The organism is Bradyrhizobium sp. 187 (assembly GCF_023101005.1).
Lineage (GTDB): Bacteria > Pseudomonadota > Alphaproteobacteria > Rhizobiales > Xanthobacteraceae > Bradyrhizobium > Bradyrhizobium canariense_D.
The window spans coordinates 57,672-173,014 of the sequence record NZ_CP064694.1; the positions used below are offsets into that span (position 1 = coordinate 57,672).

Here is a 115,343-nt window from a genome sequence, read left to right on the forward strand (position 1 = left end):
CGGGCGGTTCGCTCAGCTTCTTCGACCAGATCTCGAAGATCTTCCAACTCTGAGAGCTGAGAAATGAGTTCACTAAGTCGTTGGGCACAGAAGATCGGGCGAGAGCTTCGCATAATGTCCTCCCCAGCACAAAAAAAGCACTATCAGGATGGCCTCAGAGCAAATAGCGCGAGTAGTAAAAGTAGAAGACTACCATCGGCAAATATCGGATTTCAATACGTCAGGCTTATTGCCGCAGGGTGGCTGCTTCGGTCAGCGCGGTCCGAGACCATTGAGAGAGCAAAAGGACCCCAGCTTCAGGGCGGTGAAGCTGGGGCTGTCTTGAGGCTGCCCCTTGGGAAAGGCACCCACCCGCTGGCAAAGGGCAACGGGAAAACTTTGCAATCGGGAAGTCGTTCCAAGCCGCGTGTCGGCCGCAGAATTCCCCGATGTTGACGCAAGCCGCTCCCTCTGGGCGCCGAGCGGTTGGGCTTGGCGGTATTTACCTTGTTTGAGATTTTGACCCCGGCTGTGCCGTTCTGAATCGAGGCGAGCCAGCAGTCACACGTCAGCCCACCGCTGCTCGTCGATTAACCACCCAGAGGCCGCATGAGATCGATCGTCACAGTCGCATCGCCCGCGTCAGATACCGCGCTGACCACGCTGGAACGGGTGAAATTGGAACTCGGCATTCGGAGCGGGACCACGACCAGCGACCCTATCCTTCAGGAGAAGATTGAGGAGGCCTCAGACGACATCGAGGCCGCGCTGGGCTTCCGCCTGGTGCGGGAGACCGCGGTCGAGACCTTTTGGCACGAGCAGTATGACGTCGCGCCGGAGAAGCTTGTTCTTGACCGGACGCCGGTGGCGGCAATTGCGAGCGTGGTCGTCGACGGGTTACGATCGACGCCTCGGCCTATCGGCTCGATCCGAACACGGGTGAGCTGTTTGCGCTCGGCAACGGTTGTCCCAGCGTCTGGGTGTTTTGCCGGAGCGTCGTCGTGAGTTCAGGTTCGATGCCCGACACACGAGCCGCCGTGTCTTCCACGTTCGTGACGAGGGCGAGAGTCCTCCGGAACGGTGCAGGACGTGCGAGCAGTGCGGCAGGGCTTAAACGCTGCAGCGCTCCAGCTCGCGGTTCTGTCCGGGGGCGTGCAGAACGCGCGCATGCCGCGAGCGCTTGGCGTTACAGCTAGCGTTAGCATGATGCACCACCGCGCGCCACGCCCACCACGCAAGGCACCACCAGATGGCTTGCTACGACGACAAACTGGGTGACAGAAACGATTGCGGGAGACGACGAGGTATCACTGTGAGTAATCGTCGCCACCGCCGCGCTGATCTGGCTAAAATCAAACGCAATACGCCTGGCGCCTTGCTGACGTATCTGGTCGAGCCCGACGAACCGGCGCTCGATGGCATGCCGCTGCTCAAGGCTGCGGCGGGCCACTCGACCGGCCGGTCTCGAAGATGGTCGTCACTGCCTCATCTGCAGTTCATATTTGTGACCAGTCGGGACATCGGCGATGTTGCTCAGCACGCCTGACATCGCCAGGCCGACCAAGTTGGTACCGCCGGAACATGCCGGGCGTGCTGGGAAGCGTGATCTGCCCGTTGAGGGAGCCGTCCATGGGCGAGGTTAGCACGATTGGTCGGGATTTGGCGAAGTCGCTGTTCCAGGTGCATCAGATCGATGTCACGCCGCGGTCCTGATGAAGCGGGTAAGTTGGGCAAAGTGCTGGAGTATTTTTGCCAGCAGCCACGTTGTTTGGTTGAGATCGAAGCATGACCGTCAGCGCATCATTGGGGCCGCGAACTTCAGGCGCTTGGACGTACCGTCAGACTGACACCTCCGAGCTATGTGAAGGCCTACCTCAACCGCAGTAAGAACGATGCGAATGATGCGGCTGCAATCTGTGAGGCTGTGACGCGGCGGTCGATGCGTTTTGTCCCGGTCAAGAGACGACGGAGCAGCAGCCGTTTTGATGCTGCACAGGACCCGACAATCGCTGGTGCGCCAGCCTACCAATGTTGAGCAATGCACTGCGCGGGCACCTGGCCGAACTCGGCATCGCGTCGGCAAAGGGGCGCAACGGGACAGCGGAGTTACTAAGGATTATCGATTGTCGGGGGCGAGATTACAAGGAACGGAAGCTGTCGCTCGGGGCATGAGGCAGGCGGACTACGAGATGGCAACACCAATAGACGAGCGCATGACGACTTAATGCAGATACCTCGTTCCGAGAATCGGGAGAACCCGCTTTCAGACGGTCAACGCCCGGTGGGCGAGGTAGAACATCGCGAAGGTGGAAATGATGAGGCTTGTCCGGGAGAACGACGCTCGCACTTGGACAGCAGACTCAGTGTACGTGCTTGAGGATGAGCATGTGACCCGATGGGGCAAGTCTCGCGCCTTATTAGTCGAGCGTGGCGGACTTCCGTCCGCCAGCGCGGACGCGCTCTTGTGTCACATACCAGATTAGTTAAGCATGAAGAGTGCTGTACATAGCCGATCCGCGCTGGAAGATTGTGGTCGCCGACGGCGCGAAGAGAACCGCGATGTGGTTGCCGCGTGGCCTTGATCTGCTTTGATTCCGCTCGACCGAGTAATGGAGTGTTCTGTGATTGCAGCTCTGGCCCCCAACTAAAGTTTCTTTCCTTCTGGATCAGCCCTGAGAAGGCTTAGTACCGGCGCCGGTTGCGTCAATCAGAGATGTCTTTCAGTGCTTCCACCAAAAGCCTATTGTCGTCTTCAGTGCGGCTTGCGATGCGCAAGAATCGTTTGCCATTCTGAAGCGTCTTGCCGCCATTGTGCCTGACCAGTATCCGTCTATCTCTTAAAAGTGTTGAGGCGATCACGTCTCCATCCGGCCAATGGGGCGGGAGTTCGCAGAACACGAAATTTGCGTCGGGCTTCAGAACTCTCATTCCCTCGATGCTGCGCAGGTCTGCGTATAGTTTGTCCCTGTCGCTGCCCACCCTCATCCAACTCTGCTTTGCAGCGTGCGCCAGGTGAGGAAGCTTGCTTAGAAAAAACTCAGCAAACGTATTAACATTCCACGTGGGGAGGGCGGCTCTGATTTCATCCATCGTCTGTACATTTGCTGATGCCGCATACCCGATCCGTAACCCGCATGTCCCGTAAATCTTTCCAAGACTTTTGAGAACGATGACATTGGGAAATTCCAGCAAGTGATTTTCCAGGCTTGCACTTCGCCCGAGCGCACTAAACTCGATAAATGACTCATCGATCAGTAGGAGTTGCTGTTGAGCTCGAAGCGCGGAAGCCAGATATAGTAAATCCGGATAGGGAACCATCCGCGAAGTGGGATTATTCGGCGATATCACGACTGCGCCGTCGACACCATTTGCACGCGCAAATGCTGCATAGCGGTGCACATCGAGTTCAAAATCTGGCGGTGACAGGAAAAAGCGTGACAACCGCCCGGGCAAGGCGGTGGTTTCATAGGGATTGAAGGTTGGGACCGGGACAGCAATCCGCATACCCAGTCGGCCAAGGAGGATGGGAATCAGTTCAGCCACGCCATTGCAAATGACAAGATTATTAGCCGGCGTCTTCACCGCATCCGCAAGAAGCTGGACCAGCTGCGCATTAGGAGAGGGATAGCAAGTAATAAGCCGCGGTAGAGCGTTATTAAGTTCGTCAAGGAACGCCTGCGGCGGAAAATATGGATTTACCAGAAGGACGAAGTCCTTGATGTCATATTTCCAATAGCCGCCGGGGAATCGGTTCACCAGGTCAGAAACCTCGTCCGGCCTAAGGGATGCGGCGATTTGTGCTGCGCTGTTCATCAGTGCGACTAGCTCAACGTTTCAGGACAAACGAAAATCGTAGGATCGTCGCGATCTCCCGACAAGCTCCCGGCGAACAAGCATCGATCAGTCCCGATCCGTGCGGAGATGTTCTCGGCAACAAGTCTGGTGCACGCCGCGGTTTGCGAGACTACACGTCATCATGTAACCTGCATGGAGTGAAGCCTGCAAGGCCCAAGAAGGCCAGTCGCTGGATCATACTACCACCCGCAATCAAAAGGAGCGACTGGTTAAAACCACCGATGACGCGACGGCGAAGATGCTTATCGCCGTATACATTGTTGCGCTGAGTGGTGGCACGCGAACAGGCGCGACATGCGCTATAGCGAGCAGCAAGAAGCCAATGTTCACGACGTCCGGAAATGCTTTAGCAGAAATAAGAGGTTTAAAAAGAAATAGAAGCGCCAGGAGCGGCACGTCGTATGATAAGGGGATGCCCAAGAACCGTCCATCACGCGACCTGCCAAAGTTCGCAAAGTAGCTAAGCCTTATTGCTCCCGTCACCAGTAGAGCGGTTGCGGTCGCAAACGCGGCTTGTGAAGCTTGGCTGACTTGTACCACAACTGCCGCAGGCACAACGGCTCCATAGACGATATCTCCAAACCCGTCGAGGCTCGCTCCCATTTTTGCGACATCTGGATCCCGACCTTTGGTGCGGCCTGCCACAAACCCGTCCAGGTGGTCCGATAGAACAGCCCAAAGCGCCGCTGCCACAGATAGCTCCAGGCGGTCAGAGAGAGCTAAAAACAGGCTGGCGGAGGAAAAGAGAAGACCTGTGATCGTTATCGCGTTCGCTGGATCCCAAAGGTATTTCAGCATTGAACTCTCACCTCGCTTGCAAATGACGTCTGGCCGCGTACGCATTCGTTCGGTCCTTGAAAATGCGCTCGGCAATCTCCAAATCGTCAGCATTATCAATTTCGTACCAGCTGACGCCGTCGCATTGCGCCGCGGCGAGCTGTAGGCCTCGCCTCTCTATCAGATAACCCAAAAATTCTTCGGTGTAGGTCTGCCTAGCTCCAGCGGTGATGATATCGTCCAGTGTCGGAACGATCGTTGCCTTGAGTGTCGGCGCTGAAAGCCGTAGGAGGTTCATCGTCTTGAAAAGCTTTGGGCCATCCGCAACAAGATTTGCCGCGGTTTGCTTCAATCGAAAACCTGAGATGAAGCCGTTCTGCGACAACAGAACGGCCGAGCCTTCCATTGAATCATCGAAGGGAACGACTGCAGCTACGTCGGTCCCGCGGCAGACCATCAAGTGTCGCAGCGCATCCTCTTCGAAAAAGACGTCGCCCTCGAGAAGAAAGCAGTCTCCGGAGAGAAGAGCGTCGCGCGCCAGCCACAAAGAATAGGCGCTTCCGGTGCGGTCGAAGACGGTCGACTCGACATATTTGATTCTGAGTTCGCCAAATTTGCTACCGCAGGCATATTGAATGGCGTCTTTGCGGTAACCCACCACGATCGTCACCTCTTCCACGCCGACAGATTCCAGATTGTGCAGAGCGTTGTGAAGAATCGAAGTGCCGTTGACCTCGACCAGCGACTTCGGCCGCAGATCTGTCAGAGGACGCAGGCGAGAGCCGCAGCCAGCGGCGAGAATGATGGCGTTCTTGGGGGCATCGGTCACAGTTTAGTTCCTTTTTCGTCGCGCCTCTTGAAACACCGACGGACTTCTTCGGCGCCAGCTTAGGCGCGCTGAAGCAAGTCTGCCGGAGCCATCTGAAAATGGAGCACAAGCGTGAAGACAGACAAATCGTCCTCGTCGGTCCTTTCTCCAGAGAGAAGGGAGGCGCTGGATCCGGTGCCTCGAGCTGCCGAGATGGCAAAGCGCGCATTTCGGTTGAGTGAGGCCGGCTACGGTGTCTAAGGACATCTCAGTGCAATGATTAGGCATTTGAGATTGCAGTCGAACCTGGCCAGCTAGGAGGAAGTCCAGGACAGTAGGTGGACAACGACAATGCGCTTCTGTGTCGGCGAAACCCTATTTGCGCAGTTCAGCGTCGGGCCGCAAGTATCGCGTTTCCGCACGGGCGAGTTCGTCGTACTTGAACAGTTCGAAGACTTCCTCGAGAGTAGCGATGTGCGGCTCAATGCTCGCGGTGCTTTCCTCAGCGATGATGCGACCGCAGACTTGACGCATTGCCGCTATTGCCGCTCGCATAGAGTGGTTGGCCCAGATCACCGTAGAGATGCTGGCTTTGCGGTATACAGAGATCGGTGTTCGATAGTATTTCGTCGGAACGATCACGACCGGCAATCTGCTCTGCCAAGCGCGCGCGAACGAAAGGACTTCGTCGGCGGTGCTCCTTCGCGAATGAATGAGGATCGCATCGGCTCCCGCGTCGGCGTAGGCGTGAGCGCGCGAAAGTGCTTCGTCCATCTCATGCCCAGCGATCAACGCCTCGATCCTTGCCACCAAGATCAAGTCGTCCGCGACTGTATCCTTCACTGCCCGGAGGCGGCCAGAGAATTCGTCGACATCGGCGAGGGGGTGCCGATGCCCAACAAACGAGTTCATCTTCGGAAAGCAACTGTCCTCGAGCGCCACGCCGGCTGCTCCACGCTGACGGAGCCTGCGTGTCACGAGGCGCGCATTGTTGAAATTCCCGAAGCCGCCATCTCCGTCAACGAGCACAGGCAGTCCGCTCGAGTCCACGATCCGCTCGACTACATCTACGAGTTGGCTCCACGACGCTTCATTGGCATCGCGGTAGCCCAGGGAGCAGGCAATTGACAGGCCGGACGCCCAGAGGCCTTTGAACCCCGCGCGCTCAGCGATTGCGGCGGAGAGACCATCATGCGCTTCCATGAGGAACGATAGCTCTCTGCGGCAGCAGATTTCGGCCCGCAGCATTTCTGCACGTGAGGAACCAGCGGGTTGATTAGGGCCGTTGGCGGGAACAGATGCTGATCGGTCTTGCATGCCAATTCCTTGTGATGACGCGGCTAACTTGTAGACCGGCCGATTTCATCAATCGATAGGTGACATGCTTCCGTCATCTAGATCAATTGCTAGGGTTGGTAGTTGACCTGGCCCGCAAACCTGTTCCGTGTCGGAGTGCTCAAGAGTCATCCTCGCGCTCTTCCGCGTGGTCAATCGCTACGTCGGCAACTTGCAGCCCATGCCGGGCGTCTTCCCCAGCTATCCCGCGCCTGTGATCTGTAATCAACCGAAGCCTAGGACTGAGACGCGCGCTGAACTTTCACGCACGTTTCATTTGTCTGTAGGGCGCCGCGGTCTTGCCTGTCCTGCCAGGTGCGAGGCTCGGCTTGTGGCGGCTTCAAACACACCGCAATACGTCCGTCGAGTTGCCATAGCTCGATGTCGTTGGTATCAACTAGCTGCTGAGCACGTTCCCGTGCTTTTTGCTCGTCGGCACACTGCAAATTGGCCACGTTTATAACGTGGCGGGTCGTGATCCAAAAGGTAAGCGATAGTTCGTCCGGATCATGGAGCTTGTCGCTGGTGAATCCGAAAAAGATCTCCGAGACAGATTGCAGACTCGATCGTATAGTGTTTCTGCAATCAATGAATACTTGAACGACGAATTCTCTCTGATCGTTATGATCGCATTTGATGAGATGTGCCGCGCCTATGCTGCGGATAGAGCATTCTATGGCGGACTTGGCAGCAGCTTCCTTAGTTGCCTGAGAGAGGTGGTTGCCGACGAGGCAGTTCACTCGATGAACGCTGTTAATGTTCTCCGTGCCCGTTACTGCGAGCGCATTCCCGAAATCGGCGAGATTCTCGACAGCCTGATCCGCAGCGTGGGTGATGATCCGGACTATACAGGCGCCTTCGTACTGATTACTTCGGCGAGAATTACACGAACCAAGTGTTTGTCAACTGCCGTGCCGCTGTCCTGAGAAACGTCGCTAAGCCGCTAAGAGCCGCAGTGACGGATTGAAGCGTCGGCGCGCAAGTGGACCGACGAGCGTCTGCGCCTCATCTCCTGTCAGTGCCCCAGAAGTGCACGTGTTGGTCGGTCAGAGCGGATTCGGCTCAGAGAGGGGGCAGGCAGCTTGCATGGCTGTCCTTGAACGTTTTCGCTCGTTTTCAGGTTCTTGGCAGTGACACGCGACAATGAGCGATTCAGCGGTGCCTTGCACAAGGGGGCACCGATCACACCTCAAGAGAAAAAGCCAATCAGGCAACCATCACGAACAATTAAGCCAAATGGCGCTGTCGGCTTTCCTCCTGATGTCGCGAATTCTTCAACGCACGCGCCCGCGGCAGCTATCCCATTCTCTCAAGTCATCGTCGTTAAACTCGATTTTTTGGCGCGGCGCAATTGGTACGACACTTGCTGTTCTCATCCCCAGGTTCTCTCTTCCGGAGATGCGTGTGCAAAGTGCCCTCTGCACCAAGCAGAATTTCCGACTGCCGGCATATCGGGGTATCCCCCCGACGAACATCCTCTTGCACCACGAGGGCCGGTCGCGCTCAACCCTCAAGAATTGTTCCCGTCAGAGGCGTGCGACTAAGGCACCCAGACGCCGCGCATTGTTCATGCAAGGAGCCAAACTTGCGCGACGAGCCTGTTGGGCTGCTCGTCGACCGGGCTCTCGTCCGTGCCGGCGCGGTGAAGATCAGTTGGGGCCTGACGATGCAGATCCGTAGATCGTGCACGATCGTGGCCCACTTCTTTTCATGCTCGCCGGCAAGCCGAACACCCGCCGTGACACCGGGCTCATTGAGCTCGGGACCACGGAGCGGCCCGGCGACGCATCGGAACTTGCCTCCGTTTAAAACAAGCTCAATCGAGCGGCGCAATACCGACTCCGGGGTCAGCCCGCTGAGGCGCACAAATGGATCTTTTCAGCTTCAGCGAATGCGCAACGCAAACGCAATCCCTCCGATCGCTTTTCGAGCTTCTTGTGAGCTGTGCCAGCGACGAAGGCTTCAGCGAAGTCTATTACGGAGCGCTCAATTTCGCAGAGCCACTTCGCCTACCGGAGTATCCGCCGCCCGCCGTGGCCGTTAAGTGGCCGCCCGAATGGTGTGAACGATATTTTAAGCGAAAGTACCACAGAATCGATCCGGTGGTCCGGCGGACACCGACCCTTTCGCGGCCGTTTCTGTGGGATCAACTCGCCGAGCAATATCAACTACAGCCCGACGAAAGGCGTGTACTTGTTGAGGCCAGAGAGGCCGGTCTCAAGCACGGCATGAGTGTACCATTGTTTGGACCATTGGGTCGATTATCGGTCGTATCGTTTGCATCTCGGTTCGACGATGCCGATCCTCAACATTCCAAAGGCCATCTGAACGCATTAGCCTGGCACTTTCACACCGCTTGTGCGGAGATCACACGTCCGGCGGAAGATAACTGCGATATGAGAGTTGCGCTATCACAGCGAGAACTAGAATGTTTAGGGTGGGTGGCAGAGGGCAAATCGTCATGGGAAATCGGAGGGATATTACACATCACCGACAATACGGTGAACTTTCATCTTAAGAACGCGATGCGAAAGCTGGGCGCGACCAGCCGGATCCAAGCCGTCATTGTGGCGATCCGCCTCAATCTTATTTTTGATGTCCATGCTGCGCGAGCATCTTGATGGACGATGATTGTATCGAAGCCAGTTTGCGTCTTAAAACTGCTGTGAAGAACAATCGTCCTATGGACAATCATCCGCCAAGGCAATGAGCAAGCTCGACCTGCCATGTGACGAAGCCACTTGCTCCTAGCGCGCACGCTGTATACGGCAACTACGTGCTTAGTCCTCGGGCATGTGTTGGAGCGTTAAGTTACAATCGGTGCGGCTAGGGAGTCCAGCGTTTGCAGGTGTTCGTAGGACGTCAGGTTTTCAGTCGCCGATCGTAGCTGTAGGCACCAATGAAGATTGGGAGTATGACTCGAGCTGATCGGTTTGCTTCAGTTGATTTTTCTCGAGAGTTTAGCACTGCTAGTGGTTCGAATATATGCTATCTTATCAGGTGTAGATCGATGAAAAGACCAGCTTGTAAACCCGGTCGACAAGCTCCTTCTAGAGGGGGCTGTGCATTCGTCGTGGCCGATGCGCCACGGCTACTCTGCCCAGCTTTCAAAGTTCTAGAGTTCAGACTCAATTGATCCAATAAGCGACGAGAGCGGCGAGGTGGACGGCGGCCAAGAAGTGTCTGGCAAGTTTGTCGTAGCGAGTAGCAACACGCCTGAAATCCTTGAGCCGGCAGAAACAGCGCTCGATAACGTTGCGCCCTTTATAGAGGCGCTTGCTGAAGCTGTGGAGGGTTACCCGGTTGGATTTGTTTGAATGACGGGTTTCGCGCCGCGATTGACGATTTCGGCGCGAAAGCCGTCGCCATCGTAGCCTTTGTCCCCAATGAGGGAAGACATGGGCGGCGCGAGCTTCAAAAGGGCCGGCCCTGCGGCAATGTCTGCGGCTTGTCCCGGAGTGAGATGAAATGCGCAAGGTTTGCAATCAGGGTCGCTCAGCGCGTGGATTTTCGCGGTCCGCCCACCGCGCGAGCGGCCGATCGCCTGTTCACACTCCTCCCTTTTCCGCCGCTCGCCGAGCGATGCGCTTTGATCGAGGTGGAGTCGATCGACAAAGCCACTCGGTCCTTGCCGCAGCGGGCGAGCGCTTCAAAGATCGCCTGCCAATGTCCGCGCTTAGCCCAGCGATTGAACCGATTGTAGATCGTCGTGTAAGGGCCATAGTCGGACGGGCAATCGCGCCAGCGTGCGCCGCACTGGAGCATGTGAATGATACCGCTGATAATGCGTCGATCGTCTTCGCGCGCCGGGCCGGTCTGGTTCATTGGCAGATGCGGCTCTATCTGAGCCCACTGCTTGTCGTTGAGCCAGAACAGTCCTTTGCGCATCGAAGTCCCCCGTGCCGAATCAACTTGGCACGAGGGAATCAGAACTCGCTAATTAGGTACAGACCCTAAGCAAGCGTCTCGGCTACCAGCGCCGCCATGCCCATCGTCATGCTATTATTGACAAGTGTGAGCTTATGGCCCTGCCCAGCAATATCACCCACATGGACGATGTTCTCGCAAATGCGGTAAGAACGCGAGCCGCGATAGGAAACGTGTTCTGATCCGATCCAACGATGGCGTTGAGGCGCCCTGCTCTGCTTGTTCAGGGGGGCGTGTTACGGGGGCATCTGTGAAGTGCAATGCATGCTTTTTGGCCTGTTCGGCTAAAGTGAGGGTGGAAGCAGGATAGGACGTGGTGCACGTCAAGTATCAAACTCTGTCGGGGCAAATTGTCAAATAGCCCATCTTGCCCAAGGCAGACTTCCTCGACCTCGCAACTTGCTGGCAGTGATAAAACGACGGCACTTACATGCCGGGCCAGTTCAGAAACTGCGGTGTGCTCATGAGCACCCAAGCCAGTCAAGCGTTCCGCGCCAACATGGGTTGTGTTGACTTTGATATGCAATTCAGTGCCATGACGCAAAAGGACTGAGTCCAATGCCTGTTCATGTGCCTTGCGCCGATCAGGCCGATTCGTTGTCTGACTTTCCCAGCCGTTGCAGTTGACGGAATTTCAGTCATGCTCTGCGTCGTTATGAGTTCCGAAAAAAGGCCACGCTCCTGCAGAATGGGCAGCAGCTTATGATGGTCCTCGATGAGATAATCCGGCTTCGCCGCTCGCAGACGCGTCTCGGAAACAAATCCGCCCGTAATGGCTATGCTGATCAAGCCAAGTTCGCGTGCAATATCCGTTTCGACAGGCATGTCCCCGACGATGAACGTTGAGCTGGGGTTCAGATTGTATGCTCGCATATACAGACGAAGCCGCTCTCCTTTGCTTATGCCTTTATATTGAGTAGCGCGACTTTCAAAAGCCAGAACCTCCGAGACACAATCTTCGATTCTATGTCTTCGTAATTGGGTAATAAGGGGATCGACTATATGGTTACTGACAATAATGCTGGAAACCTCTTGTTGACGTGCCGTTTCCAAAATGCAACGCGCGCCTTCGCGCAGATCGGCTTTGCTCGCCAGCGGTTCGTAAGTGTCGTGAAAAATAGCGCCGTCATGGCTATCGACCGTTTCGATTTCACTCTCAGACATTCCTAGATTGCGGAAAAAAACCGTAAGTGGAACATCGAAATGATCCCGAAAAGTTTGCATGTCGATGGCACCCCGGCCGAAGCGGCCCAAAATGGTGTTCGTCGTTTGTAGCAGGGCGTCGGCGTCGTCGAGGAGAGTGCCGTTCCAATCGAATACAAGAGCAGGTTTCATCATGGCCTCATGCTGCAGACGTTTTCGTTGAGGTGAGATCGGCTATCAATCTGTTCGAAGTCTCGTCTGCGCGGTTTTGCCCCGCCAGGGGTCGGCATCTCGAACGTAAACGCAGAAAGATCGATTCCCTGATGTCCGCGCGGCAGCATGGAAAGCAGATCTTCAAAGGGCACATACGCGCCGGTAGCAGCGTTGATCGATAGAGCAATTTTGCGTTCGGTCACCCGGATCGTTTGCGGCGCGATCCTATGAAAGCGCAGGCTATGTTGCCGCGTTTCGGGTGCCAGGCGTTTCCATATTTTCCAGAACGCTGGCTCATCTATGGTCTCGATACCCCTGCCGTAGTAATTTGGTGCAACGATAGGCGGCGAACCGATTGCCAAATGCACAGCCTTTGCCCGAGCGGCAAGAAGCATCTCCGTCACTGCGCGGCTTGTATCGCCACGAATAAGAGCTTCGTCGCCTACGACGATGATTCTATCCGTGACGTCGTTCGTTGCGACGCGGTGCTTTTGCCAGATGAGCGATTTGCGCTCGCCAAGAGACCCGATAAGTGTGCGCCGAGGACGGTTTACTGCGATCACCTTGTGCCGTTGGACGAGCGCACGTTGCTGCTTGGCCAGCGTTGCAAATAGACCGTCGGCATACGGTGTCCCGGTGCGCGGAATGGAAGAAACGATTATGGTACCGGAGCTTGTTTCGACTGCTAATCGCGGCCAGACAATTCGGCCCGAGGTCATGCCTATATCATGACCAGTTGATAGATGAGATTGCGATTGCACCAACGACCTAGCATTTCCCAGATAAAGCGTCTAGTAGGCACAAAGCTTGGGACTGTGTCGAGCCTGGCCCACAAAGTGCTCAAGGCAGTCTCCCGTTCTGCCGTTCACATGGTTGGTGTGACTTGGCCGAATTTTGCCGACTCGGCCTTGTTGCCCAGAGAAAGCAGAAAAGTAGAAAACCATCTTCGGTTTGCATGAATTCCAAAGGCCGCAAACCCCCGCGATTGGGGAAGGCGGTCAGATTTCCTAGGCCATCCAACAAGAGTGCACTGACGCCTCCGTCAACACCCTTGTCAATGTATTGGAAGACCGTTTCGTAGTTAACCGGCAGACCGTGCTGCCAATAATCTCTTTGACAAATGCTCTCGAAAGCTTGAGCAAGAGCTCCGCATCGGTTCTTCCGCTGATGGAATGACCTTCAGCGTGCAGTTCTTTCCTAAGTTCATCAGCGTTGACCAGAGCCACGTTCAAACAAGCCGTCAAACGACGGCAGGAGGGTTTATGATTGTCAAAGGGCTGGAAGTCGGCGTCACTCTTCTCTCTGTGAGAGGGAGTGCGAACGTGTGCTATAGCTACATGCGGTCTGAAATCCGCGTCCTGCTCAGCAAAATCCAAAACCTGCTAGTGTGCCTGCTGGGTGGCATGACTTTGTATGTTGAAACCGTTCTTCATGCATAAACGCGGCAACGCCGAACCCCTCCTGTCCACGGTTTTCAAGCTTCGGCAGCATGTGCTTGAGCTCATCGTAAACCGTCCTTAGTGAGCGGCTTGAAAGCAACAGAAATGCGCCTGCAACACCGGACATGTGCTATCTCTCCTTGGCCGACGATTATGGAATCGCCCGTTGCCTGTTGTTGTTTTCCACCCTGTCCGGTTGCAGACATCCAATGTCTGGAACCGACACCGAGCGGAGGTAATCCGTGGGCTCGCGCGAAGCACATGGTTTTGCGCCTCAGCAAGCAAGGCTCGTACCAAGTCCTCTTTCGCGGGCAGGAGGCTTCGCCGAGATTGGCAATCGAAGTGTGTGATTCAAAACAGCCGCCCTGATCCGGCTGCCCGACTTCCGCGAGTGCGGCCGCCAAAGCTCAGCTTTGCTGGGCACGGTGCCTGATGGGCGCTATCCCTCAGTGTTCCGCCTAGCAGCCGCAGCAAAGAGCGTTACGCGACTGTTGCCGCGACGGGAAGGTCTTTGTCCAATCCTCAGGCGGCCAGTCCCAACCGTAACGCTGGAGAACGAAGACGTTCAGTGAACTGGACGCCCCACCGAGGGACCATCGGGCCCTGTCTGCTGACTGAATTCGTGCGCGCTCCGATCTCCTTGATGTCACGGAGCGAACAGCGCTGTCCGCCGTTGTTGCGGCTTGAAGGAGTAGCCGCTCCGTGACGGCATCGATGCGCAAACTGAAGACTATTGAAGCGTCACATAAATGGGGGCGTTTGTGAACGAAGCTCGCGCGATCGGGCTAGACTTCACTGAACGTACTTTCAGGCACATGGCGCAGACGCGAGCGAGGTCGGCAAGGGGACCGGATCATGTTTTGACGTCTCTAGCAGTCTGCTGAAGAACCCCCTCGCCACGGAGGCGCTTGATGATTCACTTTATCATCTCGAATCGGCGGGCGCGGCAGGTTTACGGATCAGGGCGGCCTGTTTTCGTACATCGCACCGGATAAGCGTGTGCCAGCGAACCATCCGCTGCGGAAGGTCCGGGAACTTGTCTGGGATGTTTTGAGTGATTTGAACTGCAGCCTTGGAAGGCTCTACGCCAGCGAGGGGCGTCCTTCGATCCCGCCGGAGCAATTGCTGAGCGCCTTGCTGCTGCAGGTATTCTACGGCATTCGGTCGGAACGCCAGTTGATGGAGCAACTGGACTACAATCTCTTGTACCGCTGGTTGGTGGGACTGTCGCCGGACGATCCGGTGTGGGACCCGACCACCTTCACCAAGAACCGGGAGCGGCTGCAGAACGGCGATGTGTTCACGAAGTTCATGACCAGGCTTCTGAACCATCCGCAGGTCAAACCACTATTGTCGGACGAGCAGTTTTCGGTGGACGGAACGCTGATCGAAGCCTGGGCTTCGCAGAAGAGTTTTCGTCCCAAGGACGGCAGCGGCGGCGATGATGATGGCGCCAACTTCCACCGCCAGAAGCGCAAGAACGACACCCATGCGAGTACCAGTGACGTGGACTGGCCATGACGGCACGCCATTCGGCGCATGGATGACCCGCCTGGGATGACGCTGATCTTCGCAAGCGTGCTTGGTTGTGGATGCCGCCACTCGACCAATATGGAAGCGGGTTTTGGGCTTGGATTGCGACAGCCTAGACGACCGATTCCATGAAACCTGCGTTCGTGGGGCAGGCTGAATTGGTGGAACGGACGGGTTGTTGGCGGATTCCTCGTTTGCGGTCGGCGAAACGAGGAGCGGTATCATGGCGGGATGGCGGCGAGCGGTCGAATTGGCCATGAGTGATGAAGAGGTTGCGACCTTGACGACGCTTTCGCGGTCGAGACTCGAACTGGCGAGCCGGGTGTCGCGGGCGCAGATGCTGCTGGCGTATCGTGAAAATCCTTCGTTCTGCGCGGTGGGTCGGAGACTTGGGGTCCATCATCAGACGGTGCAGCGCTGTGTCGAGCGGGCGCTGGCCGATGGCCCGCTGGCAGCCCTCGACGATCGCCCGCGACCGGGCAAGGAACCAACCATCACGCCTGAGGCCAAAGCCTGGTTGGTGTCTCTGGCGTGCGACAAGGCCAAGGACCACGGCTATCCTCATGAGTTGTGGACGACGCGGCTCTTGGCGCGGCATGCGCGCGAACACGGGCCGGCAGGAGGGCATGGATGTTTGGCCAATTTGGTCCAGGGCACGGTGTGCAAGATCCTCGGCCAAGAGACAATCAAGCCGCACAAGGTGCGTTACTATCTTGAAAATCGCGACGCCGAGTTCGAATGGAAGATGGCGGAGGTCCTGTGCGTCTATCGTGAAGTCCAAGTCCTGAAGAAACAAGTCCTGAAGAAAGCCTCTGCCAAGGGAAGGAGGCAGGGAAAGCCGGTGACGGTCGTCTCCTGCGACGAGAAGCCGGGAATCCAGGCCATCGCAACCACGGCGCCGGATTTGCCGCCCAAGCCTGGCGTCCACGCCACCTTTGCGCGCGACCACGAATACAAACGTCATGGCACACTCAGCCTGTTGGCCGGGATCGATCTGCTCACCGGCAAGGTCCACGCCGTTGTCAAAGATCGCCACCGCAGTCGAGAGTTCATCGAACTCCTCAGGAGTATCGATGCCGCCTATCCGCCGAACACTGCGATCAAATTGATCCTCGACAATCATTCCGCGCACATATCGAGAGAAACCAGAGCCTGGCTCGCCACGCGACCGGCTGGACGCTTCGAGCTCACCTTCACCCCCAAGCACGGCTCGTGGCTCAATCTTATCGAAGGCTTCTTCTCCAAGTTCGCCCGTTCAGTCCTGCGCCACATCCGCGTCACCTCAAAACACGAACTCAAGGAGCGCATCATGGCTGGTATCGACGACGTCAATCGCCATTCGGTCATCCACACCTGGTCCTACAAGCTCACCGAGGCCGCCTGATATGATTCGAAATCTAGTCGCCTGGGTTAACGGTATTGCTTGATGCAGCAAGACGAGCTCCTCCTGCGTGAATGGTCGAAGGCCAACGGCATCAACCCGCCGCTGAAGTCACGTGACGACCTGCCGCACGGCACCAACCCGCCCTTGCAAAAACAAGCCCCGGCCAGGGCCGGGGCTTTCGATCCGCCGTTCGTACTGCTGATCAATATTTCAGAAGAAAGGGGCCGCCGAACTTATAGTTGATCCGTGCAGTCACAAGATCGAAATCCTGGCGGATGCGATCGATTCCGCCTGCGGGCGCGGGGAAGTGCACCGTTGCGGGCTGCATGAATAGGTGGTCGTACTCGAGGCTGACCGACCAGCTCGGTGCGAAGCCGTATTCGATGCCGGCTCCCAAAGCGCCCCCCCGAAGAACGTGCTGACTGCTCCCAAGCTGCGCGCCGGTGAGGGTCGAGCTAATCTGATACGTGTTGCTCGTCACTGCGGCGCCGCCTTTGGCGTAAAGCAGTACGTTGTCGAAGGCATAACCTATCTGCCCCGTTACCAGGCCGAACGCATCAATCTTGGTCTGGTTGTTATCCGCAAACGCGACGCTGTCATTCGACCCACTCAAATCAGACCAGTTCCCCTGGCCTTCAACACCAAGCACGATCTGGCCGATCTGCCCTCGATAGCCGATCTGGCCACCCACGGTACCGCCGGTCGCATCGTGGCAGCCCTCAGGGGTGCCGCCATTGAAGTCCCAGCAATTCGCGCTTGAGCCCAAGCCGCCGTTCAAGCCGACGTAGTAGCCGCTCCAGTCGTAGATCGTAGCCGCAACAGGCTGCGGAGCTTTGGCATAGAGAGGCTGGAAGGGCTGCGCAGCCAGATCCGCGCCGAATGCGGGCGCCACCGCGCCGAGTGCCACAATGCTTGCAGTCGCAAGCAACAAGTTCTTCATTTCTACTCTCATGTCTTCAGTGCCCCGAGCTCGCGCGTCTTAACAACATCCGCACGAATAGCTGTAGCTGTACCGCAACATTTGGGCCGAAAGGAATGCTTGAACCGAACCCTGCGTCAGGTTGCGGCGTTGCGGATCACGCCTAGCAATGCTCTTTCGCGTTCGAATTAGATTGCGTAGGCGTCGGCGAAAAGCGTGCTGCTGATCTCACCGGATGAAGCGCACCGCAAGCCACATGACGCTCAGCCACACCGCAACCGAAAAGAGCAAAGCGTCTTGCAACGTCCTTGCTCTTATCCTGTGACGCCATCGAAGGAGCTGCGATGAGCAACCGGTGAAGCGCCGACCCCGTACAACAGCTATCACTTCATCGTAATCTGCGAACCGGAAGTGAGAGCGATGCTTCCGAATATACACCAGCCGCTCAGCGGGTGAGAGGCACTGCGCCCACACCTCCCATGCCTCATCATCAAAACACGCGCTATTCTCAAGGACCTCGGCGAGGCGCTCGTCAGGTTTCATGATGCATCCGCTGTACTGACTATCGGCGATCGAGTTCTAGGAGGGGAGCATAACCTTCGAAACCTCTCAGTTTAGGTAGGCGAGTTCAGGGCTCTGAATTCGGCCAGGAAACATTTGTCACCGTCAATGCGGCGCTGATCCTGCGCGAGATGAAATTCGAAGTGGTGCGGTGGCTCTGGATCACCCTTCTGGCCCAGTGCAGATCGCCACGGACATCGAAGCGGCGTAGATGCCGCAGGAGAGTGAAAGGTGCTCGTCGATGCTGTCGCAATCGTGCTCGCCGTCGCATTCAGTTCAAGCGCTGGCTCGCGTGCCAGACATATCTTCTCCGCAGTGTGCACCAGCGCTGATTAGATTTCGGTCCGGCAATGGCTTCCGCGCATGCTAAGATCACACAAAGATACGTTGAGAGGTACAGGGCCGGTTGCGAATACATGGCCGCCGATCCGATCATCCGTGAACGGCCGGCTCGCAGTCTTCACCGTCAGTGTCTCGGGTCAAATCGGCCAGCAGTCACACGTTGCACCGCGCTGTTGGGACTGGCTGCACGCGAGCACGCGTGTGCCCTCCACGCCGCCTCCTGATTCTGTGCTCGACGAACTGACGGCGCTCGGCGTTCGCCCTCTTGTGGCAGATCGGCAATTGCCTTGCTTGAGCAAGGCCGAATGCCGCATTAGGAACCACGGTGTGCGGGAACTCGGAGCGGCGGCGGAGCAGAACTGCCGGAAACCTTGGCTTGCGAGAGACCTCAGGCACGCCGCCAGCGCGCGCGGGTCCCTCGTTGAAGCAGGGCACGATGACATCCACGCAGGGCAAAGCACCGTCGTCGGCCGGGTCGTACGGCGGCAGTGAGGCGCCGATCCCTGGAGCGGGCATGCATCAAGGCATCTTGGGATGAGCGCTGTAGATACCGACCTCGTTAAAAGGATCCTGAGGGCGCCGCGGTTCGTTGGTCATGAACATTTTCATTGCAAAGTCGAGCGACCTGTATGCTCGATCGCGGACCGCCTGCGGCAAATCAGGAGTTGCGTCGATCGCAGCGCGCGCGTCGCTCATAATCTTATCTTTTGCGGAAAGAAGCTTTGCATCTAACATTACATGAAGCGTCTCTCGAATTTCAGGTGCGATCGCGCTATCGCCATCGATCAATTCACGAAATTTCCAAAACATACGCTCGACTGCTACCGTCGACCCGAGGACTGACATCAGTCTTGGTGACATCATTGGCTATCTCCTTCTCCGGCCAAAATCTGGGACTATCCCAGCGAAATTAGACCTGTCCGCGTTTGGCACCGGCGCGCGAGGCGACCCTGAACAGCCGAATGACTGGGATGCATGTCCGTTGCTACGCCCTAGCGGGCGTGAGACGGACGTTCAAGATGTGCTCGGCGGAACTCGCAAGTGTGCGATTTGCGAGCACGGCATTTATTTTTCTGTGAGCCGTAACCCGGTCGCGCGCGGTGGCTCACGTGCAAAACTGACATGGAGGGTGTGCGCCGCTTTCCCTTTGCCACAATACATGCAGCGGCATCGGAGTTGGACGTCTGCCACGCGTCCGTTCTCTTCCGCTTTCTCACCCGGTTCGCTCTGTTGACGAGGCCGAATCGGCTGAGTGATCCCGGTTACGAAGGTGGGTCATCCGATATCCAGGTGCTCGGGGCGCCCACGCATTTTGTGATTGCCTGGGTGCATCGACATCGAGCCTCCCGATCCGGCGATGGTGTGTTGGTCGTCCGGTCGAGCTCAGAAAGAGCAGCATCTGAAACGCGCAGATCATTTCCATGTGCTGGATTCCGTATCTCGGATTGGTTCATTTCGGCTATCATAACTGTCCTCGCCACTGCACGGCTATGCTGTGCAACCGTGCATTTCACCCACCAGCGGCCACCGCGCTTCTCCGCGCGCAGCTTGCCGCGACGGATCCGAGAGAGCACGCCTTCGGGGCTTATGTGGTTCATCGCTGCGAATCGCTGAACAGTGAGGTAGTCCTCATGCAGAGGTGGAGGGGTGCTAATTCCGTGCGCAGCCAGCAGAATGCGCAGCGAAGCCAGCTCCGCCAGCACGATCTCGAGCTTACGCGCGATCTCCTCCATCTGGTCGGAGCGCTGCCGGGACCGCGTCACGACAGGCGCGCCCGTGCGATAAGCCACATCTTCGATTCGTGTGGAGTGCGATGGACGAACTGGCGCGCCAAAGCGGGATGAGCGTGAGCCAACTCACCTGGCCAAGCGAACCACTGCGCGGCCAATGTCAACGCACGCAAAATGGGAGACAGGGCATTTATTGCCGTTGAGACTACGGTTTGGTGATGTAGTCGAAAGGGTCTCATGCGCGGAAGAGCCACTTGAGCCACAAGAGCGGCCTGACAAATGCATCCGGCTGCGGGTGCTCATGGGCCTCGGTGTTGCCATTTATTGCCTGGTCAAAGGGGAATTTATTGGGTCGCAGGCTCACCGTCAGTGCTCTGCCGCTATGAGCTCGGAGTGAATCGCAGTTGCTGTGTTGAGGCAGGCATCCAGTGACAGAGATCCAAAGGCGAGCTGACAAAGGAGATAGTTGGCGCCTGCCTCTTCCACGTGATCGAGAAGAGCTTGGCGCACCGAAGCGCGCGTTCCGACAACGCACAGTTCACTCTCAATTGCGGCATCCAAGGTTAGGGGCAGGTTGGATGGAGGCGGGATGTCATTGAGGTCGTACAGGAACTTAAAGCTCTTGAGCCAGGTTTCGTAGGCTGGCGCGGCGAGGGACCGGGCGGCTGCTTCAGAGCTGGCAATTACAACCATGCGCAGCAATGCGAGAAATGGTGCTGAACCGTTGGCGTCACGCTTGCCGTTTCGATGAGCGCGATATTGATCTGTTACCTTGCGAACGGCAGAAGAGGGCCCCATGCACGCCAGATTAGCGCCATTCACCGCCGCCCAATGCGCGGACTCTGGCCGATTTGTAGCAATCCATGTCGGGGGACAAGGGTGCTGATGAGGCGAAAGCGTCAAAGGAACGTCGCTCAGCGCAAAATGTTGCCCCTGGTATGAGAGTGGGCCGCCATTCATCGCGTTAGCGAAGATTTGGGAAGCTTCCTCGTAACGGCTTGAGGCAACATCGGCTCCAACCCCAAAATAACTCAGTTCGATCGGTAGGGAGCCGCGACCAAGACCGACCTCGACCCTGCCGCTGCTCAGGTGATCCAACATGCAGATCTCCTCGAATGCCCGCAACGGGTGGTAGAGGTTGAGGAGCATGACCAATGGACAAACGCGAAGTCGCCGTGTGCGTTGTATGACGCTTGACAGAAACAAGTTCGGCGATGGGCCGCGTCCATGCGGGGTGCAATGATGCTCCGCCAAATGATAGGCATAGAAACCGAGCCGGTCGTAGGCCTCCGCCAGCGCGAGGCGGTCCCCGTATTGCCGGGCGATATCGGGGCCGTCCTCGTCAAGATGATCAAAGATGCCGCAGGTCAGGTTTGAGGGAAGAACGTTTCTCACTCAGTTATCTCCTATACAGAGGACCGGAGTCCGCCCGGCTTTGGGGTGCAAGAGGCGCTCGCTGGCACTTCGGTGCATATGCTGCGAAGCCGTTCTCAACAGCTCGTAATGCGCCGACCGAACAAAAGTTGAATCTGGCTGCGTCCCGAAGCTGCATCATCTGTGGGTCCGGATCGATTGTGAACGGGGATCTGTGACCTGAGTGGAAGGGGGTCACTACCCAAGGCGTCCCACTTTCTTAAGAATGCTGCCGACAGCCGCAAGGAACGAATCCATTTGACGCTTTGTACCGATGCTAACGCGAATGCACTCTTGCAGGCCGGCATCCGGAAAGAAGGCAACGAGGACGCTCTGGTCTTGCAACGCCGCCTGCCACCATCTGCCACCCTGGCCTACCGGCACACGGGCGAGGAGGAAGTTCGCGTGGGAAGGCGTTACGGAGAACCCAAATTCTGAGAGGGCGGCCGCTACGCGCTGACGCTCAAACCTGACGTGGCGATGGTTCTCCTCGTAGGCGTCGCGATGCGCAAGGACGCTCATGCCTACGGCATGAGCGACCACATTCATGTTGAAAACATTCTGGATGTTGCGGAGCCGCCCAATCAGCTCGGGATGGCCGAAACCGAAGCCGACGCGAATGCCTGCGGCGGAATGACTCTTGGAAAGCGTGCGCAGGACCAGAACATTCGAATGGCGCTCAATGAGGCGCAGGCCGTCCTCAGGTGCGAAATCGACATAAGCTTCGTCCAATACGATCAATCGGTCAGACCGTATAACAAGGCGCTCGATCTCAGCGACCGGAACAAAGGTTCCGGTCGGATTGTTCGGATTCGCCAGCAGAATGAACTTGGCATGTTTAGCCGGTCCGAAAAGCAGCTCGTCCATCGGCAAGCAGTTGGGTTCAGACCAGGGAATTTCGATGAACCGGGCCCCTTGCAACATGGCAAGCTTGCGATTGAATGAGAAGCCGGGCGACATCATTGCGATGCCGTCGCCCGGGGCAAGAAAGGCTCTGTAAATGAGACTGAGGAGTTCAGACGATCCATTGCCAGCCATCACGCGATCAGTGGCAATCCCGTAGGCCGCTGCGGCCGCTTGCCTCAAGCTGATATTGTCGTCTTCTGGATAGCGGTATTGCACCTCAAGAGCTGCAATTGCGCTTCGCATCACGATTGCTGGCAAAGGAAATGGGTTCTCATTCGTATTCAGTTTCACGCAACTATTGTCGGGGGTGGGCCGCCCGGACGGCAGAGCATCCAATTCGCGAGCCACCGGCGAGAGCGAGGAAAGCATATTTTGCAGTTTTGCATCCAATTTGATGTTCTCCCTTTTGTCGACGAGAGCAGTTGACGGCCTTCATCGAGCCTACGTGATGCGCGCGCTGTGTTCGGAGCCGGGAAGCGCGAGGCGTGCATGAATGTGAGGGTCGGGTGCCATAGGCGGGCTCAGATCTAAGCGCCGCACCGGATCAGAGTCCGGCTCAAAGTCCGGCACCGATCAGTGCGGATCAGGAGGGCGCACGGCGTTATCCCAGCGAATACCTGTTTCACGAGGGGAGGGAACGCCACGTCCACTCGGCCGAACAGCGCTGCTAACGTGGCTTGAACTCGCGTAATCCGCAGACAGACTGCGCACCCCTGACATGTTGCCACAAGCTACGTTCCTTCTAAAGAGGTCCTGGCAGCTCACTCCCGAGAGCGAGGTGCGCATCAGTGTCACTAGGTGGAAGAAGCCACCGATGTTCGTCGGCCTTACGATTGTGGAAGTGATGCTCACTCCAGCGGTACCAGACGAATGGGAACGTACTCTTCGGGCGGCCGCTCGGGCGCGCACGACAGCCGTGATAGCATTGGCGCGAGGGCGAGAAATGCGGCGACTGCGGCGACTGCGACGCACGTGACCAGCGCGTAATCGCCAGGCCGACGATGGTTCATCATTCAACGCTCCGTGCGGTGTTGGTGCGGGCGCTCAGGTCTGCGCGACCCTTCGACCGTATTGTCGCGCCAGCGGTTAACGACGAAACCAGGAGCGGCATTGTCTCCCTTGAAGTCGAATCGAACCGTTGCAATGGCGCTTTCGACTGAGCCCGAGGTTCGGCCGCAGCGACCCGCCTGGCATCGAAGGTGCCCGCCCGTCTGACCGAGCCTGGCCATGCTTGACCTGCGGCATAAGGGTAGCGTGCAACCTGCGGCAGATTCGCTTGAACCCTTGAGCTTGGCGACAGCGGCTGCCCCTGCAGCATTCTTCGTCGAGTCCGGCATGAACGTAGAGAGCGTGCCGTTTGCGGAGTCGCCGGCAATGGCCAAAGACGATCATTCACCGACTTGTTCTCGCCCAGCGCTTTCACCGGGAAACTTCCGAAAGTGATGCAGATCATTGGAGTCTCCATCGGCCTAGCCGGCGCTCTGTCGGTCGCCCCGCCGCTGTGTCGATGCTTTTAGAGGTACAATTTGACGCTACGTACGAATCAAGTACTTCGTAGCGTGCTCCTCGAGGGTGGCAGGGCGAAAGTCCAAGAGTGCCGACAACGCACATTCGCAGGCGAATTGCTACGGGCCAACGACCCTCAGTCAGACAAGGATCAGCATCAGCTCATTTAGTTAGAGACATTCGAGCAACCGCGTCCGAGCAGCCGGGTGCGTCAACTCTTTCCGAGCTGGTTCTCCAGCGCGGCGAGGGCGAGATCCAGGTATCGCATGAGGCTCGCATCCCAGCCAGCGAGATTGTGTGGTTCGGTCAATCGCGTCAGCACCTTCAGTATCATCGAGACGGTCGAGTCAACTCCTGCGATCTCAGTCAGCAGCGAACGGGCCTGACGCGCGACCGCATTTGGTCGCTCACTGCATGGCGGCTCCCCCCGATCCATGCAGCTTCGTAGCTCGTCCCGAATCTTCCGCCACCGATCTTCGCGGCTAGCGTTAGAAGCGCACGTGCAGATGGCCGAGGGGGTACGCTCCTCAATTCGCGACATTGCATCTAACGTGGCCGGCAGCTCGTCTACACTAACGTCTGTCTCACCTTGCGTGGTCATACTGCGCAATCGATCCCGTAATATTGTAGCCCGCGCGACTTGAAGTTCAATTCGCTCCAGATGGTTGCGCAATAGGTCCGTGAGAGACGTCCGTCCCTCGATGGCTTTGCGGATCTCAGGAAGCGAGAAGCCGAGCTCACGTAGCGTCCGTATCCGAGAGACGCGTTGTAGGCTTTCACGATCGTACATGCGGTGACCGCCACCGGTACGTTCCGCGACCGTCAACAACCCGGTATGTTCGTAATGATGCAGAGTGCGCACCGTTACGCCGGTCGCCTCTGCAAGTTCTCCAATGCGCCATCGGCGCCGTCGTGGTGTGGCGTTTGTCATGGTCCTCAATTTGCAAGCCTACAACCTGACGTCACGTGAGAATCAAGTGATTTCAATGATCTAGATGATGGTCTCTTGCTGCGAACCCCAGAAGCACTGAGCGCATGCTGTTGATCAACCAGCCGAGACAAGTGCAAGCATCAAGTTCGCCAGCGACGCCAATTCATCCCTCGCTGCGCGTTGCATCACAAGTCTGGCGATCGCCGCGCGATTCTCGCTGGTTCGCATGCATGTCGGTAAAGACGCGATTGCTCGATCGAAAAGGTTTCCCAAGCTCGCGAGATCCTCGGGATCGTAGACTCCGCTCGGCTTCTCCAAGAGTAGGCTCCTTTGATTGCCACACCTTCGCTGCACGTGACGAAGCCGTTTGGCCGTGGTGGGGCAAAAAGGAGACGGAGCGGCGACGTGCGCGAAAGAATGTGACAGGTGCGTTCGTGTGGTGCCGTTGTGCAACACGGCCTTGCTTCCCGTTTGTCCAACACTGCTCTACCCGAAACTGTGCAATTTCCGCTGGACGCTGCCCCAGCAGTGGCCATCTGCTATCTGATCGCCACGCGAAGAGAAAGCAGGTACATGCAGCCCGCTTGCTCTTGCGACACAGCTTCACGAACCGCGGACCGGACACAGTACTGATCTGATCAGATGGGCCTCCTTTTGGTCGCAATCTTTGCGTGATCTATCGTCGAGCCGAGCGTTGATTGGTCAATCATCGCAGATTAGTCCTACCACCACATCGTGGCGTGGCCTCCCGCTCGGCGCCTAACAGCGTCTTCGACACGCTGCTAGTCCTGTTGAGATAGCTTTGTGGGCGCGAAGGCGTTGTTCGCGCGTGGCAACATCGGTTGGAATGCCACAAGATGATGGCTGCTCTTCAACGGCGCAAGTCTGCGACGCAAAGCGCCGGATAAGGCGCGCCGCAAAACCATTCCCGGCATGTATCTCAACGCAGGCGCCTCCTCGCGCGGCTGGCGAAACGCTACTCGCGATTGAGGACCAAGCCCCGAAGGATCGCTCCAGTATCCGTTGAACGTGGAGGCGCTCAAAACGGCTCAACGGGCCCCGGCGCCGCGCGGCCACGCCTGGGAAAACAAGGACGTGCCATAGTTCCTACAGCAATAGCTCGCATATCACACGTGAGCCGGATCAGTGTTGCGCAGCGCCGTGCAGCTGTCGCGGGTAATGGCTTGCTCGTTCGGAAGCTCACTCAGTTTCATTCTCGAACAGTATCGCTTTGGTGTGCGAGCGCTGGACATAGATGCTTTGGATAAGATAGGCAAATCATGTTACCGCACCGAAGTAGCTGTTCGGGGTCACCGGTAACAGGCCGTAACTCGGGACAAACGGCGCGGCATCCCGCGCGCCACCTGCCACGACACTTTCGAAAATAACACGATTGTCGCGAGATCCGAAAGGATGTCCCACGGTCCGATGTGGCTGGATTGACCATGTCGCCCGAAATGATCAAGAGCTGCAGTTGGAGCAGGGCTTGGCGAATGGGAGCGGCGAGCGCTTCCGTGCGCCGTACATTGGTACAGTTGCCGTCCTTTCATCATAAACACTCATCCTCCACGTACGCGCGCAGCGGAACAATTTCGCTAGCTCATGGCGAGTGGATCCAGGTTGATCCTGGCGCGATGGTCACGGCAACGCGGGATCCATAGCGCCGCCGGCGCGATCAAACTACGCTCAAGCGTGCCAATGTCGACAGGCCGAACACCAGCGAGGACCGGAGCTTCGAGCCTGGCGTAGATCTGGTTAACGAAGAGTAGGTCGCAAGCGGCCGAACAATCCTAGAAGTGACATTGGTTGGTCTCGGACGGAGAGATCATCATGGATGCCTGTTGCAAGAACATGTTGCGCATCCAAATGCTTGCAGGATCAGTATTATGAATGGCCGGCCATTGGACGGCCTCGGTGAATGTGAGAAGTCGCAGCGGAGGTTCGATGACCCGCAGGGGCATCGTGTTTGCGAAATGGCTGACCAGTCTTGAGGGCATGCTCGCTATACGGTTGGTGCCCAATAACATAGGCGGAATCATACCAAAACCTTGCACAGCCACTTCGGTGCGTATCTTGAAACCATGCTCGAGCAAGAGCCATTCGTGGAAGGAGGGCCTCAGGGAGCGCCCGAACTGGGCTTCCACGTGTCCGATCGACGTGTACATCTCGCACGTAAGTCGCGGAGCCAGCTGCTTGTTCATGGGGCAGCCCACGCAAACGAAAGTGTCCTCGAACAGCGCCGCCTTGGGATGCGCGCTCGACATGAACATCTCCGGATACATCAGAAAATCGACTTCACCGCGCCGGAGAAGTTCATCGGGTTCGTCTACGGGCGGCAGCAACTCGAAATTGATTGTCGGAGCTTCCCGCGCGACGCGGTCCACGATAGGTCGAAGAAACACGACAGTCATGAAGTCGGACAGGATAATCCTGAATCGCCGATTCGATTGAGACGGAGTGAAGCCGTCCGGAGAAATGATGGAGAGCTGAATGTGAGCGAGAGCCTCGCGAATGGGGAGTGCGAGCGCTTGAGCCCGCGGCGTTGGGTCAAGCTTCCGGCCCCGCATCGTGAATAGCTCATCGCGAAAGTAAGTGCGAAGCCGCGCGACGGCAGCACTCATGGCAGGTTGACTGAGGTTGATGCTTCTTGCCGCCGCAGTGAGATTGCCTTGCGTCACCAGGGCGTCGAACGCGACGAGGAGATTCAGATCGAGGCCCTTGAAACGCATAATGTTGAGTGATCCACGGCATGAATGTGTTCTATCGATACAATCGATTTTACCATTTGTACCGAATGAGGATAGCAAAGGATAGTTTAGCGAGATGTCAGATCTATCAGAATGGTTACAAATCGTAGCGCGTCTCAGCCCAGCGCCAGGGATCGATCAAGACATCTGGACCGTGCGGTCGCAGTTTCGCGCGTGTTGCGCAAGTCATATCTCGGCAAGCTAGCACGGTGGGGATACGCAAATGAGCGTGGGCGTATAGGACGAGCAAACCTTCGTATGGCTTCGCCAACTCATTCTATACCGGCCGTGTACCGCCGTAGAATTGAGCGAACCCTCAAACTGGCCGTATATTTCGCTCCAGTTGGACCCCTTCAGTTGCGGGTACCAAACGTGTTTTGGTCGCATCCGATTGCGCCCTTGCTGCGGAGAAATCGTGCGGAACATGCAAGCGAAGGCGCCCTTGGCGAATCTGATGCGAGTTGCGCACACGCTCGACGTCGTATCCATTGTGAATGCACATCGGTCAGTGCGTGAAGCTCTGACAGATGTGGTGTTTTCCGCGGGCTACGTACCCGAATCCTTCGAGAGCGCAGACGAGTTCTTGAAATCGGGCCGCCGTTTGATCACGTCGTGCTTGATCGCGGACATGCAGTCGAGCGTGATGAGTGGCTTTGAGCTCTTCCATCATCTGGCTGCATCCGGAGGCGTGGTTCCTACCGTTCTGCTCACAGACAGCTCCGAAGACGATATGAATCGGGTCCTGCAAGCTGGACTCCAGTTCTTGAGCAAGCCTTTCGAGCGCAGCGAGCTGTTGGCCTGCGTCAGGAGCCAGATAATGAATAGGAATTGCTCTCTATGGAAATGATCGCGCCCGGATCCACACGAGGTGTTTCGGCGCGCCCTCCAGTTCGTTGGAAGCTGTGCTGGGAAAATGAGCTTCAGCTTGCTGACCATATTGAATTGTCCGACTTCTTCCGGAAAACCTATGGTCCGACCGGGGCATTCAATGCAAAGCCCTTTGAAGGTCATCGAAGCTGGGCCGGCGCAAGGCCTGAGATTCGGGCAATCGGCTACGATGATCGTGGCGTTGCGATTCACATCGGCGTACTGCGCCGCTTCATAAAAGTTGGTGAGGTCGATCTGCTTGTGGCTGAACTCGGATTGTACGGGGTGCGCCCGGACCTCGAGGGGCTCGGCATCAGCCACTCCATCCGCGCGATTTATCCCGTATTGCGAGATCTTGGCGTGCCGTTCGGCTTTGGCACGGTCCGATCCGCCCTGCAGAACCATATTACCAGGCTGCTCGGGCGACAGGGACTGGCGACTGTTCTGCCAGGGCTCCGTGTCCGGTCCGCTCGTCCGGATGTCTATCTCACTGTGCCTCCGACGCGCGTGGAGGACGTGGTCGGCCTCGTTCTGCCGATTGCGAGGCCAATGAGCGAATGGCCGGCCGGTGAGATGATTGAACGGAACGGGCCAGAACTGTGACCGCCGCAGACAACGAGACTGAAGCGCGGAGCGACTGCGCCGACTCCGGCGGGGAGCGCTGTGTCTATCTGACGTTTGATGATGGCCCCAACCCGCATTGCACGCCGGCTATCCTGGATGTGCTGGCGCAGCATCGGGCCCCCGCCACTTTCTGCGTGATTGGTGCATATGCAGCGGGCCAGCCGGAGCTGATCCGGCGCATCATTGCAGAAGGGCACGAACTCGCAAACCACACAATGACGCACCCGGATTTATCCAAATGCATGCCGGATGAGATGGAATACGAGATCCTAACGACGAACAAGGTCATCGGAATGGCCTGCCCCCGAGCTTCTGTGCGGCACATGCGTGCGCCGTATGGGAGTTGGACTAAGGAGGCCCTCGCCGCGTCGGCGAAGGCCGAACTGGCAGCCCTGCACTGGTCAGTGGACCCGCAAGACTGGTCTCGTCCTGGCGGCGAGGCGATTGTTGCCGCGGTGCTGGCCTCGGTCCGGCCGGGGGCAATCGTGCTCCTGCACGACGGGTGCCCTCCCGACGAACTGAAACGCTGCCCTCACTCTGGTCGGCGCGACCAGACTGTGACGGCGCTCGCCCAGCTCATTCCAGCACTGCATGACCTTGGATTTGCAATCCGGTCGCTTCCTCAAACTCACTGAATCGATCAATTCCCATGAGCCTGCTTGCCACCATCAGCACCGCTGCTGTTGCCTCCTACGCGTTGCTCTCCAGCGTCCATAAGAGCGCGCAGGCGCTTTATGCACTGCAAGCCGACGCCTCACTGCCGCCGTACGACCTCATCCACACCGCAGCTCTGCCCAGCGTGGATGTGATCGTGCCCTGCTTCAACGAGGATCCGCGGACGCTGGGGGCCTGCCTGAAATCTCTCGCAAGCCAGGACTACCCAGGGCGATTGCACGTCTATGTGGTCGATGACGGCTCTGCAAATGTCGCTGCAGTGGCCCCGGTCCATGGGAGTTACGCGTATGACCCGAGGTTCACCGTCATTCTGCTGCCAAGCAACGTTGGAAAGCGCAAGGCGCAGATCGCAGCGATACGCCGGTCGTTCGGCGATCTCGTGCTCAACGTCGATTCCGACACGGAAATCGCCAGCGACGTGGTCAGCAAGCTCGTACGTAAGATGCAAGATCCTGCCGTCGGAGCGGCCATGGGGCAATTGGTGGCCAGCAACCGCAACGAAAACTGGCTAACCCGATTGATCGACATGGAGTACTGGTTGGCTTGCAACGAAGAACGTGCGGCGCAGACGCGCTTTGGCGCCGTCATGTGCTGCTGCGGGCCGTGTGCCATGTACCGTCGCTCCGCGCTGCTCTTGGTGCTCGACCAGTACGAGACGCAGTTCTTCCGGGGAAAGCCGAGCGACTTCGGTGAGGACCGCCATCTGACGATCCTCATGCTCAAGGCAGGGTTTCGAACCGAGTACGTTCCGGACGCCATCGCCGCCACGGTGGTCCCGGACAGGCTCTTGCCTTATCTGCGGCAACAGCTCCGCTGGGCGCGGAGCACCTACCGCGACACGCTGCTCGGTTTGCACCTGTTGCCTGGCCTGGACCGGTACCTTACGCTCGACGTCCTCGGACAGAACCTGGGGCCGCTGCTGCTTGCCATCTCATCGATTGCCGCGCTCGCTCAGCTCGCGCTCACCGGGACCGTGCCCTGGTGGACCGGTCTGACCATCGTCGCGATGACCATGATTCGGTGCAGCGTAGCGGCCCTTCGTGCCGGCGAGCTTCGATTTATCGGCTTCTCGCTGCACACCCCGATCAACATCTTCCTCCTGCTCCCGATGAAAGTCTATGCGCTCTGTACCTTGAGCAACAGCGACTGGCTATCGCGCAAAGTAGCGGAGTCCTCAGACGTGGATGAATCGAATGCCTCGATCGAAGACGCGACAACTGGACCAAGTCTTAACCCGGCATCGGAAACGCCCGGCTCAATTCGCGGGGCAGGTCTTTCACGCGCTCCCTCACTGCTGATCGCGTCTGATGGCATTGCGGCCGAGACTGACTGACAGCTTTGTAGGGATTTAGTGATCAGCATGGACAAGACATATCAATCGTTGCAACGGGAGCTGGCTAACGATGACCCGTGGCGACTTGACGGCAATCCGTTCGAACGTGAGCGTCACACCCAATTGCTACGGCTATCACTGTCGAACGGCGCCGTCTCAACCGGCCTTGAGATCGGGTGCGCGGCCGGTGCATTCACAGACAAGCTTGCTCCTCACTGCAAACGGCTCACGGTCATCGATGTTATGCCGCGAGCGATCGGTCGAGCGGTCCAGCGGACCAAGAGGTGGTCGCATATCAGCTGGGCGGCGACCGATATTCTGCAGTTCTCAACCGAAGAGCTGTTCGATCTGATCGTGGTCGCCGAAGTTCTCTATTATCTCGAAGACATGACACGGATGCGTACCGCAATGGACAAGATGGTGAAGATGCTTGCTCCAGGTGGGCATCTGGTCTTCGGATCTGCACGTGATGCTACCTGCAGGCGATGGGGGCATGTCGCTGGCGCCGAGACAGTCATCGCGATGTTGACTGAAGCGCTCATTGAGCTCGAGCGCGTGCAGTGCCAGGGGCAGTCGACTGACGAAGACTGCTTGTTGGTCCGCTTTCGCAATCCGGAGCGATCTTCGATCCCTCCCAACGGCCGAGCTTGAAAGGAACCACTATGCGTATCTGCGGTATCAAATTGACGCATGACGGGGCAGTCGCTCTGATCGAGGATGGCCGGGTGGTGTTTTGTGTCGAACAGGAGAAGCTGAACAACAATCCGCGTTATCAAACCATCGACAACCTGGATGCCGTTGTTAGCACCCTGGCGGAGCACGGGCTGGATCCGAGCGATGTTGATCAGTTCGTCATTGATGGCTGGGATGGAGAGTTGGAGTCGCAGTTTGAAGTTCTTAGTGGGACGACGACCGTCAAGCTCAAGGGCGCGCCGTATGTCGAACGGCAAGGCGATAGCCCCCTGGCGTCCCGCGATCGGATCGGCCTCATGCTTGATGGGAAGCTATATCCCTATCAAAGCTATCCCCATGTCACCGGGCACGTAGCATCCGCATACTGCGCCAGCTCGTTTGCCAAATCCGCACAATCTGCTTTTTGCTTGGTGTGGGACGGCTGCATGTTTCCACGCCTCTACTATGTCGGGCCCCACGGCATTCGGTTCATCGAGTGCCTGTTTCCGATGATAGGTCACGCCTATGCGACGGCAGGACATCACTTTGGACCTTACAGGCGGACAGACCGGACCAGCTGGGATCTCGGTATTGCCGGCAAGCTGATGGCCTATATCGCGCTGGGATCGCCCGACGAGGACTGTATTAAGACGTTTCATGAACTTTATGAGGCGCACTTTGCCACGGATGCTGAGGGCGCTTGTCCTGAGCTTGAAGAGATCAACAGCTCACAATCGCCACTTGACGCTCTGCACGACTTCTTCGATGCGTGCACAATGCGACTGAAGGAAAACCAAGCCGAAGACGTCCTTGCATCATTTCACGTCTTTCTAGAGCGTCTGCTGGTTCGCACCATTGCTGATGTGGTGGAGCGGCATTCGGATCTTGCGGGGGCGCGTAACCTCTGCATAGCCGGCGGCTGTGGCCTGAATATTAAGTGGAATAGTGCATTTCGTGCGACCGGCCTGTTCGATGTCGTGTGGGTGCCGCCCTTTCCGAACGACAGCGGCTCAGCCATTGGTGCTGCTTGCTCTGCACTGGCGGCACAGCAAGGCTTTAGAGCTCTGGAATGGTCGGTCTACAGTGGACCGGCCGTTCGTCCCGGCGAAGTCCCACCCGAATGGGAGGGCGCGCCCTGCACTATGGGCGAACTTGCGGCAATCCTCGCTTGCGACAAGCCCGTGGTCTTCCTTGCGGGGCGTGCCGAGCTTGGACCACGAGCCTTGGGTGGCAGAAGCATTCTCGCGGCTGCTAGCTGGGAAGGAATGAAGGATCATCTCAACGACATCAAACTTCGTGAGTATTTCAGGCCGGTAGCGCCGATATGCCTGGAGGATCGTGCGGCGGAGATTTTTAGCCCTGGAGTACCCGATCCGTACATGCTGTTCGATCACCAGACGCGACCGGAATGGCGGGACAAAATTCCCGCCGTCGTGCATCTCGATGGATCTGCTCGTTTACAGACCATTTCCAGAACCTCTCAGCATAAAGTGGCCGAGCTTCTCGTTGAGTACGAGAAGCTCACAGCCATTCCGCTGCTTTGCAATACCAGCGCCAATCTGCATGGACGCGGCTTTTTCCCGGATGCTGCCGCTGCGTGCCAGTGGGGACGCGTCGATCACGTATGGTGTGACGGCCTGCTTTGGACAAGAAAGCGCGCGAGCGAGGAAGCGGCGCGAACAACTTCCGTTGCGATGGCGTAAGCAAATGTCAGCCGCGGCAGTCGACCTTTTCCAGGTGAGCAAGTTCTACGACGACAGGGTCGTCGTGGACGCTCTTTCGTTTACGGTCTCGCCGGGAGAGTGCTTCGGTCTGCTGGGACCAAACGGCGCGGGTAAAAGCACGCTTGCGCGTTTGATTCTGGGTGTTGCATCGCCCGACGCAGGTAAGATATGCGTGCTCGGCGAGCCGGTGCCGGCAAGGGCGCGCTTGGCGCGCCGGGGGATCGGGGTTGTCCCACAGTTCGATAACCTTGATCTTCAGCTCACGGTGCGCGAAAACTTGCTCGTTTTCGGGCGCTACTTCGCCATGAGCGCGGCTGAGGTGGAAGCGGTCACGCCGTCACTGCTCGAATTCGCGCGCCTGGAGAACAAGGCGGATGCCCGCGTTGCCGAACTGTCCGGCGGCATGAAGCGGCGCCTGACGTTGGCACGGGCCCTCATTAACGATCCGCAGCTCTTGGTGCTTGATGAGCCGACGACCGGCCTCGATCCGCACGGCCGTCACCTGATTTGGGAACGCTTGCGCTCGTTGTTGGGGCGCGGCAAAACGATCCTTCTCACTACCCACTTCATGGAAGAGGCGGAGCGATTGTGCGACCGCCTGTGCGTGCTCGAGCACGGCCGTAAGATCGCCGAAGGTCAGCCTCGCGCGCTGATCGAGCAGCAGATCGGCTGCCAAGTGATCGAAATTTACGGCGGTAACCCGCACGAACTGCTGCCGCTGGTCAGACCCCAAGTGCAGCGCGCCGAGGTGAGCGGGGAGACGCTGTTCTGCTATGTCACGGATCCAGAGCAGGTGCGCCTCCGGCTTGTCAACCGCACGGATCTGCGCTTTCTGCAGCGTCCTCCAAATCTGGAGGATGTGTTCTTGCGGCTAACCGGGCGAGAGATAAAGGACTGAACGATGTGGCAACGTTTTGCGCCGGCGCTCCCTGCTAATCCATGGAACTGGATGGCGGTATGGCGCCGCAATTTTCTGGTCTGGCGGAAAGTTGCTCTGGCGTCGGTCCTTGGGAATCTGGCCGAGCCAATGAGCTCTCTGTTCGGCCTCGGTTTTGGCCTTGGAATGATCATAGGTGGTGTTGAGGGCACCTCATACGTCTCGTTTCTGGCAGCTGGCATGGTTGCCACAAGCGCGATGGTCTCCGCAACCTTCGAAACGATCTATGCCGCTTACGCTCGCATGCAGACAAATTGCACTTGGGAGGCAGTGCTCTGTACGCCCCTTACGCTCGGCGACATTGTGCTCGGTGAAGTGGCATGGGCAGCGAGCAAGGCCTTGCTCGCCGGGACCGCAATCACGATTGTGGCCGTCGCGCTGGGTTACGCAGAGTGGTCATCCATCCCCTATGCGTTGCCAGCCATCGCCCTCACTGGCGTTACTTTCGCGAGCCTCGCAATGGTCGTTTCAGCACTTGCACCGAGCCACGACTATTTCATCTTCTACCAGTCGCTCGTTCTTACGCCCATGATGTATTTGAGCGGGACGATCTTCCCAATGAGCCAGTTGCCCGGTCCATTGCAACGCATCGCGGCCTTATTGCCGCTGAGTCATTCGGTCGATCTCATTCGTCCAGCAATGCTTGGTCATCCGGTTGACAGCGTCGGATTGCATGTGGGCGCACTTTGCATCTACGCAGCATTTCCCTTCCTCGTCTCGGCCGTGCTGCTTCGGCAGCGCCTGATGCGGTGAGAGGAAATAAGATCTAAAGCGAAGCATCGCGTGTGCGAAATGAGATATCGGGCTTAGCGAACTTCCAATCGCGTGCGAACCTTAGATGCGTCTCGTCAGCAAGCGATGCCTGATCGGCCCCGCGGGGACGTGCGGCCTACTCCAAAATCACGCGACACGAAATAGGCCAACAGGCCTCTCAGGATTAACGGAGAACAAGATGCTGTGTCTAGGATTGAGTGGCGGCCTCGACAAGGTCTACGAAAACCCCCTTGGACTACCGGACACGTTTCTGCACGACGGCGCCGCGGTACTTGTCAAGGACGGGCGCGTGATCGCTGCCGTGGAGGAGGAGCGCCTCAACCGGATCAAACACTCAAACAAGCTCCCGAGCAGTGCGATCGAATACTGTCTTGCAGCCGCGGGTGTGGAGCTTCGCGACGTCGATCGTATTGCGTTCTACGCTACTGAAGCCTATTGCAATGCAATGCTGGAACGGTTGTTCATCTCACAACCGGAAATCTCAATTCCTCTGGATGCGAATCTGCTGCTACGGCACCTTCTAGCCACGGAGTTCGGTACCCAAGTGGATTCTTCCCGGGTGTCATTCGTAGGCCACCATCAGGCCCACGCCGTGAGCGCTCTGGCCATGTCGGGTTTTGAAGAAAGCCTGGTCCTCGCGATCGACGGTTGTGGCGACTTCCTGTCGGGTCTCTTGGCTGTCGGGTCAGGCAGCGAAATGACCGAGCTTATGACGTTTCCAGAGAATAACTCTCTCGGACTGTTTTATCTGGAGACGATCCGATATCTCGGCTACGGCCTGTTCGACGAGTATAAGGTTATGGGACTGGCTCCTTACGGAGATCCCGCACGCTATCGCGAGCTCTTTTCGCAATTTTATGAGCTCTCCGCAAACGGTGGCTACCGCGTTCACCTCGAACGTATCGGCCCGGCATTGCTGCGCAGTATCGAGGTTCGGCGAAAGGGAATGCCGTTCACCCAACAGCATCGAGACGTGAGCGCATCGTTGCAGGAGGCGCTGGAGCGGATCGTGTTTCATATTCTTCGGCATTACCGTGAGTCGACCGGAATGAAACGGTTGTGCCTCGCTGGGGGGGTGGCCCACAACTGCACGCTGAACGGAAAACTCCTGTATTCAGGCCTGTTCGACGACATCTTCGTGCAGCCGGCCGCGCATGACGCCGGATGCGCATTGGGCGCGGCACTGATGGTGTCGAACGAGGCCGGGCAACCGGCGCCCCGCGAGCGATTACAGTCGGTCTATTGGGGGCCAGATGTCGGCAGCGACGACAGCATCGAACAGGAACTGAAGGGATGGGCCGGACACCTCGAGATTGAGCGGACCGCTGACGTCGCAACCAGGGCAGCCGAGTGGATGGCTGATGGCGCCGTGATCGGGTGGGTACAGGGCCGGTCGGAGTTCGGCCCTCGTGCGCTCGGCAACCGCAGTATTCTTGCGGACCCGAGGCCCGCGGCGAACAAGGACCGGATCAATGCGATGGTCAAGAAGCGTGAGAGTTATCGACCATTTGCGCCATCGGTTCTGGAGGAGGATGCGGGCGCGTTCTTTGAGCTGCCGGATGGTCGCGCAGAATACCCCTTCATGAATTTCGTCGTTCGCGTGCGTGAATCCAAGCGTGCTTTGCTGGGCGCGATCACGCATATCGATGGTACGGCTCGGCTGCAAACGGTTTCCCGCACGAACAATGCCTCCTATTGGGAACTCATCAACGCGTTCAAGAGCCGGACCGGCGTCCCGATTTTGCTTAATACGTCGTTCAACAACAATGCCGAACCGATCGTAGATTCCGTTGCCGATGCGATTACGGCGTTTTTGTCGACCGAGCTTGATGGCCTTGTGGTCGGTTCATTCCTCGTCAAAAAGCGGGCGACAACGCTCGAAAGCTGGACTGCACTCGCAGTATCACTGCCGCCCCATGTATCTCTTTACCGGGTTCGGGCTCATGCGGGCCGAGAACGCCAGGAGACGGTCTCCGAGATCCGCATGGGTCACTCCAGCCAGGACAGCGTGCGCATCTCGCATGACCTGTTCGACATGCTGATGCAAATTGAGAAGGAAGCTGTTCTTGCCGATCTTCTCGCCAGGGTCACCTCTGACAGGACTAGGCGAGAAGCTCTCGTGAACGAACTGCGCGGGCTCTGGGATCTGCGCCGTATTCGGCTGCATCCGTCACAGACTCCGTGACCGAAAAAAGGTGAGCAATGCGCAAGAGGCTCTTTGGAGGCCTCTTGCATAACTGCCAATCGCGGTGCCGTGGAGGAGGGGTTGCAGGTTGTTTGCCTTGCGTCTAGGTGACCAGCCGTCCATTGGTGTCGATCGGGATCGCAGATGCTAGGTGCGCCACACAAAACTGATCTTGCGCAACGAGAAGGGCTTGATAACTTGACCAAGGAACGCTTTGTTATTTCTCGGAGGCGTACCGGCTTTGGTGACTGCCTCTGGTCGCTGGCGTCAGCCTGGTCGTACGCGCAGCGGACCGGGCGGACGCTCGTCGTTGACTGGCGCGGTTCCTGCTACATCGACCGACCGTTCAGCAACGGCTTTCCGGTGTTCTTCGAGCCGGTTGAGGACATCGCTGGGGTACCGGTGATTTGCGACGACCGGATCAACCAGCTCTCGTTTCCCGGACCGTTCTTCCCGCGGTGGTGGAATAGGCCATCGATCGACTGCATCGATCGTCCGGATGAGCAGATCTTCCGAGAACGTGACGAACTGACCGAGTTGTTCCAGGCAAGAGAAGATAACGCCGCCAACACCATTGTCTGTGACGCCTGCCTGATGTGGCGTTGTGGCGAGGCAGCCGAACGACTGATCTTTCGGAGCATCAAGCTCAGGTCTGAGATTCAAGCGCGGATCGACGCCTTGTATGAGGAACACTTTAGCGGCCATAGCATCATTGGCGTTCATGTTCGGCACGGCAATGGCGAAGATATCATGGAGCATGCGCCGTACTGGGCCAATTCGGAGCTCGCCCTTCGTCAGGTTTGCATGGCAATCCGTAAAGCCGAGGCTTTGTCATATCCAAAGCCTGTAAAGGTCTTCCTTTGCACGGACAGTGCACAGGTGCTCGAGCGCCTATCGGGTCTGTTTCCCGATGTCTTCGCCGTACCAAAGCGTTTCCAGGCCGATCGGGCAGGGCCGTTGCATAGTGCGGAAATGGGAATTGAAGGTGGAGCTTCCGCTCTGATCGATATGTATCTTCTTGCGCGATGCGCTACCGTGATCCGCTTTCCCCCCACCAGCGCCTTCACGCGCTATGCCCGTCTGCTCGTGCCACGGATTATTGAATTCGACCAGAGCAATCCGGAGCGCTTGACCATGATCGATAATCCATACGAGCATTTCGCGGCTTCCTGAAGCGCCAGGATCTGCGCCTGAACAATGGCGGGCTAGATCATCGGTCTGATACCGTTGGCTTCGACACGATCGAGTTTCGCAACGTGTCGCGGGAACGTTGGATGGCGACTTCCGTCCCGCAAGCGACGGCTGACCGGCGTACTACCACCGATGCGGTGCGTGGGAGGGCGAAGGCCTGAGAAGCGTAAGGCCAATGCCAGCGGGCGCCGGCGGCCTTGCCCCCCAATGCTTCGGGCCCTCCGGTGTAACTCGAGTCGCGAGGAAAGTTTATGGTTCTGTCATCCTCCCGCCGAGTCTGCCATCGCTAGCCAGACGGTGAAACGCACGCAATAGTGGTCCGGGTTGCCGAGGAAATCTGACGTAACAGACAGTCACGTCAGAATGTCCTAGCAGCAAGGAGGCGCGTCCGGTAGATGGATCGCCTTTGCTGGGCAACCCTTTTGCGGTCAGCTCCTTTTCTGGACGACGGCCTTGTTCATGCTGGCTCGCAGAGTCCTTTCGAACGGAGGTGTGATGAACGGCGCGGCCGGCGGCCAATCGATATTGCTCAAGAGCCGTATGTGCGGCCGCGCGTAACCAGGCCGAGAGCGACTTGGACGAACCGGCCATTGAATCCTGATCTCCGCCAAAGGCAGCTAATCTATCTTGTCCAGCGCGGATGACCCACAGACCACTCGTGGACTGGTGACGCAGTCAGCTCGCCATGGAAATCCCAGCCTCTCGGCTCGAAGACGTAGCGCACGCAGTGGGCAGCACCCGGGAGCTCGACGACAGTCATTACTACGGCGCTGCCGGTGTCGAAAAGCAAACAGGCCAGATGTTCGGAACCTGCCATTTGCGTCGTAAAAGCGCGTCACCTGTGCCCTGCATTGCTCTGGCCCAGATTTTGCTCTAAGTGCACAGGCGTGGGGAGCGGAATGGAGTCGCGTGTGAATCTAGGTCTACCAGATGACAATGCGGTCGCAGCTCAATCGTCGGAAACGGGCCCTCGTGGTCCAATTCACGCCCATGGAGCGGGTCGTCCGCTGCGTGAGCGGAAGACGCTGGTATTGACCGGGGCATCGCGCGGTATCGGTCGCGCCACCGGAAAATTGTTTTCGGAAGCCGGTTGGCGCATCATTGCTTGCGCGCGCCAACCATTCGACGCGGTGCGCTGCCCATGGGACTCAGAGGGGGATAGCTATATCGAAGTCGACCTGAGCGATCATCGAATGCTACCGCGCGTGATTGCCCAGATAAAGGAGCGCCTGGCCGGCGCACCGCTGCAGGGACTGATAAACAATGCCGGAAACTCACCAAAAACGCCAAACGGTGCCCGGCTTACGTCGCTGGCGACCTCAGTCGATACCTGGATGAGCGTGTTCCACCTCAATCTCGTCGCACCGATCCTGCTCGCTCAAGGTCTGTTCGATGAGCTAAAAGCGGCTTCAGGCTCGATCGTCAATGTGACTTCGATCGCCGGAGCGCGGGTGCATCCATTTGCAGGCACGGCATATGCCACGTCGAAAGCTGCGCTCGCTTGTCTCACGCGCGAAATGGCGCACGATTACGCCTCACATGGCATTCGCGTCAATGCGATCGCGCCCGGCGAAATCAAGACGGACATTTTGTCGCCTGAGACGGAAGCGTATCTTGTGCCAAAGATCCCACTACGCCGGGTGGGTACACCCGAAGAGGTCGCCAAGGTCATTTTCTTCCTATGTTCAGATGCGGCAAGTTATGTCACTGGCGCCGAAGTGCCGATCAATGGCGGGCAACACTTGTGAGTGAATCCGTCCTGGCGAACCCGGCTAACTGAGCTTCACCGATGGAAGCCATGTTGGCCGGGGCGAATCCGCGAAGCGAGTTGGAAAGAATAAAGCGGAAAACCTAGTCACTGTAAGTGCTGCCGGCGTGCCATGACGAGGCGTCATCTCTCGCCCGCGCCCTGAGAACTGGATGTCAGATCGAGGCAGGCATGCAACACGAGTCTAACAAGTCCGATCGAGGTGATGGGGAGGATCAAGAAAAGAACGGAGAAGTCATTATGCTGGACAGCGTTTCCCTGCCCGAAAGACCAAACTCAACGTCCGACGCGGGCCCTTCCACTTCTGCGGGCCCCTCGCCTTCTATTCTGCCGTCGCAAGAGAAATCGCTAACCACGATCTTTGAAATAGCGCACACGCTCACTGGCCTATGCCGGCTCGAAGCCAAGCTGGCGAGCGTCATCGAGCGTCTGCCATCGCTTGTGCAGATGCGGCGCGGCATCGTATGTCTGTTCGAACATGACGGGATGCCCGAGATCATCGTAGACGACGGCCGGAGCGAAGGGCGCGACGCGCGTTGCGGGGGGCGCTTGCCGCAAGGAGCAATTGATCAAATCGTGGCGACGGGGCAGCCGCTCATCGTCCAGAACGTAGCGCTGCATTCGATCTTCAGTTCTTCGGAAGTGGAGATGATGCTAGACGCCGCCGGTAATACGTGTGTTGCCTTCATCGGCCTTCCCATAGAGATCGACGAGAAAGTTGTGGGTACGCTGAGCATCGACCGCATCGCAGACAACGGGACGCACGCGCAGCTCGAGGACGACGTCCGCCTGCTGACGATGGTCGCAAGCCTTCTGGGCCAGACGGCGAAGCTGCATTGCGTGCGCGATCGCGGGCGGCTTATGGACGAGGAGTTCCGGCTGCAGAAGCAGCCGTCGTCCGAGCTCAAGCCTCATGGGCGGGAGCGTAAGAAGGTCCAAGTCGAGGGAATTATCGGCGATAGTCCGGCGTTGCGCGCGATGCTTGAGAAGATCGAGCTGATCGCACAATCGAATAGCACGGTTCTGTTGCGTGGCGAATCGGGTACCGGCAAAGAGCTGGTCGCGAAGGCGATTCACGAGCGTTCAGCGCGCGCCAAACGCCCCTTTATCAAGCTGAATTGCGCAGCCCTCACCGAGACGGTGCTGGAATCCGAATTGTTCGGTCACGAGAAGGGGGCGTTTACGGGCGCATTCAACGCGCGCAAGGGTCGCTTCGAACTCGCGGACAAGGGAACGTTGTTTCTGGATGAGATTGGCGAGATCTCGGCGTCGTTCCAGGCGAAACTCCTGCGCGTGCTTCAGGAGCAGGAGTTCGAGCGGGTGGGGGGCAATCAGACGATCAAAGTCGATGTCCGCATGATTGCTGCCACGAACAAGAATCTTGAAGAGGCGGTGGCAAGCAAGGAGTTTCGTGCCGATCTCTATTATCGCATTAGCGTGGTTCCTCTGCTACTGCCGCCGCTGCGCGAAAGACGCACTGATATTCCGCTTCTGGCCGCTCGATTCTTGAAGAACTTCAGCAATGAGAACGGCCGTGCTCTGGTCTTCGATTCGAGTGCGATTGACGTTCTTATGAATTGCGGATTTCCCGGTAATGTCCGTGAGCTGGAGAACTGTGTGCAGCGGACCGCGACCCTGGCGCACGGATCGTCGATCGCAAGAGACGATTTTGCCTGCTGGCACGGGCAATGCCTGTCGGCCACGCTATGGAAGTGCGGGCCGGAGCAAGTGGCGCGACAGGCGAGCCCGATAATCTCACTTCCCGCGAGGCTGAGCATGCCGCCGACACAAGCTGTGGCACACGTTCAGCCGGTCGGGAGCGAACCGACCCCGCTAGAGCCGACCGGCCGACCTAACATAGGTGCCGCCAAGGTCACAGATCGCGAGCGCGTAGTCGCGGCGATGGAAAGGTCCGGGTGGGTACAGGCCAAGGCGGCGCGCTTGCTTGGACTGACGCCGCGCCAGATTGGCTATGCCTTGAGAAGGCACGGTATCGAGATCAAGCGCTTCTGAATAAACAGTCGGCTCGCCTCTCTCTCGATCGCGGCGCGGTACGAGAGCGTGCCTCTGGTCCATGAAGCGGATACGAAACCGGTGTGCGCTGCTTGGGGGTGGCCATGCCGGGAGCGTAAGCCATCTTCGCGTCAGCCGCGTGCTGGTTATCGTCTGCTTGCAATGTATTCGCCCTATGAGCAGCTCGTCGCAGTCACAACGGTCTCACCGTCAGTCGCCAGCCGTTGCATTCGTCTCTCATCGGCGAAATGACCTGGGGTGGTATGACAGTTGCTATTCGTGGGGAGCCTACTCAACATCTTAGGAGAAGCATATGCACACCGTCGTCTGCATCAAACAGGTCCCCGACTCCGCACAAATCCGCGTGCATCCCGTCACGAATACGATCATGCGTCAGGGGGTACCGACAATCATCAACCCATATGATCTGTTCGCACTGGAAGCTGCGCTCGAGCTACGAGACAAGTTCGGCGGCGAAATCACTGTTCTGACAATGGGGCCGCCGTCGGCCGAAGAATCTCTTCGAAAGGCGCTGACATTTGGTGCCAATCGTGCTGTCCTGCTCACTGACCGTAGTTTCGCGGGCTCCGATACGCTGGCGACGAGTTACGCGCTGGCGTGCGCGATTCGCAATATCGGGAAGGAATATGGCCCACCAGACGTCGTATTTACTGGCAAGCAGACTATCGACGGCGATACAGCGCAGGTGGGACCTGGCATTGCAAAGAGGCTCGGGGTCCAGCAGCTTACTTATGTTTCCACAATCAAAGCGTTGGACTTCAAAGAACGTACGATCGATGCGGAACGGCGCTGCGAAGGAGGAGTCCAGGTGCTGCGTTCCAAGCTTCCTTGTCTCATCAGCATGTTAGAGGCAAGCAATCAAATTCGTCGCGGTGCGATGATCGACGCTTTGCGTGCGGCCCGTGCCTCAATTGTAAAATGGAGCGCTCAAACTGCCGGCGTGGATGACATGGGCAAATGCGGTCTGAGGGGGTCGCCGACCGTGGTCAAGCGTGTCTTCGCGCCCTCCGCACGAGCGGAGAAGGCCACGTGGGTGGAAGCGGCCGAGCAGCCGGCGCAAGCGTTGATCGACGCCATGTTCAAGCGCAACCCTACGCTCGAGACGGAGCTCGCACAGCTTGCGCGCGGTACCTCATCCGCGCAAACTAGTGGAGCGACTCTAACGCTTGTTTCCCGCGTTTGACAGCGGCGAGGACGCGCTTTGGATCGGCGGTCCATACGAAGAGTTTGGGATCGGCGTTTGTCTCGGCGACGAAGCGGTTGATGGCGACTTGCAGGTCAACGACGGATCGGAACACGCCTCGCTTGAGGCGACGGCGCGTGAGGCGAAGAAGCCTTCGACCGCATTGAGCCAGGATGCAGAGGTCGGGGTGAAGTGGAACGTCGAGCGGGGATGCCGAACCAGCCATTGGCGTACCTTCGGATGCTTGTGGGTCGCATAGTTTGTCGACGATGGCGTGGATTACTTTCCCTGCCGGGACCTGCTCCTCGATCGTGTTGAGGAAGCGAATGAACTCCTGGTGGCGATGGCGCTGCATGTTGCGGCCGATGACGGTGCCGTCGAGGATGTTGAGGGCAGCGAACAGCGTGGTGGTGCCGTGACGTTTGTAGTCGTGGGTCATCGTGCCGGCACGGCCCGGCTTCATCGGCAACCCTGGCTGGGTGCGGTCGAGCGCCTGAATCTGGCTCGTTTCGTCGACTGAGAGGACGACCGCATGGGCGGGAGGATCGACATAGAGGCCGACGACGTCCTTGAGTTTTTCGGCGAACTTCGGGTCGTTCGACAGCTTGAACGTACGGATGCGATGCGGCGCGAGTTGGTGGGCTTCGAGGATACGCTGCACCGAACGCAGGCTCACCCCTGCGGCTTTCGCCAGCATCCGGCCGGTCCAGTGGGTTGTTTCTCCCGGCGGCGGCCCGAGCGCCAGGTCGACCACTCTCTGCACGGTGCCCGTCGGCAGCGGTGGTTTGCCGGGCTTTCGCGTCTTGTCGCGCGTTAGCCCTTCGACACCCTCCGCCATGAACCGGGCCTGCCATCTCCACACCACGGGCTTGGATTTGCCCGAGCGGCGCATGATCTCGGCGGTGCCACAGCCGTCGGCAGTGGCAAGAATGATGTTGGCCCGCCACACATGCTTCTGAGGTGCGCTGCGATCCGAGACGATCGCCTCAAGCCGATGGCGGTCCGCCCGGGTGACCTTTACGATAGTTCCTGCTCTCATGCCCAGAGCTTGAACTGCTTCGGTCGATTTGGGAATCTCCGAATGAATCAGACCACTAGAGGTGCGTGAAGTCGCCGCTGATCGAGCCGAGCCGGCGATGGCCTGGGCCGTGGTCATGCATTGGCCCCTCGCTCGGTGCACCAGGCACGATCAAGCTTTTCGATCGCTCGCCAAGGTTTTACGAGCTGCGATACACCTGTCCACTGGGGAATTCATGCGGCCTCAAGACGTGCCCCGCTAAGTTTGCTTGACAGCGCACGTGGAGCTCGCGCGAGGGATGTATCTCCCTCGCGCGAGCTCTGCCGTATTTCAATTAACCGCAAAGTGCGAGCGTTATCATCGCGCCGCTCGACCACAGAACGAATCGAGCGTGGCGGTAGTGCTCAGCCATTCCCGGTCAACATCAGCGGCGGGTCGTCCCGATACTGCTCGATGTTGCATAGGAAGAACCGTGACTCGCAGAGTGACACGCGGACCACCGTGAGATCACCGCAAGCACCGCCTCGCACCCCGTTCAGTTCAGTCTTCGACGTGAAGAACCCGGTGGCTGCTAATGCGGGGTAAATTGCGGGCTTAGGGCCCGGTTAGACCGCTCGGGTCGCGACAGCTTCGCAACTCTCTTGGTGTTTCCTGGATAAATCAGGAGTGCGGCGATAATGCCGAGAAAAGCTGCAAACATCAACCAAAAACCCGGTGAAGCCTTGTCGCCAGTCCGATCGATGAGCCAAGTCGATGCGAGCGGCGTAAAGGTGCCAAAGAGAGCTGCGGCGAGTGCGAAAGCCAAAGAAAAGCAGGTTGTGCGAACGTGCTTCGGCACGATTTCGACCAGAGCGCCCAACATGGCGCCGCTATAGGTGCCAAAGTAGAACGAGAACATCATCTCCACTACCAGCATCTTGCCAAAGCTTGGGTCGGTCACAAGCCAAGACAACGCCGGATACACAGTCACGAATGCAAGGCCGGCAATGGTCAGCAAGACTGGCTTCCGACCGATTCTGTCAGAGATCGCGCCGCCAATTGGGTTCCAGATGAAGTTCGTCACGGCGACCAAAAGCGTCACCAAGAGCGTGCTCTGCGAGGACAGCTGCAATACGTGCTTGCCAAACGTAGGCGTGTACACTGTGACGAAATAGAAGGTCGTGGTCGTCAGCATCGCGATCATCATGCCGAGAATGACAATGCGCCAGTTCGCAAATGTGGAGGCAAAGACTTCGCGGGCGGTTGGGTGGGTCTTCATGACCAGAAACTCTGGAGTTTCCTCCAGCGTGCGGCGCAGGAAGAAGATAAGCGGAACGATCAAGCAGCCAAGGAAGAATGGGATCCGCCAGCCCCAGGCAGCAACCATTTCGGCCGGAAGTGCTTCGCTCAAAAAATATCCGATAAGAGCCGCGACAAAGATCGCAACCTGCTGGCTCGAGGACTGAAAGGATGTGTAAAAGCCGCGGTTGCCCGGAGTGGCAATCTCGGAGAGGTAGACGGAAACGCCGCCAACCTCAACGCCGGCAGAAAAGCCTTGCAATAGCCGTCCGAACAGCACGATCGCAGGTGCGGCAATGCCGATTGTTGCATAGCCGGGACAAAAGGCGATGATGACGGTGCCAATAGCCATGATCGAAAGCGTGATGATCAGGCCTTGCCTACGGCCAATCTGGTCAATATAGGCTCCAAGCACAATCGCGCCAACAGGTCGCATCAAGGCCCCCAGCCAGAACACACCGAAGGTGTTAAGCAGTGAAGCGGTTTCGCTTCCTGATGGAAAGAATGCGTTTCCGATGGCACTGGCGTAGAACCCGAACAAGAAGAAGTCGAACTGCTCGAGGAAGTTGCCGCTCGTCGCACGTAAGATGGCGCCAATGCGCGATTTGGCATTTGACGCTTGCGCGATGGACGCTGGTGACATGGCGAGTTTCCTCTCGGTTTGAAATGGCCGGGTCCGGAGAAAGTCTCACGCCAGCCGAGTGCAGTTTTATGGCCGCGAATCTGCCATCAGGGCACTATCGACTAACCCGTAAGCGCCTGACGTTTCCGGCATATTTTCGGCAATGCCGCAAACTCGCACAGTCGCTCGCGTCGCAGGAGTGACTCTCAAGCTACTGAAACCTCGGGTAATTCTCGGTGACAAGATTGTTGTCGGTGGCGTGGCCGAATTTCTCATTGAGCGCACCAACATGCAATGAAAGGAAGGACGAGATGCATGGCATACAAGCGGCAGGGAAGAGCTCCGTGAGATGTCGTGCTAGAACAGCTCGCGAGCCTGCGATTGGGGGCGAGGCGCGTTAGCATCTCACCCGATGTCCAGCGATTTGGCCTCGAGTTGCTCAAGTTAACCTGAGGCTTGACGGAAAGATTTGGTGAGCGTGCTCGCGATCGAGCCCGTCCGATAGCGCCGATCGCAATGCCCGGCAAGTGCCACGTTATCCTTCGAAGCGAGGCGCGCTTCGTTCGAGGGGCGCTGCGGTCCTAACCCGGTCCAAACCCGTACTGAGGGGGAGGAACATAGCGGGCCCTCCCCAGCGATAACGGGCATTCGTTTGGATCGATCGAACAGGATCATCTGGCTTCCACGCCGTATGAAAAACCTGGATGTTCGTCACGAATTATGATCCAGGTCCAAGCAATCGGACTGCCATGATAAGTCATATGCGACTCCTTGCTTGCCGGAGGCAACGCCACGCCAGCCTCGCAACCTGATTGGCCAGGGATTTTGCACATGAGTCTCAGCCTCCGTGAGCAAGGGCTATGAACCGGCACAAACCATGCGGTGGCATCGGGCCAGGAGCCGGGCGGCACATCGCAAATCGATTTGACAGAGGTTTGTGCGCATTCGGTATCTGACCTCGACAAATGCAGGTCGCGTCACCTTGCCTCATTCGACGGTTACCGATTTCGCGAGATTTCGGGGTTGGTCGACGTCCGTGCCCATCAGGGTGGCCGTGTGGTAGGCCAAAAGCTGCACCGGAATGGCATAGACAATCGACGCAAATGTCGTACCCATCTCCGGCAGCACAATCGTCGCAAGTGAATCCATGGATACCTCTGCGGCTCCCCGCGCGTCCGTTATCAGGATAATCTTGCCGCCGCGTGCGGCGACCTCCTGCATATTAGAGATGGTCTTTTCGAACACCCGGTCGCAGGGAGCAATGACGACTACGGGAACGCTCTCGTCGATCAAGGCGATCGGGCCGTGCTTGAGCTCTCCGGCCGCATAGCCCTCGGCGTGAATGTAGGAGATCTCCTTCAGCTTCAGCGCCCCCTCCAAGGCCAGTGGAAACGACGTGCCGCGACCAAGATATAGCACGTGACGCGATTTGGCGATGTCGCGTGCGAGCTTCTCGATCTGCGGCTCGCTGGCAAGCGCCACTGTAACTAGTCGCGGAATTTCGATCAGCGCTCGCACGAGATCGACCTCGTCGCTCCCCTGCAATTCACCGCGCGCCTTGCCCGCAGCGACCGCCAGCGCGCCCAAGACCACGAGCTGGCATGTGAACGCCTTGGTCGAGGCAACGCCGATTTCAGGTCCGGCGAATGTCTGCAACACCGTCCCGCTTTCGCGCGCAATGGTCGAACTCAGTACGTTCACGATCGAGAGGGTATGCAGGCCTTGCGATTTGGCATACCGGAGCGCGGCCAGCGTATCGGCCGTCTCGCCCGACTGCGAGATGAAGATGGCAAGATTTCCCTTGCGCATCGGCGCCTCACGATACCGAAATTCGGAGGCGACATCGAGCTCGACCGGAATACGAGCCAGCCGCTCGAACCAGTATTTGGCGATATGGCCGGCGTAGCCTGCCGTACCACAAGCAGCGATCGAGATATGTCCGATCTCGTTGAAGTCGAACGGAAGCTCCTGCGGCAGTGCCACGCTCTCGGTGGCGATATTGACGTAATGCGCCAGCGTCTGCCCGATCACCTCTGGCTGTTCGTGGATTTCCTTCGCCATGAAGTGGCGGTAGTTTGCTTTGTCCACGAGAACCGACGACGCGCCAGATTTCACCACCTCCCGGCGGACAACCGTGCCTTGTGCGTCGTAGACCACGCTGAAGTTGCGGTTGAGCACAGCCCAATCGCCGTCCTCAAGGTAGGTGATCAAGCCAGTCAGGGGCGCGAGCGCGATGGCATCCGATCCGAGATACATTTCGCCTTCGCCATGCCCGATCGCGAGTGGTGAGCCCTTGCGCGCACCGATCATGAGGTCGTGTTGACCCTTGAACAGGATTGCAAGCGCAAATGCGCCGACTAGTCGCGGCAGCGACGCTTTCACTGCCTCCTGCGGCGAGCAGCCATCTTTCAGATAAAAGTCGATGAGATGTGTCACCACCTCGGTGTCTGTTTCAGAGGCGAAACAGGCACCATGCTGTTTTAGCTCTGCTCGCAGCTCGCGAAAATTCTCGATTATGCCGTTATGGACGACTGCAACATTGTCCGTTGCATGCGGATGAGCATTGTGCTCCGTCGGCTTGCCATGAGTAGCCCAGCGCGTGTGCCCAATCCCGACATGGCCTGAGAGCGGATCGCAGCGAACGCGTGTCTCAAGGTTCCTCAGCTTGCCCTCGGCGCGTCGAAGCTCGATATGATTTCCTTTGAGCGTCCCGATGCCCGCTGAGTCATAGCCGCGATATTCCAGTCGCTTCAGTGAATCGATGAGACGATCTGCGACCGGACCGCGCCCCAAGATGCCGACAATTCCGCACATTTGATCAGTTTACCTCAAGTTCAAAACAAACCGTCGCGCAAAGGCGCGCGTGACCAATTCGCGGCTATAGTTATCGGCCAGTCTAGCCGTGCCTGCCCTTCATCGCGCACGCGGCACCCCGAGGTGCGCGAGCTCCAAGCAACACGTGGAGCCCTGTCGAATTCACCGGAAGATCGTAAAGCAACTTTCTGGCAATCGCACAATGAGCGCCGTCAGCAGTTAGCAGCTGCATGAGTGTCTCGTTTTGTCCGATGTACCCGATACCGCCAAGAAGGCGTGGTAGGTCTGCCGCATTCCATCTACAAGCGATGTCCTGGCGCGCCAGCCGAGGCTGGCGAGACGACTGACGTCGAGCAGCTTGCGCGGCGTGCCGTCGGGGCGCGAGGTGTCGAAGGCGATCTCGCCGCCGTAACCGACGACCTCAGCCACGACCCGCGCGAACTCGGCGATAGTGATGTCCTCGCCGGTGCCGATATTGACAAGGTCCGCGCTCGAATAGCTCTTCATCAGGTGCACGCAGGCATCCGCCATGTCGTCGACATAGAGGAGCTCGCGCCGCGGCGTGCCGGTGCCCCACACGGCAACGCTCTTTGCGCCCGCGACCTTGGCCTCGTGGAAGCGGCGGATCAGCGCGGCAACGACATGGCTCAATTCGGGATGATAATTGTCGCCGGGACCATAGAGATTGGTCGGCATCACACTGATAAAGTCGCTGCCATACTGGCTGCGATAGGCTGCCGCCATCTTGATGCCGGCAATCTTGGCGATCGCATAGGGCTCATTGGTCGGCTCGAGCGGGCCTGATAGCACCAAATCCTCGCGCAGCGGCTGTGCGGCGTGCTTAGGGTAGATGCAGGACGATCCCAGAAACATCAGCTTCTCGGCACCGTTTTGATGCGCGGCCTGGATCACGTTGGCCGCGATCGCGATGTTGTCGTAGATGAATTCGGCGCGCAGCGTGTTGTTGGCGACGATGCCGCCCACCTTTGCCGCGGCGAGGAAGATCACCTGCGGCCTCGTCTTCGCGAACCAGTCGAACACCGCGCCCTGGCTGCACAGATCGACCTCGCCCCTAGCCACGGTGACGAGCCTGACGTCCTCCCGCGCCAGCCGACGCGCAATCGCGCTGCCGACCATGCCGCGATGGCCGGCGACGTAGACGCTTTTGCCTGTCAGCTCAAACGGTGCGTTTGCCACTGCCCGCATCCCGCTTTGCATCCGCCAGATCGCTCGTCATCATCTCCGCGACGAGCTCTGCAAAGCTCCGCTTCGGCTTCCAGCCAAGCACCTCGCGCGCCTTGCTGGCGTCGCCGACGAGGAGATCGACCTCGGTGGGGCGGAAATAGGTCGGATCGATCTTCACCACCGTCTTGCCGGTCTTGGTATCGACGCCGGTCTCGTCGACGCCCTCGCCGCGCCACGCGATGCGGCGGCCGACATGCGCGAACGACAGCTCCACCATCTCACGCACCGAACGCGCCTCGCCGGTGGCGAGCACGAAATCGTCCGGCTTGTCGGCCTGCAGGATCTTGTGCATGCCCTCGACATAGTCGCGTGCGTGGCCCCAGTCGCGCTTGGCCGAGAGATTGCCGAGATAAAGCGTCTGCTCCAGCCCGAGCTCGATGCGGGCGACGCCGCGCGTGATCTTGCGGGTGACGAAGGTTTCGCCGCGGATCGGGCTCTCATGGTTGAACAGGATGCCGTTGCTCGCGAACATGCCATAGGCTTCGCGGTAGTTCACCGTGATCCAGTAGCCGTAGAGCTTTGCCACGCCGTAAGGCGAGCGCGGATAGAACGGCGTGGTCTCCTTCTGTGGGATCTCCTGGACCAGGCCATAGAGCTCGGAGGTCGAGGCCTGGTAGAACCGGGTCTCCTTCTCCATGCCGAGAATGCGGATCGCCTCGAGCAGCCGCAGTACGCCGATCCCATCGGCATTGGCGGTGTATTCGGGGCTCTCGAAACTCACGGCGACATGGCTCTGGGCGGCGAGATTGTAGATCTCGGTCGGCCGGATCTGCTGCACCAGGCGGATCACATTGGTCGAGTCCGTCATGTCGCCGTAGTGCATCAGGAACGGCACGTCCCCGAGATGCGGGTCCTGGTAGAGATGGTCGACCCGCGCAGTGTTGAATGAGGACGAGCGCCGCTTGATGCCGTGCACGACATAGCCGAGCGACAGCAGATGTTCGGCGAGATAGGCGCCGTCCTGTCCAGTCACGCCGGTGATTAGAGCGACCCGCCGTTTGCTCTCTTGGTTTGACAAATCGTTGCTCTGCGCAGGCTAATGTCGGTTCCCGATCGACGACGTCAATCGCGTCTGGCCTCTTCGAATGCGGAAGCGTCACGCTCTCGAACTGCCGAGTTCTGGACTCTGTATAGGCATTGCATCAATGGCTCAACTGTACGGAGGTAACCTTCCACATCGAAAGGGTTTTGAAGGACTATACGAAAGTTTGTTGTCTGGAAGATTTCGCTCGGGCTTCGTGAAGCGTTTCTCTGTTGCGTGGGTGCGACTAATGAAATTGCGGCGCGGATGGGAGGTAAGCAGACCCGTTTGGCCAAGAAGCGTTCCACAGTGCCTGCGTGGTCAACTCGCGCGTTGAGCCAGCGAGTTTCCCTCATTTCGTGTCCTTGCGTAAGAGTTTTCCAGTCTTGCTGTTCATCCAGTGCAATCGCGAGCAAAGCCGGGCAAACAAAGCGTTGAAATTCGTTCTCTGTCGCGCAGTACTTGTCATCACCGATCCATTTCTGGACAATCAACTTGCTGGCAGGCAAAAGTGAAGGCGCGCATACTGTCTCTGTGCTGTTTGAGTTCACAGAAAAACGCTTCATGAACGAGGCCAGTGCTATATGGGACCTCAAGGGGTTTATCGCAACGATCAGCGTGCCCTGTGCCCCCGAAGGACGAATTCAGTGCGAAAAGCATCTGCGGTTCATTACTCGCGAGTGGCCGAACAACAATGGTGCGTCTAGCGCGCGGACGATATGGCTCTGAAGGTCAGTGCTCGGTTCGGCGACCATTCCGCCGGGGTCTTTTCCGCGCTCGCAAGCATGTCTTTGGACCGGCGGTACTATGACCAGGCAAAGCCCGCATGTGCGTCAACAAGCCGCCTTGAACACGTGCCGCTGTCATTGAAACTGGCGGTTTGCTGGTCCCGAGCGCCCCTTCTCTTATCGATGCCCGCGGCAAAGTCCCGGTTCTTGAGCAAGCTTTGGGGACACCAGCCTGAGCTGACGGATCAACTGCGTTCTACTTCGATTATCACATTTGAGTTGCAGCCTCTCGGCGGAAAAAAGTCGGATGAGCTGCTCGTGGAGAGGTCGATCCGGGCCTTTAAACCACGTGCTCCCCGCTCGAATGCGCCGAAAGCAGCGTAAGTTTTAGAGGCGCGCCCTCGAAATGCATCGCCGGCTTATCGGGTTCGAACGCGGGTGTTGCCCTCAATCGAGGTGCCGAGATCAATCTTCAGTCGCTCGCGGGCTAAACTTTCACATCATTTCTTTTCCAAGGCGCTCACATGAGCTTCTCAATACTCGTTCGTCAGGTCTTGATGGGCTCATTGCCTGGATCGGCGTTCGGCCCTGGGGCAATCGTCAGGCCTGCACCTCGAGCAGATCCAGCTCGCGGATCTATCGGCAGCTCTCTTGCTCCCGCGTTGACCACTGCCGATGCCTAGCAATTGCGCGCGCTCGTCTCGAATTACTGCTGGTCATCTAGTCTGCTTTCCTTCGACGACGCTGCGTCCGTCCGACCATGGCCTGACGTGCATTCGGGAATGGTGCTAAGCGCACCATGATGACAGCTTTTGGCGAGGTCTCGTCACAACGGGTTCGCCGCACATATATGCGGTTGCAGGATCGCCATTCTCGAAGCCAACAATGGCCCGGCATTGGCCCTCACAGTGATCGACGAGCAAGACCCTGTTGGATCCAGCGGGTCCTCTCACATGACCGCTCCCGAGATAGCGCATCCATCTCGCGGCGGCTGGTTGGGCACTCAGTGCCCGCAAACGTATTGCGAAGCCTCCAAGGCTGGATTGGTGCTTCTTACATGTGGGCGATCTTGTCTTCATACGGGCCGGTGATCTGCGTGGACAGAACAGAAACAGCGTTCTTCGGACTGAGCGCGATCCTCAGCCGCTTTGGCAGAAAACCTCTCATCGCAAGCGACCGGCCTGCTCCGCTTTTAGCACAGGAATTCTGAAGCGACCGAACATTGGTGCTTCCTAGCTGGGCACTCTACAATCTGACGCTACGTACGATTCAATCCCCCTGCGGGCTTATCGCGTGAATATGTCGAACTCGTATTCGTTCGCCAGGAGCCAGCCGCAAGGCGAGGAGGGCGGGCGGCGCTTCACCAAGGCAGTTGGCTTTCGGTATTCGTCGTCTGCGGAACGCGCAGCTCGGGTCCGCTCGAGTGTGCACGCATAGCTACGCCCAGCTGTGAGGCTGCTCGTCGTTGGCCATGAGTGATCAAGCGAATCAATCGAGCTTACTTGAATGTGTGGATAGGAGCTGCCTCGGCGCCGGAATCCATCGTCCATGGCTAGAATGCTCTGTCGAGTCTGTGCGAATTGGCTTTGTCTATCCAGCCGAGCTCTCCCGCTGTCGCCATCACGATGGGGCTGCTTCCCGGGAGTTGTCGGTGCCGCGGCGGCTGAACAGAATAGGAAACGAGATCAATCGGCCGCGCGTCTGGTCAATGAGCCAAACTCCCGTCAAGGCACTCAGCAGTGACTTCGCCGTTCTAGATAACTTTGAACTATGGACCTCGAAAGGCGCCGTCAGGTGCAGGCCACGCCGGGTTGATCATCGCGGGTTCGATACTTGTGGGAAGATCTGCCGGGCGTCACGTTGGAAGCCCGCGCCTAAGCCGTACCCACCCCTGGTCCGTTGAGAGCATGGCGGCTCGGGTCCAGATTGGCGCGTTTGCTACAATCGTTGTTGGTATCAAAGTGTTGCTATGGCGACTACTCCAGGTCGGCCGGGGGAAAGACGGCGGTTTTGCACGCAATCAAATGGCTGTTGGAACAAGCGGCGCAGTTGGCCGTGCTCTCTGATGGGCGGGCGGGGCCTTGTAGCGGCGCCGATCGGCGTTCCTCCCATTCATCTCGAGGCGCGAGCGATTGCTAGGCCGGCATTCTCCAGCACATCCAAAATCCTGTCAGCCACCGCCCGCGGATCGCGCTGGTCCTCTATGCTCACGTTACAGGCCAAGGTAGCTGCGATGATCGCGTGCGCTGTTTTGCGCTGGAGGCAATCGTACTCGGCATACTCACCGCAAGTATTGCACTTGATCACTGGTCGGCCGCTCCAGGGATCGTGCATTGCGATCTCGCACCAGTTATCTGTGTGACATTTCGGACAGAGCATAGATCGAGATTTCCTTGTGGTCTGACCTCGCGCTGGTCATCAGTTGAACGACTGCTTGGTAGCCAAAGCTGCAGAAGTTATTGCTACTCCGGAGGCGGTGTTGCCCGGTCTTTGGACGAAAAACATGATGGAGGCGGCGACGGAGGCAATCCAGGCACCCGAAGGGGGCTCCGGCATGAGCGACCAGTTGACGCATCTCTGGCGAGAATGCTGGCAGCCGTGTATGCCTACAGCTACCTGTTTCGGCGTGAGCAAGCTATTGCAGGGTCGCCGCGGCCGTATCACGGCTACGGGATATGAGTATGGCCTCCGTCCATTCTACTCTGAGCTGCGAGGCCCCGATCTCCGGACTGCGACCTCTGCGTGAGTAATCTGTCAAATCGGGCAATAGCCACGCGACGATGCTGCTGCGATCTTAGAATCCGGTTCTCCTGCAGCTGGCTCATCGCGACACGTTGCAATGATTCGCCGAGGCGGCCTCACTGCGGCGTCCCGGACAACGCGGGCGTTCTGCAATCTGAGCGCCAAATGACACACTTGAAATTGTGTCGCCCGGAAGCTGTTGTACGCCAAGCACGCTCGCCAGCTGTAAGAAGACCCTACAATCTGACGCTACGTACGATTCAAGCCCTTACGTCGAGAGTCGCGCATTTCGCGCCCCTCGCCGCGCTTGCTGCGAGCGGCGTGTCGCATCTCAGACATCAACAGAGCGGTCGGCAGATAACGGCAAATGAGGTGCTTTTGCGAAAGCCAACCTACGGTATCTTACGTAGGGCATGTGTCGCATTTTCTTGATCTAAAAATTGCATTGTCTTCCGTATGAAGCAAAAAAAGCTGTACTCAGACGCCAAACATTGGCGAAGCCGTGCTGAAGCGACGCGAAGAAAAGCGGAGTCGCTCGAGGACGACACATCCAGATGCAGGCTCATCAAGGTCGCTGAGGAATATGATAAGCTGGCTCGCCTCGCGGAGGAGCGGCAAAGAAATGAGGTTGACGGGCAGTTCTGATTGCCACCGGACGGACGGTTGCACCGATCGTCAACGCGTTGGACCGCGGCGCGGGTGTCTCTGCGTTGGAGCTCATAGCCCGCTAGGGCTGAACTGCGAAACTGCGTCATGCGGTAAAAAGGCCAATGAGCGAGGCTGCTGAACGAGTGCGGTCCGCGCGTGCGAGCCTCTGAGCATGAAGCCATTCTGAGTCACGGTTGCCGGCCACATAGATGACGCATTGACGGTGTCTCAGGCGGCAAGCCGGCTAACCGCTAGACATGAGAAGGAATGAGATGAAAGCCTACCGTCAGATCGTCTAATTAAAAGCCTCTCGCTCGATGAACTGGCGTGGCGGTGGCGTCGCTATGCATCATGTGCTGAAGCCAGCGACGTGTATTTGGGTGACAAAGTAGCCGGTTCGCCGGATCATGCCACGCGAATTGGCTTCCGCCGCCATTTTGGCTGTGAGGTGTTTCAGTCGAATTCTGGTATCTTGCACCAACCACGGTTAGCTCAACGCTATACGTTGCGGACTTGTTTAGGCGAAGATGCGAGCAGAAGCTCCTGCTGGCACGGCTTGCCAAGACATGCCATCGTAGATGTCTGCGCAGATTGTCTGCATGAGCCTCAGTTGCAACGAAGGCGCGAATGACGAGAAAATTGAAGATAGATCAGATGTCGAAGGACAAACCCAAGAGAACTCCCCGGTGAACGATGCGGACAGACCGATGTTCTTCATCCAACTAAGTTCGCTGCAGATGATCAGCGGTAGTTGGGCCTGCCCATGCCAGGGTACCAGTCTTTCGATATACGAATCGGACAAGACCAGTGCTGCCGGATGCAAATCTATGGGCCAAAGCCGGGCGCGTCCGCGATGGCCGATTCGCCTCCGCTCCAGGGTCTGGTCCTTCCGGTCTCTTCTTCGTGCAGGGGCCTTGTGGCTGCCAACTCAAGATCGTCGGCTTCGTCCGTCCGGGATGGGAGCATGTCTCTGTGTCGACGCCACGGCGATCTCCGAACTGGGAGGAGATGTGCCTCGCCAAAGAGTATGTTTTGGGATGAAGAGGAATGCGTGATGCAGCTGCATCCTCCTCATTCGCAGTATGTGAACAATAGTCGCTACTGCCTGCATCTCTGGAGGCCGACCCGTCAGGTCATTCCGATGCCTCCGGCAGCGTTCGTGGGCATCGTCGGGCTCGGGCCGTCTGAAGCGGCAACTCTGTTTGCGCAGATGAGCGCGACGTCTTAGCGGATCTCGCCGCGTCGATGCCAAGTCGGGCGGCGGCGACGTGATCGAGACTCCAGCAGAGTTGCTCATCATAGTCAGGGGTCACGAGCGCAGCGGCGAGCGAGCCTAGGTGGCCACAGGCCCGAAGGGCGCACCGGCCGCTACTCTGGCCCAGAGCCCAACCCGCTGCGCTTCTGAAGGCGGCGGGAGGCAACGCTCGCAGAGTCGGCTCGTCCGGACCACCGTTTATTGTGCGGAATGTGACGCGCATAACGAACCATCGAGGAATCGGCCAGGTGAGCAGATTCGTCGATCCGTTATCCACGACGGGCGGCCAAATACATTTGGATCAGGAGAGGCTCCCTACGGGGCGCAACTACTGTACGCACCGGCGAGTTACCTGAGTGAGGCGCGTCGAGGAGTGTTGTTGCGCTTGCCTCGACCTGCGGGGAAATCCTGCATGAGGGGGCGGCGATTAGTCTGAAATGAGCGCCATGCCCGCGCAACTCGGCGATATTTCTCGTTCAATACCGGGCAAGAGTGTTGCTTTGCGAAGCCCGCACGACGGTATCGTCTGTATGATCGAGCGAAAATCTTGGGGGCTGTTGAAGTCGAAGGCAATAGCGGCCGCAGCGGCGCGCCGATCCCGCCGCGACTGGGAACGTGCCGAGGCGGAAGGGGGTTACGCGCAGCCGTTTGCCGAGCCCTTATTTCAGGCTCAAACTGTTCATCGCGGCAATTGTGACCCAAACTACGTCGAAACCGCAAGCCTGCTCAGCATCAAGACCGGCGGCTGTCCTGAAGACTGCGCCTACTGCGCACAGAGCGTGCATTACGACACTGGCCTCAAGGCGACTCGCTTGATGGATCGCGCTGATGAGGTCGCCGCCGCGCAGCGCGCCAAGGCGGCCGGGGCGAGTCGCTTCTGGATGGCCGCGGCTTGGCGCAGTCCAAAGGACCGCGACCTCGATCAGGTCTGCGACATCATTGCCGCCGTTAAACGTGTTGGCATGGAGACGTGCGTAACGCTCGGCATGCTCACGCCAAAGCAAGCCGCACGGCTCGCCGACGTCGGCGACTTCTACAATCATCACTTGGACACTTCGCCGGAGTTCTACCGCAGCATCATCTACCCGGACCTTGCAAGATCGGCTCGACACTCTTACGCGCGTGCGCGAGGTGGCGGTCAAAGTCTGCTGCGGCGGCATTATTGGCATGGGTGAGCACGTCGATGACCGTCTCGGCATGCTGGTTCTGCTCGCCAATCTTCCCAACCATTCGGAAAGCGTACCGATCAACCTGTGGAACGAGGTGAATGGCGTGCCGGTGAAGGTCTCGGCGGAGCGTCCCGATCCGATTGCACTGGTGCGCCTGGTGGCGACCGCGCGGGTCATGATGCCCAAGAGTGTCGTACGGTTGGCCGCCGGGCGCCAGTACATGACTGATGTACTCCAAGCCCTATGCTTCTGGGCGGGTGCGAATTCCATCTTTGTCGGCGATGTGTTGCTGACCACCAAAAACCCGCAACTTGACCGTGATGCAAGTTTGCTAGCGCGGCTCGGCATTACGTCTGGGGTCGCTCAAGCCATCAGAACACAGGCGTGCTGCGCGCAAGCCATCAGCGGAGGTAAGAAATGCAGATTGTCTTGATGAAGGGACAGGTTCATTGCGCCACGGTAACTGAATCCGACCTGCACTTTGAAGGCTCGATCTCGATTGATCGCGCGCTGCTGGACGCGGCCGGTATCCTGATTAACGAACGCGTCGAACTCTACAACCTGGAGACGGGGGCACGCTTTGCAACGTTTGTGACGGAAGCGCCACAAGGGTCCGGCACGGTAGACGTGAACGGTGCGGCGGCGCGACTGGCGATGCCCGGAGATAAGATAAGCATCGTTGCATACGCCTCGATTGACGAGGCCGATGCAAGACTCTTCAAACCGCGCATTGTGCTGGTTGATCGAGAAAATCGCATCGTACCGGTTTGAATCCAACAAGCTAACGTACGAGCCTGTCCTTGGCGGCCAGTTGGGAGTTTTGCCGCGCCCATCCTTGCTCAGCGAGTGAAGAATGAACTTCATGATTGCGGGTAAAGTCGCCAGCTATGCAGGAGGCTTAGATGCGCTTAAAGACGACGACCGCCTGCGGCATCTCGGGCCGCGCACCGGGATTGACTTTTCATCCAACGATTATTTGGCGCTGGCGAGCGCGCCGCACATGAAAAAAGCCATCGTCACCGCGCTCGAAGCCGGTACTCCGATCGGAGCCGGCCGATCATGGCTTCTGCGCGGCAACTGCGAGGAGCGCGGCTGCCTCGAAGCAGCAGCGGCGTGGTTCTTCGGCGTGCAGACCGTGCCCTTCTTCGGCCGTGGTTATATCGCAAATTTTGCGGTGCTGACAACGTTGCCGCACGCGACGACCTGCTCGTCCTCGATTCTCTGGTTCACGCCAGCATTCAAGAAGGAGCACGAGCTGGCCGAGCCGCGTTTCGAATCAGCGCCCGTAACGACCCGCAGGTTATCGAAAGCGCAATTTGCGACTGGCGTGCCGCGGGCGGAGCGAGGCGGGTCTGGATCGTAGTAGTCGAGAGCCTCTATAGCATGGATGGCGATTTCACGCTGCTTGAAGACCTGCTCGCGATCCCCGACCGGCACGATGCCTTCTTGGTTGTGGACGAAGCTCATGCCACCGGCGTTTACGGCGAGCAGGGTGAGGGCTCACAGCGCCCTATGAAGGACGCGCAAATCTCCTGGTTATTCATACCTGCGGCAAGGCGTTGGGAGCTGCCGGCGCGCTTGTTACCGCTTCTGGCGTGCTGCGCGACCTCATAATCAATCGCTGTCGCCCGTTTATCTTCGCGACCGGCCCTTAGCCGTTAATGGGGTGGCCGTACGGGAGGCACCGTTGATCCTGCAGGAGCAGCCGGAGCGCCAACAGCCGCTGGCGAAGCTTGTCGCGTTCACGCATCGGGAGATGGTCGCGCGAGACGAGAGAAGTCCTTCGAACTCGCAGATCCTACCCTATGTCGTTCGCGAGAATGCCCGGGCCATGAGGCTAGCGTCCGCGCTCCAGGCTCGCGGATTTGACATCCGAGGAATGAGACCGCCAACGGGCCCGGCCGGCACGAGCGCCGTCAGTTGCTGCAGGAGAGCCTCTCGCGCTGGGCAGCTGATGTCCGTAGCGCAGCATTTCCTGCGCCGCAGGAATGTATCGACTTGCGGAACACGGCTTGCGCGACTCGATCGTAAACTGGACGCCTTCGAAGTCAACGTAGTGCATGGGCAACAGCGGGCCGAGACGGAGGTTCGAACGACTGGGACGTCCCGGATTCAGTACGGCACTTGAAGAAACGTTTCGCCGAGTGTGATCGGATTCCGTTCGATCGCCAGCTCTTGGTCGAAACCCGGCGGCTAGACGACTGGTACAGCGAAGCTCATCTCACGACAGTCGATTGGATTGACGCAACGGGCTGAGTTCGCCGGTGCCATACAACCTTGAGCAATAGACGCTTCGATGGGGGTTGGAGTTATGCCGATCACCGGCTCGACCGGCCGACGACGTCCAGCCGGATCTGGGTTCGAAGGCTATTCCGGCCGCGTCACAAGTCAACGCTATCGCAATACCCTGCCGTACTCAAACAATCAAATGCATACAGCTAGTTCATTGTAGGTTTGGCTTGCGGAAGACGTGAGCGTGGCGGCATTCCAAGGACGAGCTGAGACAGATATGGAACGCCGCGAACAATCGAGCGCACCGTTAGCGCGATCGCAACAATCGTGGCACCGAGCATACCCGAGATGACCAACCGGGTCGTGAGATCCCAAAGTTCTCCGAACTGTACGAAATCCATGAGACGGAACACGGTACCCTGGACCAGGTAGAGCAGCAGCGTGGTCTGGCCCAACTTCACAGCGATAAAGCGGGCCATCCGATTTGAATGGCCAACGCTCCAGCATTGCAGCAGGAGTTCGATAGCGATTGCTGAGGCAGCTGCAGAGCCAACAAACATCAGAAGCACGTCTTTAGCCGACCGAAAATCGTGAATTACACCAAGATTATTGTAGACATAGGTGTCCTTGCCCCAAGCTAGAAAGCATACGCAAGTCACTATCGAGAGAAATAGAATCAGGAGCGGCTTGTGGTGTCGAGACGTACTCGTCCATCGTTCTCTTGATCGAGCAAGCAAGAAGCCGAAGCAGAAGAATGGGTAAGTGAATCTGATTAGGGGCGATATGGAGAATGTCAGAGGCGCGAGTGCGACCAGTATGGCTAAGCCAGATATGACCCAAGATCGCTGGTTGAGCCGGCAAGAAATCTTGATGACAAGGTAGGAAACAAACGTGGCCCAGATGAACCAGTATGTGCCAGCGAAATCGTCTACAAGTTCCAAAAGTCCGCTCGTTAGGCTGGTCGCGCGCCACAATGCCGCCAGCTTAACTGTCTCCATGAACGTCCACCAAAACAGCATCGGCAGCAAGAGCTGCTTCGCACGGTTGCTGGCGCCTCGAGTGAACGATTTTTGCAGCAGCGATCGAGAAGAAAGATATCCGCTTATCGCCATAAAGAGTGGCATGTGAAACATATAGATCGATTTGTAGTACGGCGAATACCAAAACCCGTCACCTCGGTAGATGACATACTGGATCAGGTGCCCAACGATCACCAAAACAATGAGCGCACCTTTCGCGAAGTCTAAGCTTAGATCTCGATCGTTTGCCTCTGTCGTGCGCGAGCTCGGGGCGATCGTTCCAGTCACGCCTAGCAATGTATCAAACACCTAGATATCTGTTGTTGATGAGCCGGCGGCCCGTTGTCCGCTTCTTCTGCCTCATTTTTGATCCAGATGAAAGGTGATGGCGGGACTTTTTGGAAGGGGAATAAGCTCAGCTTTTTAGGCCTTGAAGAACGAGCTTTGGGCCGAGCGTCTCTGAATGTCTCGCGGAACTTCGCGGCAGAGCACATATCTAATTTGAGGTATTGATGTAGCAGTACGGCGGCATACTATTTGCAGACGCGGTTCTGGGAGGAAGACTGTCGCGATCGGTCTCCCACTCAGCCCGACGCATCTCAGACCCGGCAGATGCGTCGGGCGTCTTCCGTCCGCCCAGCATAGTTGACATTTGGTCCATCACCTTCGCTTGCCGCCGAGGCGCTCACGCCTAATAGGGGCTTCTGATAGTGATCGGGCACGTCAACAATGGGGTTGCGGCAGTGTGCTAGTGGTCTGATTCATTCGGAGATTCCCAAATCGACCGAAGCAGTTCAAGCTCTGGGCATGAGAGCAGGAACTATCGTAAAGGTCACCCGGGTGGACCGCCATCGGCTTGAGGCGATCGTCTCGGATCGCAGCGCACCTCAGAAGCATGTGTGGCGGGCCAACATCATTCTTGCCACTGCCGACGGCTGTGGCACCGCCGAGATCATGCGCCGCTCGGGCAAATCCAAGCCCGTGGTGTGGAGATGGCAGGCCCGGTTCATGGCGGAGGGTGTCGAAGGGCTAACGCGCGACAAGACGCGAAAGCCCGGCAAACCACCGCTGCCGACGGGCACCGTGCAGAGAGTGGTCGACCTGGCGCTCGGGCCGCCGCCGGGAGAAACAACCCACTGGACCGGCCGGATGCTGGCGAAAGCCGCAGGGGTGAGCCTGCGTTCGGTGCAGCGTATCCTCGAAGCCCACCAACTCGCGCCGCATCGCATCCGTACGTTCAAGCTGTCGAACGACCCGAAGTTCGGTAAGCGCGAAGCCGATACCCTTGCTTCAGAATTCGAATGAACGTGCGAAAGAAGCCTCCGGCTTGGACGGAGGTTTCGGATGGGATTGGACAGCAAAAAGGACGTCCATTTGGACGGCTCAACGAGGCGATCGGTGAGCCGGCTGGAGGTTCTTGAAGGACCATCGGGGCGCCGCGTACGTTCGGAAGCTGAGAGAGCTCGGATCGTCGCCGAGAGTCTGTTACCCGGTGCCCAGGTGTCCGAGGTGGCGCGCAAGCACGGAGCGACGCGCTGGCAAATCTACGATTGGCGGCGGCGGTTTCGACAGCGAGGCATGTTGTCGCCGCGCGAGGTATCGCAGCCGACATTCGCGCCGCTAGTCGTGGAAGGTGCGTTGGAGGAGCGTCAGGTTCCGGCGATCAAGCTTGAGATCGCGATCGGCGATGTCGTGCTGCGGACGGACACAGCCATAGATGGCGAGCAGCTGTCCCGTGTGATCCGCGCGATGCGAGCGTCACGATGATCGCGGCCGGTGCCGATCTGAAGATTTACATCGCGACGCGGCCGATCGACTTCCGCTGTGGCCACGATGGGCTTGCGGCGAAGGTGCAGGAGATGCTTCGTCTCGACCCGTTCAGCGGCGCAGCCTTCGTGTTCCGATCGAAACGAGCGGACCGGATCAAGATTTTGGTCTGGGATCGAACGGGTCTGGTGTTGGTGCACAAGCGTCTTGAAGGTTGCAAGTTCGTTTGGCCAACGATCGCAGACGGCGTGATACGGATATCGCCGGCGATGTTCGCAGCCCTGTTCGAGGGGCTGGATTGGAGGTTGGTCCGCCCGGAAGAAGCGCGGCGTCCCCAGGCGGCTGGATAACTGCGGCAGAATGACTCGGAAGCTATTTTGAATGTGGCACGCGCGGCGGCGATGTGCTCGAAATAGCGCATGAGCATCGCGGCGCTGCGCGACGAAAATGAACAATTGAAAGCGCTTTTGGCGCAAACGCAGGCGACCTTGAGCGAACATCAGGCGGCGCTGGCGACGTCGGAAGAGGCGCGGCGTCGGTTGGAGGTCATTCTCGGCGAATTGCGACGCGAGAAGTTCGGCGCGACGTCCGAGAAGCTGCGGCCAGATCAGTATCACTTGCCGCTGGAAGACGTGGAGATCGCGCAAGGCATCCTGGACGCGGCGCAGGAGAGAGCCGAGGCTGTGATCAAGGGCCGATCGCGGAGCGCGCCGGATCAAGGTTCTCATCGCAACCGCGGCTGCCTGCCTGCCCATTTGCCGCGGGTGGAACGGATCATCGAGCCTGCGAGTACGCTTTGCCCGTGCGGTTGCGGCGCCATGACGAAGATCGGCGAGGACGTCAGCCAGCGCCTCGACGTGATCCCGGCGCAATGGCGCGTGCTGATCACACGCCGCCCAAAATACATCTGTCGCCGCTGCTCCGGCCCCGTCGTGCAGGCGCACGCACCGGAGCACGTCGTGCCCGGCGGGCTGCCGACCGAAGCGGCCATCGCGCATGTGATCGTCTCCAAATTTGGCGACCATACGCCATTTTACCGTCAGGCCGAGATCTATGCGCGCCAGGGCATCCGGCTTGATCGGGCGACACTGGGCAACTGGTCCGGCCGCGCCTGCTTCCATCTTCAGCCCATCGCGGAACACATGCGCCACCACCTGGCCATGGCGGATCGGCTGTTCATGGACGAGACCAAGGCGCCGGTACTCGATCCGGGGCGCGGCCAAACGAAGAAAGGCTACTTCTGGGCGATTGCCTCAGACGACCGCGGCCACAGCGGCCCAAGTCCGCCGATCGTGCTGTTCCGATATGCCCCCAGTCGCAGCGGTGCCTTCGCTGAGCAGTTCCTGGATGGCTTTGGCGGACGCTTCCTGCAATGCGATGCCTATGACGGTTATGATCGACTGACCGAAGTCGCTCGACTGCAAGGGCCTTGGACGCTCGTGCATTGCTGGAGCCACTTGCGCCGACGCTTCGTCAAATTGGCCCGCAATAGCAAATCGCCGATCGCCGAGGCCGCCATTCGGCACATCGCACAGCTTTACGCCATCGAAGCCATGGTGCGCGGTGCATCGCCGGACATCCGGCTCGCCGCACGAAAGGAGCATTCGTTGGCTCTCGTCGCCGCTTTGAAAATGTGGTTCGAGAAGCAGCTGTCGATGATCTCCAGCGGTTCGACGCTCGCCGAGGACATCCGCTACGCGCTCAATCACTGGCAAGGTCTGACCCGCTTCCTCGAAGACGGGCGCCTCGAGCTCGACACCAACCCTGTCGAGAACGCCATCCGGCCAGTCTGCCTGACCAGAAAAAATGCGCTCTTCGCCGGTCATGAGGTCGGAGCCGAAAACTGGGCCTTGCTCGCCTCGATCGTCGCCACCTGCAAGCTCAACGACGTCAACCCGGCCGCCTACATCGCCGAAACACTCGAGACGATCATCGACGGCCATCCCCATAGCCGCATCGAAGACCTCATGCCGTGGCGATTCCGCAAAACGTCAAGCCAGCCTCAATAGGGTTGCGGCTAAGCGCTTACGAAGTTCGCCGAAAAACTCAAGGACGTCGTCGGCCTCTATGTCGATCCTCCCGCCCATGCGGTCGTCCTCTCAGTCGACGAAAAGAGCCAGATTCAGGCGCTCGACCGCACCCAGCCAGGGTTGCCGATGAAGCCGGGCCGTGCCGGCACGATGACCCACGACTACAAACGTCACGGCACCACCACGCTGTTCGCTGCCCTCAACATCCTCGACGGCACCGTCATCGGCCGCAACATGCAGCGCCATCGCCACCAGGAGTTCATTCGCTTCCTCAACACGATCGAGGAGCAGGTCCCGGCAGGGAAAGTAATCCACGCCATCGTCGACAACTATGCGACCCACAAGCATCCGAAGGTACGCCAATGGCTGGTTCGGCATCCCCGCTCGACGTTCCACTTCACCCCGACCTCTGCATCCTGGCTCAATGCGGTCGAAGGCTTCTTCGCCTCACGCGCCGTCGCCTCAAGCGAGGCGTGTTCCGATCCGTCGTTGACCTGCAAGTCGCCATCAACCGCTTCGTCGCCGAGACAAACGCCGATCCCAAACTCTTCGTATGGACCGCCGATCCAAAGCGCGTCCTCGCCGCTGTCAAACGCGGGAAACAAGCGTTAGAGTCGCTCCACTAGGCGCGTATACGGATAACGGTGCTCTGCAGTTCTGGGGCAAAAGCCGAGGACCGACCGCTTCTGATTGAGATGCTCGTTCGGTTTGGTGTAACTGACGCCGTGAACCGCGCCGGGCATGTCCCGATCGCTGTAACCTCCGCGCGCCGCCCATTCCGAAAGCCCGCATCCGGCCGATGCCTGCACGTCACCCTCGGGCAGCCGGATAGCGCGGCCGAACCGGCGCGTCGATACGTTGATCAGCACCGAGTCCATCGCCCAGCGACCGAGCCAGTGCTCCTGCGCCGCCATTTTCCCAGCTCGGAATCGTGACCTCGCGGCCGTCCACGCCCCGAACCCGTTCGCAGGCCGCCGTCACTTCCGCCTCGGTCATCGTGCCAAGCGCCTCGATCCCTGCCGCAAGGCAGAACCGATCAAAGCTCGCTCGCACTTTCGTAAACGCTTCGTCCACAGCCCGGTCGCCGGCAATCAGCCGGTGTGATATCTCTCGTCATGGCGTTGCTCTCCTTTGTGGAATCAGCACGCCGAGCCTACCGGTTCAAGGGCAAAGCCGACCTCTTCAGAAATTCAACAGAACCAAGAACATCCCCACTGCGCGTTCCTTGACGGCTTTCGTCGCAAAACCGGCCGCCGCAGTGATTGCTGCTGCACCGATAGCTACAAACGGCTCAGGCTAGATCGCTGCAGCACAATTACGGTCCTAACAAAGTCCGCGCCCGTGCGGCTGGGCACGTGACCACCAAGAAGCCATACTACACCATTCGACTCCATTCCGCGGCAAGGAGCTCACCTTCGGCAGACCTCAGACTGAGAACTTGGATAAGCCAGCTCGACCAGAGTCGCTCGCGAGTGCGAGGTTCTATGGTCAAAGGTGCTGCCCGCACTCACGTATGGTGGACCGAGGAGGGCAGCAGGCGTTCTCCGCTCATAAGCCGACTAGACGGATCTCAGATAGCGTTGGTCTTCAGACGTCACCTTCATGATCATGTTCGAAACTCCTGACCATTCGGCGGCAAGCAAGGACTCACGCCAGTGACTTGTGCGGCGATGCTGTCGCTAGCAACAGTTTCTCTCGTGTGCCTACAAGTTTAGCTTGCTCGGGCTGAATTCAACGTTTCGGTCAATGACTCCTCGAATATGTCTAGGCCTTGTCCCAACGTTTCTTGCTCGATCGTAAGTGCAGGCAAGAACTTTAGAACCTGATCGGTCGGTCCGCATCGCTCGACAATCAAGCCCTTCTCAAACGCTCTACGTGACGTCGCCTCTGCGATTTCGGTCGTTTTGCAATCGAATCCGCATACCATGCCCCGTCCACGAACAGCAAACTTGTTTCCGTGCTGGTGCGCGATAGCATCGAGTCGACGCCGCATAAATGCGCCCAAGCGTCCGGCCTGTTGCGAGAATGTCTGGTTGCGCCAATACAGATTCAAAGCCGCTTTGCCAGAAACGAGTGCAAGGTTGTTTCCTCGAAACGTCCCCGTGTGCTCCCCTGGCTCCCATGCGTCAATTGCTTCTTTGATCAGGAGCATCGATAGTGGCAAACCGTACCCACTCAGCGATTTCGACATTACAACAATGTCTGGCGACAACGCAGCGAACTCAAAACTGAAGAATTCGCCTGTGCGGCCACAGCCCATTTGGATATCGTCAACTATGAAAATAGCTCCGACCTCTTTTGCCAAAGCCTGAATTGACTGCAACCATTCCTTACCGGCGACGTTAATGCCTCCCTCTCCTTGCACGGTCTCGACGAGAATTGCGGCTGGAAGATCTGTGCCACTGCTCTCGTCCATTAGTACCTTTCTCACGTAATCCGCCGGACTGTGAGTGGAGCCAAGATACCCATCATAGGGCATGAACGTTGTGCAGGATAAGGGAATGCTGCTGGCTTTGCGGTAAAAGCGGTTACCGCTCGCGGCTATGGCTCCCAAGCTTTGGCCATGATATCCATTCGTGAAAGAAATGACTTTGTGACGCCCTGTGATCTTACGCGACAGCTTTAGAGCTGCTTCAATAGCGTTAGCTCCCGTAGGCCCGGTAAATTGAAAGCGGTAGGAAAGATTCCGTTCACGAAGGATGACAGAGCTAAAGGTCTCCATGAATTCGATCTTTGCTGGAGTGGCCATGTCCAAGCCGTGGACGACCCCATCCGACTCCAGATACTCGCTGATTGCCGCTTTGATCTCCTGATTGTTGTGGCCATAGTTTAGCGCTCCAGCGCCGGACAGAAAGTCAATGACCTTCCGGCCACCCTCGGCGAACATAATCGAGCCGCGCGCCCTGCTGAACACAGCAGGAAAGGAACGTGAGTACGAGCGCACGTTGGACTCTAGCATTTCGACTGTCTTCATTCTGCGCGCCCCGTGTCCTCCAACCATGTGGTCGTCTCCTCGACAAGAAAATCTGCCCGACGAACAAGCGCGCGGGCAACATCGTACAGGATTGGCAGACCATGAGCCCGCGGTTCCGGCGCCTCTCGGCGTCCTTTGGGTTATGCGTAGCGCGTCTAAAAATCAGCTCCAACGGCTTACCTGAGAACCAGTCAGAACAAAGCTACTATGTCTAGTAGTTTCGTCCCATCCAGCGACGGGCGCCGGCTAAGTCGTTTTTCGCGGGCAGGTTTGCTTAGCCGCGCGCGATCGAAGAATTCGCACATACTGCGCGGTTAGCTTGGAAGCGCTATGTGGGCCGATAGTTCATCGCGACCAGAGGGGCCGATCCGCTCCCCGGCGACGGGGGAGCCCGCCAGCCGGACTTGGATGCTCACGCTCACGGAGACCACGACGTCGCAGCGGCGAGTAGTAGGGAGACGGCCGCCGCGGATCTGGCCCGGCGCAAGGGCTTATCGCGCGTCCAGAGCCAACGCTTTGGGCCTGGCCTTGGCGGGGACCCGCGCGGGAGAGTGGTCGGCGTGGATGCGTTCGGCAGCAAAGGAGTGGCTTGAGATCGCTTCTACCAGTGGCATTTGTGTTGCCCTGCAACGGATGCGTAGGCTCGGGCGCTTCGGCCCGCCGAAGGGTTGCTGGTCGCGAACGCAAGTTGGCGAGTTTGGCGTGCAGCACTCGATCCTTCGAATGCGCAAGGTCGCCAAAATGCGGCCTTTGCGTTTTCTGTGAACTACCAAGCGATTCGATCGTCTCGACGGACTAAGTGATTTTGGCCGCAATCGTGCGTCCTTCTCCGACAAGGTCCGGTCGTGCAAGTTTCAGGTGAGTTCTTTGTTCTAACGAGGTCCTGCCAACAAGCTGCTGCCGTGGCACTTTGGCGCTTGGCTCAGCAACGATCGTGGCACTGATGGTCGGGCGCTACTCCGTTCAAGCGAGGAGGGCCTCGCACTCGTCTGAATACGCACCATACCACAGGCGCCTTGTCAGGAGCAAGATGTTGCAATTGCTTCAACCAGATGCCGAAGTGCAACGACAAGAATGCGGGTGGAAAGGCAACGGTCGGCACTGGCACGCGGTAAGCACGCAGACGCGTATCGATCCACATCGTAAGCGCCGCACGGACGGGTGTGGCTTGGCGCGGGCTGCTTCCGCACCTTTCATGCGATCCTTCCGCCATGACCCTCGCGAAGCGCTTCATCGAGGCAGGCGATCAACTCCAGACCGTCAAAGGGTTTGGCGAAAAAGCCGGTTGCGCCGGCGCTCAACGCGCGGGCTCGCGTACGATCATCTGCGAAGGCCGTCATCAAGATGAATGGCACAGCGTGGCCCAGGGCGCGCATCTGTTCCAAAAGTTCAAAGCCGCTCATCATGGGCATCTGCACGTCTGCAATGACACAGGACGTGGCGTTCAATTGAGAGGACCGCAAGAATCCCTCAGCCGATGCAAACGTATGAACGATGTGGCCCTGCGATTTCAAAAGGTTGTTCAGTGCGGCACGTATCGAAGGATCGTCGTCAACAACCGAAACAGTTGAATACTTAGACAAGGCGACCCGTTCTTAGTTGGGCGAAGGCTTTGGCAACATGATGGCCAGCGCAAGAGTGCGCGTGTACGAGGAAATTGTAAAATCATACTTAGGTTTGTACCGTGAAACGGTCGGTCCCAATTCCCAGCCTCTCAGCCATCCTGATCAAATCGGCTAGCGATCGAGCTCCCATCTTCTTCATCACGTGGCCGCGATAGATTTTAACTGTAATCTCGGCGAGACCGAGTTCCGCGGCTACCTGTTTGTTCAATAAGCCGGCGGCGACCAGTTTAAATACATCCTGCTCTCGTGGACTTAGGGCCTCAAACAAGGACTGCAGCCTGCCGATCACCTGGTCTACACCTCGTCTCTTCCGATCCTGTTCGATCGCTGCGACCACGCCATCGAGTAGTTCCTGATCGCGAAACGGCTTGCTGAGAAAATCGATTGCGCCCTTCTTCATGGCTTTGACGGTCATCGGAATATCGCCATGAGCGGTGATGAAAATGATGGGAATGTGAATCTTCAGTTTGGCTAGCTCATTCTGGAGCTCAAGGCCGCTCAATCCGGGCAGCCTGATGTCGAGCACAAGGCAGCTAGGAACATCAGGGAGTTCGCTCTGGAGCATTTCCCGAGCCGATCCGTAAGCAACGACATCTAGTCCGATCGAACGAAATAGGTTAACCAACGATTCACGCATTGAGAGGTCATCGTCGACGACGAAGACACTCGGCCTCACCTCCGGGCCGACGACTTTTGCGGCTTCCTTCCGCGGTTCAGAGCGCTTGATCACGATAAGAGCCTCACTTGTACGATCTACAGTAGAATTGTCGCCTGGACACGGCCCTTGATCGCACGGGTAGCCTTTCGAGCCGTGCAAATCTCTGAGATTTCCAGGTATGTAATTGGTCAGCCATTCGCGCAAGCGAGGCGCATTACACGAAAGTCTAGCAAAAACCGCCCGACTGGTCGAGAACTGTCTTTCGGCTTGGTTTAGCATGGCGGCGCGTGTCGCCCGGCCTTCGGAGTGAGGCTGCAGCGGACGGCTCGCTATGCGGCTGAAGGATCAGAATGCCCGTCGCCTTGGTAGTTGAACGCGGGGGCGCGAGCTGAGCGAATTGACCCGATTGTGCCTGTGCATGCACCGATCCCGCCGGCGCTGAGATCGGCAAGCGGCGTAGACTACCGCACTGTACTAAGGAAAATAGACATCACAAAAAGCAGCAGCAACATAAGCGCATGAACCCTTCGTTTTCCGTCGTCAGATCGCCTGTCGCCAGTACATCCGTGGTGATGCTGGCTCCAATGAAGCAACCAGCGTGGCAAAACTGAGGCTCGCTCAGCAAGGAGAGTAGGTCGTGACTCTCTGCTACTGCGTACCGGCGAGGAAGGGCTTGAATCGTTCGTAGCGTCAGGTTGTGCGATGCCGGTGTAGATCTATCAAAATGCCAAAGGCGTTCCGCCGTTCTTGATTTTTGATTGCATTTCTCTTCACCGGTCTTCGGTTAGCTTACGCCTTGCTTGAACAGCGGTCCAAGCAGCGAGAACTCTCTCGCATCTGTTGGGTTCGCACGGCCGGCAATCCCCCTCCTGCGAGCCGCAGTGAGCGGCATCCCGGTCTGCGAGCGCCTAGGGGGCTTTGTCCCGGGTCTGTTGCTCGATGAATGGGAGCAGGCCTAAGAGAATAGTTATGGGTCGGTGGCAAACAGTGGCTCGCAGATCTGCCATTCATGCTGTGGTTCGGAGTCTGACTGCATGGCGCCAACGATCGAGCCAGGAGTGAACATCGATCTCGAAAGCAGCACCGCGTGTGTCGGCGGGATTTCTAGCCTGAGCGCCCTTGCGGCGTTTATCTTCAACCACTCGACCGAGCATCTTCCTTCCCCGGGCCTTAGAAGCTTGCCTTCATGGCCGATTGTGGAGCAATCGTCTTTGGCGGCAGTGCTGTTGACCAATCAGGCTGTGATGTATTGGGCGTGTAAGTCGCGTTTTGGCGTGCCGCGGTCCACTCTTTGGCGGCCGCGATCGGTACTCGCGTCATTTTGCGAATTCCCTTCACAAGCTCGGCCGATATGTGTCAGGTTTTGGCCAGTCCTTATGACCGGGCGGGCAAATGCCGCGGGACCCCCTCAGCCGAACTCCGTTCGGCTCAAATCTTGACAGTGACATCCTACCCCTGTGGGAGGATGGTGATCGCGCGTTTTGCCGTGCGTGGCGCAGGCAAATCCAGGGTAGCAGGGCTAACGTGCTTGTCGTGCGGCCCATCGCGGAAGACCCAGCGACGCTCGACCGCCTCGCCCATGAGTGTGAGCTAAGAGAGGAGCTGGACGAGGCATGGGCGGTTCGGCCGTTGGAACTCATCCGGGAAGCTGGTCGGACTATGCTGGTCCTGGAGGATCCATGCGGCGAGCCACTGCTGCACTTACTCGGGATCAGTATGGAGCCCAAGGGCTTCCTGGGCCTCGCTATTAGTATCGCGAGGGCCGTGAGCAAACTTCACCGGCACGGCTTGGTCCACAAGGACCTGAAACCCGCTCACATTCTGGTCAATTGTCCTGACGAACAGGTGCGACTCACTGGGTTTGGTCTGGCTTCCCGTCTTGCCCGCGAGCGCGTGCCGCCTGAGCCTGCCGAGTTCATCGCCGGCTCGCTGCCCTACATGGCGCCAGAACAGACCGGACGAATGAATCGCTCGGTCGATTGTCGCAGTGATCTCTATTCACTTGGCGTGACATTCTACCAGATGCTGACCGGCACGCTGCCGTTCACCGCCTCAGATCCCTTGGAGTGGATCCATTGTCATGTTGCAAGAAAAGCAATACCGCCCGTCGAGAAATCGCAAAACCTCCCCGGGCCGATATCTCAGATTGTGATGAAACTCCTCGCGAAAACCGCCGAGGAACGCTACCAGACTGCCGCTGGCCTTGAGCACGATCTGCAACACTGTCTCGCAGCATGGGCCAACCACGGTCGCATCGACCCGTTTGAGCTCGGCACAGACGACACACCTGATCGGTTGCTCATCCCCGAGAAGCTCTATGGCAGAGCCCTTCAGATCGAGGCTTTGCTTGCCTCTTTCGATCGCGCGGTGAAGAGCGGCGCGCCGAGGTTGGTGCTCGTCGCTGGTTACTCCGGTGTCGGTAAATCTTCGCTCGTCCAGGAGCTACACAAAGCGCTGGTGCCCTCGCGCGGGCAGTTGGTGTCAGGCAAATTCGACCAGCTGAAGCGCGACGTTCCTTATGTGACGCTAGTGCACACGTTTCAGAGTCTTGTCCGTGCTCTTCTCAGCAAAAGTGAGGGCGAACTCGCCACCTGGCGGCAAGCGCTCCGGGAGGCGCTCGGCGCGAATGGACGACTAATGGTGGAATTGATCCCCGATCTGAGCCTGATCATTGGCGAGCAGCCCGCGGTTGCTGAGCTTCCAGCCCGGCAAGCGCAGATTCGTTTCCAGCTGGTGCTTCGCCGCTTTATTGGCGTGTTCGCCCGGCGAACCCATCCTTTGGTGCTCTTTCTCGACGATTTGCAGTGGCATGATGCCGCAACGCTCGACTTGATCGAGGATCTCCTGACCCAGTCGGATCTGCACCTGCTGCTCATTGGAGCTTACCGCAGCAACGAACTTGATGCAGGCCATCCACTCAAACGCAAGCTGGACTCCATCAGGAGAGCCGACGTAAATTTCGAGGAGATCACGCTCTCGCCGCTCACTGCAGACGATGTCGCGCAGTTAGTCGCGGATACCCTTCGCTGCGGACCCAAACGCGCTGCCCCGCTTGCAAAGTTGGTGCATCAGAAGACGATGGGTAATCCGTTCTTCGCCATTCAATTCCTTTCTGAGCTGGCCGAAGAGCAGCTGTTGACGTTCGATCACGAGTCGGCGCGCTGGCGATGGGATCTCGAGCGTATTCACGCAAAAGCGTACACCGAGAACGTCGTAGATCTGATGCTCGGTAAGCTCATCCGCCTGCCCGAGGAAACGCAGGACGCGCTGCAACAGCTGGCCTGTTTCGGCAACATCGCCGGGACGGCGGAGCTTGCGATCGTGCTCGAAACTTCGCAGGAGCAGGTGCATGCGGCCCTGTGGCCGGCGATCCGGCAGGAACTGATCGCGCGCCACGGAACAGCCTACCGCTTCCTCCACGATCGCGTTCAAGAGGCGGCCTACTTGCTGGTGCCGGAATCCTCGCGCGCTCCTGCCCATCTGCGGATCGGTCGGATGCTGGCGGCACACGCCCCTGCGCACAAACGCGAAGAGGCAATCTTCGACATCGTCAGCCAACTCAATCGAGGTGTCGCGCTAATTGCCTCCGGTCAGGAGTGTGAGCAGCTCGCAGAGCTGAATTTGATCGCAGGGCAGCGTGCCAGGGCGTCGGCGGCCTACGCCTCGGCACTCACATATTTCACCGTCGGTGCTGCGCTGCTCGCCGAGCACTCTTGGCGAAAGCGCCACGAACTCGCGTTTGCACTGGAGACAAGCCGGGCGGAATGCGAATTCTTGGTAGGCCAGCTGGACGTTGCAGAGAGCCTCCTGTCCGCTCTGTCGAAGCGCGCCTTGAACGGGCCCCAGCGAGCAACGGTCGCCTGTTTGCGGGTCGATCTTTACTTGACGCTCGGTCAGCACGGGCGGGCAGTGCTCACAGGGCTCGAATATCTTCACGATGTCGGGATCGAGTGGTCGCAGTATCCGACGGACCAGGAAACACTAGCCGAATATCAGCGGATGTGGTCACAGCTGCCCGACGCAATCGAGGAACTTGCTAGTTTGCCTGGAATGACAGATCAGACCGCGCTTGGCACGCTTGCCGTCTTGACGCGGATTCTTCCGCCCGCAGGTTTCACGGACGCCAATTTATCCGCGTTGGTCATCTGCAGAGCTGTCACCATCAGCCTCGAATACGGCAATACTGATGCTTCTTGCGCCCACTACGCGTGGTTAGGTCGAATATTAGCCGGGCGCTTCGGTGACTACCAAACAGCAGAGAAGTTAGGTCTTCTTGCTTGCGGCCTGGTAACTCGCGGTGAGTACTCCCGTTTTCGGGCGCCTGTCTATTTGGCCCTCGGAGGCAACGTGATCCCCTGGAGGAAGCCGCTAAGAGATGGCCGAGCTTTGATTCGGCTAGCGCTTGCAGCTGCCGTCAGCAGCGGCGACGTCATCTATGAGGCGTACAGCTTGGTTCATCTAACCTCAAATATGATAATGGCCGGAGATCCCCTGAAAGAGGTGCAGAACGAGATAGAGAAAAGCGTTGCTACGGTACGGAATAGAAAGGTCCGCTTTGCGGCTGATGCGATGGCCGCTCAGCTCGCAATCGTTAGAAGCATGCGAGGCCTGACGCGCTCATTCGGTTGCTTAGATGACCAAGAATTTGACGAGCTAGACGTCGAGCAATCGTTGGCAGGCAGTCCGGAGCTGTCACCTAGCGAACCCGTCTACTGGATCCGCAAACTTCAGGCGCGATTTCTAGCCGGCGATTATGCCGCGGCTGTTGATGCTCGCTCCAAGGCGGAGCCCAAATTATGGACTATGCCGACGGAGCCCTTGATCGCGGAGCTTCACTTCTATGGTGCGCTGTCTCACTCATGTTACTGCGACAAGCTAGGCGAAAGCGAACAACAGCAGCATTGGGATATCATTGATGCCCATTACAGACAGCTGCAGATATGGGCGACGAATTGCCCTGAAAATTTTGAGAATCGGGCTGCCTTGGTCGGCGCTGAAATTGCAAGGCTCGAATACCGGGATGCAGAGGCAATGCGACTATATGAACACTCAATCCAGACCGCAGCACGTAACGGTTTCGCCCACCACGAGGGAATCGCTTGCGAACTTGCAGCGCGCTTTTATGCTGCGCGCGGGTTTGACAGAATCTCCCGGGTTTACCTGCAGGACGCGCGGCGCGGCTACCTTCGTTGGGGAGCAGATGGCAAGGTGCGTCAGCTCGACGAGCTGAATCCCCATCTCAGCCATGAGGAGACCACTCCTGCGATGAATGGAATGAGGATCGGAGCTCCGGTTGAGCATCTTGATCTCGCGACGGTGACAAAAGTGTCGCAGGCGATTTCCGGCGAGATTGTTCTCCAAAAACTAATCGACACGCTCATGCGGACTGCCATTGAGCAGGCCGGCGCCGAACGAGGTTTGTTAATTCTGCTGCATGGAGGCGAGCCACGGATCGAGGCGGAAGCCACAACGGTAGCGGATGCGCTGCTTGTAAAGGTGAATGAACAGCCCGTAACTCCGATTGCGCTTCCCGAGTCCGTGCTGCATTTCGTCCTACGCGTCCGCGAAAACGTCATTCTCGAAGACGCTGCCGCCGAGCCTTCATTTGCGGAAGATCCGTATATCCGCGAGCGCAAAGCGCGTTCTATTCTTTGCCTGCCACTGATCACGCAGGGCAAGCTGATCGGTGTACTTTATCTGGAGAATAATCTCGCCGCGCGCATATTCTCGGCTGCCCGCAACTCGGTGCTGAAAATGCTTGCCTCGCAAGCTGCAACAGCGCTGGAAAACAGCCGGTTGTACAGCGAAGTTCAGCAACGGGAGTCGAAAATCCGGCGCTTACTTGACGCTAACGTCATCGGAATATTTATCATTCGCGAAGGAGGCGAGATCATCGAGGCAAATCAAACCTTCCTCAGGATGGTCGGATACGACCGAGAGGATCTCGTCGCGGGGCGAGTGAACGGTCTCGACCTGACACCGCCAGAATGGCACGAGCGCACACTGAATGCTGGAAGAAAAGCAAAAAGGACCGGAGCTGTTCAGCAGTTCGAGAAAGAGTATCTCCGCAAGGATGGCAGCCGCGTGCCGGTGCTAATTGGCCTCGCCGTATTCGATGCGCGAGACGACCAAGGTGTTGGCTTCGTCCTCGACCTGACAGAGCGAAAGAGAGCGGAAGCGGAAGCCCGTGAAAGCGAACGACGGTATCGCGAGACTCTGATGGGGCTGGCACACGCCAATCGGATCACGACAATGGGACAGCTAGCCGCCTCAATCGCCCATGAGGTCAACCAGCCGATTGCCGCGATCAGAAGTAATGCGGGGGCGGGGCTAAATTGGCTCGGCGCTCAACCGCCCAATCTGGAAGAAGTTCGGCAGACCTTCGGTTTGATTGTCCGTGACAGTATGCGTGCAGGGAACGTGATCCGTCGGATCCGCGCTCTTATGAATAAGGCTCCTATGCAAACGGAGCTTCTCGCAATTGACGAATTGATCTTAGAGGTGCTGGCCCTAGTTCGCGCGGAACTTGCGAAAAATGATGTATGGGTGCAAACGCGACGGACTGAGGCGTTGCCGCTCGTCCGCGCAGATCGCGTCCAAGTCCGGCAGGTGATTCTCAATTTGATCACGAACGCCATCGAGGCCATGAGCGAGATCAACGAAGGTGACCGCGAGTTACTGATCAGTGCGCGGACAGATGACTCGAATAACGTAGTGGTCACTTTTCGGGATACGGGTCTAGGACTCGATCCGAACAGCGTTGACCGCGTGTTCGAGGCGTTTTACACCACCAAATCCGAAGGCATGGGCATGGGGCTGGCCATTTGCCATTCTATTATTGAGGCGCACGGAGGCCGGATGTGGGCGGGTGCCAATGATCCTCGCGGGGCCGTCTTTCAGTTCAGCATGCCGGTTGCGCCGGATGGCGTGGATCGGTCGGAACAGGTGTCTTCAACGTCTTAGGCTCGAGTTCGATATCGAGCAGGGCGCGCCGGGAGCCCCGATCATCGTGACAGAAGCGAGCGCCGAGACCTCGGGGATTGAGACATTCGCTTTTCTTACTGCCCATCGGGGAGTGTTGGAGCAAGCGCAGATTGTCGCGAATTGTCAGAAGATCTTCAGTCTGACCGTAACGTCCAGATTCAAGACGGCTTTAGCGCTTCCTGCAAGTCTCTTGAGACTTGCAGGGCGTCAAGCGGAATCGGACGAAAGCTGCACACGCAGTGTTCGAGGGAATGACGGCAATCGTCCTCGCATCTTTGTTTGAGTCGGAAGGGCGACATCAATGCGGAGATCTACTTTAATTGCATGCAACCTTCGCCTGTGGCTGTGCAGAGTTTCAGTGTGGCTGATCAGTTAGCGCCAATCGCAAGATTCCGTGCTAAACTGGTTTAGCAACGGGAGCCGGCGCAGCCTCCTTGAATCGGAACTCAATGCAGAGCATTCCTGTCAGGCGCCCCGAAGCAGGCCCCGGATTGCGACCGGTGTACCGCTCTTCCTCTCCGGAGTTGGCGTTGGGCCTCGCGCCGCTGCTGCCGCTCGCAATAGTTGACACGCAAGTAATGGCCTCGTGTATGGTTTTCTGTGCTCTGTAAAAGCACCTCTCGCGAGCAGGAAACGACCGCGGCCGGAGCATCGCTGTGCAGAAGGAGAGCAGTCGAGGATCTGGAGAAATGCAAGTGGTACCGCGTTTTGCACAATACGTCGTCGGGTTCGTCATCGCGATGAGGTGAGCCACACGACGGTCTTCGTCACGGTCGCTCTTCGATAACCCCTCGATGACGCCGGCGCGATCCGCCGCGTTGCGGTTCTGGCTCATCTTCCGCGTGCCATCGAACCGTGTAGTTTGCAATCGCAGACGGACAATCCCCTTAAGCTCCGTTTTGATGAAATCGGCAGGGGCGTCAGACACCGCCCAACGGTCTTTGCCCGAGCGCTCATGCACATCGGTCAGTCGCGTGACCACCTTTCGCAGTCGATCGGCATCATCGAAGAATTCGATGGCCGATAGGCATGCACAGCGACATAGTTCCACGTCGGTACCGTCTCGCCTCTCTCGTGCTTGGTCACGTACCAGGAGGGGCTGACATAGGCCTCTGCCCCAGCGAAAATCGCCATCGCTTCGCCAGTGGGTGTCAGCTTCCATTGCGGATTCGCACGCGTCACGTGGGCGAAAATCGTGCCCATGGAGCCTTCGCTCCCCTCGAGTACTACGGGCAGCATCGTTCCAACAAGCCCTTCGTGAGTAGTGATCAGTGTCGCCGAGCGGCCTCGCGCATCGTCTGATGAACGTCGGTGATATCGACAACTTGGAAGGAGGGCGGCGTGTACATCGGCGAAGCTCCCCGGCAGTCCGACGGAAAGCCGGGCGAGATTCGCACTAAGGTACGCCTCATGCTGGTCACAAAAAGAAGCAGTTTGGTGCGCAGTTTCAATCCTTCGCGCGCGCTAGGCCTGGGGCGGTAAACCTATGATGCGTCGGTGCAGATCGGAGGGTGCGTTTGCACGCTGGCCAACCGTTGCCTTCCACGCGCCGCCTGCAGACGAATTCGGCTCTTCGCGGCGATGACTGCAGCACATGAGCAGCTTCACCTTAGGGCTATAAGTGGGACGACCAGAATTGCGGCTGAGCCGTTGCCGCATCAGCTCGCCGCGCCGTGAGTCGCAGGTTGGCGGTGACTGGCTGTGCTAGATCCGCCCGTGGCACAGGACGGACATATCAAAACAAGGAAATCGCAGCCATTCCGATGGCGTGACATTGCCGGTCATGAAGTGTAGGACGCGTCCGTCCGTGTGATGTGTCGGGCAATCTAGATCGCAGAAGAGGGGGGCCTAACATCCGACCTGCAATCCAGGAAAACGAGGATCCCAGCCGCGCCGCCTATCTGTTTCCCGCGGGATGCGAATTATCATGCACCACGCGTTCTGGTGCTGGTCGAAAATGCCGAAGAGCTCAAGAGCCTCCCGCCGGTACAGCAAAACGTCAGGCGCAACGGCCCATCCTCCGAGGCCAGATGTGTTGCACCCTACAGTATTCCGCTGACGGGGCTCTCGAAGCATCGACCGCTGCTTTCATTGGCCGTGATTGGCTCAATGGCTAACCAGGTGCATCACAGCGGAGCCTGCGGCTGCACATTTCGGCTGTGGCATAGCATGGTTCCGGTCTTCCGATCCTGCCTTATTGAGGACGATCTGATGGCGTTAACGCCGTATGCTGATGGCCTATTCCAGTTCAGCATTTGAGTTCGAGAGTTCAAGTTCTCGTGTGGATTTTCCGGGTAAGAGAGAGCACATGCCTATGAAGGACATGATGAAGCACATCAAGCGGTCGTTGTGCGTGCTCGGTGGACTTGCTGTCGTCGTCGGCGTCTCTTCCGTGCTCGGATCGAACAATGTGCGATCGGAACCCCTCAAGGGCTTTGGCTCTGCAGCGACGGGAGGCGTTGGAGGCGAGGTAGTTCAGGTCAGATCAACCAAAGCTCTGAAGTATGAGTTATGTCGTTCGTACAGCTTCGGGCACTGCAATGACAATAGTCCGCGCGAGATCCAGGTAGCCGGAACCATAGACTTTACCGGTACGGAAGGGCAAGGCGAGGGGCAGGGTTGCCAATACGGCCGTGCTTGTTCGACACCTTACAAGCGTGAGTCCCTTCTCCTTATGGATGGCAACGATGCGCATTGCGATGGCAAGGAGAAGACATTGGTCGGCTTCGATAGGGCCGGCAAGCGCCCGCTGGAGATTGGCTCAAACAAGACGTTGATCGGCGTTGGCCCGAGTTCTACAATCAAAGGGAAGGGGCTACGCCTAAATGGGGTCAGCAACGTCGTTATTCGCAACCTGACCATCAGTGATATCAATCAAGGCGTGATATTTGCCGGCGATGCTATTGCAATTGCACGAGCCGACCTGGTTTGGATCGATCACAACCGATTTCATAATATCGGGCGGCAGATGATTGCCGGCGGCTTTGGCCCTACGACGAATATTACGATTTCCTGGAACGACTTCGATGGCAGCAATACCTATTCCTCCTATTGCAACGGGGAGCACTATTGGAATCTCCTGTTTCTTGGCATCCCGCAGACGATCACCATCGCAAATAACTATTTCCATGAGATCTCAGGGCGGGCGCCGCACATTGACGGTGCGCAGGCTATTATTCATCTGCTTAATAATTACTTCCACAACACGAATGCGCAACAGAGCGGCGGATTCTTCCATGCAGTGGATGCTGGACCGTCTGTGCAAGTACTGATCGAGGGCAACTACTTTGACAACATTGAAACACCTATAAAGACTGGTAGTGGACATATCTTTGCCTTGTTGGGCAAACCCAGCCGGACCGCGCAGAACATCTGCCTCACCGTGCTCGGACGTCGGTGCATCGAGAACATCGCGATCCCAGTGCCGCGGATCAATGGCTTTCGCCTGGATGAAGCCGTAGTTCAATCGTTTGGAGCTCTTCCAAGGTCATCTATTCCTCTTCCATTTCCAGCCGATGATGTTTCGGCAGTGATCAGGGCCAGGGCAGGTCCCGGACACCTTGAGAGCCGGTGATGGGCCGTTCGCACAGGCGGCTCGAGACTGGCCGACGCCCGCAAATTGTTAAGCGGAGGGCGCATACTGGACGAGAACAGTACGCACAGCTGGCTGCCCGCGTTGCACGAGGACCGTATGGCCTTTCTCTTGGGGTGCCGAGCGGTACAATTCCTGTCAATTATGCGCCCTATGCCTTTCGCCGCCGACCCGGGTGGCGTTGGAAAGAGGGTGGGAGGTGGCATCGAGTTCCTGGCAAACTGTTCGACTCAAATCCCATCCTGTACCTGACGGACGTTCATAGCTCCGTTTTCCGACTGGCATGGTGCTTGATCGAGAGTACCCGTACGCGAGGCTCGCCTTCGAAACCGAGTCACACGCGCCCTGTTCGCTTGAAGAATCCGCAAAGCTTTGGAGAAATTCGCAATGAACAAACGGCTTCGACCGGCTCGAACACAAGGTGATCTTCTTCCGCGATCAGGGGCATCTTGATGACGCGGAGCAGGAGCGATTTGCTGCTTGTTTGGGAAGGCTGGTGCCGCATCCGACACTCGGTACGATCAATGGAACGGCCTCGATCATCGAGCTTGATTCCGCGCGCGGAGGAGTGAAGCGGCAAGGACGAGGAGATCTTCGGCGAGGGCCCACCGCATCGCGGCCGAAGCGATCCTCGACACCACGGTGCTACTCGAACTACCGCGAGTACGCGGAGAGATACATTCCGTTCGGACTGCGGCCCAATTTCCACGAGCGGATACTCGGCGGCGAGCGCAGCCTGCTCGTCGGCAACTTCGTCGACCGGTCGGAATCCTTGTGGAGTCTGGCGCGTCGGAATTTGGCTGGCCGCGCGGTGACCTCCCTGATCGAAGAGACGCTCGGTGGTTGGCGCGATCAGGCGTACGTACAGGACCCGGTGGATGGCTCCGTGGCGGAGGCAATGATCAAGGCCGAGATTCTCCGACCGAACAAGCTCAAGTCGCGCTACGCGGAGGATGCCTGCCGTCTCGGTATCACGGCCGGGCCGGCAGCCATCCTCGGCCAATTGCGCGGCTCGAACCAGCGCTATCGCACCGCACCGGCGCATGGCGATCTTCACGGCGAAAACGTGCGCGTGCGCAACGACCATGCAATCGTCATCGATTTCGCGTCCGTCGTCACGTCGTCGCCGCTGGTAGACCTCGCCGCTCTCGAGACGTGGCTCGCATTCCAGCTCCCGCCGGAGTGCGACCCATCGAAATACGAGATGCCGTGTGGGCTGCCGAGATCGACCGTCTGTACGCTCCCGTGGCGCTCCTTCATCCGCCAGGACCGTGCGATTCCACGAGCAGGTTCTGCTGGATGTCCACCGTGGTTCCGCAGCTCAGACGCATGGGAATCGCGATACAGTCCTGCTCCACGGAGTACCAAGCCGCCGTGGCCGCACAACTCTTGAGGCGGTGTCAGTGGGATGATGGCCCTGCAGCCGACCGCTTCAGGCGCACCAAAGGCTACGCCGTCGCGGCCCGTTTGGCGCACGCGCTGGCAGGCGCGAAGGCTTATCACCATGATAGCGAGGAAAGTGAACTTGCTCGGAGCGGCGGAATATCGGGACGAAGGCGAGGAAGATGCTGAAGGCTGCCGGTGACGCCGTCGTCGTCCATCGAGGCACGCTTCGCTCGGTGCTGATGCGCTGTCCCGACGGCTGCGGCGAAACGCTTGTCGTCAATCTGGATGCGCGGGCAGGAAAGGCGTGCAAGCTCGACATGCGCGCGGGAAAGGCGATCTTATATCCCTCGGGTTGGCACGACGGAGGCTGCCGAAGTCATTCATAGTCGGGCGCGGGCACGTTCTCTGGTGCGATCGCTTCGTAGAAGGCAATGTCGAGCCGAGCTATGACGCCGCGGCGCTCGAACGGCGGGTTCTCGGAGCGCTCCGAAAGGATAATTGCGTAGCGCGGAGGAGGTAGCTGTCGAGCTCGAAGAAATTCCTTGGGAAGTGGCAAGAGCGGGACATGCGCTTGCGAGCCGCAGGCTGGCGGTCTGCGGCTCGGGCAGGCAGCGCGATTGGTTCGCCTTGTCCTAATACCGGGCCGCCCGACCAGATGCGGTATCCATCAACCGGGATAGCAAAATCACCAGACATCTTCTCCCTCGACGGATAGGGAGACTATTGTTGCGGCGGCGTCGCGCGAAAAGATGGAGGTTGACAAGCCAGCCAGCCGCCGCAATGGATGCACCAATTCTTCAGGCGCTCGTCGGAAAACTCTTCGATGATCTGTACGACTCGCTCCTGTCAGGCAGAATCCCACTTATCGTCCTGTGCAGATTTCCGGGACCGGCTCTCTTTGAAGATCGAACTGTCCCCTGGTACAGTTCGGCCGAACCTCGGCGCCGAGCCGGGCCACAGACGCCGCAAACGAACCGCGGTTCGATGTCCGACAGCCGCATGTCGTCGGGCCAGCGATCGACCGGAAGCGCCACGCTATAGCTGAACCAGGCCTCTACGGCCGCCTTAAGAAAGCTCTGCAAGCCGTAGGAAGTTTGCGAACAGTACGTCCCCTTGCGGGGTGAGTATCGACTCCGGATGGAACTGCACGCCATATGTTAGTTGATCGCGATGGGCGAGGGCCATGAGCTCCCCATCATCTGAGAGCGCTGTCACCGGACGGGCAGATGACGGATCCAATTCGACGATAAGCGAATGGTAGCGCCCCACACAAAGTGGAGGCGGTAGTTCTTTGAACAGCCCGCCGCCTTCATGTGTGACATACGAGGGCCGACCGTGCATAGGATGACGTGCGCGCGTTACGGGTGCGCCGAACACGGTCTCCCAATGCACTGGTGTCCGAGACAAATGCCGAGAGTTGGCACCTGACCCGAAAGTTCACGAACGACGGCTGTCGACATTCCAGCCTCAATTGGAGTGCACGGACCGAGGGAGATGACAACCGCGCGGGGCCTGAGGTCAGCAAGTTCGCTCACATCCATTGCGTCGTTCCGGACAACACGTGTTGCCGCACAAAGCTTGCGGAAATATCGCGCAATGTTGAAGACGAAAGAGTCGTAGTCGTCGACAATGACAATCAAGATGCACCGGAGTCTAGCAATAAATGCGCGAAAAATGCGCTCTGCTTTTGCAAGGCTCTCCTCATATTCGGCGGCCGGATCGGACATTGCCGTTATCCCGGCACCTGCATGGAAGACGGCCTGGCCGTCGTCGATCGTTACGGTACGAATGGCAATATTTACATCCATATGTCCATTGAATCCTATGTAGCCTATGGCCCCGCAATAACCCTCTCGCGCCACACGCTCGATATCCAAGATAATTTCCATCGAGCGTACCTTGGGAGCTCCGGTAACTGAGCCGCCGGGAAAGCAGGCCCTAAGTAGGCCCACGGCATCCTCTCCGTGTACTAGCCTAGGCTAGGGTTCAGACTCAATTGATCCAATAAGCGACGAGAGCGGCGAGGTGGACGGCGGCCAAGAAGTTTCTGGCAAGTTTGTCGTAGCGAGTAGCAACACGCCTGAAATCCTTGAGCCGGCAGAAACAGCGCTCGATAACATTGCGCCCTTTATAGAGGCGCTTGCTGAAGCTGTGGAGGGTTACCCGGTTGGATTTGTTTGGAATGACGGGTTTCGCGCCGCGATTGACGATTTCGGCGCGAAAGCCGTCGCCATCGTAGCCTTTGTCCCCAATGAGGGAAGACATGGGCGGCGCGAGCTTCAAAAGGGCCGGCCCTGCGGCAATGTCTGCGGCTTGTCCCGGAGTGAGATGAAATGCGCAAGGTTTGCAATCAGGGTCGCTCAGCGCGTGGATTTTCGTGGTCCGCCCACCGCGCGAGCGGCCGATCGCCTGTTCACACTCCCCCCTTTTCCGCCGCTCGCCGAGCGATGCGCTTTGATCGAGGTGGAGCCGATCGACAAAGCCACTCGGTCCTTGCCGCAGCGGGCGAGCGCTTCAAAGATCGCCTGCCAATGTCCGCGCTTAGCCCAGCGATTGAACCGATTGTAGATCGTCGTGTAAGGGCCATAGTCGGACGGGCAATCGCGCCAGCGTGCGCCGCACTGGAGCATGTGAATGATACCGCTGATAATGCGTCGATCGTCTTCGCGCGCCGGGCCGGTCTGGTTTGTTGGCAGATGCGGCTCTATCTGAGCCCACTGCTTGTCGTTGAGCCAGAACAGTCCTTTGCGCATCGAAGTCCCCCGTGCCGAATCAACTTGGCACCAGGGAATCAGAACTCGCTAATTAGGTACAGACCCTAGCTCACCCGTAACGACGGACACGAGATGGTGCACCGAGGCATAGGACTCGAGATTGCATAAGGACGGGACGTGGACTGATTCAGGCGTGCAAACGCGCGAGAGATCATTGCGCAGGAGGTCGACGCTCATGGTGTTCTCGGCGCGGTCTTTCTCGCAATCAGCAGAACGCGCCACCGTCCCCTTGATAGGTCGCGTTTCGACCTGTCGCCCGTCAAGCTTTAGGAAACGCTCGGGCGAGCTCGATGCAATGGTGAGCTTGCCATACCGAAGAAGGGCGGCAAAGGGAGCCGGATTCATTTTCCGCAGCTGACAATAGAAGGCTATCGGGTCGAACGAGTTCGCCAGGCGTGCGCTGAAGCGCTGCGCAATGTTGACCTGGAAGGCGTCACCGACAGAATGAGATCAATCACGCGCTGTACCGCCGCGATGTATCCCTGGCGACTGAAGTTTGAATGCCATGAGCCGGCCTCGCCTAGTGTAAAATCAGGAGGAGGGGCTGAGACTGTAAGCAGCCAACAAATTCTTCGGCTCTTTGGCGAGCTCTCTCACGCCGGCGAACTGGATCCTGCTCCGGCCACCCGGTGGAAAGGATCCAGCATCTATCATGGCGGTGATCGAAGCTTATCACGACGTCGTAAAGATGTAGGAGTGCCTGAGGCAAGCGATGCCCCCCGACGGTCGGCACCGGCAATCGCTCCAGCGTCCTGTTCAGCTCGTATCCAAGAAAGCCGGCGGCGCCGCCCTGGAATGCTGGGAGATCGGCGCGATGTATTTGCGGATAGTTGGCTAGCACAGCGCGAAGTGCCGCCCACGGATCGCCCACAATGGACTCTCCGTTGCAAATACCTCTCCCGTCCGCGATTATGTAAGTGCTGAAGGGATCGCACGTCACATACGAGTACTGCCCGAGCACCGCGTGTCTCGATGCGCTATCCAGGAACGTGAGGTGCCTCCGATGCGCGAGGCGTCGCATGGCTATGACGAGCTCAATCCACTGCAGTTCCAGTACATGCATTAGTCTGTCGCTCAGCGATATATGGCCGATTGTAATCCCGTCCGGCGAAGGCGTGCCTCATGGGCACCAAAAACCCCTTGTGCCTACCAGGTTAATTACGCCCGCGGGTAGGGCCTGCCAAATGGCTCCGCATCTGTTGACATGCTGTAATTCGGCCGCGAGACGTAGCTCTCGGAGCGGTCTTACCTGCCGGATCGACTCCTGGTAAAGCTCGTGCGCTTTATAGGCTTCGAGTTCGACTTCGTCGTCGAATTCACCGTAGACGATCACGTCAATTTCGTTGCCAAGCCGGTCACTGTTGCGGTTGCGAGCGACCTCAAGCCGGCGTGCGTGCGGGATTTTGGCGAGAACGGAAAGGCCGTCGACTATTTTGTCGACATGCGCCTTATCCTTTGCGGTGAAGAATACGATGTGTCGAATCATAGATGACCGTCGGTAATCGCTAGCATTGCGGTTTGACTTCGCCCAAAGCGACAGAAGCCTCATCGCAAAGTCTGCAAGGCTCGGGTAGCCGCTCAGATGCCACTGCACGGCGGGCTCCCTGCACGATCGCGCTGGCGGGTGTTTAGCTCGATTCTTCCTCCGCTATTACGCAAGGTAGACATGTCTGAGACGAATTTCTGCATCGAAGGAAGGAACCGCCTGATCATCGTTCGCTAGGACAACTTAGATGCTTCCGTCGACGGTCATTAGCTTCGCGCGGATCTCGTGCACGAAACGGTCTCACTTGCTGGATCGGCGCATAAGAACTGCAGCAAAATGCGCTCTTTCGTTGAATACAGGCTGGGTCATAAAACAGAAGGGGGAAGGCCGCCGCCAGCCCCTGAACCGTTGACATCGACACGTGACTTCAAGGTTGAATCCGCTCTTCGGCTGATCACCGCAGAGAGATCGATCGTGAAACTCTTTCATCGCGGAATGAGCTGCTGCCGGTTTGATGGACACCGGGTTAAGCTAATCCCACCTTGCGCTCGAACTCAACAGGGCTGAGGTAACCGATCGTCGAGTGACGTCGGGTCGTGTTGTAGAACCGCTCGATGTAATCGAACACATCTGCTCTGGCCTCGTTCCTGGTGCGATAGGTTTTGCGCTCGGTGCGTTCGGTTTTCAGCGACGAGAAGAAGCTCTCCATCGCCGCGTTGTCCCAGACGTTGCCGGACCGACTCATGCTGCAGACGATGCCGCTATCAGCCATCAAGCGCTGGAACTGCTCGCTGACGTACTGGCTGCCGCGATCGGAATGATGCATCAGGGCATCCGGCTTGCCGCGCCGCCAGACCGCCATCAACAGGGCGTCCGCAACCAACTGGGCGGTCATGCTGGCGCTCATCGACCAGCCGACCACCCGGCGCGAGAACAGGTCGATCACCGCCGACACATAGAGCCAGCCCTCAGCCGTCCAGATGTAGGTGAAGTCGGCGACCCACTTCTGGTTCGGGCGCTCGGCCTCGAACTGCCGATCCAGAAGGTTCGACGCCACGTTCGCAATCTGGCGATGGCCTGCGTCCTTCGGCAGACGCCGGTGTCGTGGCCGCGCCCGCAGGGCCTGCAGGCGCATCAGCCGTTCGACCCGGTGCAGGCCGCATTCGACGCCGTCCGCCAGAAGGTCTCGCCAGACGCGCCGCGCGCCGTAAGTCCGGTCACTGGCAAGGAAGCTGACCTTGACCTGCTGGCCTACGGTCTCGTCGCTTCGGGATCTGGCGCTGGGCGATCGGTTCAGCCAGGCATGAAAGCCCGACCGCGACACGCCCATCGCTTCGCATAGCCATGCCACCGGCCAGATGCCCCGGTGCTTCGCGATGAAGCCGAACTTCATGTCGCTTCCTTCGCGAAGTAGGCAGCGGCCTTCCTAAGAAACAGCCGGATTGGCGTCCGTCGGAATGGCCTGCAACACGAAGCCCAGAGATTTGGCCCGGCGCTGAAGGTTGGCGAGAACGCGGCTGCGATATTGTTGCTCATATTGGTCGGCACCTGGATCCCTGTAGCTCATGCCGTGCCGGAGGGTGTTGTAAAATAGAACCGCAATCTTGCGGGCGGTCGCTGTCACCGCCTTTGACTTACCCGCACGTAAGGACAGGCGGCGATAGAATGCTCCGAGCGCCGTATCGCTTCGCCCCACCGTGGTGGCCGCCAGCCGCAACAGTGCGGCAGCCCGGCTGGAAGATCTCCGGGTGCGCGAAGAAAGCACTTTGCCGCCGGAGATTTTGTTGCCCGGTGCAAGGCAGAGCCAGGACGTGAAGTGCTTGGCGCTCGGCCATGCCCTCAAATCCGTGCCGCACTCGCCGATAAGCTTCAATGCGAGCGACGGACCCAGTCCATGGATCTCAGTCAGATCGACGCCGAGCACGCCGTACAGCGCGGTCCTGACGTCAAAGGTGGGCGTGTTGATCTGTTTGGTCTTGATGCGCGGCTTGGATAGCTTCCCGACCGGCTTTGCCCCTTTATTTCCTAGCGCGGCGATCAGGACTTCGAGCTTGCGGTCACAGTCCAGCATCTTCGCCTGGTAGACGTCGTAGAGTTCCAGCGATTGACTCAGGGCGAAGACATGTTCGTGCCGGTCGTTGCCTACCAGTGCCGCGCGAATGGTCTCGGTGGATGAATGGCATCGCACGTCCCGATAGGTTGCCAAAACATCAGGATTGCGCTCGCCTGCAACAATGGCCCGGATAATCCGCATGCCAGTGGCGCCCGTGATGTCCGAGACGACATGATGGAGCTGCAGGTTCATCTCCATCAAGGCCTTTTGCATATGCTGGATATGGGCGGCGGCATATTCCACAAGCCGCTCGCGCTGCCGCAAATAGGCCCGCAGTGTTGCGATCTCGGCATCGGGTCGGAAGCTGCCTCGTAGCAGTCCATAGGAATGAAGCTGGCGTAACCACGCGGCATCGCTGACGTCGGTCTTGCGTCCGGGCACGTTCTTAGCGTACCGGGCGTTGACCAGAATAACCTCAAATCCACGCTGCTCCAGGATTTCATAGGCTGGGATCCAATAGACCCCGGTGGATTCCATCGCGACACTGGTCACGCCGCATGCGCTAAACCAATCCGCCAGATCATGGAGATCTTGTGTAAATGTGCCGAACGCGCGCACGGGAATGTCAGTGCAGTCCGGGTTCACCGCAGACATGTGCATCTTTGATCCGATGTCGATGGCGGCCGCGCTGACGTTGACTGGCTTCAATTCCGGCCGGTCACCGGTCGTCCTCTGGGGCATCGCAAATCCTCCATTCACTCATGAGCGGAAGGGTCTGGGTTATGCCAATCGTCATCTTCCTATTCGGGATCGCAGCCGAAGCGGCGTCACCACTCTCAAGTCCGCATGCACCCATGGACCACGTTTTTTAACGGGGACAGTGCCTCCAATAAGCTGACGGCCGCTACCCTCCCAGCCGCAGAGGATAACACAGTGCTGTTTCTACCCCGCACAGGCGCGCAACGGCCCTGGACAGTTTTTTAGGATATCCCGCTCCGCCTTCAGCTTGTTGACCTCGCGCCGCAGCCGCTCGATCTCCAATTGCTCAGGCTTCAGTTGCCCGTGGCCGGGGAACGACTGCGCAGCGTCGAAGCCGAACTCCTTCACCCATTTGCGCAGCACGTTCTCATGAACGCCCAGGTCTCGGCCAGCTTGCGCCACAGATACCCCGCGCTCCCTGACGAGCTTGACCGCCTCGATCTTGAACTCTCGACTGAACTTCCGTCTCTGCATGATCCACCTCTGGCTCGATAAAACACCCAATCTTGGTGTCCATCAAACCGGCAGCAGCTCATATCCAACCCGCGCATCAGAGCCTGTTCACCGACGTCTTTGGGTTCCGCCTTCTCCTCTGCACGATCTATCGGTGCAAGAACTTCACGATAAGCCTCTGGAGATGGGAAACCGTGCGTTGTGTGCTTGACTGGGGACATCAGAGTGGGATGGTTGTGCACCATAACCGCGCCGAGCCGGCCGACGCCGCGCGCCAGAACTTTGAGGTTGCTGTCCTTCGAAATCGAAGCCGATACCCAGATCGGCTTCGCCACTGGCAACGGCGAGCTAGATCTCCGCTCCGGTATTGAACAGCGTCAGGTTGAGCTTGACCCTAGGATTGGCGGCGCCAAACTCCTTCACGTTGCTGGGAACGAGATTCGAGGCGAGGCCGCTTATCATCGCGACCGTGATCTCGCCCCGCCGCCGGCGCAACAGGATATGGATGCGACGATATCCGTAGCGCACGCGGATCTCGCAGATGCTTTTTGATCCTATGCTTGAGGTCGGCCTGGTCGCCGCGTTTCGACTTGTAGACGTACAGTGCACGATCGGTACCTTCCAGTCGCTGCGCAACTTGTCGACAAGTTCGCGCTTGCGGCCAGGCCTCAGAGCTTTTTTGAGAGCACGTCCTGCAGCATGGCCTTGTCCAAAGACAGGTCGGCGACGATCCGCTTCAGCTTGGCGTTCTCTTCCTCGAGCTGACGCAGCCGCCTCATCTCGGACGGCATGAGTCCCGCATATTTCTTGCGCCAATCATAGAAGGTGGCGTCGCTGATCCCGGCCTTGCGGCAGACTTCGGCCACCGGCGCACCGTCTTCCGCCTGCTTCAAAACAAATGCGATTTGGGCCTCGCTGAACTTCGATGCTTCATGGAGCTCTCCTCGTCCCGACACGGGATCATAATTGGAAATTCCAGTTCAGACTGGCCTCATTTGGCGGGAGCAGGTCAACTGCACTTAGCAGGTGAGGTAAAGCTGAGCGCAATGCCGCGTGAGCAAGAGCGAATCAGGGCGAGCACGAGAGTCATCTGGCACAAGCCAGATGGATGGCTGACAAGCGCTATCGACCACGTGCTGCATGGTGATGTCCATAGTCTAGACTGACGAAGGGCGTATGCGGCTTGCTCCGCGCTTGACCAAGCAGACCCGACAAGCATCCTGGTGGTCGATCGTGCTCGATTTCATCCCGTTCATGCCGCATTCGCAGCTTCCGCAGGCGCTGCATCACGCATGAAGGCAACAGCCAGCCCGACGCCGATGAGACCAATCAGGATGGACGCCACGGCCAGCGATGTGACTCCGCTGATCTCGACGAGGATGCCGCCGAGAAAAGCGCCGATGGCGATCCCTGCGAAGGTAGTCGAGCTGTTCATTGCCAGGACCAGCTTCGACCTATCCCCGGCTAGGCCGAGGAGCCGGTGCTGGATCGGCACCAGATACATGTAGCTGACGTTGCCCCAAAGGAAGGCGATGAGCACGGTGAGGGCACCATGGTGTCCAAATGCAACCAAACCTACGAGCAGGATTAGCTGTGCGCCTATGGCTGCGATGAGGACTTTATAGGGGCCGAAACGGTCAGTCAGAACGCCACACGCTGCGTTTCCCGTCACGGCTCCGAAACCGTAGGCAAAGAGCGCGGCCGAGAGCAGCGGAACCCCGGCAAGCAGAAAACCGGTGATGAAGACGCTCACATAGGAATAAACGATGAACTCGGAAACAACGACGAATAGTGTCACGGAAAGGATACCGTAGATGATTTTGGAGAATTCTTTGGAGGTCGGTCCGTTTCCGCGCTCCGGCATCTTGGCAGGGATTCCAGACATCATCGGGGCGAAGATCATCAATGCGAGAAGCCCGGCAATGACGACGAAACCGAATGCGAAGCGCCAGCCGATAGCACCTGCGATCCAGCTGGTGGCCGGGACGCCAGCAACCTGTGAAACGGTCATGCCGCCGAAGATGAGGGACAACGCGAAACCTTTGCGGGTAGGCGGCAGGAGCTCGGCGGTTAGTGCGGTAGCCGCCGGGGTGAACATCGCCGCGCCGTAGGCCGAAATGACGCGACCAGCAGCAAGAATTAGGAAGTTCGGCGCGACCGCGCAGATCAGGTTACCGATGATGAAGATCGAAACGGACAGGATTTGGACATTGCGACGGCTCATGGCGTTGAACATCCAGGCATTCAGCGGCGCGAAGACAGCGTAGCAGAGTGCGTAGATCGAAATGATCCAGCCCGCCGCGCCGGTTGAAATCCCGAGGTCACGAGAGATCACATCGAGCGCCCCAATGATGACAAATGTGTCCAGGCCGATAGCGAAGGCGGCGATGGTCAGAGCGGCAATGACGAGTTTCGTTCGCGCGTCAGGAGGGGAGGAGGTCATGACGGTGCTCGTTCAGGTTCGTGTGTTCAAGGCAGCACGTCATGCAACTCAGGATAGGGGCTGGCGATGATCGTGTCGGAGTAGCGAGGGCGGGGACCGTACAATAGCCAGGTCGTCACCACCTCGCCAATCTCCTGCATGATCTCGAGCTTTTCGGGATGTTCGAGCGCCGATCTGCTGTAAGCAACGCCCGCATCATACACGCCTTCGAGGAGTTTTTTCTCTACAACCGGCTTTGTCGTTTCGAAAATCAGCTCATTCCAAGCATTCTTGTCGATATACCCCATCGTTGGCTCGGGGAGACCCAGCGACCGAGGCTCCTTTACGTCCTTGCGTTTGACGACCGCGATGCTCTGGGTGGGCAATATGAACGTGTCGACGACCTGCAGACGGTCGCGGAATTTCTCGGTCACGAGATGGACATTCAGGTGCGCGCTGCATTGGAGGACATAGCTGTCGCCGCGATCTGCGGCCTCGGCCGCGGCAGCCACGAGATCGTCGACGAGTATGATGTCTTGCGGCTCGATCCCTTGGAACTCGAGATATTTCAAGGTCGCATGATGGTGACAGCTTCTCGCTGGGCCGAGCGTGTAGATGCGTGCCATCAGGAGACGTCCATCTGCTCGTCTATGATCATGGCTTCGAGCTCGCAGGCTTCTCCTATGATCAGCGAATAAAGATCTTCAGTGAATTCCCTGCGCAGGCCGCGTTCCGCCCCAATCTCGGCGCAACGCGCCTTTACCTCTGTAACGCGATCGGGTTGCATCATCGCGATCCCGCGTTCCTTCTTGTAGCGTGCAACCTCAGCGCAGACGGAAAGCCTCCGGCTGAGGATGTCCACCAGTTGTTTGTCCAGCTTGTTGATGATCTCCCGAAATGGAAGAAGGCCCGCGTCCGGGGTGAAGGTATCAGTCATGCATGGCTCCTGCCCATTTCCTGCATTCCAAGTCGCAGGCCGGCGGCTAGATGCTTGGCGCAGGCCGACAACGTGTCCAGCCGGTAGCCGCCCTCCTGTACGAAGCAGATCGGCTTGCCGATCGAGGCCAATGCCAGGCCGATCTCTCGGTAGATTTCTGGCGGAAGTGTCCAACCACCATGCGGATCTCCGACGACGATATCGAACCCCAAGCTGACAACCAGAACGTCCAGCGTGGCGGCCCAGTCGGATTCCAAGAGCCCGCGAAGCACCGATGTGTATGCTGCCGGGCTCGGATCGGTCGGAAATTCAAGATACCTGTGGCTGCCGAGTGCTGGTTGAAGTTGCGGGATCCAGGGGAAATTGACGTCAGTCCGGGCGTGCAGGCTGGCGAAACCGATATCGGGGTGTGTGCTCAGCACATCGCTTGTTCCATTGCCAGGGTGGAAATCGTGGTCGAGGATCGCCAGCTTGCGGAAGCCCGATGCGCGCAGGCTCAGCGCCGCGACTCCGACGTTGTTCAGCAAACAATACCCACCCATGAAGCTGCGCCCAGCATGGTGCCCTGGCGGCCGACATAGTGCGTAACTTACTAGACTTCGCTTCGAGGCGATTGTGGTCGCGGCTGCGAAGCCGGTAGCGGCGGACAAAAGGGCGCGCTGATATATCCCCGCGTCGACGGATGTGTTTTGCGGCACACCGGGCGCGGTATATCTTCTAGCAAGCTCGGTGATCTCTGGCTCTTGTGGATGTGGCCCGAAGCGGAGTGCCTCAAGGTAGCCCGGATCATGAAGGCTGCCCAGGATCGATACGACCTCGTCCGTGACGGTCTCAGGGGTCGAGATAAATTGGACACCAGGCGAGCTTTCCAATCCGCTTCGGATCTCGTTGATTCGATCCCCCACTTCCCTTGAAGGCTTACTCGTCCCCGTCGCATCGGCGATAAGGCCCCCAGGGCTAGGTGAGACCGGCGTCGTGTGTACGGTTAGCCAGTTCACAGAAGCCTCCTTCGTCGCCGTTCTCCCGCCGATACGAAGCCCATGCTTTCATAGAATGCGACGAGCCTCTCGGCGCCGGAACGGTCGGTCGAGGGAAGAGACACTTCGACCATGGGCCAGCCCCGCACCCGCGCCTCGCCATCCAGGGCGGCCAGAAGCCGTCTCCCATTTTGAGCCGAGCGATAGCGGGGATCGACCCAGAGCTCCTGCAGGATGCCATAGTGGCCTGAAGCCCTTACTGCGGTGACCTGGGAGACGACAGCAATGCCGATCACTTCGGCTGCCGGCACATCCTCCATTATCAGGGCGAAGCCGAGCCGCGAATCCATCGCGATTTGCCCAGCAGCGCTGACCGCCGTCTGCCGGTCGAATTGCGGCCCCGGTCCTCCGAGCTCCGTGAGAAGCCTTCCCACGCATTGTGCAATCGTGTCCCTGTCCTGGAATGTCGCCAGACGGACACGATGTGCAGAATCGGGTACTGTTTCCGCGCCTGCATCATCGTCTGCGCCATCGATCGCCACGTCATGATCTGGGTTGCCTGTCATGGCCTCGGCAATCGCACGGATCGGCTGGCGCGCCTTGAGGAGAATCTCTTCGAACTCCGCCTTGGGGTCAGACAACGCGACGATGGCCCCGCCGCAACCGATACTCAGTTGGCGTCCCCGGCAGACGATCGTTCGGATGACGATATTCAGATCAAGCTGGCCGCACAGAGACAGATAACCGATCGCCCCCGAATAGATACCTCTCGGCGCTTGTTCCAGTTCATCGAGGAGTTTTAGGGTTCGAATCTTAGGTGCGCCCGTCATCGACCCGCCTGGAAAACACGCAGAAATGCAGGGGATGATATCGTCAGGCGACACCAGTTCACCACGAATGGTGCTGACCAGCTGGTGTACGGTCTTGTAGCTTTCGATGTGCATGAGGCTTGGCACATGAACGCTTCCGGTGCGGCAGATGCGGCCGAGATCATTCCGCATCAGGTCCACGATCATGAGATTTTCGGCCCGGCTCTTTTCGTCCAGACGCAATTCTTCTGCGATCCGCTCATCTTCGGCTGGGACCTCATGTCGAGCCGCAGTGCCCTTAATGGGCTTGGTCTCGACAATGAGGTTGCGATCGATCTTGAGGAATCGCTCCGGGGACGAGCAGGCAACACAGAGATCTCCAAGTCTGAGGAAAGCCGAGTAAGGGGCCGGGTTTCTCCGCCTTAGGACCCGATACAGATCAAGCGGGTCGATCTCTGCCGCAACAGTAATCTCGTTTGTCAGGCAGACCTCGTAAGTCTCGCCGGCGCGGATCTCGGAAAGGCATCTTTCGATTTGTTCTAGGTACCGGGCTCGCCCCTGACGAAGCTTGAACTGGAGCGGAGCGCTTTTTGCGTTTGGTGACGATGGGGTAGTGCTGGGGGCTGCTTCGATGCGCCGAATGTCACGTTCGTTCTTGCTGATCCAAAGGGCGACCTCGTCAGCCAATGCGGCCTCGGCTTTGGGGTAGAGTGCGACGATATGGATGCTGCCATTCTCATGATCGAAGGCGAGGAATCTTGTGCAGAAGATGAAGGTTGCATCTGGACATTTAGAGGGTGGGGAGCTGACGCCGCAGGTGAGAGATTTCAGTTCGTAACCGAAATAGCCCACGTGGCCCCCTTTAAAGGGAATATCTGGCACGTCGCCCTCATCCTGCAGCTTGCAGGTGGCATGGTTATCGGCGAGGAACTTGAAAATCGATCCGGAGATGGTCAGCTGGGGCGCCTCGCCGTCGCGAGTAATCTCGATTTCCTGTCGAGACGCATCGTAGGATGCAAGATAGCTGCCCGGTCCGCCAAGCCCTCCTATGAACGACCAACGCGACAGCCCGGGCACCAGCATACTGCTGTCCAGCCAGAAAGCAGGCTGTGTACCCCGGAAGAGGTGCACGAATACATCCTCAGCGCTGGCTCTGCATGAGATCGTCGAACTTCTCGCGTCATACTTGGTCGTTTCGAAGGGAAAGTCGCTAAGGCGGGGCATGCCCAGCATGATCAGGCCACCTCCAGGCGCACAAGTGGGGACCCTACCGATGGGGCGCATACATCGGAGAGGAAGTTAGCAAACATCTCTCGTCCGTATTGTGAGCAGATGGATTCCGGGTGAAACTGTATGCCGTAGTGCGGCAGGTGCCGATGCCGGAGTCCCATAATGACGCCATCCTCGCTCATGGCAGTGCATTTAAGACATTCCGGAAGCTCACCGGTCACTGCCAGCGAATGGTATCTTGTCACATCGAAGGAGCGGGGCAGCCCCAGGAACAGGTCCGTCCCGGAGGTTGTGATGGTGCGGATCCGGCCGTGGAGGGGCTCCGGCGCGCGGGAGACGGATGCGCCATGAAAATGGGCGATGGATTGATGCCCCAAGCATACTCCCAAGACCGGAACGGCGCTGCCGGCCAAAACATCCATCGTAGCGCCGACATCTTTTGGAGTATGAGGATTTCCCGGCCCCGGCGAGAGGATAATGCGATCATGGGGGATCTTGCGGATTTCTCTCCATGGCACGGTGTTATCGAGGACGATGGGGTCTCTACCATTCACCTCACCGATCATCTGGGCAATGTTGAATGTAAATGAGTCGAAGTTGTCGATTAGGATCACCGATCTCTCGGAGCCTGCCCCGTTTGCTGCCATATTTCTTTCCCGCCGCGAGTGGCCTAATCCCTTGCACAGTCATCATGGCTGGAGCGGTCTTAGTGCGCAGAATTCCTACCGGCGATGAGCGAGTGGAATCGATCAGGTCCGCTAGCGCCAACTTTTGGCACGCGACGCTCAGCCTAACGTTCATTAACCAGCCTAACGTTCATTAACCAAGAATTGCCATGTATCGTTCATCTCGATCAATCACCAGCGTTGGTAGTTGACCGGCGCGCAAAGCTTGGCATGTCGCTATAGAACGAGTGCAGGGTTGGGGCTCTTGGACGCTGATCGGGTTGGCTGCGTGGCTGTCGCATGCATTGTGCGGTTTGATTGCTGGGCCAGGTAGGCGAGCTCGCTGAGCATCATTAACTGCAACGCAGCGGGCCCGGATGACGAGACCTGCCAGGATGCGTTTCTGGTGCATCTAAGGGAGGGGTTTCTCGTCACTGACGCGCCGCCTCGTCGCCTCTGTCGACGGTGAAGATCACCTGCCCACCGCAATGAGCGATCTCCTGAAATTCCCGCCCTTCGCTCATGATCGCAGATCCCGCAGAATTACGAACGAAGCGCCCGTGCGAGCGTGTGGCGCTTCAATTCAACCTCGCACTATCAGTTCTCACTGCCGACTCGATGGAGTCGGAAGAGCTTGTCGAAGAAATCCGCAATTCTCGCCTCGGAGCCGTCGCCGACAACTTCGTTCGCACCGAGGCGGTATACCTCATATCCGGCAAGCCGCAATTCCCGGTCGGCCGACACCATGTCGGCGTAGACCTTCAGCGAGGGTTTGCCGTCCTCTGAGAAACGATGCTTGCTGTCGACCTCGATGACGATCCGCTGGCGGTCCGGGAGCAGCAACAGAAAGTCCATGCGTTGTCGTGGTAGAGGTAGGCGGTGGCGTAGCAATTTGACGATGGCGGGGTCGTAGTGGAGATAGACCTGCAGCAGCAACGCCGACAGATGATCTCCGAGGCTGGGCCTGTACTTCTTGAAATAGGTCGCGAACACGTTGTTTTCACCGTCAGACGACAACGATTGTCGAAGGCGCGCTCCTAAAGGCGACGCAAAACGGTTACATCGTGAGTGCCAAGCTCGAGATGAATTCAGTCGACGCCGCAGAGCTGCCGCCAGAAATCATCGCTCAGCGTCACGCGCTGACCGACAGCGTCAAGGCGGCATCACGCGCCGCTGCGGCGTGCCCATCGGTCGACTCGGATATGAAAGTTCTGTTCGGAGGCGCGGAGTTCGGGAAGAACAACGAGATCGTGAAGGCCTTTACGAATGCGCTCCACGATCTCGAGCATGGGCTCGGGCCGAACAATGACATTGTAAGAAACCTTGATAACGCAAAACACGATCTCGAGCACGGGCCAGGCCCGAACAATGAAATAAGGAAGCTCGGCAGACGTCTGGGTTTGTAGCAAGAAGGGCGCGAATACATGGCCGATAAAAAAAGCCCAGACGACATGCTCCGCGAACAGTGGGGCAAGGCGTCGCGGCTTACGCTTTCAGGCACCGTTGCGCTATTTCTTCTGACGCGCGGCACGAAGTCCGGAGCGGGCAAGATTCTCGAAATCCTCGGACTAGACTGGTCTTCGCTCAACGCTCATGCTGTTGCCCTTCTCGGTGTTCCCGTTGTCGCCACGCTTTGTGTCTGGTCGCTGTGGTGGGCGAAGGCTTTTGCGAGGCGACATACGGACGGGGCCTGGTTCGATAGGTGGCCACCAAATCCGATCTTCGACTGATATCGGATAAGGCCCGCACTGTCGCGATCTGGTCGTTGATCCTGTTCGTCGCGCTGCCCCTTCTCGGTTTGGCTATCCTCGAGGGAACATTTTTGCGCAGAAGTTTGTACTTTGCGATCGACGGCAACTTTAGCTGTCCTCAAAACTGCAAGGAGGAGGTCGGTGTATTGGCACATTTCTGGCCGGCGAATGGCCTCCCCGACGTTTCCAAGACGGCCTATCGTTACGACGGAAATCTCACCTACGTGCCGGTTTGGCAGCCCATATTGTGGTTGCTTTTCGGCATTGGAGCTTTCATCTATGCCGTGTCCTATTTGCGGCTAATCTTTGGAAACTCCGCTTCTCGCCAGCCGTCGGTCCAGATCCAGGAAGCGACGTCGTAGATCATTCCGCTTCAAGTCTCCGGACCGGGATCTTCCTTCTCGCTGGTCGCGACGATCTTATGGGACGCTACGCCTCGTGCCATGGTTCCCGCATCCAAATGTCGCGTTCCTCTTCCGTCATCAGAATGACGGGCATTGCCTCGGGATGAACGCGCTTGACCTCGGCGTTCGGATCGCACGTCAAGAAGCCGAACACATCGATGGTAACTTTGCCTTCCCTTGCCTTTCGGACGCCCGTCCAATTTGTCCAGAGGCCGGCGAAGGCCAGAAGCGGGCGACCCTCTTCGCGTGGGATAGCGCACAGCACGGTGCTGATGATCTCTTTCGCAGAGCGTGATACGCACGCGACTTGGGTACGGCGGCACAGTGTCGCACCGCGGCAGCGACGCCAAGAGCGCTGGGTCCACTGGCAGGTACACTGGAACGCCTTCGATCAAAAATTGATGTAGTTTCAGCTGGATAGGCGAGGGTTCGATGCCGCCCCTGTGCTCCGCATCGGTACTCTGCTCCTTGCGGCGACGAGCCGCTTGGAGTCCTCCCTTCACATCGGAGCGACAGGTTCCTGTGTTCCTTGTCAAAGCCTGATCCGAGGTCACGCCGCCTTCATGCCGGACGACGGTTGGGCAGTCAGCAGGCTCCCCCCCAACCCTTGCTCGCGGGATAGACATCCTGATCCCGGTTTCGACGTCGATAGAACATGTTACGACACGTCATCAGCGGTTTACTTACGTTCGTCTCCTCGGACCTCACCTGACGGAGTTTCCTCCGCCTTTTCTTCCAACGCTCACCACCAGGGCTCTTTACCCTCGCAGCTCGGACTGGTTTGAAGTCTTCCCCTGCAGGCCGACCTCGGAGGGCCCTCCTCCATCTCTGACAAAGCTTCGTCAGGCTTCATGCCGAAGCCTGACTTCCACAGCACACGATGTCCTCATTGCTTGAGCGACCGCCACAGCCGCTCGATGAAGACGTTGTCCATCCAACGACCGCGGCCATCCATGGAGATCTTGATCCCTGCGCCCGCCAACGCGCCGGGTGAAGGCGCACTGGTGAACTGACTGCCCTGGTCGGAGATCGAGAAGCTGCACGCCAAGATCGGACAACTGACAGTCGAGCGCGATTTTTTAGCACGGAGGTCCGGAAGATGAGCACGCCGGACCGTCGAGGAATGCTCGATCGCGCCGACCCAGGCGCTGTCGATCCGCCGGCAATGCATGTTGCTTGGCATCGCGCGCTCTGGGGTCTACCGGCCGCCACGGCCGGCCAACGACAACGGCCTTGCCCTGATGCAGCGGATCGACGAGCTGTTCACCGCCTGGCCGTTCCTGGGCTCGCGGCGAATGACCACTATGCTGAAGGCTGAGGGGCTTCAGGTCAATCGCAAACGCGTGCAGCGCCTGATGCGCCAAGATGGGCATCGCGGCGCTGGGACCGAAGCCGAACACGACGAAGCCGGCGCCGGGACCGGCCAAACCAGGTGTGGGCGGCCGACATCACGTATTTGCCCATCGGCCGTGGCTTTCTCTATCTCGTCGCCGTCATCGACTGGGCGAGCCGTGCGGTTCTGGCGTGGCGGTTGTCGAACACGATGGACGTCTCGTTCTGCGTGGCGGCTCTGGAAGAGGCGCTGGCGACGTACGGCACGCCGGAGATTTTCAACACGATCGTCATGTTGCGCAGCAGATAGGGATAGATCTTGTGGCCTCGCGTTCGCGCACGTCCTCGCTCTCCCGCCGGACACCCGCGTCAAAAGCTCGGGCCGCCTGGTCCAGCAGTTGCTTCTTCCAGGCATAGATCTGGTTCGCGTGAACCTCATGGCGCTGGCCAGATCGGCCACCGTCGCCTGCTCCCGCACGGCTTGCAGCGCGATCTTTGCCTTCAACGCCGCGTCGATCTTCCGTCGTGTCTTTTCGTCATCATGCCCTCCGTCTATCAAACGGAGCGGCCCTTTTCCAACTAAGCCTCTGGTCCTAAAATCGGGGTCCATTTCAATCATGGTTGCGGGAACACGTTCCAACGGCACCAGAGGTGATCTCTTCACTGACGGTCCGTGTCGTTGTGATGAGCCGTGTCCGGTTGAAGACGTGCATGTAGGACGTCCGACAGTAAGGCTGGCGCGTAGCCCGCCGCCTCAGTGCGAAGCACGAGGTTTTTGCCATTCTTTAAGCAACACTCGCACCACCCGTTTTGCGGCACACTGATTGCTAGGGACGCGGGGCAGAGCCGTTGGTTGCTGCGGATTTTGGAGGGCGGCAGCGACGCCAAGTCCGGATGTAATGTAGGTTTTGCGATGAGCCGGATGAGGCGGTCCGACAGTCGACCTTCTGCCCCGCGCGGTCTCGAAAGACCGCGCTGGTCGGCTGCCTTCATTTCACTGGTTAGTACATGTGCTCTTTACTTATGCTGGAGTCGCCGGAATTCCGAGAAGCCCTAAGGCTACGAGAAGAGCTCAAAGCGAAGCTCCTTCGCGCTCAATTGGATGTGGCCAGGTATAAGGCTGAGTTGTCGGAACTCGACCAAAGGATGGTGAGGGATCTTGATCTTAGAACGGAACTGATCTGTTGGTAGCAGCGTCGTTCGCGATGGGTCGCTTCGCTGTTCAAATTCTGCGAGTGAGAGCGAGGATGTTATGCCCAAGACCACCGATGGTAAGGCCAAACAGGGTGCCGTTATAGATGGCAACCGAACAAGCGCGAGTTCGCTGTCACAATTTCGCGGGATCGATCATATTGCGATTGCTGTGCTCGACCTTGAAGCCTCTATTGAGTTCTTTCGGGACGTGCTGGGCTTTGAATTGAAATGCCGGTTTCACATCAAGGGTCGAGCGACCGGCATGCTATCTGCCGAGCTTGAGACCCGAGGAATCAGGTTTGTTCTGTGCCAGGGCACTGAACCGACGTCTCAGGTCTCAGAGCTCGTGCGCCATCACGGCGTTGGAGTTGCTCATATCGCTCTTGAGGTCGATGACGTCGATGCTGCTGTAGAGGCTCTAAAATCTCGTGGCTTGGGATTCGATACGAGTGTGATTCGAGGTCCTGGATTGACGCAGGCCTTCTCAAGTCGGTCCATTGAAACGGGGCTTAGCTTCGAAATCATTCATCGAGGCGGAGAGACTGGCTTTCTCGAATCGAATGTCCAGCAGCTTTTCGACCAACTTGAGCAGTCTGGAAAATATTGAGCAATAGGACGTGTACACCTCGATGAGTCATGTCGGACACCGGTGTGATTTTATCCTTCCACGCTTTTCCAAGGCTCCAGGATGAATGTCAGGTCGCAAAAATCAGTAATGAACTTCCTGAACGAAGTCTCCAGTCTGTTTCCGTCAGCTGTCTCGCTAGCGTCAGGCAGACCGAGTGACCGGTTCTTCGATAGGCTCAATCCCCAGGTTTTGTTGAACGCGGTGAACGTGTATCAAAACGATTCAGTTGGTGGTCACGGGGGCGCCCACGGATGGGCTCACTTGCTGCAGTATGGACGAACGGCCGGCATCATCAACGAGCTCGTTGCGCAACAGGTGCAATGCGATGAGGGGGTTCCGGCGAGCGCGGACCGCGTACTGATCACCTCAGGATGCCAGGAAGCAGTCGCCCTCTGCCTGCCGGCGCTCTGTCCGGAGCCGTCGGATGTGCTGCTGGTCTGCAATCCCACCTATATCGGTGCGATCGGTGCAGCCAAGGCTACAGGAGTCGCTGCCGCGGCGTTGTCCAATTCAGAACCCTGCCTTGCTGACGCGATCGAGCTCGCCGTGCTGCAATTGCGCCAGAAAAGTCAACAGGCCGGGCAATATATCTTATCCCCGATTTTGACAATCCGACCGGACGTGTTCTCGATGCAGACGAGCGACGCAACATCCTCCAAGTGTGCGCCAGACACCGGCTCGTCGTTTTAGAGGACAACGCATATGGGCTGTTTCGGTATGACGGCGATCCGGTACCCCCGATGGCCGCTTTGGATGAGGTCGGAAGTGTTATTTACCTTTCCACATTCTCGAAGACAATAAGCCCAGCTCTTCGCGTCGGAGCTGCAAGCCTGCCCGACACGATGTTTGGAGACGCTGCTGCTCGTCGGTCGCTTTGGGAAGATCTGGTCCAGCGCAAGAGCTTCGTTACCGTCAATACGAGCCAAATTGCCCAAGCGATCGTCGCGGGGCTCTTGATTCAAAACGGAGGACGTTTAGGCGATTGGATACGACCGGCTCTGGATTGGTACCGTGAAAATCGCGACATTATGTTGTGTGAGCTGGACAGTGTATTTTCGCCTTTCTCTGATCAAATTCGATGGAGCCGTCCCTCCGGTGGCTTCTTTCTAACTCTTGATCTTCCTTTCAGATTTGGCGCGGACTGCGCAGACGAGTGTGCAAGGCGTGACCATGTCATCGTTACGCCGTTGAGCTTCTTCGCGTTGGATAACTCTCAAGACTGCAGGATACGATTAGCTTTTAGCGCGGTTACTCCCGAGCAAATCCGAACCAGTGTGACAGGTTTGGGTCACTATGTAGCGCGGCGCCTGGAGCAGAAATTGCTGAGGCTGCGCGACGGAGGGGCCCGGGGGTGAAGATAGTCGATCGCTTTCCTTTGGTGGACGCCGCCGCGCACCTATGGCGGTATTCAGACGCAGCACCAGACGCTCGATCGGGTTACGCGCCACAGTACGTAAATAGTCAATTGGCGCGAGATCCTGAGTCCCGGGGGGATTGTTCTGAAGTGATCGACCGCGTGACCGTTGAAGACAAGTTTGCCTCGTTCGCGGCTCGCGGATTGCTTGTTATGGGCACGGCGCACGTTAGGAGGGATTTGTGCCAGTCTCATCGAGTTGCGAAATAGGCGATTGTGATAGACAGCAATCTGCAGCCCCATCAACCTCGTCTAGCGTCTTTGTTGGCAGTGGGACGCTAGCTATCAGGTGCGCTCAGCTAGCAATGGAGATGGGCCATGTCATCCGAGGGGTGCTGTGTGCCGATGTCATATTCGGCGATTGGGCTGCACGCGCCAATATCTTGCGCGCAGCGAGTGTTGAAGAGCTCTCCGCCTTACTGAATGCCGAATCGGTCGAGTTGATTTTTCTTGTCGGCAATCCATTCAAATTGCCAGCGGATGTGTTTCGTCGTGTCCACAAAGGCGCCTTCAACTACCACGACGGCCCGCTGCCACGATATGCAGGAACTCATGCCACGTCCTGGGCGCTGCTGGCGCAAGAGGTCGAATACGCAATTAGCTGGCATCGGATCGATCATGGTGTGAATACCGATGACCTGGTGATTGAACGTCAGGTATCGATCGCGCCCAACGATACTGCGCTAACTCTCAACCGTAAATGTGATCAAGCCGCCATCGTGGGCTTCCGCGAGCTCTTAACTGGCTTGGCGAACGGAGAGCTCAGTGTTCGTCCTCAGGCGGTAGTGGAGAGAAGCGATTTTCCGAGGTCTCGACCACCAGATGCGGCAGGCTGCATGCGGTGGAATCGTGCTGCGGAAAATTTGTCAGCGATGATGCGAGCCTTAGACTTTGGGCCGTATCATTCAAATCCGCTATGTCTGTCCAAGGCTCTGGTAGGCGACGACGTTGTCGTAGTTAGGAGCTTGGAGGTGTCGGCTCGACGCACGGGTTGTCCGGCAGGTACGTTAGTCGAAATCCACCCCAGCCACTGGCGTGTGGCAACAGATACGGAGGATGTTGATGTCTCGTTTGGCAGCGCGGATGGTAACGCGTTGGACGCGCGTGTGCTTGCGAGGGATTTCGATCTGGATGTGGGGGATTGTCTGCCAGTTTTAAGCGATGATCAGGCGCGGAGCATAACTGTCGCCCACGAAATGTTGGCGCCTCAAGAGCGTTTTTGGCGACAGCGGTTTGAGCGGTTCAAGACATTGCAGTTTCCTTTTTTGTCGTCTCGAGAAGCTGGAGCTCGCTACAAATGGCAGTCGAGCTCGTGGTTCGTTCCAAGTGGTTTGGCCGAGCTGTCGCCGACCGATCGTGCGGAATACCTGATAAGCGCGTGGCTCATCTATCTCGCCCGCGTCACCGGCCAATCAGAGCTTCAGTTGGGATGGACTCCCGCACCGAAAAGTTCGCGAGCCGGGTTGAAGATCATAGACGCGCTTGTCGCTTCTGTCGTGCCAATGGAAATTACCATTGACCTCGGTCATGGTTTTGCTGCGGTGCGCAAAGTGGTGGCGGCCGAGTGCGCTCAGCTGAGGGAGTACGATAGCTTTGCGCGGGATCTTATCGCACGTTGTCCGTCGTTGGGGGGTATTGAGCTGCTACGATCGCGCAGACCATGGCCGATTGGCATCACGGTTGTGGCAAATAGCTGTTCTGCTACCGGTGTTAGCCTGAGTTCAGAGGCAATCCTATCCGGTGATTTATTGACGTTTGAGGTTTGTGCTCTAGACGGGCGCTTTCGATTGCACTTTGATGCAAGTCGCTTGGTGGCCGACCAGATCGACCGCATCACGCAGCATCTGCAAAGCCTTTTGTTTGAGGTGGCTGCCGATGCGCATCGGCCGGTGCAACGGATTGGACTGTTGCCGTTCGACGAACGGGTGTACTTGCTAGAGGAGCTGAACCGGACGGCGACGGCCTATCCGTCGGATCGGTGCATCCACGAGCTGTTCGAGGCACAGGTAGCCAAGGCGCCGGACGCGGTGGCGGTGGTCCATGAGGACGAGCGCTTGAGCTATGGCGAGCTCAATGCGCGGGCGAACCGGCTGGCGCATCATCTGATCGGGCTCGGGGTGAAGCCGGACCAGCCTGTGGCGATCTGCCTTGAGCGCGGCGTGGCGATGGTGGTGGGGCTGCTTGCAATCCTCAAGGCGGGTGGCGCCTATCTGCCGTTGGATCCGGCCTATCCGTGCGCACGGCTCAAGCAGGTTCTTGAGGATGCGCAGCCGCAACTGTTGCTGGCCGATGCTGCGGGACGATCCGCGCTGGGCGCCGATGCGCTGGCCGATCTGACGGTGGTCGATCTCGAGACGGCGACATCGGCCTGGGCGAAGCTGCCGGCCTCGGATCCCGACCCGCGTGCGCTTGGCCTGACCTCGCGCCATCTCGCCTATGTGATCTACACCTCGGGATCTACCGGCACTCCAAAGGGCGTCATGGTCGAGCATCGAAGCTTGGTCAACCACACGATTTGGCAGGCGGATAAATTCCATTTCACTACCCACGACGTTTTCTTGCAGCGAACCTCCCCCGCGTTTGATGCCGCCGTATGGGAGCTATGGACAGCCTTGTCGATTGGGGCGCGTTCAATTCTTCTTCCTCGCGACCTGCAATTAGATGTTCGAAAACTTTTAGAGCTACTGGATAAGTATGGTGTCACTGTTCTGCAATTGGTCCCGTCGCTTCTTGCAGCATTGCTTGCGCTTACCGACGTTGAGCAAAAGTATATCGGTTCTTTGCGTTTCACATTCTGTGGTGGAGAGCTTCTTAGAAAAGAATTAGCGAGCAGATGGTTGCAATTGACATCTCAGCCGCTTGTCAATCTCTATGGACCAACTGAGGCGACGATTGACGCGGCTGCTTGGCATTATTCCGCTGGATTTAATAGGTCAGTTGTCCCGATCGGCCGACCGATTGCGAACACGCGTGTGTATCTGCTCGATGGCCATGGCGCGCCCGTTCCGTTGGGAGCGGTGGGAGAGCTCTACATTGGCGGGGCGGGGGTCGCGCGTGGCTATCTGAACCGGCCCGAACTGACGGCGGAGAGGTTCTTGGCCGATCCGTTCAGTGGTGAGGTCGGCGCACGGATGTACCGGACCGGGGATCTCGCGCGGTACCTGCCGGACGGCAATCTGGAGTTTCTGGGCCGCATCGACGACCAGATGAAGATCCGCGGCTTCCGGATCGAGCCTGGCGAGATCGCGGCGCGGCTGGTTGAGCACGCGTCGGTGCGCGACGCGGCGGTGGTTGCGTGCGAGGATCGCAGCGGCGAGAAGCGTCTGGTCGCCTATGTGGTTACGGCTGCGGAGCATGCCGGCGAAGCCGAGGGGACTGAACTTGCCGGCACGTTGCGCACCCATCTTGGTGCGCGGCTGCCCGAGTACATGGTGCCGAGCGCGTTTGTGCGGCTTGCGGCGCTGCCGTTGACGCCGAACGGCAAGCTGGACCGCAAGGCGCTGCCCCCGCCAGAGGATGATGCGTATGCGCGGGCAGCCTATGAGGCGCCGCGGGGCGAGATCGAGATCGCGCTGGCGCAGATCTGGGCCGAGCTTCTGGGCCTGGAACGTGTCGGCCGGCACGACAACTTCTTCGAGCTGGGCGGGCACTCACTGCTGGCGGTTCAACTGATGGAGCGTTTGCGGCGGCTGTCGCTTGGGGTCGAGGTGCGCACCCTGTTTGCCAAGCCGGTGCTGGCCGATCTTGCCGCAAGCCTGGGCAGCCATCATGAGGTGGCGATCCCCGCCAACCTGATCACGGAGCAGAGTGCAGCGATTACACCAGAGCTGCTGCCGCTCATCGAGCTGGCGCAGCCGGAGATCGACCGGATTGTCGCCACGGTGCCTGGCGGTCTCGGCAACATCCAGGACATTTATGCCCTGTCGCCGCTGCAGGACGGCATCCTGTTCCATCATCTGTTGGCGAGGCGAGGCGATCCATACCTGCTGGTCTCGCAGATGGCATTTGCCGACCGGGCTCTGTTGGAGCGCTACCTTGCCGCGGTCCAGCGGGTGGTGGACCGGCACGATATCTTAAGAACGTCGTTTGTCTGGGAGGGCCTGTCGAGCCCGGCCCAGGTGGTTTGGCGGCGAACACCACTCGAGGTCACCGAGGTCGCGCTGGATGGATCTGATGGTGCTGAGCAGCTCAGGCAACAGTTTGATCCGCGTCAGCACCGGATCGATCTTGGCCGGGCGCCCTTGTTGCGGTTTGTGATTGCGCGCGAGCCCGGCAGTGCGCGCTGGCTGCTCCTGGAGCTGCTGCACCATCTGATCGGGGATCATTCCACGCTGGAAGTGATGCATGCCGAGGTTCGGGCCGTGCTCGGCGGTCGCGATCACGCGCTGGCAGCACCACAGCCGTTCCGCAATCTGGTGGCGCAGGCACGACTGGGAGTTGGAGCGCAAGAGCATGAGCAGTTCTTCCGGAGACTGCTGGCAGACATCGATGAGCCGACGCTGCCGTTTGGGCTGAGCGAGGTGCGCGGCGACGGCAGTGGAGCCGGCGCGGCGCGGCGGATGCTGCCGCGCGAGCTCAACGAGCGGCTGCGAGTGCAGGCGCGGCGGCTCGGGGTGAGCCTGGCGAGCCTGTGCCATCTGGCCTGGGGGCAGGTGGTGGCGCGCAGCAGCGGGCGTGAGCAGGTGGTGTTCGGCACGGTGCTGTTCGGCCGCATGCATGGAGGCGCCGGCGCCGACCGCGGCATGGGCCTGTTCATCAATACCCTGCCGCTGCGGCTTGATCTGGATGGCACCGGGGTCGAGGCGAGTGTCCAGATCACGCATCGCCGGCTGGCCGAGCTGCTGGCGCACGAGCATGCCTCGCTGGCCTTGGCGCAACGCTGCAGCAGCGTTGCGGCGCCGGCGCCGCTGTTCAGCGCACTGTTGAACTACCGTCATAACACGCCAGCGCCAAGCTCCGGACCGGACGATGTGCTATCCGGCGTGGAATGGTTGGGTGCGGAAGAACGCACCAACTATCCGCTGACCTTGTCGGTGGAGGATTTTGGCGAGGCGCTCGGCCTGACGGCGCAGGTGGCGGCGCCCATATCTGCGGACCGGGTCTGCGGCTACATGCAGCGGGCGCTTGAGCAACTGGCTGAGGCGCTGGAGCATGCCCCCAACAAGCCGGTCCGAGAGCTGGACATCCTCCGGGCTGACGAGCGGGCGTACCTGCTGGAGGAACTGAACCGCACGGCGGCGTCGTATCCGTCAGAGCGGTGCATCCATGAGCTGTTCGAGGCGCAGGTCGCCAAGACGCCGGATGCGGTGGCGGTGGTCTGTGCGGACGAACGCTTGAGCTATGGCGAACTCAATGCGCGGGCCAACCGCCTGGCGCATCATCTGATCGCACTCGGGGTCACGCCCGGGGATCGCCTTGCGACAATGCTGGATCGCTCCGTCGTCCTGGTGGTGGCACAGCTGGCGATCCTGAAGGCGGGCGGAGTTTATGTGCCGATCGATCGCAGTCTTCCACCAGCGCGACAGAGCTGGATGATGGCCGACTGTGCTGCGCGCCTGGTGCTCACCAACAGTGATGATGATCTGGTCGAGGTGACGATTCCTGTTCTGCCTATTGAGCCGCTCATGACTGGAGCAGGCCTTAGCACCGATCCTGGCTTGGCATTGACCGCCGAGGCTGCCGCCTACGTCATGTACACCTCCGGCTCGACCGGCCTTCCGAAGGGGGTTGTTGTTCCTCATCGTGCCGTAAACCGACTGGTCATCAACAACGGATATGCGCAGTTCAATGCGAGTGATCGTGTGGCGTGGGTGGGCAACCCCGCGTTTGATATCAGTACACTGGAAGTCTGGGCACCGCTGCTACACGGCTCTAGCCTGATCGTGATTCCATACACTGATGCGCTGCAACCAGGGGTGCTGCGCGGCCTGGTTCAGCAGCACCGCATTAGCGTCCTGCATTTGACGGCCGGGTTGTTCAACCAGAGCGCTGCTGATTTGGGCCCGGTGCCGGTGAGTTTGCGGTTGCTATTGGTTGGCGGTGATGCGGTTGATGTGGCGGCAGTCGCACGGATTTTGAGCCAGAGCCGACCGCAACATCTCCTGCATTGCTACGGTCCGACCGAGACGACGACTTTTGCGACAGTCTGCGAGATTACCGCGATTGATGAGACATTGCAGCGGCTCCCCATCGGCCGTCCGATTGCGAACACGCGTGTGTATCTGCTCGATGGCCATGGCGCGCCCGTTCCGTTGGGAGCGGTGGGAGAGCTCTACATTGGCGGGGCGGGGGTCGCGCGTGGCTATCTGAACCGGCCCGAACTGACGGCGGAGAGGTTCTTGGCCGATCCGTTCAGTGGTGAGGTCGGCGCACGGATGTACCGGACCGGGGATCTCGCGCGGTACCTGCCGGACGGCAATCTGGAGTTTCTGGGCCGCATCGACGACCAGATGAAGATCCGCGGCTTCCGGATCGAGCCTGGCGAGATCGCGGCGCGGCTGGTTGAGCACGCGTCGGTGCGCGACGCGGCGGTGGTTGCGTGCGAGGATCGCAGCGGCGAGAAGCGTCTGGTCGCCTATGTGGTTACGGCTGCGGAGCATGCCGGCGAAGCCGAGGGGACTGAACTTGCCGGCACGTTGCGCACCCATCTTGGTGCGCGGCTGCCCGAGTACATGGTGCCGAGCGCGTTTGTGCGGCTTGCGGCGCTGCCGTTGACGCCGAACGGCAAGCTGGACCGCAAGGCGCTGCCCCCGCCAGAGGATGATGCGTATGCGCGGGCAGCCTATGAGGCGCCGCGGGGCGAGATCGAGATCGCGCTGGCGCAGATCTGGGCCGAGCTTCTGGGCCTGGAACGTGTCGGCCGGCACGACAACTTCTTCGAACTGGGCGGGCACTCACTGCTGGCACTGCAAGTGCTTGAGCAACTCCGGCGGCGGGGTCTTACCCTCGAACTTTCCGCGCATATCGCGAGTCCCCGCCTCGACCAGTGCGCCGAGAAAGTGCGCTCGCGATCAAAGGACGGTCGAAAATCTGCGGGCCAACTCATTTCTCTTCGAGTCGCCAAGAGTCGGCCGCTTATCCTCTGTCACGCGCGTGGCGGAGGCCTGAGCATCTATGATGACCTCGTGCGGGCGTTGCCACCTACGCAAAACATCTATGGTATTCATGCCCTAAACTTCGGTCACGAACTCGCGAGGGTGCGTTCGATTGACGAGATAGCTGAAGTCTATGCTCGGGCCATTCTTCCAGTGCTACCGGACATGGCTTGTACGCTCGCCGGATGGTCTTTTGGTGGTGTGCTCGCCCACGCCGTCGCTGGGGTACTTATTTCCGCACACGTGAGGGTCGATTTTGTGGCTATGATCGATAGTGCCTATCCGTCGGTCCTAGAAGCGCCTCTCAGTCTCTCCATGGACCAGGAATGGTCTGAATTCCTTATATTCCTTGCGGAGGAGGGTGGATTGTCGCCTCAACACGGTGCAACGACCGAAATTCGGCCAGCTGACTTCGCAGCGCTTGCTCTCGCCCTCTCGGGTGCATGGAAAATTGGTGCACCCGCGCTTGAGGAAATCTTCCAAGTGTTCGTTCGCCATATTCGCGCGGGCAGACTCTACGTACCCAAGAAGGTTTCGGCGCTCGGCGTCTCTTACAATCAGAACTCCGCCAACACAGCAACTTCATGGCGCGCTGTCTTCGATAGCGTCATTGAAGCGCCGCCTCTTCCTGGCGACCATCGGTCGCTTCTGAAGTATCCAAACGTAGTTGTCCTCGCGGACGACCTCTCAAATCGCCTGTTCGCCGACGCTGTTCTCCATTCGTCCGCCATTGAATAAAAGCCGTGGCGGACTCAGTCACGAGCCGGATCGGGTCCTGGGCCCCTGTGCCGGAGGAGATCAGGCTTTCGAGGTCGCGGGCAAGATCACTCTTCGCACGAATTTCGCCTGTAACCGACCTGAGCTGCTGATTCCGCTCGATGTTGCACGCGCCGCCGCCGACCGGGCATGCTCCCGGCGCCGTTTTCCACGTCTAACTCGATTTGCGCCCGTACTTTGACGGGGGGAGCGGCCGGGTAGGGCCGGCCGGGACAGGTCTGAGCGTCCGATGGAGGAAACCTGCGCAAGCTAGCGGCGGACGGCCAAAGATGACGCGCGACGGGATTTAAGTGGACTTAGGCGGCCGTCCGAATGATCTCGAATCGCACCGCCTTTTCCGGGGGGATCATCAAAACGGCCCCCTGACTATGTGGCGGCGGGCGGGGTAAAGCCGTTTAAGTCGCCCGAGAGGCCGCAACGGCTCCATGGCCTTGATGGCTGGCTGCGCGAGAGGTTCATTCGCCATCGTGGCAATGCGGACGTGGTGCGCCAGGATCTATTGAATGAGAAAGGCGTGACAGTCAGCCGGCGAACGCTGCAGCGCGCGGTGCAGCCTTATCGGCAGGCGCTGAAGGCGGAGGCGCTTGCGACGACGCGGTTCGAGACACCTCCGGGTCGCCAGCTGCAAATCGACTTCGGGGAGCGTCTGGTCGAGATCGGCGGAACGAAGGTCAAGGCATTCGTGTTCGTGGCGACGCTCGGACATTCGCGACGGCTCCACGTGCGAGCGTTCCGGGCTGAAAAGCAAGAACACTGGTTTGCCGGGCTCGAGAGCACATTCACCACCTTCAGCGGTGTACCCGAGGAAGTGCTGATGGATAACCCACGCGCACTTGTGGTGCGCCACGACGCGGTGAGCCGGTCGGTTCAGTTCAACGACAGGCTGATTGCCTTCTCGAAGCACTGGGGCTTCCGTCCTCGCGCGTGCGCACCATATCGGGCACGCACAAAGGGCAAGACGGAGAATGGCGTCGGCTATGTGAAGAAGAACGCGATCGCAGGTCACTCCTTTGCAAGTTGGGAAGCGTTTGAGGCCCATCTCGCCAGGTGGGAGCGAGAGGTTGCGAACGTCCGTATCCACGGCACGACCGGTGAAGCACCGATCATCCGCTTCGCACGAGACGAGGCCCACCGGTTAAAACCGCTCGGCAGGCGGTCCTCGTTCGGATCATTGCGCGAGTTAACCCGGCTCGTCGGCAATGATTGTGCCATCGAGATCGATACCAACAGTTACTCGGTACCGTGGCGCCTTATTGGTGAGCGGGTCGCGGTGACCGTCGCGGCGGGCGAGGTGCGGATCCGCCATGGCGTGCACCAGGTCGCGGTTCACGAGCAATCGAAGGGGCGCCGGCTGCGGATCGTCGATCCGATCCATCTCGATGGTGTTGCCGGGCGCAATGGCGCGGTCCGCCGCCCGGAGATTGCAGCGGCGGTGCAGGACTCGTCTCCCCCGCATTCATTGTTGCGTCCGCTTGCCGAATACGAAGCCGTGATCGGGGGAAGCTTCTGATGACGCGCGCAAAGAAGGCAACCGAAGCACCGACTGATCCGCTAGATGCCATGCTGGCGCGATTGCAGCTCTCCGGGATCCGCGATCAGCTCGACAGCCTGCTCGACGAGGCGGCGCGCGCGAACCTGTCGGCGCGTGAGACGCTGATCTTGCTGTGCGAACGTGAGATCGCGCGCAAGGATCATCGTCGCATCGAGATGGCGCTGAAGCTTGCACACTTCCCGGCCGTAAAGGAGCTCGCAGGCTTCGACTTCGAGGCGCAGCCCTCGATTGATCCAAAGCAGATCCGCGATCTTGCCGCGTCACGTTGGATCGCCAACGGCGAGAATGTGCTGCTGCTCGGGCCGCCCGGCGTCGGCAAGACGCACTTGTCGATCGCGCTGGGGCGAGAGGCTATCCTGGCCGGGTACACGGTGCAGTTCACCACGGCGACGACGCTGGTCGCAGGTCTTGCCAAGGCCCACGGCGAGCGACGCCTGGACGAGAAACTGCTCGCGCTGTCGAAGCCAAAGCTGCTCATCGTCGACGAGCTCGGCTACTTGCCACTTGAACCTGACGCGGCGCATCTGTTCTTCCAACTGGTCAGCCGGCGCTACGAAACCGGCGCCATGCTGATCACGTCCAACCGCAGCGTTGCCGAATGGGGCACAGTGTTCGCCGATCCCGTGGTCGCCACCGCGATCCTCGACCGGCTCCTGCACCACAGCCATGTGCTGACGATCCGCGGCGACAGCTACCGGCTCCGCGCCAAGCGCAGGAGCGGCCTCATCAAAACGCCGACCGCCGGTGACGGCCCTCCGGTCGGCTCCGCCTCCCTCCGTCCCGTCACCGGCGGAAACAACCATCAAACGACATCATGAAACCGAGGGTGGGGGCAGTTCTTCATGACGCAAAGGAGGCAGTTCCGGATGGCGTTTGACAATTGGACGCGCCCGTGCATCCACCACCCAGCACCGCGCCAAGAGCGGACTTTTGGATTCCATACGCAACAGAATGTTGCGGTTGAATCGAGGTGGATTTGTATGCCGGCTGGCAAGGCTCACGTCGCGAGCCCACGACACCCCAGAGCGTCTTCGCCTATCCGCCGCTGGCGCACCGTATCAGCTTTCGTTTTGAATGCAACGCTGGCTCGGCCAGACGTGAGTTTGTGCGTGCGTTCGAGGCCTATCGGTCGCGAAACCTTCACGTCCTTGTCAGCTACAGTGACACGATTCGATTCCGATGGCAGATCTCGCGAGACTCAATGAGAAAGTCCTCGCGGATGATACGGTTTTATCTGAGCGCATTCGACGTCATTCCCAAGGAGCGAGATTGGGCATTTGGGCTAGTCAGGGGGCAAGTGATTGAAGTTGTGCTCGTTGCGCGTCCGTAGAGCTTCACTGGATTATCCGGTCTCACAACCTCATTTGCTCAGCGGGGGTCATCCTGGCCAAATGAGCCGCTTCTCGTAGAAGATCACTGCATATCCGTGCAGCATCCCTTCCCTGCGGCGAACATAGCCAGCGCTCTCATAAAGTCTTTGGGCCCCTACTTGGATCGTTGTTGTATCGAGCATTATCCACTTGAAACCGAGAGCAACAGCTCGCGACTCCAATTCACGAAGAACCCTCCTTCCAAACCCTCGTCGCTGAAAGACGGGGTCGACCCGCATACGTTTTAGTTCTGCGACATCATCATCAAAAGGTTTCAGCCCACCCATGGCAGCGAAACGGGGACCAATATGCGCAACTACGAAGTCACCGCCCGAGGCGATGTATACTTCCCCGATATTGCGTAAATCATCCTCCCAAGCCCCTTCCGGGCCACACACACCAATATCCTGCGATGCGCTTCTGTGCAGATGCCATGCATCATCTCTATCCCCGGACTCGAACCGACGAAGGATCAGTTCGTCTTGAGACATCGACTATTACCTCTCGACCGGTGGCGGACGCCTGCGCCTCTGTTTTTCAGCCACGCAGAGACCACCGTCGGCTTACGGGCGCGCCTCTGTCAACAGCCGCTGAGAAAGGACAGCCTCAACACTCTCCGATACCTCAACTCCGACAACCGGACGACCCGGCTCAACCGTATATTTTAAGGCCGTACTACGGTGCATCCGGGTAAACCGATCCAGTGCACAAACACAGGACGTGCGCAGCGTTCCGATTTCGCGGCCGTGACGCTCCACGACTGGCGAAATGGTCGCAACCCTGGGAAAGTCCGCTTTCCCCTTTAGCCAACCTGGCTTGAGCGGTGCACTCCCTTTGCCTGGCGACAGCCAGCGGAATACCTCGTGAATGCATCTCTGCGGATAATATTCGGACAGCCGATACAGATCCCTATAAAATTGCGGTTTCTGGTGGAAGAGTTCTTCACCGACCAGTAGCACCGAGACCGCCACGATACGGGCCGAGAAGCGGCCGCTTGGACCAAGCGTATTCTTATAAGGATTCTTACCGTAAAACACACG

General features: G+C 58.5%; 76 protein-coding genes and 20 pseudogenes (1 of these 96 only partly in view). 46 read left to right on the forward strand and 50 right to left on the reverse strand.

Annotated elements, in window-relative coordinates:
* Nucleotides 1-588: 588 nt before the first annotated feature.
* The 3 genes and pseudogenes from IVB19_RS37475 to IVB19_RS37485 all read left to right on the forward strand — a co-directional run.
* Entirely contained in the window at nucleotides 589-984 is a 396-nt protein-coding gene (locus tag IVB19_RS37475; protein WP_247822166.1) for a phage head-tail connector protein, read from the forward strand.
* Nucleotides 985-1,291: 307 nt separating this feature from the next.
* Nucleotides 1,292-1,525, forward strand: coding sequence for a hypothetical protein (locus tag IVB19_RS37480; protein ID WP_247822167.1), 234 nt, complete (start codon nucleotides 1,292-1,294; stop codon nucleotides 1,523-1,525).
* A 210-nt stretch (nucleotides 1,526-1,735) separates the two neighbouring features.
* A pseudogene (locus IVB19_RS37485) lies at nucleotides 1,736-2,067 on the forward strand (IS110 family transposase); the annotation flags it as partial.
* A gap of 615 nt (nucleotides 2,068-2,682) precedes the next feature.
* Here the strand turns inward: IVB19_RS37485 and IVB19_RS37490 are convergent.
* The 4 genes from IVB19_RS37490 to aepX all read right to left on the reverse strand — a co-directional run bounded on the left by IVB19_RS37490 (nucleotide 2,683) and on the right by aepX (nucleotide 6,667).
* Nucleotides 2,683-3,792 carry a pyridoxal phosphate-dependent aminotransferase gene (locus IVB19_RS37490; RefSeq protein WP_247822168.1) on the reverse strand — a complete coding sequence of 370 codons (1,110 nt, stop codon included), beginning with the start codon at nucleotides 3,790-3,792 and terminating at the stop codon, nucleotides 2,683-2,685.
* Between the two features lie 234 nt (nucleotides 3,793-4,026).
* The gene (locus IVB19_RS37495; RefSeq protein WP_247822169.1) at nucleotides 4,027-4,632 is read right to left on the reverse strand and encodes a CDP-alcohol phosphatidyltransferase family protein; all 606 of its coding nucleotides are present in this window, start codon (nucleotides 4,630-4,632) and stop codon (nucleotides 4,027-4,029) included.
* Nucleotides 4,633-4,639: 7 nt separating this feature from the next.
* Nucleotides 4,640-5,440, reverse strand: coding sequence for a phosphocholine cytidylyltransferase family protein (locus IVB19_RS37500; protein ID WP_247822170.1), 801 nt, complete (start codon nucleotides 5,438-5,440; stop codon nucleotides 4,640-4,642).
* Nucleotides 5,441-5,794: 354 nt separating this feature from the next.
* Nucleotides 5,795-6,667, reverse strand: a complete 873-nt coding sequence (aepX, locus tag IVB19_RS37505) for a phosphoenolpyruvate mutase (RefSeq protein WP_247822314.1) — start codon at nucleotides 6,665-6,667, stop codon at nucleotides 5,795-5,797.
* A gap of 683 nt (nucleotides 6,668-7,350) precedes the next feature.
* Between aepX and IVB19_RS37510 the strand changes: the two genes are divergently transcribed.
* Both IVB19_RS37510 and IVB19_RS37515 read left to right on the forward strand, forming a co-directional pair.
* Complete coding sequence (locus tag IVB19_RS37510) at nucleotides 7,351-7,680, forward strand: hypothetical protein (protein ID WP_247822171.1); 330 nt, start codon at nucleotides 7,351-7,353, stop codon at nucleotides 7,678-7,680.
* A gap of 942 nt (nucleotides 7,681-8,622) precedes the next feature.
* Nucleotides 8,623-9,375, forward strand: a complete 753-nt coding sequence (locus IVB19_RS37515; protein WP_247822172.1) for a LuxR family transcriptional regulator — start codon at nucleotides 8,623-8,625, stop codon at nucleotides 9,373-9,375.
* 507 nt (nucleotides 9,376-9,882) lie between these two features.
* Here IVB19_RS37515 and IVB19_RS37520 read toward each other — a convergent pair.
* From IVB19_RS37520 to IVB19_RS37535, 7 genes and pseudogenes are all read right to left on the reverse strand, one after another.
* Nucleotides 9,883-10,642 (reverse strand): annotated as a pseudogene (locus tag IVB19_RS37520) (IS5 family transposase).
* Nucleotides 10,643-10,795: 153 nt separating this feature from the next.
* Nucleotides 10,796-11,008 carry an NAD(P)-binding domain-containing protein gene (locus IVB19_RS40875; RefSeq protein ID WP_524536786.1) on the reverse strand — a complete coding sequence of 71 codons (213 nt, stop codon included), beginning with the start codon at nucleotides 11,006-11,008 and terminating at the stop codon, nucleotides 10,796-10,798.
* Entirely contained in the window at nucleotides 10,905-11,240 is a 336-nt protein-coding gene (locus tag IVB19_RS40880; protein ID WP_524536787.1) for an NAD(P)-binding domain-containing protein, read from the reverse strand. Before IVB19_RS40880 ends, IVB19_RS40875 begins: the two co-directional genes overlap by 104 nt.
* Complete coding sequence (locus IVB19_RS37525; protein WP_247822173.1) at nucleotides 11,162-12,019, reverse strand: HAD family hydrolase; 858 nt, start codon at nucleotides 12,017-12,019, stop codon at nucleotides 11,162-11,164. The genes IVB19_RS40880 and IVB19_RS37525 overlap by 79 nt, the downstream gene beginning before the upstream one ends.
* A complete protein-coding gene (locus IVB19_RS37530; protein ID WP_247822174.1) occupies nucleotides 12,016-12,756 on the reverse strand; it encodes an amidophosphoribosyltransferase in 741 nt (246 codons plus the stop codon). Before IVB19_RS37530 ends, IVB19_RS37525 begins: the two co-directional genes overlap by 4 nt.
* A 288-nt stretch (nucleotides 12,757-13,044) precedes the next feature.
* Entirely contained in the window at nucleotides 13,045-13,413 is a 369-nt protein-coding gene (locus IVB19_RS40885; protein ID WP_524536788.1) for a hypothetical protein, read from the reverse strand.
* Nucleotides 13,400-13,603: a hypothetical protein gene (locus tag IVB19_RS37535; protein ID WP_247822175.1), complete on the reverse strand. Its 204-nt coding sequence runs from the start codon at nucleotides 13,601-13,603 to the stop codon at nucleotides 13,400-13,402. Before IVB19_RS37535 ends, IVB19_RS40885 begins: the two co-directional genes overlap by 14 nt.
* Nucleotides 13,604-14,409: 806 nt before the next feature.
* Between IVB19_RS37535 and IVB19_RS37540 the strand changes: the two are divergent.
* From IVB19_RS37540 to IVB19_RS37550, 3 genes and pseudogenes are all read left to right on the forward strand, one after another.
* Nucleotides 14,410-14,982: pseudogene (locus tag IVB19_RS37540) on the forward strand (transposase); the annotation flags it as partial.
* A gap of 250 nt (nucleotides 14,983-15,232) precedes the next feature.
* Complete coding sequence (locus IVB19_RS37545) at nucleotides 15,233-16,393, forward strand: IS630 family transposase (RefSeq protein WP_247822176.1); 1,161 nt, start codon at nucleotides 15,233-15,235, stop codon at nucleotides 16,391-16,393.
* A gap of 42 nt (nucleotides 16,394-16,435) precedes the next feature.
* Nucleotides 16,436-16,636 (forward strand): hypothetical protein, encoded by a 201-nt coding sequence (locus tag IVB19_RS37550; protein WP_247822177.1) that lies wholly within the window; start codon nucleotides 16,436-16,438, stop codon nucleotides 16,634-16,636.
* Here the strand turns inward: IVB19_RS37550 and IVB19_RS37555 are convergent.
* From IVB19_RS37555 to IVB19_RS37580, 6 genes are all read right to left on the reverse strand, one after another.
* Nucleotides 16,596-17,333 (reverse strand): outer membrane protein, encoded by a 738-nt coding sequence (locus IVB19_RS37555; RefSeq protein WP_247822178.1) that lies wholly within the window; start codon nucleotides 17,331-17,333, stop codon nucleotides 16,596-16,598. The two genes, IVB19_RS37550 and IVB19_RS37555, sit on opposite strands and share 41 nt — an antisense overlap.
* Before the next feature lie 1,401 nt (nucleotides 17,334-18,734).
* Nucleotides 18,735-19,079 carry a hypothetical protein gene (locus IVB19_RS37560; protein WP_247822179.1) on the reverse strand — a complete coding sequence of 115 codons (345 nt, stop codon included), beginning with the start codon at nucleotides 19,077-19,079 and terminating at the stop codon, nucleotides 18,735-18,737.
* A gap of 1,232 nt (nucleotides 19,080-20,311) precedes the next feature.
* Nucleotides 20,312-21,340, reverse strand: a complete 1,029-nt coding sequence (locus IVB19_RS37565; RefSeq protein WP_247822180.1) for an LLM class flavin-dependent oxidoreductase — start codon at nucleotides 21,338-21,340, stop codon at nucleotides 20,312-20,314.
* A gap of 216 nt (nucleotides 21,341-21,556) precedes the next feature.
* Entirely contained in the window at nucleotides 21,557-22,633 is a 1,077-nt protein-coding gene (gene hisC, locus IVB19_RS37570) for a histidinol-phosphate transaminase (RefSeq protein ID WP_247822315.1), read from the reverse strand.
* Between the two features lie 1,348 nt (nucleotides 22,634-23,981).
* Nucleotides 23,982-24,701: a MerR family transcriptional regulator gene (locus IVB19_RS37575; RefSeq protein ID WP_247822181.1), complete on the reverse strand. Its 720-nt coding sequence runs from the start codon at nucleotides 24,699-24,701 to the stop codon at nucleotides 23,982-23,984.
* Nucleotides 24,702-26,491: 1,790 nt separating this feature from the next.
* Nucleotides 26,492-27,430, reverse strand: coding sequence for a LysR family transcriptional regulator (locus IVB19_RS37580; RefSeq protein WP_247822182.1), 939 nt, complete (start codon nucleotides 27,428-27,430; stop codon nucleotides 26,492-26,494).
* Nucleotides 27,431-27,872: 442 nt separating this feature from the next.
* On the opposite strand from IVB19_RS37580, the gene IVB19_RS37585 reads away from it, so the two are divergent.
* From IVB19_RS37585 to IVB19_RS37645, 13 genes are all read left to right on the forward strand, one after another.
* On the forward strand, nucleotides 27,873-28,295 hold the full coding sequence (locus IVB19_RS37585) for a response regulator (RefSeq protein WP_247822316.1): 423 nt from the start codon (nucleotides 27,873-27,875) through the stop codon (nucleotides 28,293-28,295).
* Nucleotides 28,286-28,918, forward strand: coding sequence for a NodA family N-acyltransferase (locus IVB19_RS37590; RefSeq protein ID WP_247822183.1), 633 nt, complete (start codon nucleotides 28,286-28,288; stop codon nucleotides 28,916-28,918). The genes IVB19_RS37585 and IVB19_RS37590 overlap by 10 nt, the downstream gene beginning before the upstream one ends.
* Nucleotides 28,915-29,574, forward strand: coding sequence for a chitooligosaccharide deacetylase NodB (gene nodB / locus IVB19_RS37595; protein WP_247822184.1), 660 nt, complete (start codon nucleotides 28,915-28,917; stop codon nucleotides 29,572-29,574). The genes IVB19_RS37590 and nodB overlap by 4 nt, the downstream gene beginning before the upstream one ends.
* 14 nt (nucleotides 29,575-29,588) lie before the next feature.
* The gene (gene nodC / locus IVB19_RS37600) at nucleotides 29,589-30,947 is read left to right on the forward strand and encodes a chitooligosaccharide synthase NodC (RefSeq protein ID WP_247822185.1); all 1,359 of its coding nucleotides are present in this window, start codon (nucleotides 29,589-29,591) and stop codon (nucleotides 30,945-30,947) included.
* A 27-nt stretch (nucleotides 30,948-30,974) separates the two neighbouring features.
* Nucleotides 30,975-31,598, forward strand: coding sequence for a nodulation methyltransferase NodS (gene nodS, locus IVB19_RS37605; protein ID WP_247822186.1), 624 nt, complete (start codon nucleotides 30,975-30,977; stop codon nucleotides 31,596-31,598).
* An 11-nt stretch (nucleotides 31,599-31,609) separates the two neighbouring features.
* Nucleotides 31,610-33,322 carry a nodulation protein NodU gene (gene nodU / locus IVB19_RS37610; protein ID WP_247822187.1) on the forward strand — a complete coding sequence of 571 codons (1,713 nt, stop codon included), beginning with the start codon at nucleotides 31,610-31,612 and terminating at the stop codon, nucleotides 33,320-33,322.
* 4 nt (nucleotides 33,323-33,326) lie between these two features.
* Entirely contained in the window at nucleotides 33,327-34,241 is a 915-nt protein-coding gene (nodI, locus tag IVB19_RS37615; RefSeq protein WP_247822188.1) for a nodulation factor ABC transporter ATP-binding protein NodI, read from the forward strand.
* 3 nt (nucleotides 34,242-34,244) lie between these two features.
* A complete protein-coding gene (nodJ, locus tag IVB19_RS37620) occupies nucleotides 34,245-35,033 on the forward strand; it encodes a nodulation factor ABC transporter permease subunit NodJ (protein WP_247822189.1) in 789 nt (262 codons plus the stop codon).
* A gap of 199 nt (nucleotides 35,034-35,232) precedes the next feature.
* Nucleotides 35,233-37,239, forward strand: coding sequence for a carbamoyltransferase family protein (locus tag IVB19_RS37625; protein WP_247822190.1), 2,007 nt, complete (start codon nucleotides 35,233-35,235; stop codon nucleotides 37,237-37,239).
* A 198-nt stretch (nucleotides 37,240-37,437) separates the two neighbouring features.
* A complete protein-coding gene (locus IVB19_RS37630; RefSeq protein WP_247822191.1) occupies nucleotides 37,438-38,412 on the forward strand; it encodes a nodulation protein NodZ in 975 nt (324 codons plus the stop codon).
* A 929-nt stretch (nucleotides 38,413-39,341) separates the two neighbouring features.
* A complete protein-coding gene (locus IVB19_RS37635; RefSeq protein ID WP_247822317.1) occupies nucleotides 39,342-40,178 on the forward strand; it encodes an SDR family NAD(P)-dependent oxidoreductase in 837 nt (278 codons plus the stop codon).
* 260 nt (nucleotides 40,179-40,438) lie between these two features.
* The gene (nifA, locus tag IVB19_RS37640; protein WP_247822192.1) at nucleotides 40,439-42,211 is read left to right on the forward strand and encodes a nif-specific transcriptional activator NifA; all 1,773 of its coding nucleotides are present in this window, start codon (nucleotides 40,439-40,441) and stop codon (nucleotides 42,209-42,211) included.
* A 313-nt stretch (nucleotides 42,212-42,524) separates the two neighbouring features.
* A complete protein-coding gene (locus IVB19_RS37645; protein ID WP_247822193.1) occupies nucleotides 42,525-43,415 on the forward strand; it encodes an electron transfer flavoprotein subunit beta/FixA family protein in 891 nt (296 codons plus the stop codon).
* On the opposite strand, the pseudogene IVB19_RS37650 reads toward IVB19_RS37645, so the two are convergent.
* The 6 genes and pseudogenes from IVB19_RS37650 to IVB19_RS37675 form a co-directional block, all read right to left on the reverse strand.
* Nucleotides 43,378-44,454, reverse strand: a pseudogene (locus IVB19_RS37650) (IS630 family transposase). The gene IVB19_RS37645 and the pseudogene IVB19_RS37650 overlap by 38 nt on opposite strands.
* A gap of 550 nt (nucleotides 44,455-45,004) precedes the next feature.
* Nucleotides 45,005-46,354: an MFS transporter gene (locus IVB19_RS37655; protein ID WP_276017746.1), complete on the reverse strand. Its 1,350-nt coding sequence runs from the start codon at nucleotides 46,352-46,354 to the stop codon at nucleotides 45,005-45,007.
* 966 nt (nucleotides 46,355-47,320) lie between these two features.
* Entirely contained in the window at nucleotides 47,321-49,147 is a 1,827-nt protein-coding gene (gene glmS / locus IVB19_RS37660; RefSeq protein WP_247822194.1) for a glutamine--fructose-6-phosphate transaminase (isomerizing), read from the reverse strand.
* Between the two features lie 219 nt (nucleotides 49,148-49,366).
* Nucleotides 49,367-50,353 (reverse strand): GDP-L-fucose synthase, encoded by a 987-nt coding sequence (gene fcl / locus IVB19_RS37665; RefSeq protein ID WP_276017748.1) that lies wholly within the window; start codon nucleotides 50,351-50,353, stop codon nucleotides 49,367-49,369.
* The gene (gene gmd / locus IVB19_RS37670; RefSeq protein ID WP_247822195.1) at nucleotides 50,325-51,410 is read right to left on the reverse strand and encodes a GDP-mannose 4,6-dehydratase; all 1,086 of its coding nucleotides are present in this window, start codon (nucleotides 51,408-51,410) and stop codon (nucleotides 50,325-50,327) included. The genes fcl and gmd overlap by 29 nt, the downstream gene beginning before the upstream one ends.
* 44 nt (nucleotides 51,411-51,454) lie before the next feature.
* Complete coding sequence (locus IVB19_RS37675; protein WP_247822196.1) at nucleotides 51,455-51,979, reverse strand: hypothetical protein; 525 nt, start codon at nucleotides 51,977-51,979, stop codon at nucleotides 51,455-51,457.
* A gap of 4,524 nt (nucleotides 51,980-56,503) precedes the next feature.
* Here IVB19_RS37675 and IVB19_RS40890 point away from each other — a divergent pair.
* The 5 genes and pseudogenes from IVB19_RS40890 to IVB19_RS37690 all read left to right on the forward strand — a co-directional run.
* The gene (locus IVB19_RS40890; protein WP_524536806.1) at nucleotides 56,504-56,572 is read left to right on the forward strand and encodes a hypothetical protein; all 69 of its coding nucleotides are present in this window, start codon (nucleotides 56,504-56,506) and stop codon (nucleotides 56,570-56,572) included.
* Nucleotides 56,573-56,585: 13 nt separating this feature from the next.
* Nucleotides 56,586-56,759 (forward strand): DUF7694 domain-containing protein, encoded by a 174-nt coding sequence (locus IVB19_RS40895; RefSeq protein ID WP_524536789.1) that lies wholly within the window; start codon nucleotides 56,586-56,588, stop codon nucleotides 56,757-56,759.
* A 557-nt stretch (nucleotides 56,760-57,316) separates the two neighbouring features.
* Nucleotides 57,317-58,388, forward strand: a pseudogene (gene bioB, locus IVB19_RS37680) (biotin synthase BioB).
* Nucleotides 58,373-58,726 (forward strand): aspartate 1-decarboxylase, encoded by a 354-nt coding sequence (gene panD, locus IVB19_RS37685; RefSeq protein WP_247822197.1) that lies wholly within the window; start codon nucleotides 58,373-58,375, stop codon nucleotides 58,724-58,726. The pseudogene bioB and the gene panD overlap by 16 nt, the downstream one beginning before the upstream one ends.
* Nucleotides 58,727-58,808: 82 nt before the next feature.
* A pseudogene (locus tag IVB19_RS37690) lies at nucleotides 58,809-59,867 on the forward strand (aminotransferase class I/II-fold pyridoxal phosphate-dependent enzyme); the annotation flags it as partial.
* A gap of 526 nt (nucleotides 59,868-60,393) precedes the next feature.
* Here the strand turns inward: IVB19_RS37690 and nolL are convergent.
* On the reverse strand, nucleotides 60,394-61,515 hold the full coding sequence (gene nolL, locus IVB19_RS37695) for a nodulation factor fucose acetyltransferase NolL (protein WP_276017749.1): 1,122 nt from the start codon (nucleotides 61,513-61,515) through the stop codon (nucleotides 60,394-60,396).
* Between the two features lie 531 nt (nucleotides 61,516-62,046).
* Between nolL and IVB19_RS37700 the strand changes: the two genes are divergently transcribed.
* The 5 genes and pseudogenes from IVB19_RS37700 to IVB19_RS37720 form a co-directional block, all read left to right on the forward strand.
* Nucleotides 62,047-62,511, forward strand: coding sequence for a helix-turn-helix domain-containing protein (locus tag IVB19_RS37700; protein WP_524536790.1), 465 nt, complete (start codon nucleotides 62,047-62,049; stop codon nucleotides 62,509-62,511).
* A gap of 39 nt (nucleotides 62,512-62,550) precedes the next feature.
* Complete coding sequence (gene tnpA, locus IVB19_RS37705; RefSeq protein WP_247336378.1) at nucleotides 62,551-62,973, forward strand: IS66-like element accessory protein TnpA; 423 nt, start codon at nucleotides 62,551-62,553, stop codon at nucleotides 62,971-62,973.
* Entirely contained in the window at nucleotides 62,970-63,323 is a 354-nt protein-coding gene (gene tnpB / locus IVB19_RS37710; RefSeq protein WP_007601228.1) for an IS66 family insertion sequence element accessory protein TnpB, read from the forward strand. Before tnpA ends, tnpB begins: the two co-directional genes overlap by 4 nt.
* A gap of 69 nt (nucleotides 63,324-63,392) precedes the next feature.
* Entirely contained in the window at nucleotides 63,393-64,982 is a 1,590-nt protein-coding gene (tnpC, locus tag IVB19_RS37715) for an IS66 family transposase (RefSeq protein ID WP_247822085.1), read from the forward strand.
* Nucleotides 64,983-65,006: 24 nt separating this feature from the next.
* Nucleotides 65,007-65,629, forward strand: a pseudogene (locus IVB19_RS37720) (IS630 family transposase); the annotation flags it as partial.
* A 141-nt stretch (nucleotides 65,630-65,770) separates the two neighbouring features.
* On the opposite strand, the pseudogene IVB19_RS40900 reads toward IVB19_RS37720, so the two are convergent.
* From IVB19_RS40900 to IVB19_RS37740, 5 genes and pseudogenes are all read right to left on the reverse strand, one after another.
* Nucleotides 65,771-65,966: pseudogene (locus tag IVB19_RS40900) on the reverse strand (IS256 family transposase); the annotation flags it as partial.
* Nucleotides 65,967-65,969: 3 nt separating this feature from the next.
* Nucleotides 65,970-66,120, reverse strand: a pseudogene (locus IVB19_RS40905) (IS256 family transposase); the annotation flags it as partial.
* 594 nt (nucleotides 66,121-66,714) lie between these two features.
* Complete coding sequence (gene ectB, locus IVB19_RS37730) at nucleotides 66,715-67,977, reverse strand: diaminobutyrate--2-oxoglutarate transaminase (RefSeq protein WP_247822198.1); 1,263 nt, start codon at nucleotides 67,975-67,977, stop codon at nucleotides 66,715-66,717.
* Between the two features lie 1,193 nt (nucleotides 67,978-69,170).
* The gene (locus IVB19_RS37735) at nucleotides 69,171-69,560 is read right to left on the reverse strand and encodes a response regulator transcription factor (protein WP_247822199.1); all 390 of its coding nucleotides are present in this window, start codon (nucleotides 69,558-69,560) and stop codon (nucleotides 69,171-69,173) included.
* 88 nt (nucleotides 69,561-69,648) lie between these two features.
* The gene (locus IVB19_RS37740) at nucleotides 69,649-70,332 is read right to left on the reverse strand and encodes a response regulator transcription factor (RefSeq protein WP_247822200.1); all 684 of its coding nucleotides are present in this window, start codon (nucleotides 70,330-70,332) and stop codon (nucleotides 69,649-69,651) included.
* A 1,320-nt stretch (nucleotides 70,333-71,652) separates the two neighbouring features.
* On the opposite strand from IVB19_RS37740, the gene IVB19_RS37745 reads away from it, so the two are divergent.
* Nucleotides 71,653-77,223, forward strand: coding sequence for a trifunctional serine/threonine-protein kinase/ATP-binding protein/sensor histidine kinase (locus tag IVB19_RS37745; protein ID WP_247822201.1), 5,571 nt, complete (start codon nucleotides 71,653-71,655; stop codon nucleotides 77,221-77,223).
* Between the two features lie 760 nt (nucleotides 77,224-77,983).
* Here IVB19_RS37745 and IVB19_RS37750 read toward each other — a convergent pair.
* Nucleotides 77,984-78,593, reverse strand: a pseudogene (locus IVB19_RS37750) (FMN-binding negative transcriptional regulator); the annotation flags it as partial.
* A 959-nt stretch (nucleotides 78,594-79,552) separates the two neighbouring features.
* Between IVB19_RS37750 and IVB19_RS37755 the strand changes: the two are divergent.
* The 4 genes and pseudogenes from IVB19_RS37755 (at nucleotide 79,553) to IVB19_RS37770 (ending at nucleotide 82,608) form a co-directional block, all read left to right on the forward strand.
* Nucleotides 79,553-80,818 (forward strand): pectate lyase family protein, encoded by a 1,266-nt coding sequence (locus tag IVB19_RS37755; protein ID WP_247822202.1) that lies wholly within the window; start codon nucleotides 79,553-79,555, stop codon nucleotides 80,816-80,818.
* Between the two features lie 427 nt (nucleotides 80,819-81,245).
* Nucleotides 81,246-81,428: pseudogene (locus IVB19_RS37760) on the forward strand (TauD/TfdA family dioxygenase); the annotation flags it as partial.
* Between the two features lie 306 nt (nucleotides 81,429-81,734).
* A complete protein-coding gene (locus IVB19_RS37765) occupies nucleotides 81,735-82,229 on the forward strand; it encodes a phosphotransferase (RefSeq protein WP_247822321.1) in 495 nt (164 codons plus the stop codon).
* Between the two features lie 172 nt (nucleotides 82,230-82,401).
* Entirely contained in the window at nucleotides 82,402-82,608 is a 207-nt protein-coding gene (locus tag IVB19_RS37770; RefSeq protein ID WP_247822203.1) for a ubiquitination-like system serine protease family protein, read from the forward strand.
* A gap of 679 nt (nucleotides 82,609-83,287) precedes the next feature.
* On the opposite strand, the pseudogene IVB19_RS37775 reads toward IVB19_RS37770, so the two are convergent.
* The 16 genes and pseudogenes from IVB19_RS37775 to IVB19_RS37860 all read right to left on the reverse strand — a co-directional run bounded on the left by IVB19_RS37775 (nucleotide 83,288) and on the right by IVB19_RS37860 (nucleotide 97,780).
* Nucleotides 83,288-83,862, reverse strand: a pseudogene (locus tag IVB19_RS37775) (anthranilate synthase component II).
* Nucleotides 83,863-83,883: 21 nt separating this feature from the next.
* Nucleotides 83,884-84,198: pseudogene (locus IVB19_RS37780) on the reverse strand (chorismate-binding protein); the annotation flags it as partial.
* 16 nt (nucleotides 84,199-84,214) lie between these two features.
* Nucleotides 84,215-84,975 (reverse strand): annotated as a pseudogene (locus IVB19_RS37785) (IS5 family transposase).
* 66 nt (nucleotides 84,976-85,041) lie between these two features.
* A pseudogene (locus tag IVB19_RS40555) lies at nucleotides 85,042-86,059 on the reverse strand (anthranilate synthase component I family protein); the annotation flags it as partial.
* A gap of 57 nt (nucleotides 86,060-86,116) precedes the next feature.
* On the reverse strand, nucleotides 86,117-86,590 hold the full coding sequence (locus IVB19_RS37805; RefSeq protein WP_346283675.1) for a Dabb family protein: 474 nt from the start codon (nucleotides 86,588-86,590) through the stop codon (nucleotides 86,117-86,119).
* Between the two features lie 418 nt (nucleotides 86,591-87,008).
* Nucleotides 87,009-87,908: pseudogene (locus tag IVB19_RS37810) on the reverse strand (IS3 family transposase); the annotation flags it as partial.
* Nucleotides 87,909-89,276, reverse strand: coding sequence for an IS110 family RNA-guided transposase (locus IVB19_RS37815; protein ID WP_247822204.1), 1,368 nt, complete (start codon nucleotides 89,274-89,276; stop codon nucleotides 87,909-87,911). It lies immediately after the preceding pseudogene.
* 216 nt (nucleotides 89,277-89,492) lie between these two features.
* Nucleotides 89,493-89,768: pseudogene (locus IVB19_RS37820) on the reverse strand (transposase); the annotation flags it as partial.
* 465 nt (nucleotides 89,769-90,233) lie between these two features.
* Nucleotides 90,234-90,703 (reverse strand): annotated as a pseudogene (locus IVB19_RS37825) (hypothetical protein); the annotation flags it as partial.
* Nucleotides 90,704-90,999: 296 nt separating this feature from the next.
* Nucleotides 91,000-92,190 (reverse strand): MFS transporter, encoded by a 1,191-nt coding sequence (locus IVB19_RS37830; protein ID WP_247822205.1) that lies wholly within the window; start codon nucleotides 92,188-92,190, stop codon nucleotides 91,000-91,002.
* Between the two features lie 26 nt (nucleotides 92,191-92,216).
* Nucleotides 92,217-92,795 carry a hypothetical protein gene (locus IVB19_RS37835; RefSeq protein WP_247822206.1) on the reverse strand — a complete coding sequence of 193 codons (579 nt, stop codon included), beginning with the start codon at nucleotides 92,793-92,795 and terminating at the stop codon, nucleotides 92,217-92,219.
* Nucleotides 92,795-93,106, reverse strand: a complete 312-nt coding sequence (locus IVB19_RS37840; RefSeq protein ID WP_247294229.1) for a chorismate mutase — start codon at nucleotides 93,104-93,106, stop codon at nucleotides 92,795-92,797. The genes IVB19_RS37835 and IVB19_RS37840 overlap by 1 nt, the downstream gene beginning before the upstream one ends.
* Nucleotides 93,103-94,104 carry an arginase family protein gene (locus IVB19_RS37845; protein WP_346283676.1) on the reverse strand — a complete coding sequence of 334 codons (1,002 nt, stop codon included), beginning with the start codon at nucleotides 94,102-94,104 and terminating at the stop codon, nucleotides 93,103-93,105. The genes IVB19_RS37840 and IVB19_RS37845 overlap by 4 nt, the downstream gene beginning before the upstream one ends.
* Nucleotides 94,101-96,125, reverse strand: a complete 2,025-nt coding sequence (gene pabB, locus IVB19_RS37850; RefSeq protein WP_247822207.1) for an aminodeoxychorismate synthase component I — start codon at nucleotides 96,123-96,125, stop codon at nucleotides 94,101-94,103. The genes IVB19_RS37845 and pabB overlap by 4 nt, the downstream gene beginning before the upstream one ends.
* A 2-nt stretch (nucleotides 96,126-96,127) precedes the next feature.
* Complete coding sequence (locus IVB19_RS37855) at nucleotides 96,128-96,736, reverse strand: anthranilate synthase component II (RefSeq protein WP_247822208.1); 609 nt, start codon at nucleotides 96,734-96,736, stop codon at nucleotides 96,128-96,130.
* A gap of 648 nt (nucleotides 96,737-97,384) precedes the next feature.
* Nucleotides 97,385-97,780, reverse strand: coding sequence for a hypothetical protein (locus IVB19_RS37860; protein WP_247822209.1), 396 nt, complete (start codon nucleotides 97,778-97,780; stop codon nucleotides 97,385-97,387).
* Nucleotides 97,781-97,851: 71 nt separating this feature from the next.
* On the opposite strand from IVB19_RS37860, the gene IVB19_RS37865 reads away from it, so the two are divergent.
* Genes IVB19_RS37865 through IVB19_RS37875 form a run of 3 tightly spaced genes read left to right on the forward strand, consistent with a single transcriptional unit; the run spans nucleotide 97,852 to nucleotide 98,900 of the window.
* Complete coding sequence (locus tag IVB19_RS37865; protein ID WP_247822210.1) at nucleotides 97,852-98,193, forward strand: hypothetical protein; 342 nt, start codon at nucleotides 97,852-97,854, stop codon at nucleotides 98,191-98,193.
* Between the two features lie 18 nt (nucleotides 98,194-98,211).
* Nucleotides 98,212-98,517, forward strand: a complete 306-nt coding sequence (locus IVB19_RS37870; RefSeq protein WP_247822211.1) for a hypothetical protein — start codon at nucleotides 98,212-98,214, stop codon at nucleotides 98,515-98,517.
* Nucleotides 98,490-98,900: a hypothetical protein gene (locus tag IVB19_RS37875; RefSeq protein WP_247822212.1), complete on the forward strand. Its 411-nt coding sequence runs from the start codon at nucleotides 98,490-98,492 to the stop codon at nucleotides 98,898-98,900. Before IVB19_RS37870 ends, IVB19_RS37875 begins: the two co-directional genes overlap by 28 nt.
* A gap of 67 nt (nucleotides 98,901-98,967) precedes the next feature.
* On the opposite strand, the gene IVB19_RS37880 is transcribed toward IVB19_RS37875, so the two are convergent.
* Entirely contained in the window at nucleotides 98,968-99,207 is a 240-nt protein-coding gene (locus tag IVB19_RS37880) for an SOS response-associated peptidase family protein (RefSeq protein ID WP_524536791.1), read from the reverse strand.
* Nucleotides 99,208-99,834: 627 nt separating this feature from the next.
* Nucleotides 99,835-99,969: pseudogene (locus IVB19_RS37885) on the reverse strand (IS3 family transposase); the annotation flags it as partial.
* Here IVB19_RS37885 and IVB19_RS40910 point away from each other — a divergent pair.
* The 7 genes and pseudogenes from IVB19_RS40910 to istB form a co-directional block, all read left to right on the forward strand.
* Nucleotides 99,965-100,560, forward strand: a pseudogene (locus IVB19_RS40910) (IS3 family transposase); the annotation flags it as partial. The pseudogenes IVB19_RS37885 and IVB19_RS40910 overlap by 5 nt on opposite strands.
* A gap of 966 nt (nucleotides 100,561-101,526) precedes the next feature.
* Nucleotides 101,527-102,075 carry a VOC family protein gene (locus tag IVB19_RS37895; protein ID WP_247354685.1) on the forward strand — a complete coding sequence of 183 codons (549 nt, stop codon included), beginning with the start codon at nucleotides 101,527-101,529 and terminating at the stop codon, nucleotides 102,073-102,075.
* Between the two features lie 282 nt (nucleotides 102,076-102,357).
* A complete protein-coding gene (locus IVB19_RS37900; protein WP_247822213.1) occupies nucleotides 102,358-102,786 on the forward strand; it encodes a hypothetical protein in 429 nt (142 codons plus the stop codon).
* Entirely contained in the window at nucleotides 102,690-103,451 is a 762-nt protein-coding gene (locus IVB19_RS37905) for an aminotransferase class I/II-fold pyridoxal phosphate-dependent enzyme (RefSeq protein ID WP_247822325.1), read from the forward strand. Before IVB19_RS37900 ends, IVB19_RS37905 begins: the two co-directional genes overlap by 97 nt.
* Nucleotides 103,452-103,821: 370 nt before the next feature.
* A complete protein-coding gene (locus IVB19_RS37910) occupies nucleotides 103,822-111,342 on the forward strand; it encodes a non-ribosomal peptide synthetase (RefSeq protein WP_247822214.1) in 7,521 nt (2,506 codons plus the stop codon).
* 409 nt (nucleotides 111,343-111,751) lie between these two features.
* Nucleotides 111,752-112,891 carry an IS21 family transposase gene (gene istA / locus IVB19_RS37915; protein ID WP_247822215.1) on the forward strand — a complete coding sequence of 380 codons (1,140 nt, stop codon included), beginning with the start codon at nucleotides 111,752-111,754 and terminating at the stop codon, nucleotides 112,889-112,891.
* Nucleotides 112,891-113,751, forward strand: coding sequence for an IS21-like element helper ATPase IstB (istB, locus tag IVB19_RS37920; RefSeq protein ID WP_247822216.1), 861 nt, complete (start codon nucleotides 112,891-112,893; stop codon nucleotides 113,749-113,751). The genes istA and istB overlap by 1 nt, the downstream gene beginning before the upstream one ends.
* A gap of 560 nt (nucleotides 113,752-114,311) precedes the next feature.
* On the opposite strand, the gene IVB19_RS37925 is transcribed toward istB, so the two are convergent.
* Entirely contained in the window at nucleotides 114,312-114,794 is a 483-nt protein-coding gene (locus IVB19_RS37925; protein WP_247822217.1) for a GNAT family N-acetyltransferase, read from the reverse strand.
* 72 nt (nucleotides 114,795-114,866) lie between these two features.
* On the reverse strand, nucleotides 114,867-115,343 hold the final stretch of the coding sequence (locus IVB19_RS37930; protein ID WP_247822218.1) for a hypothetical protein. Its footprint extends 738 nt past the window's final position; 477 of the gene's 1,215 nt are visible here — the last part of the coding sequence; its start codon lies off the right edge, out of view — the gene reads right to left on this strand; the stop codon is at nucleotides 114,867-114,869.

Coding starts and splice junctions, on each gene's coding strand:
- IVB19_RS37475 (WP_247822166.1), top strand. CDS start 589: ATGAGATCGATCGTCACAGTCGCATCGCCCGCGTCAGATACCGCGCTG.
- IVB19_RS37490 (WP_247822168.1), bottom strand. CDS start 3,792: ATGAACAGCGCAGCACAAATCGCCGCATCCCTTAGGCCGGACGAGGTT.
- IVB19_RS37495 (WP_247822169.1), bottom strand. CDS start 4,632: ATGCTGAAATACCTTTGGGATCCAGCGAACGCGATAACGATCACAGGT.
- aepX (WP_247822314.1), bottom strand. CDS start 6,667: ATGCTGCGGGCCGAAATCTGCTGCCGCAGAGAGCTATCGTTCCTCATG.
- IVB19_RS37515 (WP_247822172.1), top strand. CDS start 8,623: ATGGATCTTTTCAGCTTCAGCGAATGCGCAACGCAAACGCAATCCCTC.
- IVB19_RS37525 (WP_247822173.1), bottom strand. CDS start 12,019: ATGATGAAACCTGCTCTTGTATTCGATTGGAACGGCACTCTCCTCGAC.
- IVB19_RS37530 (WP_247822174.1), bottom strand. CDS start 12,756: ATGACCTCGGGCCGAATTGTCTGGCCGCGATTAGCAGTCGAAACAAGC.
- IVB19_RS37535 (WP_247822175.1), bottom strand. CDS start 13,603: ATGTCCGGTGTTGCAGGCGCATTTCTGTTGCTTTCAAGCCGCTCACTA.
- IVB19_RS37545 (WP_247822176.1), top strand. CDS start 15,233: ATGGCGGGATGGCGGCGAGCGGTCGAATTGGCCATGAGTGATGAAGAG.
- IVB19_RS37550 (WP_247822177.1), top strand. CDS start 16,436: ATGCAGCAAGACGAGCTCCTCCTGCGTGAATGGTCGAAGGCCAACGGC.
- IVB19_RS37555 (WP_247822178.1), bottom strand. CDS start 17,333: ATGAAGAACTTGTTGCTTGCGACTGCAAGCATTGTGGCACTCGGCGCG.
- IVB19_RS37560 (WP_247822179.1), bottom strand. CDS start 19,079: ATGATGTCACCAAGACTGATGTCAGTCCTCGGGTCGACGGTAGCAGTC.
- hisC (WP_247822315.1), bottom strand. CDS start 22,633: ATGCTTTCCTCGCTCTCGCCGGTGGCTCGCGAATTGGATGCTCTGCCG.
- IVB19_RS37575 (WP_247822181.1), bottom strand. CDS start 24,701: ATGACAAACGCCACACCACGACGGCGCCGATGGCGCATTGGAGAACTT.
- IVB19_RS37580 (WP_247822182.1), bottom strand. CDS start 27,430: ATGCGTTTCAAGGGCCTCGATCTGAATCTCCTCGTCGCGTTCGACGCC.
- IVB19_RS37585 (WP_247822316.1), top strand. CDS start 27,873: ATGCAAGCGAAGGCGCCCTTGGCGAATCTGATGCGAGTTGCGCACACG.
- IVB19_RS37590 (WP_247822183.1), top strand. CDS start 28,286: ATGGAAATGATCGCGCCCGGATCCACACGAGGTGTTTCGGCGCGCCCT.
- nodC (WP_247822185.1), top strand. CDS start 29,589: ATGAGCCTGCTTGCCACCATCAGCACCGCTGCTGTTGCCTCCTACGCG.
- nodS (WP_247822186.1), top strand. CDS start 30,975: ATGGACAAGACATATCAATCGTTGCAACGGGAGCTGGCTAACGATGAC.
- nodU (WP_247822187.1), top strand. CDS start 31,610: ATGCGTATCTGCGGTATCAAATTGACGCATGACGGGGCAGTCGCTCTG.
- nodI (WP_247822188.1), top strand. CDS start 33,327: ATGTCAGCCGCGGCAGTCGACCTTTTCCAGGTGAGCAAGTTCTACGAC.
- nodJ (WP_247822189.1), top strand. CDS start 34,245: ATGTGGCAACGTTTTGCGCCGGCGCTCCCTGCTAATCCATGGAACTGG.
- IVB19_RS37625 (WP_247822190.1), top strand. CDS start 35,233: ATGCTGTGTCTAGGATTGAGTGGCGGCCTCGACAAGGTCTACGAAAAC.
- nifA (WP_247822192.1), top strand. CDS start 40,439: ATGCTGGACAGCGTTTCCCTGCCCGAAAGACCAAACTCAACGTCCGAC.
- IVB19_RS37645 (WP_247822193.1), top strand. CDS start 42,525: ATGCACACCGTCGTCTGCATCAAACAGGTCCCCGACTCCGCACAAATC.
- IVB19_RS37655 (WP_276017746.1), bottom strand. CDS start 46,354: ATGTCACCAGCGTCCATCGCGCAAGCGTCAAATGCCAAATCGCGCATT.
- glmS (WP_247822194.1), bottom strand. CDS start 49,147: ATGTGCGGAATTGTCGGCATCTTGGGGCGCGGTCCGGTCGCAGATCGT.
- fcl (WP_276017748.1), bottom strand. CDS start 50,353: ATGCGGGCAGTGGCAAACGCACCGTTTGAGCTGACAGGCAAAAGCGTC.
- IVB19_RS37675 (WP_247822196.1), bottom strand. CDS start 51,979: ATGAAGCGTTTTTCTGTGAACTCAAACAGCACAGAGACAGTATGCGCG.
- IVB19_RS40895 (WP_524536789.1), top strand. CDS start 56,586: ATGCAGCTGCATCCTCCTCATTCGCAGTATGTGAACAATAGTCGCTAC.
- panD (WP_247822197.1), top strand. CDS start 58,373: ATGCAGATTGTCTTGATGAAGGGACAGGTTCATTGCGCCACGGTAACT.
- tnpA (WP_247336378.1), top strand. CDS start 62,551: ATGGGATTGGACAGCAAAAAGGACGTCCATTTGGACGGCTCAACGAGG.
- tnpB (WP_007601228.1), top strand. CDS start 62,970: ATGATCGCGGCCGGTGCCGATCTGAAGATTTACATCGCGACGCGGCCG.
- tnpC (WP_247822085.1), top strand. CDS start 63,393: ATGAGCATCGCGGCGCTGCGCGACGAAAATGAACAATTGAAAGCGCTT.
- ectB (WP_247822198.1), bottom strand. CDS start 67,977: ATGAAGACAGTCGAAATGCTAGAGTCCAACGTGCGCTCGTACTCACGT.
- IVB19_RS37745 (WP_247822201.1), top strand. CDS start 71,653: ATGCCGCGGGACCCCCTCAGCCGAACTCCGTTCGGCTCAAATCTTGAC.
- IVB19_RS37755 (WP_247822202.1), top strand. CDS start 79,553: ATGCCTATGAAGGACATGATGAAGCACATCAAGCGGTCGTTGTGCGTG.
- IVB19_RS37765 (WP_247822321.1), top strand. CDS start 81,735: ATGATCAAGGCCGAGATTCTCCGACCGAACAAGCTCAAGTCGCGCTAC.
- IVB19_RS37770 (WP_247822203.1), top strand. CDS start 82,402: ATGCTGAAGGCTGCCGGTGACGCCGTCGTCGTCCATCGAGGCACGCTT.
- IVB19_RS37815 (WP_247822204.1), bottom strand. CDS start 89,276: ATGCCCCAGAGGACGACCGGTGACCGGCCGGAATTGAAGCCAGTCAAC.
- IVB19_RS37830 (WP_247822205.1), bottom strand. CDS start 92,190: ATGACCTCCTCCCCTCCTGACGCGCGAACGAAACTCGTCATTGCCGCT.
- IVB19_RS37835 (WP_247822206.1), bottom strand. CDS start 92,795: ATGGCACGCATCTACACGCTCGGCCCAGCGAGAAGCTGTCACCATCAT.
- IVB19_RS37840 (WP_247294229.1), bottom strand. CDS start 93,106: ATGACTGATACCTTCACCCCGGACGCGGGCCTTCTTCCATTTCGGGAG.
- pabB (WP_247822207.1), bottom strand. CDS start 96,125: ATGCTGGGCATGCCCCGCCTTAGCGACTTTCCCTTCGAAACGACCAAG.
- IVB19_RS37870 (WP_247822211.1), top strand. CDS start 98,212: ATGGCCGATAAAAAAAGCCCAGACGACATGCTCCGCGAACAGTGGGGC.
- IVB19_RS37895 (WP_247354685.1), top strand. CDS start 101,527: ATGCCCAAGACCACCGATGGTAAGGCCAAACAGGGTGCCGTTATAGAT.
- IVB19_RS37910 (WP_247822214.1), top strand. CDS start 103,822: ATGGGCCATGTCATCCGAGGGGTGCTGTGTGCCGATGTCATATTCGGC.
- istB (WP_247822216.1), top strand. CDS start 112,891: ATGACGCGCGCAAAGAAGGCAACCGAAGCACCGACTGATCCGCTAGAT.
- IVB19_RS37925 (WP_247822217.1), bottom strand. CDS start 114,794: ATGTCTCAAGACGAACTGATCCTTCGTCGGTTCGAGTCCGGGGATAGA.